115 protein-coding genes (2 of these 115 only partly in view) are annotated in these 115,343 nt (G+C 38.0%); 61 read left to right on the top strand and 54 right to left on the bottom strand.

Annotation, left to right across the window (positions count from 1 at the left end; all coding sequences use genetic code 11):
* The 3 genes in view from KO505_RS10585 to dnaA are tightly spaced (at most 13 nt apart) and all read right to left on the bottom strand, a layout consistent with a single transcriptional unit that may run on beyond the window.
* Positions 1–1,007: the 5' portion of a DNA replication/repair protein RecF gene (locus KO505_RS10585; RefSeq protein ID WP_216055412.1), read on the bottom strand. Its footprint begins 121 nt before the window's first position; 1,007 of the gene's 1,128 nt are visible here — the first part of the coding sequence; its start codon is at positions 1,005–1,007; its stop codon lies beyond the left edge, outside the window.
* 10 nt (positions 1,008–1,017) lie between these two features.
* Positions 1,018–2,121: a DNA polymerase III subunit beta gene (gene dnaN, locus KO505_RS10580; protein ID WP_216055411.1), complete on the bottom strand. Its 1,104-nt coding sequence runs from the start codon at positions 2,119–2,121 to the stop codon at positions 1,018–1,020.
* A 13-nt stretch (positions 2,122–2,134) separates the two neighbouring features.
* On the bottom strand, positions 2,135–3,520 hold the full coding sequence (dnaA, locus tag KO505_RS10575) for a chromosomal replication initiator protein DnaA (protein WP_216055410.1): 1,386 nt from the start codon (positions 3,518–3,520) through the stop codon (positions 2,135–2,137).
* 417 nt (positions 3,521–3,937) lie between these two features.
* Here dnaA and rpmH point away from each other — a divergent pair, with 417 nt between their 5' ends.
* The 23 genes from rpmH (at position 3,938) to KO505_RS10460 (ending at position 23,692) form a co-directional block, all read left to right on the top strand.
* Positions 3,938–4,072 carry a 50S ribosomal protein L34 gene (rpmH, locus tag KO505_RS10570; protein ID WP_105051306.1) on the top strand — a complete coding sequence of 45 codons (135 nt, stop codon included), beginning with the start codon at positions 3,938–3,940 and terminating at the stop codon, positions 4,070–4,072.
* A gap of 2 nt (positions 4,073–4,074) precedes the next feature.
* A complete protein-coding gene (rnpA, locus tag KO505_RS10565; protein WP_216055409.1) occupies positions 4,075–4,443 on the top strand; it encodes a ribonuclease P protein component in 369 nt (122 codons plus the stop codon).
* Positions 4,398–4,664 (top strand): membrane protein insertion efficiency factor YidD, encoded by a 267-nt coding sequence (gene yidD / locus KO505_RS10560; protein WP_216055408.1) that lies wholly within the window; start codon positions 4,398–4,400, stop codon positions 4,662–4,664. The genes rnpA and yidD overlap by 46 nt, the downstream gene beginning before the upstream one ends.
* Before the next feature lie 5 nt (positions 4,665–4,669).
* The gene (gene yidC / locus KO505_RS10555) at positions 4,670–6,331 is read left to right on the top strand and encodes a membrane protein insertase YidC (protein WP_216055407.1); all 1,662 of its coding nucleotides are present in this window, start codon (positions 4,670–4,672) and stop codon (positions 6,329–6,331) included.
* A 113-nt stretch (positions 6,332–6,444) separates the two neighbouring features.
* The gene (gene mnmE, locus KO505_RS10550) at positions 6,445–7,824 is read left to right on the top strand and encodes a tRNA uridine-5-carboxymethylaminomethyl(34) synthesis GTPase MnmE (protein ID WP_216055406.1); all 1,380 of its coding nucleotides are present in this window, start codon (positions 6,445–6,447) and stop codon (positions 7,822–7,824) included.
* A 39-nt stretch (positions 7,825–7,863) separates the two neighbouring features.
* Positions 7,864–8,310, top strand: coding sequence for a flavodoxin domain-containing protein (locus KO505_RS10545; RefSeq protein WP_216055405.1), 447 nt, complete (start codon positions 7,864–7,866; stop codon positions 8,308–8,310).
* A gap of 550 nt (positions 8,311–8,860) precedes the next feature.
* The gene (gene mnmG / locus KO505_RS10540) at positions 8,861–10,750 is read left to right on the top strand and encodes a tRNA uridine-5-carboxymethylaminomethyl(34) synthesis enzyme MnmG (RefSeq protein WP_216055404.1); all 1,890 of its coding nucleotides are present in this window, start codon (positions 8,861–8,863) and stop codon (positions 10,748–10,750) included.
* Positions 10,751–10,859: 109 nt separating this feature from the next.
* On the top strand, positions 10,860–11,492 hold the full coding sequence (gene rsmG / locus KO505_RS10535) for a 16S rRNA (guanine(527)-N(7))-methyltransferase RsmG (RefSeq protein ID WP_216055403.1): 633 nt from the start codon (positions 10,860–10,862) through the stop codon (positions 11,490–11,492).
* A gap of 13 nt (positions 11,493–11,505) precedes the next feature.
* Positions 11,506–12,285: a ParA family protein gene (locus tag KO505_RS10530; RefSeq protein ID WP_216055402.1), complete on the top strand. Its 780-nt coding sequence runs from the start codon at positions 11,506–11,508 to the stop codon at positions 12,283–12,285.
* 17 nt (positions 12,286–12,302) lie between these two features.
* Entirely contained in the window at positions 12,303–13,208 is a 906-nt protein-coding gene (locus tag KO505_RS10525; RefSeq protein ID WP_216055401.1) for a ParB/RepB/Spo0J family partition protein, read from the top strand.
* A 390-nt stretch (positions 13,209–13,598) separates the two neighbouring features.
* A complete protein-coding gene (locus KO505_RS10520; RefSeq protein ID WP_216055400.1) occupies positions 13,599–13,922 on the top strand; it encodes an ATP synthase subunit I in 324 nt (107 codons plus the stop codon).
* Positions 13,923–13,950: 28 nt separating this feature from the next.
* The gene (gene atpB / locus KO505_RS10515; RefSeq protein WP_216055399.1) at positions 13,951–14,754 is read left to right on the top strand and encodes a F0F1 ATP synthase subunit A; all 804 of its coding nucleotides are present in this window, start codon (positions 13,951–13,953) and stop codon (positions 14,752–14,754) included.
* Positions 14,755–14,862: 108 nt separating this feature from the next.
* Positions 14,863–15,081: a F0F1 ATP synthase subunit C gene (gene atpE, locus KO505_RS10510; RefSeq protein WP_105051295.1), complete on the top strand. Its 219-nt coding sequence runs from the start codon at positions 14,863–14,865 to the stop codon at positions 15,079–15,081.
* 50 nt (positions 15,082–15,131) lie between these two features.
* Positions 15,132–15,602, top strand: coding sequence for a F0F1 ATP synthase subunit B (gene atpF, locus KO505_RS10505; RefSeq protein ID WP_216055398.1), 471 nt, complete (start codon positions 15,132–15,134; stop codon positions 15,600–15,602).
* A gap of 17 nt (positions 15,603–15,619) precedes the next feature.
* Positions 15,620–16,153: a F0F1 ATP synthase subunit delta gene (gene atpH, locus KO505_RS10500; RefSeq protein WP_216055397.1), complete on the top strand. Its 534-nt coding sequence runs from the start codon at positions 15,620–15,622 to the stop codon at positions 16,151–16,153.
* A 14-nt stretch (positions 16,154–16,167) separates the two neighbouring features.
* Positions 16,168–17,709 carry a F0F1 ATP synthase subunit alpha gene (atpA, locus tag KO505_RS10495; RefSeq protein ID WP_216055396.1) on the top strand — a complete coding sequence of 514 codons (1,542 nt, stop codon included), beginning with the start codon at positions 16,168–16,170 and terminating at the stop codon, positions 17,707–17,709.
* Between the two features lie 68 nt (positions 17,710–17,777).
* Positions 17,778–18,641 (top strand): F0F1 ATP synthase subunit gamma, encoded by an 864-nt coding sequence (gene atpG, locus KO505_RS10490; RefSeq protein ID WP_216055395.1) that lies wholly within the window; start codon positions 17,778–17,780, stop codon positions 18,639–18,641.
* Between the two features lie 27 nt (positions 18,642–18,668).
* Complete coding sequence (gene atpD / locus KO505_RS10485) at positions 18,669–20,051, top strand: F0F1 ATP synthase subunit beta (RefSeq protein WP_216055394.1); 1,383 nt, start codon at positions 18,669–18,671, stop codon at positions 20,049–20,051.
* 15 nt (positions 20,052–20,066) lie between these two features.
* A complete protein-coding gene (locus KO505_RS10480; RefSeq protein ID WP_216055393.1) occupies positions 20,067–20,486 on the top strand; it encodes a F0F1 ATP synthase subunit epsilon in 420 nt (139 codons plus the stop codon).
* Between the two features lie 533 nt (positions 20,487–21,019).
* The gene (locus KO505_RS10475; protein WP_216055392.1) at positions 21,020–21,220 is read left to right on the top strand and encodes a DUF3283 domain-containing protein; all 201 of its coding nucleotides are present in this window, start codon (positions 21,020–21,022) and stop codon (positions 21,218–21,220) included.
* 70 nt (positions 21,221–21,290) lie between these two features.
* Positions 21,291–21,647, top strand: coding sequence for an MGMT family protein (locus tag KO505_RS10470; protein ID WP_216055391.1), 357 nt, complete (start codon positions 21,291–21,293; stop codon positions 21,645–21,647).
* Between the two features lie 110 nt (positions 21,648–21,757).
* On the top strand, positions 21,758–23,146 hold the full coding sequence (locus KO505_RS10465; protein ID WP_252731745.1) for a DNA-3-methyladenine glycosylase 2 family protein: 1,389 nt from the start codon (positions 21,758–21,760) through the stop codon (positions 23,144–23,146).
* A 21-nt stretch (positions 23,147–23,167) separates the two neighbouring features.
* Positions 23,168–23,692, top strand: a complete 525-nt coding sequence (locus tag KO505_RS10460) for a methylated-DNA--[protein]-cysteine S-methyltransferase (RefSeq protein ID WP_305849775.1) — start codon at positions 23,168–23,170, stop codon at positions 23,690–23,692.
* Positions 23,693–23,713: 21 nt separating this feature from the next.
* Here KO505_RS10460 and KO505_RS10455 read toward each other — a convergent pair whose 3' ends face one another.
* The 3 genes from KO505_RS10455 to KO505_RS10445 all read right to left on the bottom strand — a co-directional run bounded on the left by KO505_RS10455 (position 23,714) and on the right by KO505_RS10445 (position 26,137).
* Positions 23,714–24,613 (bottom strand): AEC family transporter, encoded by a 900-nt coding sequence (locus tag KO505_RS10455; RefSeq protein WP_216055390.1) that lies wholly within the window; start codon positions 24,611–24,613, stop codon positions 23,714–23,716.
* Between the two features lie 19 nt (positions 24,614–24,632).
* Complete coding sequence (gene ubiA / locus KO505_RS10450; protein ID WP_216055389.1) at positions 24,633–25,505, bottom strand: 4-hydroxybenzoate octaprenyltransferase; 873 nt, start codon at positions 25,503–25,505, stop codon at positions 24,633–24,635.
* A gap of 83 nt (positions 25,506–25,588) precedes the next feature.
* Positions 25,589–26,137 carry a chorismate lyase gene (locus tag KO505_RS10445; protein ID WP_216055388.1) on the bottom strand — a complete coding sequence of 183 codons (549 nt, stop codon included), beginning with the start codon at positions 26,135–26,137 and terminating at the stop codon, positions 25,589–25,591.
* Between the two features lie 145 nt (positions 26,138–26,282).
* Between KO505_RS10445 and KO505_RS10440 the strand changes: the two genes are divergently transcribed.
* Both KO505_RS10440 and KO505_RS10435 read left to right on the top strand, forming a co-directional pair.
* Positions 26,283–26,693: a flagellar basal body-associated protein FliL gene (locus KO505_RS10440; protein ID WP_216055387.1), complete on the top strand. Its 411-nt coding sequence runs from the start codon at positions 26,283–26,285 to the stop codon at positions 26,691–26,693.
* A gap of 144 nt (positions 26,694–26,837) precedes the next feature.
* Positions 26,838–27,248, top strand: coding sequence for a protein tyrosine phosphatase family protein (locus KO505_RS10435; protein ID WP_216055386.1), 411 nt, complete (start codon positions 26,838–26,840; stop codon positions 27,246–27,248).
* Position 27,249: 1 nt separating this feature from the next.
* On the opposite strand, the gene glpG is transcribed toward KO505_RS10435, so the two are convergent.
* Both glpG and glpE read right to left on the bottom strand, forming a co-directional pair.
* Complete coding sequence (gene glpG / locus KO505_RS10430; protein ID WP_216055385.1) at positions 27,250–28,131, bottom strand: rhomboid family intramembrane serine protease GlpG; 882 nt, start codon at positions 28,129–28,131, stop codon at positions 27,250–27,252.
* Positions 28,092–28,415, bottom strand: coding sequence for a thiosulfate sulfurtransferase GlpE (gene glpE, locus KO505_RS10425; RefSeq protein WP_216055384.1), 324 nt, complete (start codon positions 28,413–28,415; stop codon positions 28,092–28,094). Before glpE ends, glpG begins: the two co-directional genes overlap by 40 nt.
* A 287-nt stretch (positions 28,416–28,702) precedes the next feature.
* Between glpE and KO505_RS10420 the strand changes: the two genes are divergently transcribed.
* Positions 28,703–29,026, top strand: a complete 324-nt coding sequence (locus KO505_RS10420; protein ID WP_216055383.1) for a hypothetical protein — start codon at positions 28,703–28,705, stop codon at positions 29,024–29,026.
* 315 nt (positions 29,027–29,341) lie between these two features.
* Here the strand turns inward: KO505_RS10420 and leuD are convergent, their stop codons facing one another.
* The 4 genes from leuD to leuA are packed head-to-tail and all read right to left on the bottom strand — an operon-like array spanning position 29,342 to position 34,050.
* Positions 29,342–29,947: a 3-isopropylmalate dehydratase small subunit gene (leuD, locus tag KO505_RS10415; RefSeq protein ID WP_216055382.1), complete on the bottom strand. Its 606-nt coding sequence runs from the start codon at positions 29,945–29,947 to the stop codon at positions 29,342–29,344.
* Between the two features lie 11 nt (positions 29,948–29,958).
* Positions 29,959–31,368, bottom strand: coding sequence for a 3-isopropylmalate dehydratase large subunit (gene leuC / locus KO505_RS10410; RefSeq protein WP_216055381.1), 1,410 nt, complete (start codon positions 31,366–31,368; stop codon positions 29,959–29,961).
* A gap of 16 nt (positions 31,369–31,384) precedes the next feature.
* Complete coding sequence (gene leuB, locus KO505_RS10405) at positions 31,385–32,452, bottom strand: 3-isopropylmalate dehydrogenase (protein WP_216055380.1); 1,068 nt, start codon at positions 32,450–32,452, stop codon at positions 31,385–31,387.
* 44 nt (positions 32,453–32,496) lie between these two features.
* The gene (gene leuA, locus KO505_RS10400; protein ID WP_216055462.1) at positions 32,497–34,050 is read right to left on the bottom strand and encodes a 2-isopropylmalate synthase; all 1,554 of its coding nucleotides are present in this window, start codon (positions 34,048–34,050) and stop codon (positions 32,497–32,499) included.
* A 483-nt stretch (positions 34,051–34,533) separates the two neighbouring features.
* Here leuA and KO505_RS10395 point away from each other — a divergent pair, with 483 nt between their 5' ends.
* The 5 genes from KO505_RS10395 to KO505_RS10375 all read left to right on the top strand — a co-directional run bounded on the left by KO505_RS10395 (position 34,534) and on the right by KO505_RS10375 (position 39,305).
* Positions 34,534–36,669, top strand: coding sequence for a S9 family peptidase (locus tag KO505_RS10395; protein ID WP_371819987.1), 2,136 nt, complete (start codon positions 34,534–34,536; stop codon positions 36,667–36,669).
* A 101-nt stretch (positions 36,670–36,770) separates the two neighbouring features.
* Positions 36,771–37,208 (top strand): nucleoside deaminase, encoded by a 438-nt coding sequence (locus KO505_RS10390; RefSeq protein ID WP_216055378.1) that lies wholly within the window; start codon positions 36,771–36,773, stop codon positions 37,206–37,208.
* Positions 37,205–37,948 (top strand): transporter substrate-binding domain-containing protein, encoded by a 744-nt coding sequence (locus KO505_RS10385; RefSeq protein ID WP_216055377.1) that lies wholly within the window; start codon positions 37,205–37,207, stop codon positions 37,946–37,948. The genes KO505_RS10390 and KO505_RS10385 overlap by 4 nt, the downstream gene beginning before the upstream one ends.
* 126 nt (positions 37,949–38,074) lie before the next feature.
* The gene (locus KO505_RS10380; protein ID WP_216055376.1) at positions 38,075–38,728 is read left to right on the top strand and encodes an HD domain-containing protein; all 654 of its coding nucleotides are present in this window, start codon (positions 38,075–38,077) and stop codon (positions 38,726–38,728) included.
* The gene (locus KO505_RS10375; RefSeq protein WP_216055375.1) at positions 38,721–39,305 is read left to right on the top strand and encodes a class I SAM-dependent methyltransferase; all 585 of its coding nucleotides are present in this window, start codon (positions 38,721–38,723) and stop codon (positions 39,303–39,305) included. The genes KO505_RS10380 and KO505_RS10375 overlap by 8 nt, the downstream gene beginning before the upstream one ends.
* Before the next feature lie 53 nt (positions 39,306–39,358).
* Here KO505_RS10375 and KO505_RS10370 read toward each other — a convergent pair whose 3' ends face one another.
* From KO505_RS10370 to KO505_RS10330, 9 genes are all read right to left on the bottom strand, one after another.
* Complete coding sequence (locus tag KO505_RS10370) at positions 39,359–40,027, bottom strand: GNA1162 family protein (RefSeq protein ID WP_216055374.1); 669 nt, start codon at positions 40,025–40,027, stop codon at positions 39,359–39,361.
* Positions 40,020–40,370, bottom strand: a complete 351-nt coding sequence (locus tag KO505_RS10365; protein ID WP_216055373.1) for a DUF4810 domain-containing protein — start codon at positions 40,368–40,370, stop codon at positions 40,020–40,022. The genes KO505_RS10370 and KO505_RS10365 overlap by 8 nt, the downstream gene beginning before the upstream one ends.
* Positions 40,367–40,696, bottom strand: a complete 330-nt coding sequence (locus KO505_RS10360) for a hypothetical protein (RefSeq protein ID WP_216055372.1) — start codon at positions 40,694–40,696, stop codon at positions 40,367–40,369. The genes KO505_RS10365 and KO505_RS10360 overlap by 4 nt, the downstream gene beginning before the upstream one ends.
* Positions 40,697–40,700: 4 nt before the next feature.
* Entirely contained in the window at positions 40,701–41,648 is a 948-nt protein-coding gene (locus KO505_RS10355; protein ID WP_216055371.1) for a CsgG/HfaB family protein, read from the bottom strand.
* A 285-nt stretch (positions 41,649–41,933) separates the two neighbouring features.
* Positions 41,934–42,848 (bottom strand): UTP--glucose-1-phosphate uridylyltransferase GalU, encoded by a 915-nt coding sequence (gene galU / locus KO505_RS10350; RefSeq protein WP_216055370.1) that lies wholly within the window; start codon positions 42,846–42,848, stop codon positions 41,934–41,936.
* Positions 42,849–42,859: 11 nt separating this feature from the next.
* Complete coding sequence (locus KO505_RS10345; RefSeq protein WP_216055369.1) at positions 42,860–44,617, bottom strand: sugar phosphorylase; 1,758 nt, start codon at positions 44,615–44,617, stop codon at positions 42,860–42,862.
* Between the two features lie 15 nt (positions 44,618–44,632).
* Complete coding sequence (locus tag KO505_RS10340) at positions 44,633–45,892, bottom strand: glycosyl transferase (RefSeq protein WP_216055368.1); 1,260 nt, start codon at positions 45,890–45,892, stop codon at positions 44,633–44,635.
* A gap of 10 nt (positions 45,893–45,902) precedes the next feature.
* Complete coding sequence (locus tag KO505_RS10335) at positions 45,903–46,724, bottom strand: mannosyl-3-phosphoglycerate phosphatase (protein WP_216055367.1); 822 nt, start codon at positions 46,722–46,724, stop codon at positions 45,903–45,905.
* A gap of 1 nt (position 46,725) precedes the next feature.
* Positions 46,726–47,661, bottom strand: a complete 936-nt coding sequence (locus tag KO505_RS10330) for a kinase (protein ID WP_216055366.1) — start codon at positions 47,659–47,661, stop codon at positions 46,726–46,728.
* 125 nt (positions 47,662–47,786) lie between these two features.
* Here KO505_RS10330 and KO505_RS10325 point away from each other — a divergent pair, with 125 nt between their 5' ends.
* From KO505_RS10325 to KO505_RS10310, 4 genes are all read left to right on the top strand, one after another.
* Positions 47,787–48,026, top strand: a complete 240-nt coding sequence (locus tag KO505_RS10325) for a DUF2164 domain-containing protein (protein WP_315946022.1) — start codon at positions 47,787–47,789, stop codon at positions 48,024–48,026.
* A gap of 89 nt (positions 48,027–48,115) precedes the next feature.
* Positions 48,116–48,835, top strand: coding sequence for an HAD-IA family hydrolase (locus tag KO505_RS10320; protein WP_216055364.1), 720 nt, complete (start codon positions 48,116–48,118; stop codon positions 48,833–48,835).
* A 118-nt stretch (positions 48,836–48,953) separates the two neighbouring features.
* Positions 48,954–51,368: a DNA helicase II gene (gene uvrD / locus KO505_RS10315; RefSeq protein ID WP_216055363.1), complete on the top strand. Its 2,415-nt coding sequence runs from the start codon at positions 48,954–48,956 to the stop codon at positions 51,366–51,368.
* A gap of 4 nt (positions 51,369–51,372) precedes the next feature.
* A complete protein-coding gene (locus KO505_RS10310) occupies positions 51,373–53,682 on the top strand; it encodes a tRNA(Met) cytidine acetyltransferase TmcA (protein WP_216055362.1) in 2,310 nt (769 codons plus the stop codon).
* Between the two features lie 8 nt (positions 53,683–53,690).
* Here KO505_RS10310 and KO505_RS10305 read toward each other — a convergent pair whose 3' ends face one another.
* The 9 genes from KO505_RS10305 to KO505_RS10265 all read right to left on the bottom strand — a co-directional run bounded on the left by KO505_RS10305 (position 53,691) and on the right by KO505_RS10265 (position 61,805).
* Positions 53,691–54,251: a GNAT family N-acetyltransferase gene (locus KO505_RS10305; RefSeq protein WP_252731743.1), complete on the bottom strand. Its 561-nt coding sequence runs from the start codon at positions 54,249–54,251 to the stop codon at positions 53,691–53,693.
* 42 nt (positions 54,252–54,293) lie between these two features.
* Complete coding sequence (locus tag KO505_RS10300) at positions 54,294–54,713, bottom strand: hypothetical protein (RefSeq protein WP_216055361.1); 420 nt, start codon at positions 54,711–54,713, stop codon at positions 54,294–54,296.
* Positions 54,714–54,974: 261 nt separating this feature from the next.
* Entirely contained in the window at positions 54,975–55,274 is a 300-nt protein-coding gene (locus KO505_RS10295) for a hypothetical protein (protein WP_216055360.1), read from the bottom strand.
* A gap of 98 nt (positions 55,275–55,372) precedes the next feature.
* On the bottom strand, positions 55,373–55,924 hold the full coding sequence (locus KO505_RS10290; RefSeq protein ID WP_216055359.1) for a DUF1569 domain-containing protein: 552 nt from the start codon (positions 55,922–55,924) through the stop codon (positions 55,373–55,375).
* Positions 55,925–56,294: 370 nt separating this feature from the next.
* Complete coding sequence (locus KO505_RS10285) at positions 56,295–56,657, bottom strand: DUF1304 domain-containing protein (RefSeq protein ID WP_252731742.1); 363 nt, start codon at positions 56,655–56,657, stop codon at positions 56,295–56,297.
* Positions 56,658–56,749: 92 nt separating this feature from the next.
* Positions 56,750–58,738 (bottom strand): LTA synthase family protein, encoded by a 1,989-nt coding sequence (locus KO505_RS10280; RefSeq protein ID WP_216055358.1) that lies wholly within the window; start codon positions 58,736–58,738, stop codon positions 56,750–56,752.
* 210 nt (positions 58,739–58,948) lie between these two features.
* Positions 58,949–59,446, bottom strand: coding sequence for a hypothetical protein (locus KO505_RS10275; protein WP_216055357.1), 498 nt, complete (start codon positions 59,444–59,446; stop codon positions 58,949–58,951).
* Positions 59,447–59,647: 201 nt separating this feature from the next.
* Positions 59,648–61,000 (bottom strand): glutathione-disulfide reductase, encoded by a 1,353-nt coding sequence (gene gorA / locus KO505_RS10270; RefSeq protein WP_216055356.1) that lies wholly within the window; start codon positions 60,998–61,000, stop codon positions 59,648–59,650.
* A gap of 154 nt (positions 61,001–61,154) precedes the next feature.
* Positions 61,155–61,805: a thiol:disulfide interchange protein DsbA/DsbL gene (locus KO505_RS10265; protein WP_216055355.1), complete on the bottom strand. Its 651-nt coding sequence runs from the start codon at positions 61,803–61,805 to the stop codon at positions 61,155–61,157.
* Between the two features lie 222 nt (positions 61,806–62,027).
* Between KO505_RS10265 and prlC the strand changes: the two genes are divergently transcribed.
* From prlC to KO505_RS10235, 6 genes are all read left to right on the top strand, one after another.
* A complete protein-coding gene (gene prlC, locus KO505_RS10260; RefSeq protein ID WP_216055354.1) occupies positions 62,028–64,079 on the top strand; it encodes an oligopeptidase A in 2,052 nt (683 codons plus the stop codon).
* 113 nt (positions 64,080–64,192) lie between these two features.
* A complete protein-coding gene (locus KO505_RS10255; RefSeq protein ID WP_216055353.1) occupies positions 64,193–64,912 on the top strand; it encodes a DNA-3-methyladenine glycosylase I in 720 nt (239 codons plus the stop codon).
* Between the two features lie 82 nt (positions 64,913–64,994).
* Positions 64,995–65,693: a class I SAM-dependent methyltransferase gene (locus KO505_RS10250; RefSeq protein WP_216055459.1), complete on the top strand. Its 699-nt coding sequence runs from the start codon at positions 64,995–64,997 to the stop codon at positions 65,691–65,693.
* 55 nt (positions 65,694–65,748) lie between these two features.
* Positions 65,749–66,222 carry a peroxiredoxin gene (locus KO505_RS10245; RefSeq protein WP_216055352.1) on the top strand — a complete coding sequence of 158 codons (474 nt, stop codon included), beginning with the start codon at positions 65,749–65,751 and terminating at the stop codon, positions 66,220–66,222.
* 51 nt (positions 66,223–66,273) lie between these two features.
* A complete protein-coding gene (locus tag KO505_RS17410) occupies positions 66,274–66,513 on the top strand; it encodes a cysteine-rich CWC family protein (RefSeq protein WP_216055351.1) in 240 nt (79 codons plus the stop codon).
* Positions 66,514–66,567: 54 nt separating this feature from the next.
* Positions 66,568–66,963 (top strand): DUF4019 domain-containing protein, encoded by a 396-nt coding sequence (locus tag KO505_RS10235; protein ID WP_216055350.1) that lies wholly within the window; start codon positions 66,568–66,570, stop codon positions 66,961–66,963.
* Between the two features lie 95 nt (positions 66,964–67,058).
* On the opposite strand, the gene KO505_RS10230 is transcribed toward KO505_RS10235, so the two are convergent.
* The 12 genes from KO505_RS10230 to ilvC form a co-directional block, all read right to left on the bottom strand.
* On the bottom strand, positions 67,059–67,322 hold the full coding sequence (locus tag KO505_RS10230) for a hypothetical protein (RefSeq protein WP_216055465.1): 264 nt from the start codon (positions 67,320–67,322) through the stop codon (positions 67,059–67,061).
* Positions 67,323–67,403: 81 nt separating this feature from the next.
* Positions 67,404–70,625, bottom strand: coding sequence for an efflux RND transporter permease subunit (locus KO505_RS10225; RefSeq protein ID WP_216055349.1), 3,222 nt, complete (start codon positions 70,623–70,625; stop codon positions 67,404–67,406).
* 14 nt (positions 70,626–70,639) lie between these two features.
* Positions 70,640–71,650 (bottom strand): efflux RND transporter periplasmic adaptor subunit, encoded by a 1,011-nt coding sequence (locus KO505_RS10220; protein WP_216055348.1) that lies wholly within the window; start codon positions 71,648–71,650, stop codon positions 70,640–70,642.
* 217 nt (positions 71,651–71,867) lie between these two features.
* A complete protein-coding gene (locus KO505_RS10215; protein ID WP_216055347.1) occupies positions 71,868–72,080 on the bottom strand; it encodes a hypothetical protein in 213 nt (70 codons plus the stop codon).
* A gap of 98 nt (positions 72,081–72,178) precedes the next feature.
* Positions 72,179–72,400 carry a hypothetical protein gene (locus KO505_RS10210; protein WP_216055346.1) on the bottom strand — a complete coding sequence of 74 codons (222 nt, stop codon included), beginning with the start codon at positions 72,398–72,400 and terminating at the stop codon, positions 72,179–72,181.
* A gap of 50 nt (positions 72,401–72,450) precedes the next feature.
* On the bottom strand, positions 72,451–73,911 hold the full coding sequence (locus tag KO505_RS10205) for a M20 family peptidase (protein ID WP_216055345.1): 1,461 nt from the start codon (positions 73,909–73,911) through the stop codon (positions 72,451–72,453).
* 137 nt (positions 73,912–74,048) lie between these two features.
* Positions 74,049–75,599: a threonine ammonia-lyase, biosynthetic gene (ilvA, locus tag KO505_RS10200; RefSeq protein ID WP_216055344.1), complete on the bottom strand. Its 1,551-nt coding sequence runs from the start codon at positions 75,597–75,599 to the stop codon at positions 74,049–74,051.
* Between the two features lie 99 nt (positions 75,600–75,698).
* Positions 75,699–77,552 carry a dihydroxy-acid dehydratase gene (gene ilvD, locus KO505_RS10195; RefSeq protein WP_216055343.1) on the bottom strand — a complete coding sequence of 618 codons (1,854 nt, stop codon included), beginning with the start codon at positions 77,550–77,552 and terminating at the stop codon, positions 75,699–75,701.
* A gap of 263 nt (positions 77,553–77,815) precedes the next feature.
* Positions 77,816–78,748, bottom strand: a complete 933-nt coding sequence (locus KO505_RS10190; protein ID WP_216055342.1) for a branched-chain amino acid transaminase — start codon at positions 78,746–78,748, stop codon at positions 77,816–77,818.
* A 21-nt stretch (positions 78,749–78,769) separates the two neighbouring features.
* Positions 78,770–79,117, bottom strand: coding sequence for an ACT domain-containing protein (locus KO505_RS10185; protein ID WP_216055341.1), 348 nt, complete (start codon positions 79,115–79,117; stop codon positions 78,770–78,772).
* Between the two features lie 9 nt (positions 79,118–79,126).
* Positions 79,127–80,839: an acetolactate synthase 2 catalytic subunit gene (gene ilvG / locus KO505_RS10180; RefSeq protein ID WP_216055340.1), complete on the bottom strand. Its 1,713-nt coding sequence runs from the start codon at positions 80,837–80,839 to the stop codon at positions 79,127–79,129.
* A 343-nt stretch (positions 80,840–81,182) separates the two neighbouring features.
* A complete protein-coding gene (ilvC, locus tag KO505_RS10175; protein ID WP_216055339.1) occupies positions 81,183–82,664 on the bottom strand; it encodes a ketol-acid reductoisomerase in 1,482 nt (493 codons plus the stop codon).
* 145 nt (positions 82,665–82,809) lie between these two features.
* On the opposite strand from ilvC, the gene ilvY reads away from it, so the two are divergent.
* The 5 genes from ilvY (at position 82,810) to KO505_RS10150 (ending at position 89,503) form a co-directional block, all read left to right on the top strand.
* The gene (gene ilvY / locus KO505_RS10170; RefSeq protein WP_216055338.1) at positions 82,810–83,691 is read left to right on the top strand and encodes an HTH-type transcriptional activator IlvY; all 882 of its coding nucleotides are present in this window, start codon (positions 82,810–82,812) and stop codon (positions 83,689–83,691) included.
* A gap of 128 nt (positions 83,692–83,819) precedes the next feature.
* The gene (locus KO505_RS10165; protein WP_216055337.1) at positions 83,820–84,929 is read left to right on the top strand and encodes an HD domain-containing phosphohydrolase; all 1,110 of its coding nucleotides are present in this window, start codon (positions 83,820–83,822) and stop codon (positions 84,927–84,929) included.
* Between the two features lie 246 nt (positions 84,930–85,175).
* Positions 85,176–86,492 carry a conjugal transfer protein TraF gene (gene traF, locus KO505_RS10160; RefSeq protein WP_216055336.1) on the top strand — a complete coding sequence of 439 codons (1,317 nt, stop codon included), beginning with the start codon at positions 85,176–85,178 and terminating at the stop codon, positions 86,490–86,492.
* 13 nt (positions 86,493–86,505) lie between these two features.
* On the top strand, positions 86,506–88,428 hold the full coding sequence (locus KO505_RS10155; protein ID WP_216055335.1) for a hypothetical protein: 1,923 nt from the start codon (positions 86,506–86,508) through the stop codon (positions 88,426–88,428).
* A 58-nt stretch (positions 88,429–88,486) separates the two neighbouring features.
* The gene (locus KO505_RS10150; protein WP_216055334.1) at positions 88,487–89,503 is read left to right on the top strand and encodes a hypothetical protein; all 1,017 of its coding nucleotides are present in this window, start codon (positions 88,487–88,489) and stop codon (positions 89,501–89,503) included.
* A 95-nt stretch (positions 89,504–89,598) separates the two neighbouring features.
* Here KO505_RS10150 and KO505_RS10145 read toward each other — a convergent pair whose 3' ends face one another.
* From KO505_RS10145 to coaD, 3 genes are read right to left on the bottom strand one after another with little or no spacing between them, the layout of a single operon-like run.
* A complete protein-coding gene (locus tag KO505_RS10145; RefSeq protein ID WP_216055333.1) occupies positions 89,599–90,486 on the bottom strand; it encodes a TraB/GumN family protein in 888 nt (295 codons plus the stop codon).
* 4 nt (positions 90,487–90,490) lie between these two features.
* A complete protein-coding gene (locus tag KO505_RS10140; RefSeq protein ID WP_216055332.1) occupies positions 90,491–91,726 on the bottom strand; it encodes a cystathionine gamma-synthase family protein in 1,236 nt (411 codons plus the stop codon).
* 49 nt (positions 91,727–91,775) lie between these two features.
* Positions 91,776–92,258: a pantetheine-phosphate adenylyltransferase gene (coaD, locus tag KO505_RS10135; RefSeq protein WP_216055458.1), complete on the bottom strand. Its 483-nt coding sequence runs from the start codon at positions 92,256–92,258 to the stop codon at positions 91,776–91,778.
* A gap of 450 nt (positions 92,259–92,708) precedes the next feature.
* Here coaD and KO505_RS10130 point away from each other — a divergent pair, with 450 nt between their 5' ends.
* From KO505_RS10130 to hldE, 4 genes are all read left to right on the top strand, one after another.
* On the top strand, positions 92,709–93,362 hold the full coding sequence (locus tag KO505_RS10130) for a TetR/AcrR family transcriptional regulator (RefSeq protein WP_216055331.1): 654 nt from the start codon (positions 92,709–92,711) through the stop codon (positions 93,360–93,362).
* A gap of 8 nt (positions 93,363–93,370) precedes the next feature.
* Positions 93,371–93,946 (top strand): SIS domain-containing protein, encoded by a 576-nt coding sequence (locus KO505_RS10125; protein WP_216055330.1) that lies wholly within the window; start codon positions 93,371–93,373, stop codon positions 93,944–93,946.
* A 38-nt stretch (positions 93,947–93,984) separates the two neighbouring features.
* The gene (locus tag KO505_RS10120) at positions 93,985–94,845 is read left to right on the top strand and encodes a PA4780 family RIO1-like protein kinase (protein WP_216055329.1); all 861 of its coding nucleotides are present in this window, start codon (positions 93,985–93,987) and stop codon (positions 94,843–94,845) included.
* 114 nt (positions 94,846–94,959) lie between these two features.
* Positions 94,960–96,417 carry a bifunctional D-glycero-beta-D-manno-heptose-7-phosphate kinase/D-glycero-beta-D-manno-heptose 1-phosphate adenylyltransferase HldE gene (gene hldE, locus KO505_RS10115; RefSeq protein WP_216055328.1) on the top strand — a complete coding sequence of 486 codons (1,458 nt, stop codon included), beginning with the start codon at positions 94,960–94,962 and terminating at the stop codon, positions 96,415–96,417.
* Positions 96,418–96,460: 43 nt separating this feature from the next.
* Here the strand turns inward: hldE and KO505_RS10110 are convergent, their stop codons facing one another.
* From KO505_RS10110 to KO505_RS10085, 6 genes are all read right to left on the bottom strand, one after another.
* Positions 96,461–96,859 carry a ribonuclease E inhibitor RraB gene (locus KO505_RS10110; RefSeq protein WP_216055327.1) on the bottom strand — a complete coding sequence of 133 codons (399 nt, stop codon included), beginning with the start codon at positions 96,857–96,859 and terminating at the stop codon, positions 96,461–96,463.
* A 71-nt stretch (positions 96,860–96,930) separates the two neighbouring features.
* Complete coding sequence (locus KO505_RS10105) at positions 96,931–98,484, bottom strand: sensor histidine kinase (RefSeq protein ID WP_216055326.1); 1,554 nt, start codon at positions 98,482–98,484, stop codon at positions 96,931–96,933.
* On the bottom strand, positions 98,484–99,272 hold the full coding sequence (locus tag KO505_RS10100) for a substrate-binding domain-containing protein (RefSeq protein ID WP_216055325.1): 789 nt from the start codon (positions 99,270–99,272) through the stop codon (positions 98,484–98,486). Before KO505_RS10100 ends, KO505_RS10105 begins: the two co-directional genes overlap by 1 nt.
* A gap of 120 nt (positions 99,273–99,392) precedes the next feature.
* Positions 99,393–100,511 carry a DNA alkylation repair protein gene (locus tag KO505_RS10095; RefSeq protein WP_216055324.1) on the bottom strand — a complete coding sequence of 373 codons (1,119 nt, stop codon included), beginning with the start codon at positions 100,509–100,511 and terminating at the stop codon, positions 99,393–99,395.
* The gene (locus KO505_RS10090) at positions 100,508–101,899 is read right to left on the bottom strand and encodes a 3-deoxy-D-manno-octulosonic acid transferase (protein ID WP_216055323.1); all 1,392 of its coding nucleotides are present in this window, start codon (positions 101,897–101,899) and stop codon (positions 100,508–100,510) included. Before KO505_RS10090 ends, KO505_RS10095 begins: the two co-directional genes overlap by 4 nt.
* Positions 101,896–102,636, bottom strand: coding sequence for a 3-deoxy-D-manno-octulosonic acid kinase (locus KO505_RS10085; RefSeq protein ID WP_256447642.1), 741 nt, complete (start codon positions 102,634–102,636; stop codon positions 101,896–101,898). Before KO505_RS10085 ends, KO505_RS10090 begins: the two co-directional genes overlap by 4 nt.
* 142 nt (positions 102,637–102,778) lie before the next feature.
* On the opposite strand from KO505_RS10085, the gene KO505_RS10080 reads away from it, so the two are divergent.
* The 6 genes from KO505_RS10080 to KO505_RS10055 all read left to right on the top strand — a co-directional run bounded on the left by KO505_RS10080 (position 102,779) and on the right by KO505_RS10055 (position 109,074).
* Complete coding sequence (locus KO505_RS10080; RefSeq protein WP_216055321.1) at positions 102,779–103,825, top strand: glycosyltransferase family 9 protein; 1,047 nt, start codon at positions 102,779–102,781, stop codon at positions 103,823–103,825.
* Positions 103,825–104,403 (top strand): D-glycero-beta-D-manno-heptose 1,7-bisphosphate 7-phosphatase, encoded by a 579-nt coding sequence (gene gmhB / locus KO505_RS10075; protein ID WP_252731739.1) that lies wholly within the window; start codon positions 103,825–103,827, stop codon positions 104,401–104,403. Before KO505_RS10080 ends, gmhB begins: the two co-directional genes overlap by 1 nt.
* A 203-nt stretch (positions 104,404–104,606) precedes the next feature.
* A complete protein-coding gene (locus KO505_RS10070; protein WP_216055320.1) occupies positions 104,607–106,493 on the top strand; it encodes a choice-of-anchor I family protein in 1,887 nt (628 codons plus the stop codon).
* 196 nt (positions 106,494–106,689) lie between these two features.
* Positions 106,690–106,929 (top strand): FeoA family protein, encoded by a 240-nt coding sequence (locus tag KO505_RS10065; RefSeq protein ID WP_216055319.1) that lies wholly within the window; start codon positions 106,690–106,692, stop codon positions 106,927–106,929.
* Positions 106,930–106,931: 2 nt separating this feature from the next.
* Positions 106,932–108,749: a ferrous iron transporter B gene (locus KO505_RS10060; protein WP_216055318.1), complete on the top strand. Its 1,818-nt coding sequence runs from the start codon at positions 106,932–106,934 to the stop codon at positions 108,747–108,749.
* A gap of 88 nt (positions 108,750–108,837) precedes the next feature.
* Positions 108,838–109,074, top strand: a complete 237-nt coding sequence (locus KO505_RS10055) for a hypothetical protein (protein WP_216055317.1) — start codon at positions 108,838–108,840, stop codon at positions 109,072–109,074.
* Between the two features lie 13 nt (positions 109,075–109,087).
* Here the strand turns inward: KO505_RS10055 and KO505_RS10050 are convergent, their stop codons facing one another.
* Entirely contained in the window at positions 109,088–109,378 is a 291-nt protein-coding gene (locus KO505_RS10050) for an antibiotic biosynthesis monooxygenase (RefSeq protein ID WP_216055316.1), read from the bottom strand.
* Positions 109,379–109,432: 54 nt separating this feature from the next.
* The gene (locus KO505_RS10045; protein WP_252731738.1) at positions 109,433–109,921 is read right to left on the bottom strand and encodes an N-acetyltransferase; all 489 of its coding nucleotides are present in this window, start codon (positions 109,919–109,921) and stop codon (positions 109,433–109,435) included.
* 85 nt (positions 109,922–110,006) lie between these two features.
* On the opposite strand from KO505_RS10045, the gene KO505_RS10040 reads away from it, so the two are divergent.
* The 5 genes from KO505_RS10040 (at position 110,007) to tdh (ending at position 114,481) form a co-directional block, all read left to right on the top strand.
* Positions 110,007–110,789 carry a polysaccharide deacetylase family protein gene (locus tag KO505_RS10040; protein ID WP_216055314.1) on the top strand — a complete coding sequence of 261 codons (783 nt, stop codon included), beginning with the start codon at positions 110,007–110,009 and terminating at the stop codon, positions 110,787–110,789.
* Between the two features lie 3 nt (positions 110,790–110,792).
* Positions 110,793–111,152 (top strand): hypothetical protein, encoded by a 360-nt coding sequence (locus tag KO505_RS10035; protein ID WP_216055313.1) that lies wholly within the window; start codon positions 110,793–110,795, stop codon positions 111,150–111,152.
* 55 nt (positions 111,153–111,207) lie between these two features.
* Positions 111,208–112,011: a hypothetical protein gene (locus tag KO505_RS10030; RefSeq protein ID WP_216055312.1), complete on the top strand. Its 804-nt coding sequence runs from the start codon at positions 111,208–111,210 to the stop codon at positions 112,009–112,011.
* 240 nt (positions 112,012–112,251) lie between these two features.
* A complete protein-coding gene (locus KO505_RS10025; RefSeq protein WP_216055311.1) occupies positions 112,252–113,448 on the top strand; it encodes a glycine C-acetyltransferase in 1,197 nt (398 codons plus the stop codon).
* A gap of 7 nt (positions 113,449–113,455) precedes the next feature.
* Positions 113,456–114,481 carry an L-threonine 3-dehydrogenase gene (tdh, locus tag KO505_RS10020; protein WP_216055456.1) on the top strand — a complete coding sequence of 342 codons (1,026 nt, stop codon included), beginning with the start codon at positions 113,456–113,458 and terminating at the stop codon, positions 114,479–114,481.
* 106 nt (positions 114,482–114,587) lie between these two features.
* Here the strand turns inward: tdh and KO505_RS10015 are convergent, their stop codons facing one another.
* Positions 114,588–115,343 carry the final stretch of a glycoside hydrolase family 97 protein gene (locus KO505_RS10015; RefSeq protein WP_216055310.1) on the bottom strand. It continues 1,308 nt past the right edge of the window, so 756 of the gene's 2,064 nt are visible here — the last part of the coding sequence; the start codon falls outside the window, past its right edge — the gene reads right to left on this strand; it ends in the stop codon at positions 114,588–114,590.

Here is a 115,343-nt window from a genome sequence, read left to right as displayed (position 1 = left end):
AAAATTTGAGCTTGGGAATGTAAAAGCATTTCCAGCATCGTTTGTCTTGTTTGTTGATCTACTTCTGAAGGCAGATCATCAACCAATAACAAAATATTTTTCTTAGTTGTTTGTTTAATTATATTAACCATAGCAACAACTAATAGATAAAAAAGCATCTTTGCCTGTCCTCTTGATAGACGACTAGACATGTCTTCTCCATCTCTTAAAAACAAATAATCAGCCCTATTCGGCCCAAAACCAACTTGTTTATATTTAATATCTTTTTCAATTTGTTTTAACAAACTATCGTCAGATATTTCTTGTTCAAACGCTTTTTTCTTGTAGCGCATTAACAAGTTTTTTAACAAATCCGTTTTTTCATTATGCTCTAATTCAAGAGCTAACTCTTTGATTGCTTTCGAGAAGTGTTCTTCTAAAAACAACTCTCGAAAATGATCAATTTTATTGGCCGACTCAACAAGTCCCCTATACCAATAAAGTAATTCCTTTTGGTTCACCCCACCACGTCTCAGTAACGCGTTGGTCTGTTTCAATATTTTGCTATATACATTCCACTCATTTTGAAACTCATGTTCCACGTGGAACAAGCCAAAATCAAAAAAGCTTCTACGTGCTTTAGGTGAGCTCCAAAATATATCAAAACTTTCAGGTGTAATTAGCTGTGTAGGAAAAAGAATAGAGGCCTGTGATAGTTTTGTTACCACTTCACCATCTAACTTTAACTTGGTAGTTCCTTTTCCTTCTAGCCCAATACCTAATTTATGAGTCTCTAAATGTTGCTGTAAATCTGCACTAACCGCTAATAAAGAACTGCCATCCCTTAATAACTCGCCTTTTTTACTCGTTCTGAATGACTTAGCTCGGCTGAGGAAAAACAAAGCTTCTAAAATACTTGTTTTTCCACTGCCATTTTTGCCGTAAAAAACGTTAACTCTTTTATTTGTATTTAAACTTGCTGTTTCTATATTCCGAAATCCGAATATCTTAAGTTGGGATATCAGCATTAATATAAAATTAAAGTTTCATTGGCATGACAACGTACAAGCTAGAGCCGTCATCATAACCTTCAATTAACGCACTACTATTGGAGTCCGCTAACATAATTTTAACTGTATCTGTTTTTATATTATTCAAAACGTCGATCATGTAAGAAACATTAAACCCAATCTCTAATGAATCACCGGTATAATCTACCACAGCAGACTCTTCAGCTTGCTCTTGTTCAGGGTTATTAGCTGAAACTAATAATTCACCATTAGAAAGATTTAAACGAACGCCTTTAAATTTTTCATTAGATAAAATAGAAACGCGTTGGAATACTTCTTTTAACATGGACTTATCTGCAACGATGGTTTTATCTCCACCTTGAGGAAGTACTCGACGATAATCAGGAAAACGTCCATCAACTAATTTAGTCGTGAATATAAAGTTTTGTTCTTCAATACGAATATGATTTGAACCAATATGCAATTGGATTACAGCATCGTCGTCTTCTAATAGCCTAATAATCTCCAGAACAGCCTTACGTGGCACGATCACTTGTCTTTGCTCTGTTAGCCCATTAACAATAGATTGTTGTGCTAAGGCTAATCTGTGTCCATCTGTTGATACGGTTCTGATTAAGTTTGGTTCTAATTCAAAAGACATACCATTGAGGTAATAACGAACATCTTGGTTAGCCATTGAAAAGTGTGTACTTTCAATTAATGCTCTAAGTGCATGACGTGTAAGTTCTATTTTTTCAGAACTAGACCATTCTTCAAGATTAGGGTAATCACTTGCCGGTAAAGTTGATAAGCTAAACTTACTTTTGCCAGACTTGACCACAGCAGAGTGACCATCAACTTTAAACTCAATTTCAGAGTTATCAGGTAATGAACGACAAATATCAAATAGCTTTTTAGCGGGAACGGTAATCGCACCAGCTTGAATAACATTTCCAGGTACAGCAGAAGCAACTAATTCAACCTCCATATCTGTGCCGGTGAACTTTACCTCTTCTAATGACGTTTCTATTAAGACATTGGATAGTATCGGTAACGTATGTTTACGTTCAATTGCACCAGATACTAAAGTTAACGGTCTTAATAATGCTTCTTTACTAATTATTATATGCATTTGTCTATTCCCACTACGAAGACAAGATTCTGTTCAGGTTTTGAACATCTTCTTTTATTTCGTGACTCTCTTCTTTTAATTCTTTGATCTTTCTACATGCATGTAGAACGGTTGTATGGTCTCGGCCACCAAAAGCATCACCAATTTCTGGCAAACTATGGTTAGTTAATTCTTTAGCTAATGACATAGCAATTTGTCTTGGTCTTGCCACTGAACGACTACGGCGTTTGGACAATATATCAGCCACTCTAATTTTAAAATATTCAGCGACCGTTTTTTGGATATTATCAATAGTGACTAACTTATCTTGTAATGCAAGAAGGTCTCTCAATGCATCTTTTACAAAATCAATCGTAATTGGTCTGCCTGTGAAGTTAGCATTCGCTATCACCCTATTCAGCGCGCCCTCTAACTCTCGAACATTAGAGCGCAATCTTTTTGCTATAAAAAAGGCAACTTCTTCTGGTATTTTAACTTTACTTTGATGTGCTTTTTTCATCAAAATAGCGACTCGAGTTTCTAACTCTGGTGGCTCAATAGGTACATTTAATCCCCAACCAAATCGACTTTTAAGTCTATCTTCAACACCATCAATCTCTTTTGGATAACGATCAGATGTTAAAATTATCTGTTTGTTACCTTCAAGCAAAGCATTGAAGGTATGAAAAAACTCTTCTTGTGAACGATCTTTCTTAGCGAAAAACTGTATGTCATCTATTAATAGAGCATCTAAGCCACGGTAATAACGTTTAAATTCTTCAATGGCATTATTCTGAAGTGCTTTCACCATGTCTTGTACAAAACGTTCTGAATGCATATAAACTACTTTTGCATCTTTCTTGTTGGCCATAATGCCATTACCGACAGCATGCAATAAGTGAGTTTTACCTAGACCAGTACCACCATATAAAAATAATGGGTTGTAAGCATTTCCTGGATTATCAGCAACTTGCATAGCAGCTGCACGCGCTAATTGGTTACTATTACCTTCTACAAAACTATCAAATGTATAAGACTCATTAATATTAGATTTATGACTGGTACGTACTGGAGTATTTTGAACAGGGGTAATTCTTGAAGGTGAAACAGTGCTAGATGTATTTGAGACAGGTTGTTGTGCAACAGGCGCTTGATTACTTGGCGCGTTAACTATTTTAGATCCAACATCAAAATTAATACTCGGGATATTAGAAGCGTCACCGAATTGGTTTAACAATTCTGTAATACGCGCCATATATTTATCACGAACCCAATCTAATACAAATCTATTTGGCGCATACAGAGTAATTAGCTTTTCTGAGCTATGTAACTGCAGTGGGCGAATCCACATATTGAACTGCTGCAGAGTTAATTCTTGCTCTAGTACTTGCAAGCAACTTTGCCAAAGAGATTGATACACTGATTATCCTAATATGATGTACGGTTATAATTATTATGGGCGTAAAAGCATTTGCTATTATGCCTTAGATTTATCCACAAACTCAACAAAGAATATGAATAAACTACAATTAAAATATTAGCCGCTATATATAAGATTCAGCGTATGTAATATTTGAGTTACGCCTAATATTTAATGGATAAATATTGACTATTTAATTGTGAACAAAAAGTAGCGAAAACAGTGAAGTTATACACAATACACAGTAATTATCAGTCAAAATTGTGTATATCTTGTTATTTTCTGTTTTTTGGAATGATTGTGTTGACTATTATTCCATCTATCTATATTATTCGCCGTCCTTTTTTGGGGCCCTGCAGGGGTCGCGACCTGCGGGATATTTACATTAATTAGTTAAACCGATCGGATGGATTTAATATGAAACGTACATTTCAACCTAGCGTTCTAAAACGTAAACGTAGTCACGGTTTCCGTGCTCGTATGGCAACAAAAAACGGCCGTGCTGTCTTAGCTCGTCGTCGTGCTAAAGGACGTGCTCGTCTTTCTGCATAATAGTGAAAAGTAATACTTTTCCAAGGGAGTTACGCCTTGTAACTCCCTCTCAATTTTCCCGCGTTTTTGACCACCCAGTTAAAGCAGTTTCTGATCACATCACAATATTAGCCAAATTTAATGATCTAGATAATCCTAGAATTGGATTGACTATTGCTAAGAAAAAAGAAAAAACAGCGGTAGGCAGAAATAGAATTAAACGAATTATTCGCGATAGCTTTCGTTTAAATCAACATAATTTGCCCAATATTGATATAGTGGTCATTGCCAGAAACCAAATAGGTGAAGCAGACAATAAACATCTGCATAAACAATTGAACAAATTATGGAAAAAAATAGCTCTACGCTGCGAACAATCCTTAAAAAAATAATAAGGGTTTACCAAAAGGCCATTAGCCCTTGGTTTCCAGCTAAATGCCGCTTTTATCCAAGTTGTTCAGAATATGCTATTGATGCGTTAAATCACCATGGCTCTATAAAAGGTAGTTGGCTTAGTTTAAAACGTATTCTAAGATGTCACCCATTTAGTCAAGGTGGATTTGATCCTGTACCAAATTCACCTCAATCAAACATAGAAAAAAAAGAGAATTAAGCTCTATGGAATCGCAACGTTCATTTTTAGTTATTGGTTTAGTATTAGTAAGCTTTTTGTTATATCAACAATGGTTAGTTGACTATTCCCCAAATCCTCAAGTAGCACCAGCGCAAACCGAACAAACGGTAAATAATGCAGTTGGTTCCGCTTTACCTATTTCTAGTGATTCAAATGATGATTTACCTTCATCAACAAGTTCACAGGTAATAGAGACTCCAATTCAACAACAAACACAAAATTTGGTTACTGTAACCACAGACGCGTTTGAAGTACAAATAGACACTAAGGGTGGCGATGTAGTTAAAACTATTTTGCTAAAACATGACGCTGAACATAAGTCTGCTGATAAGTTTGTATTGTTATCGCAAAAACCTAATGTATACGTTGCCCAATCGGGTTTGATAGGCCGCAATGGACCTGATGCTTCAGGTGAAGGTCGACCTATCTATAAAGTAGAAAAAACGGAATGGGTTTTAGAAAACAACGCGTTAGTCATTCCAATGACTTATGTATCAAAAGAAGGTTTAGAAGTTACTAAAACTTTTTATTTTGAACGTAATAAACATTCTATCGATGTAACATTTAATGTTAAGAATACATCTTCTACAGCTTTAGAAGTTCAACCTTTCTATCAGTTAAAACAAGATGTCGCTGGTGATGAACAAAGTATGATGATGCCTACCTACCGTGGTGGAGCTTACTCTACAGCTGATGAGTCTTATGAGCATTATGATTTTGAAGACATGGCTGATAAGTCACTAAATACAAATACCGTTGGTGGCTGGATTGGCATGATCCAACATTACTTTGTAAGTGCTTGGGTACCAGCAAAAGATCAACAAAATAACATCTATTCTAGAGTATTAGGTAATAACCAATCTGCCATTATAGGTGTTAAATCACCCGCGATTGTTATAAATGCCGGTGATACTGTAGAAACAAAAGCAACATTATTCTCTGGTCCTAAAAATCAAGAAGAGCTAGGTAATATCCACGAAACATTAGATTTAACGGTTGATTACGGATTTTTATGGTTCATCAGTCAAATGTTATTCTCATTACTAATCACTATTTATGGTGTTGTCGGTAACTGGGGTATCGCAATTATATTGATCACAATATTTGTTAAAACGTTAATGTACCCATTAACTAAAAAGCAATATGAATCAATGGCTAAAATGCGTGCATTACAACCAAAAATGGAACAATTAAAACAACGCTTTGGTGATGATCGTCAGAAGTTTGGCCAAGCCACTATGGAGTTGTACAAAAAAGAAAAAGTAAACCCTATGGGTGGGTGTTTACCACTAATTCTACAGATGCCTATTTTCTTAGCATTGTACTGGGTATTCCTAGAAAGTGTTGAGTTACGTCATGCACCATTTGGTTTATGGATTTCAGACCTATCTGCTGCTGACCCATATTACATCTTGCCAGCGTTATTTGGTGCTTCTATGTTCTTAATGCAGAAGTTATCACCAACACCTTCAACAGATCCTATGCAACAAAAAATGATGTTGTGGATGCCGGTTATATTCTCAGTGTTCTTTATCATGTTCCCTGCTGGATTGGTTTTATATTGGTTTGTATCAAACGTAATATCCATCATCCAAATGTTGATCATTTATCGTAATATAGATAAGAGAAACGCAGCTAAAAAATAACTGATAGAAAGCGGTTTAATAAAAGTTCTGAACTGTTTTCTAAAATTAAGTTAAAATTAAAGGTGACTATCCAGTCACCTTTTTTATTGCATTAAATTCAAAGAGATACTTCAATGACCGTACTAGCTTATTCAAATGACACTATAGCTGCACAAGCCACTGCCCCAGGAAAAGGTGGCGTAGGCATAATAAGAGTATCGGGTCCCAAAGCAGTATTAGTTGCCAACAAAATTTTAGGTAAGTGTCCTAAAACACGATATGCAGATTACCTCTCGTTTAATTCTTTAGATGGTGAATTATTAGATCAAGGCATCGCTTTATTTTTTAAGGGGCCAAATTCATTCACTGGCGAAGATGTCCTAGAACTACAAGGCCATGGTGGACCTGTAATTGTTGATATGTTGCTACAACAAATCACACAAATAGAAGGTATTCGATTAGCTCGTGCAGGCGAGTTTTCAGAACGAGCATTTTTAAATGACAAAATAGATTTAGCTCAAGCTGAAGCTATTGCTGATTTAATTGAAAGTACATCAGTACAAGCAGCAAAATCAGCTATGCAATCTTTACAAGGTGAGTTTTCTAATAAAATCCATCAACTTGTCGAACAAATGATCCGACTACGAATATATGTTGAAGCCGCGATAGATTTCCCTGATGAAGAAATAGACTTCTTATCCGATGGCAAAGTTGAAAATGACCTGTTAGCTATTATCGACTATTTAGTCACTGTGCAAAATCAGGCTAAACAAGGTGCAATCATGCGTGAAGGTATGAAAGTAGTTATTGCTGGAAAACCTAACGCTGGAAAATCGTCATTATTAAATGCCTTGTCTGGTAAAGACTCTGCAATTGTGACAGAGATAGCTGGAACTACTCGTGACGTGTTAAAAGAACATATTCACATAGATGGTATGCCGTTACATATTATCGATACAGCGGGTCTTAGAGAAAGCCCTGATAAAGTAGAACAAATAGGTATTCAACGAGCTTGGCAAGAAATAAACTCAGCTGATAAAGTGTTATTGCTGGTGGATGCGAGTGAAAACGATAGTTTAGATCCTAAACTTATCTGGCCAGAATTTATGGCCAAACTGCCAAAAGATATGTCTGTTACCATAATTCGTAACAAGATTGACTTAGTGGAGTTAGATAAACAAAAAATCTACATCGATGGTGAAGTACCCGTATTATCAATTTCGGCACAACATGACATTGGCATACAAGAATTAAAAACTCATCTTAAAAAAGCAATGGGGTTCCAAGGAACGACAGAAGGTACGTTTATGGCAAGACGCCGCCATCTTGATGCATTAGAAGCAGCCTACAATCACTTACTAACAGGTAAAGACCAATTACAATCTTATACAGCTGGTGAGATTTTGGCAGAAGAGTTGCGCATAGCACAACAACACCTAAATGAAATAACAGGTGAATTTAGCTCTGATGATTTATTAGGTCGTATATTCAGTTCGTTTTGTATTGGCAAATAATATCCATTTACGTATTACCAGTAATGTAGGAACAGAAAAATGATCAATATAATAGTAGGAACCGAAACAGGCACAGCAGAGTTTGTGGCGGATGAAGTACTGGAACTATTAACAAGCAATAATATACAAGCCTGCATAACGTTAGAGCCTGTTTTAAAGCAACTAATACCATCACCTCTATGGATAGTAATTACTTCTACGCATGGAGCTGGAGATATCCCATATAACCTACACCAATTTACACAAAGTGTGACTAATAGTAATTCGGATTTATCAAGTCAAAAAGCAATGATCATCGCATTAGGTGATTCAAGTTACGACACATATTGCCGAGCAGGGATCAGCATCAATGATCTATTTTTATCGGCTAATATGACTATGATCACCCCTATGTTAAAGGTAGATGCTATGGATGCTGACATGCCTGAAGACATAGTAATAGAGTGGTTAAGCCAATATATACCAAGCATTTCGGATCTTATTTAATTAAATAACGTAATATTATTAAGATCCGATCAATATTTTGGATCTTAATTGTTACTCACATCGCACTTCATATTTAGTACAACAAATAACCTTTTCACATCAAGTACTCAGCTTATCCACATTATCCACACAAGATAAGTGTTTTTAATATATGGTGTGCATAAGATCGTTAAGATCCTATGATCTAACTGGACATATCCAGAATATAACTATCAAGGCTAAAGTGCTTGTGGATAAACCCTATATTTATATGCAGGTTTAACCCATTTAGATCAAAGAATGATCACAACATATGATCTAATTAACTCTATGAATTAATAAGGAAAATAAAAGTTACTAACAAAATACGGTAAGTTAATAGTAGAAATAATAAAAGATCTTTAAAAAGATCTTATATATATAAGAGCAAGGACATGAAGGAATTACATATGTTCTGAATAAAAAATAACCGTTTCATTCCAGTAAAAAGAAAGATAGAATACGCGCCCTTTTTTAGAGGATCTTTACTAAATCCCTATTAAGAATTGGTTAAAAGTATTTCGAGGTATAAATGATCTTTGCTGAACAATTTGATGTGATCGTAGTCGGTGGTGGACACGCTGGAACAGAAGCGGCACTTGCTTCTGCAAGAATGGGACAAAATACGCTTTTGTTGACCCATAACGTTGATACATTAGGTCAAATGTCATGTAATCCAGCTATTGGCGGGATAGGCAAAGGTCATCTAGTTAAAGAGATTGATGCCCTAGGCGGAATAATGGGTCTAGCAGCAGATGCTGGTGGGATACAATTTAGAACATTAAATTCATCAAAAGGCCCAGCAGTAAGAGCAACTAGAGCTCAAGCTGATAGGATCTTATACAAAGCTTTCATTAGAGAAACACTTGAAAGCCAACCTAATTTAAAAATATTTCAACAGTCATGTGATGACTTAATTGTTGAAAACGAAACCGTTGTCGGTGTTGTAACCCAAATGGGGTTAAAATTTCGTGCAAAATCAGTAGTATTAACGGTTGGAACATTTTTAGGTGGAAAAATACATATTGGTTTAGAAAACCATTCTGGTGGCCGAGCAGGCGATCCTCCATCAATCGCATTAGCGGATAGATTAAGAGAATTACCATTTAGAGTCGATCGTTTAAAAACAGGCACTCCACCAAGAATAGATGCAAGAACTATTGATTTTTCTGTTATGCAAGAGCAACAAGGTGATACTCCAACGCCTTATTTTTCTTACATAAGTGAAAAAAATACGCATCCTCAACAGATCCCTTGTTTTATAACGTATACCAATGAAAATACACACAATATAATACGTGGAGGACTTGATAGATCGCCAATGTATTCAGGTGTAATTGAAGGAATAGGTCCTCGTTATTGTCCATCTATTGAAGATAAAATTGTACGTTTTGCAGATAAAGATCAACATCAAATATTTGTAGAGCCTGAGGGACTAACAACACATGAAGTTTATCCAAACGGAATTTCAACAAGTTTACCTTTTGACGTACAAATAGAATTAGTAAGATCGATCAAAGGCTTCGAAAATGCACATATAACTCGCCCAGGTTACGCTATTGAATATGACTATTTTGATCCTAGAGATTTAAAACAAACATTAGAAACTAAATTTATAAATGGGCTTTACTTTGCCGGTCAAATTAATGGTACCACAGGCTATGAAGAAGCCGCTGCACAAGGTTTAATTGCAGGTGCGAATGCAGCATTACGCTCACAAGAAAAAGATCAATGGATCCCAACCAGAAACCAAACTTATATCGGTGTATTAATCGATGATCTTGCAACTTTAGGTACTAAAGAACCTTATCGTATGTTTACAAGTAGAGCTGAATACCGTTTGATGTTAAGAGAAGATAACGCAGATCTACGATTAACTGAAACCGGGCGTCAATTAGGTTTAGTTTGTGATAAACGCTGGCAACTATTTAATGAAAAAGTAGAAAAAATCGCGACTGAAAAGCAACGATTAAAATCAACTTGGATCCATAAAGATCATGTTTCACTCGAACAAGTAAATTCATTACTTAAAAGTCCAATTTCTCGTGAAGCAAGTTTAGAAGATTTAGTGAGAAGACCTGAAGTTAGATATGACGACCTTATGAAGATAGAAGGTATTGGTCCTGCTTGCGATAATGTTCAAGCTGCAGAGCAAGTAGAAATACAAATTAAGTATCAAGGTTATATCGATCGTCAAATGCAAGAGATTGAAAAACTACAACGCCATGAAACGACTATTCTTCCGGCAGACTTTGATTATTCTACAGTAAGTGGTTTGTCTAACGAAGTTGTAGCGAAACTAGAAGATGCACGCCCTGATACAATAGGTCAAGCATCAAGAATATCTGGAATTACGCCTGCGGCAATTTCGTTATTATTGGTTTATCTTAAAAAACAAGGGGCGTTACGTAAATCAGCGTAACGCGTTCGTTTTTAAAGCAAATTAAAGTTTTTAAAATTAACACTAGGTATGACACATTTTGCTAGTTATACTTTTGCGATAATTGACCAAATTTTGAAACTATCACTCTATGTTAAAAGCTAAATTAGCTAAGTTAATTGCCAAAACAGATTTACAAGTTAATGAACAACAACTTGACCAGTTGGTCGCTTATGTTGGACTTTTGAATAAATGGAATAAAGCATATAACTTAACGTCGGTTCGTCAGCCTGAACAAATGTTAGTAAAACATATAGTTGATAGTTTAGTTGTAAGTCCTCACTTATCTGAAGTTTCAGATATCAATAATAAATTCATTGATGTTGGCACTGGACCTGGATTACCAGGTATTCCATTGGCAATCGTTAACCCTGAGTTAGAGTTCACTTTATTAGATTCATTAGGGAAACGGATTCGTTTTATTACTCAAGTAAAACATGAATTAAAGTTAGATAACGTTACTCCACTACAAAGTAGAGTTGAAGATCATCAAGGTCAATACGCTGGAGTATTAAGTAGAGCCTTTGCCTCTATTTCTGATATGGTAAATTGGAGTCATCATTTAGTTGCGAAAGATGGATTATTTTACGCATTAAAAGGTCAATTAGATCAGCAAGAAATCGATCAATTACCTGACTTTGTAACCGTTAAACAAGTTCATACATTGCTTGTTCCTGAATTAGATGGTGAAAGACATCTCGTTTTATTAAAAAACGTTAGTTAGAACTGAGGATACAGTGGCAAAAATAATAGCAATAGCCAATCAAAAAGGTGGTGTTGGAAAAACAACATCTGCAGTTAACCTTGCAGCGTCTATGGCTGCGACAAAACGTAAAATATTATTAGTCGATCTTGATCCTCAAGGTAATGCAACCATGGGATCTGGCGTTGATAAATATGATGTTGAATATAGCGCTTACGATTTGTTGGTTGACGACTTACCACCTGAAAAAATAATAATCACAGAAACATCTGGTGGATTTGACTTAATCGCAGGCAATGGAGACGTGACGGCTGCTGAAGTAAAAATGATGGAAATGTATGGCAGAGAATTACGCCTTAAAAATGCATTGGCTAAAGTTAAAGATAACTATGACTATATATTCATAGACTGCCCGCCTTCACTGAATATGTTAACGGTTAATGCGATGGCCGCGTCTGATTCTGTAATTGTACCTATGCAGTGTGAATATTATGCATTAGAAGGGTTAACTGCATTAATGGATACTATTTCTCAACTAGCGAGTGTTGTTAATCCAGATTTAAAAATTGAAGGGATATTACGAACTATGTATGACCCTAGAAATCGTTTAGCTAATGATGTTTCTGAACAGTTAAAACATCATTTTGGCGATAAAGTTTATCGAACTGTAATTCCAAGAAACGTTAGATTAGCAGAAGCGCCTAGTTTTGGTGCACCTGTTATGTATTATGATAAATCATCATCTGGTGCAAAAGCGTATTTAGCATTAGCCGGTGAAATGCTTAGACGTTCGAATAAAATAAAAGCTGCATAAAATTTCAAAGGAACACTATGTCTGCACGAAAACGTGGGTTAGGTAGAGGTTTAGATGCCCTACTTTCAAATCAATCCAACCAAAATACAACAGCTGAAAACTCAGAAGCTATTTTAAGCGCCAGCGAAATAGAAGCTAAAACGGGGTTATCTAAATTACCAATAGAGCAGCTTGTTCCTGGTAAATATCAGCCTCGCCAAGACATGTCTCCAGAAGCGCTTGATGATTTAGCATCATCGATTCGTTCACAAGGTATTATTCAACCTATTGTTGTGCGTCCATTAAAAGACGATAGTTATGAAATAATTGCAGGTGAACGTCGTTGGCGTGCCGCTCAATTAGCAGAGTTAGATCTAGTGCCTTGTATTATCAAAGATGTGCCAGATGAAGCAGCAGTTGCAATAGCTTTAATTGAAAATATTCAACGAGAAGATTTAAACGCAATGGAAGAAGCCATTGCATTACAGCGTTTACAAGATGAGTTTGAATTAACACATCAAGAAGTTGCTGACGCAGTAGGTAAGTCACGTACATCAATTACTAACTATCTTCGTTTAAACAAATTAGAAGATGATGTTAAGACATTAATGGAACATGGTGATTTAGAGTTTGGTCACGCAAAAGTATTATTAGCCTTGTCTGGCGATGAACAGATATTAGCGGCTCGTAAAGTTGTAGCAAAAGAATTGACGGTTAGAGAAACCGAAAAGTTAGTTAACAGTATTACCGATGGTATTAAAGAAAAAGTACCCGCTGATAAAGATCCTGACGTTAAACTGTTAGAACAACAGCTGATTGAAAAGTTAGGTGCTAAAGTTGATATTTCTTACAATCGAAAAGGTAAGGGTAAATTAGTCATTTCTTATTCATCTTTAGATGAATTAGATGGGATTATCTCTCATCTCAGTCCTGAACAAAATTAATAAATTAAGAAGCCAACAATGTTGGCTTTTTTTATAAACTTTAGATCTAAAATATCAATAAATTGTTAAGAGTTTGATTATAAAATGACAGCTTAGATTAATAAGCCGTCATAAAACTGAAAGACAATAGTAAAAGTTTGTGCAGGCTATAAATTTTCAACCTTAAACGCTTAGTTATAACGTGCTTAATAGTTGCAAATTAATGACATAAACGTATAATTTCGCCAGTTTTGAGCCTAGAAAATGTGACGAGTTAAAAATTGTCATCTATTTGAATTACGTCTAGGCAAACAGTCATGCTGCATTGAGCATGAAATAAAATATTTAGGAAATTGATTTTTGGTACAACACATAACAAAAACAAATCGGCAAAAAGCCTTCAAGTTTTTGATGTGGCAATTCTTAATTGGGTTACTGATATCAGTTTTTATAGGATTTACATGGGATAATTTAGCGGGCAAATCATTTTTTATTGGTGTTTTGTTAGATGTTATCCCTTCAGTTGTATTTACATTATATGCGTTTCGTTTTACCGGTGCTCGCAAGTTACAAATGGTAGCTGCATCATTTTACCGAGGCGAAACCGTAAAAATAATGTTAACTGGCGCTATGTTTATTGCTGTTATTAAAACCGTACCGGTTATATTTCCGGTGTTATTTATAGGGTTTTTAATCGCAAAATTAAGTCAGTTTTTAAAATCGATAATTTTTTAATAACTTTAAACTTTTGGGAAAATAAACAATGGCTGGTGAACTCACTACTCAGGGTTACATCAAGCACCACTTGACCAATGCGTCAGTGGGCGAAGGCTTTTGGACATGGCACGTTGATACGTTGGCATGGTCAATTCTTCTAGGCTTGGTTTTCATCCTTTCTTTTCGCAGTGTTGCAAAAAAAGCAACCGTTGGTGTTCCAGGAAAATTTCAATGTTTCGTTGAAATGATCGTGGAGTTTGTTGGGAACAGTGTGAAAGACACTTTCCATGGCAAAAATCCATTAATAGCTCCATTAGCGTTAACCATATTTGTATGGGTATTGTTAATGAACTTTATGGACATCATTCCTGTTGATTGGTTGCCTACTGCAGCTGCATTAATTGGTGGTGAATCGTGGGAAACTATCGCTTCAGGTAACTCTCATATTTATATGAAAGTAGTACCGACTACAGATTTAAACATGACAGCAGCACTTGCTCTGGGTGTGTTTGTATTGATGATTTTCTACTCGATAAAAATTAAAGGTTTTGGCGGATTCATGAAAGAGCTTTATGCTCACCCGTTCAATACCCCTTGGTTGTACTGGTTTAACTTTATATTGGAAGTCATTGCATTAATTGCTAAACCTATGTCATTAGCATTACGTTTATTCGGTAACCTATATGCTGGTGAGCTTATCTTTATATTGATTGCAGGACTTATGGGTATATGGCAATTGCCTGCTCACTTCATATGGGCCGCTTTCCACTTGTTAGTAATTCCACTTCAAGCATTTATTTTCATGATGTTAACCATTGTGTACTTAAGCTTGGCGCATGAAGATCACTAATTAGTAAAACAGTTTACAAAGATTTAATTATCCATTTGGATATGGGCAGGAAGCCCTATAAAAATTTACTTTAACTTTAAACATTAACCATAAAAATTGGAGATACATATGTTATTTATTGCTGTTGCTCTACTAATCGGCCTAGGCGCACTTGGTACTGCTATCGGTTTCGGTTTATTAGGTGGCAAATTCCTAGAATCTGCAGCACGTCAACCTGAACTAGCACCTCAGCTACAAGTAAAAATGTTCATCGTAGCGGGTCTTATTGACGCTATCGCGATGATCGGTGTAGCTATCGCGTTATACATGTTATTCGTACTTGCTTAATCACTCATTTTCATTCGAACAATAGTATTAAATAAGTAAGGAGAGCGGTAATGAATCTAAATGCCACTCTATTAGGCGAGTCTATCGCATTTATCGTTTTTGTTTGGTTCACAATGAAATATGTGTGGCCACCATTAAACGGTGCTATCGAAGAACGCCAAAATAAAATAGCAGATGGTCTTGCAGCGTCTGAACGCGCTGAGAAAGACTTAGAACTTGCTCAAGAGAAAGCGACCGAGCAGCTTAAAGAAGCTAAAGCTCAAGCCGCTGAAATCATTGAACAAGCGAAAAAGCGTGCAACACAGATTGTTGATGAAGAAACGCAAAAAGGTCATGACGAACGTGAAAAAATTATTTCACAAGGTTATGCCGAGGTTGACGCTGAGCGCAACCGTGCGAAAGAAGATCTTCGCCAACAAGTTTCTGTTTTAGCAGTAGCTGGTGCAGCAAAAATTTTAGAGCGTCATATTGATGCTGCTGCCCACAGTGACATCCTAGATAAACTAGTTGCAGAACTATAAGCAGAGGAATAGAGCAAATGTCTGAATTGACTACAGTAGCTCGTCCCTACGCTAAAGCTGCGTTTGATTTCGCTGTTGAAAGCGGAGCCGTTACGCAATGGCATGAGATGTTGGAATTTGCAGCACAAGTTGCTTCAAACGAAGACATCAAAGCCTATTTAGCAGGCTCTCATTCACCAGAAGTTACTTCTGACTTATTTGTCAAAGTATGTGGTGAACAACTGAATGAACAAGGTCAAAACTTTATTAAAGTATTGGCCGAAAATGGACGTTTAGTTGCTCTTCCTGCAGTTGTTGATTTGTTCGAAGAACAAAAAGCACTGTATGAGAATGAGATTGAGGTCGATGTGACTTCAGCAACTGAAATTAGTGAAGCACACCAATCATCATTGGTTGTTTCTTTAGAAAAACGTCTAGCACGCAAAATTAAGCTGAATTGTAATATTGATAGTTCTGTTGTTAGTGGTTTGTTAATTAAAGCGGGCGATACCGTTATTGATGCAACAATTCGCGGCAAGTTAGAACGTTTATCACATACATTACAATCGTAATTGGGGATTTGAGCATGCAACTTAACTCAACTGAAATCGCTGAACTGATCAAGAAACGTATTGAGAAGTTTGACGTTGTCAGCGAAGCTCGTAACGAAGGTACTATCGTATCAGTAACTGATGGTATTATTCGCATCCATGGACTTGCAGCTTGTATGCAAGGTGAGATGATCGAACTTCCTGGTAGCCGTTTTGCTATCGCATTAAACCTAGAGCGCGACTCTGTAGGTGCGGTAGTAATGGGTCCATATGCGGATCTACGTGAAGGTACAAAAGTAAAATCAACTGGTCGTATTTTAGAAGTTCCAGTAGGTGAAGGTTTATTAGGCCGCGTAGTAAATACACTAGGTGAGCCAATCGATGGTAAAGGTCCAATCGACGCAGCTGGTTTTGAACCAGTTGAAAAAATTGCACCAGGCGTAATCGAACGCCAATCAGTAGATGAGCCTATTCAAACAGGTTATAAATCTGTTGATGCCATGGTTCCAGTTGGTCGTGGCCAACGTGAATTAATCATCGGTGACCGTCAAACAGGTAAAACTGCATTGGCAATTGATGCAATCATCAATCAAAAAGATTCAGGCATTAAATGTGTATACGTAGCAATTGGCCAAAAAGCCTCTACTATTGCTAACGTGGTTCGTAAGTTAGAAGAGCACGGTGCGTTAGGTAACACTATCGTTGTTGCTGCTACAGCTTCTGAATCTGCTGCACTACAATTCTTAGCGCCTTTCTCTGGTTGTACTATGGGTGAATACTTCCGTGATAACGGTCAAGACGCACTTATCGTATATGATGATTTGTCTAAGCAAGCTGTTGCTTACCGTCAAATTTCATTGCTACTTAAGCGTCCACCAGGACGTGAAGCATACCCAGGTGACGTTTTCTATCTTCACTCTCGTTTATTAGAGCGTGCTGCTCGTGTAAACGATGTTTATGTTGAACGTTACACTGAAGGTAAAGTTAAAGGCAAAACTGGTTCTTTAACAGCACTTCCAATCATTGAAACTCAAGCTGGCGACGTATCTGCGTTCGTACCGACTAACGTAATCTCGATTACAGATGGTCAGATTTTCCTTGAGTCAGACATGTTTAATGCTGGTATCCGTCCTCCTGTAAATGCAGGTATCTCGGTATCACGTGTTGGTGGTGCAGCTCAAACGAAAATTATCAAGAAACTAGGTGGTGGTATCCGTCTAGCTCTTGCGCAATACCGTGAATTAGCAGCTTTCTCTCAGTTTGCATCTGATCTAGATGACGCAACACGTGCTCAGTTAGAGCATGGTGAGCGTGTTACTGAGTTAATGAAGCAAAAACAATATGCTCCAATGTCTATTGCTGACATGGGTGTATCTTTGTTTGCTGCTGAAAAAGGTTACTTACAGGACATCGCCGTTTCTAAAGTTTTAGACTTTGAAGCAGCGCTAATCTCTTACATAAACAGCACAAATGCTGATCTTATGAAAGATATTAATGCAACTGGTAACTTCAACGGTGAAATCGAAGCAAGTTTGAAAGAAGCTATTGAGAAATTCAAAGCGACACAAACTTGGTAATTAGGTTAGGTGAGTTGTTCTTATTAAAAGAAAAACTCGCCTTCGTTGAAAGTTAATCGGAGAATCACATGTCCGGCGCAAAAGAAATAAAAGGTAAGATTGGGAGTATTAAAAATACTCAAAAAATTACCAGTGCTATGGAAATGGTTGCGGCTTCTAAAATGAAGAAAGCTCAAGACCGTATGGCGTCAAGCCGTCCATATGCACAAACGATGCGTAAAGTGATTGGTCATATTGCACGTGGTAGCCTTGAATATCGCCATCCATATTTGGAAGAGCGTGAGGTAAAACGTGTAGGCTATTTGGTCATTTCGTCTGACCGTGGTCTGTGTGGCGGCTTGAACTCTAACGAGTTTAAAGCTGTTGCTAACGACGTTGAAAAGTACTCTGAAGCAGGTGTAGAACTAGATTTTGCACTTATTGGTTCAAAAGCAGTAGGTTTCTTTAACCGTTTTGGCGGTAACGTTGTTGCAGTAAAATCAGGCTTAGGTGATGCACCATCTGTACAAGATGTAATAGGTGCAGTACGCACTATGTTAGATGCGTACAATGAAGGCAAAATTGACCGTTTGTTTGTGGTTTACAATAAATTTGTAAATACCATGACACAAACGCCAACGATCGATCAGTTATTACCTTTACCAAAGTTAGAAGAAGACAAAGACATGTCAGGTAACTGGGATTACATCTACGAACCAGACCCTAAAGTTTTATTAGAAGCTTTATTGGTTCGTTATGTGGAATCACAGGTTTATCAAGGTGTCGTTGAAAATGCAGCATCAGAACAAGCTGCGCGTATGATCGCAATGAAAGCCGCTACAGATAATGCGGGCGACATAATCAACGATTTACAATTGGTATACAACAGGTCTCGTCAGGCAGCCATTACTCAAGAAATTTCTGAGATATGTGCTGGTTCTGCTGCGGTTTAGGTTAACAAAAATTTATGAGGAAATGTCATGAGTCAAGGTAAGGTCGTACAGATCATTGGCGCAGTTGTGGACGTTGAGTTCCCACAAGATGCAGTACCTGCGGTATATGACGCAATACAAGTAACTGATGGTAACCTTGAAGGGTTAACATTAGAAGTACAACAACAACTTGGTGGTGGTATCGTACGTGCAATTGCACTTGGTACAACTGACGGGTTGGCACGTGGTGCAGTAGTCGTTAGTACCGGTAAAGGTATTGAAGTTCCAGTTGGTGTTAAGACGTTAGGTCGCATCATGGACGTATTGGGTAACCCAATTGACGAAGCTGGCCCTATAGGCGAAGAAGAACGTTACACGATTCACCGTGAAGCCCCTTCTTATGAAGAACAATCTAGCTCTACTGAATTATTAGAGACTGGTATCAAAGTAATCGACTTAGTTTGCCCATTTGCAAAAGGTGGTAAAGTTGGTCTATTCGGTGGTGCTGGTGTTGGTAAAACAGTAAACATGATGGAACTTATCCGTAACATCGCAATCGAGCACAGCGGCTACTCAGTATTCGCAGGTGTTGGTGAGCGTACTCGTGAGGGTAACGATTTCTACCATGAAATGAACGAATCAAACGTACTAGATAAAGTATCTCTAGTTTACGGTCAGATGAACGAGCCTCCAGGAAACCGTTTACGAGTTGCCTTGACTGGTTTAACAATGGCTGAAAAATTCCGTGACGAAGGTCGTGACGTTTTATTCTTCGTTGATAACATCTACCGTTATACACTAGCTGGTACAGAAGTTTCTGCACTACTAGGTCGTATGCCTTCAGCTGTTGGTTACCAACCGACTCTTGCTGAAGAAATGGGTGTTCTACAGGAACGTATCGCGTCTACTAAGACTGGTTCAATCACTTCAATCCAAGCGGTATACGTACCTGCGGATGACTTGACGGATCCATCACCAGCAACAACGTTTGCTCACTTAGACGCAACAGTTGTACTTTCTCGTGATATCGCATCAAAAGGTATTTACCCAGCGATCGATCCACTAGATTCATCTTCTCGTCAACTTGACCCGTTAGTAATTGGTCAAGAGCATTATGACGTAGCACGTGGTGTACAAACTGTATTACAACGTTATAAAGAGTTAAAAGACATCATCGCTATCTTGGGTATGGACGAATTATCTGAAGAAGATAAACAGACTGTATCTCGAGCTCGTAAGATTGAACGTTTCTTATCTCAACCATTCTTCGTAGCAGAAGTATTCACTGGTTCTCCAGGTAAATACGTATCGCTTAAAGACACTATTGCAGGATTTAAAGGTATTCTTAATGGTGATTACGATGATCTTCCAGAACAAATGTTCTACATGGTAGGTTCAATCGACGAAGCGGTAGAAAGAGCTAACAAATAGAATACGGAGCGTAAAATGGCTGCAATGACTGTCCACTTGGATGTAGTAAGCGCAGAACAGAAAGTATTTTCTGGTCTAGTTGAAACATTACAAGTAACAGGTAGTGAAGGTGACTTGGGTATATATCCAGGTCACGCGCCTTTACTTACCGCCATTAAACCTGGCATGGTACGCGTAGTTAAGCAATTTGGCGTAGAAGAACTTTTCTACGTTGCAGGTGGTATTTTAGAAGTACAACCTGGCGCTGTTTCTGTATTAACAGACACAGCTGTAAGAGCAGAAGACCTAGATGAAGCACAAGCATTAGCAGCACAAAAATCTGCTGAAGACGCAATTGCAAATCCTGGTGCTGACTTTGAATATGCAGAAGCAGCTATACAGCTTGCAGAAGCAGTTGCTCAATTACGTATTATCCAACAAATTCGTAAAGGCTAATTAAGCTTCCAAAGATTTGATGAGTCGACTCTTATACATCCTTGTATCGTCGACATTCCATCATCCATGATGTAAAAACCCAGCTCAAGCTGGGTTTTTTTATGCCTAAATTTTATCAAATACATTATTGATAACCGTATTTATGACGAAATATATATCTGCTAATTGTTATCGTAGATATGATATAAAACAATCCACAAATAAGAATGATTATCATTTGCAATTAATTAAAAGGTATTATATCTTAAATACCAAGTTGGAAGACCAATAGGAAATAGCTAGGTATTGGTTCAACAAAAGCGTTGTCTCTAGGATGATATTAGGTGAGGCATCACCTTACATGGATGTAAAAGCACTTTGTTCCCCTCTCTTGCTCTCTTACAGGCAGGGTATAGAGAGGTGGAGCATTCCCTTAAGAAAAAAACAAAATGGTAATATACACGAAACCATAAAATAATTTTCCATCTACTTGTTGCGTACCTGCCTTAAAGTTATGATGCACACATCTTTATTAACTTAAGTATTATAATATTGTGTCTTACAACATAGCGACAAAATCAAAACAAGAACAAGACAATATTCAATATGATTTAATGTCTTCATACTGGGCATATAAAGAAAAACGCGGGTTAATGAGCAAGCCCGAGATATTTAAGTATATCCATCAACATTTTTCTGACCCTGGGATACAAGACCATTTAATTCAGCGTTATGAATATTATAAAATGCAGTAACCGTTTTATGATGAATCATCAGTTTACAGTTAATTAACTTATATATTTCTTAGTTCCACATGGAACCTAAATGCCAAATAATCCTCAGCACGAAAAAATATGGAAAGTCATTCAACTTATCCCTGAAGGTAAAGTAGCTAGTTATGGACAAGTTGCTGATTTAGCAGGTCTTCCTGGCCGTGCTCGATTGGCAGGTAAATGTTTAAGCTACGTACCAAAAGAAGGATTTAATGGTAAGTCAGTACCTTGGTTTCGTGTACTGCGCTCATCCGGTCAAATAGCCTTTGAATTAGGTTCATCATCATTTGAAGAACAAAGGGCACTATTAATGGATGAAGGTGTAATGGTAAAAGGAAGACGTATTTCAATCAAACAATATGGCTGGAAACCTGACTTAGGCGAAATTCTATTTCTGTTAGAAAATTAACAACACATCCACATACAATCATCACTTCCGTTTTCATCTAGTTTTATTTAATTGTTACGCTAAACTGAATGTTATTGATGTTACCAATAACGTTTAACTTAGAGTTCATTATGAATATTCAAGATTATCAACAAGCACGTTTATCCCGCGATCCTCGTTTTGATGGTGTGTTCTTTACAGCTGTGAAAACGACAGGGATATTTTGTCGACCCGTGTGCCCTGCTACACCACCGAAAGAACACAATGTTGAATACTTTGAAACTGCATCTGAAGCGCTTGTATCAGGTTATAGACCATGTTTAAGGTGTAGGCCTGAATCAGCCCCATTTTCCCCAGCATGGAGCGGTACGGAGACCACAGTTAAACGTGCTTTATCCATAATTCATCAAAATGGTTTTAACGGTTTAAAGTTATCAGAGTTAGCAGATAAGTTAGGTATTACTGATAGGTATTTACGTAAGTTATTTGAACAGCAATTAGGTGTTTCACCAAAAGCCTATGTACAGCACCAACAAATACTATTTGCAAAGTCGTTATTACATCAAACACACTTACCGATAAATCAAATTGCTTACGCTTGTGGGTTTAACAACGTCAGACGTTTTAATGACGCGTTTAAACGCATAACAACAAAAACCCCTTCTGAAATTAAAAAGCTACAAGTATCCGACGCGCTAATACGACTACAGATGAATTACCAACCTCCTTTTAACTGGCAGCACTGGCATGACTTTTCTGAGTTTAGATTAATGGATGGTATAGAAACATTAGGCAGTAGTTCTTATGGTAGAACCTTTAACTGGTTAACAGAAACGGGATCGTATATTAAAGGTTGGTTTAATGCTGTACATAGGCCGGATAAACAAGGTTTTAATGTCAGTATTAATATTGATGATGCTAAATATTTATATCCCGTTAGTCAGAAGATAAGACAAGTATTTGATTTAAATGCCAATGTAGAGTTAATCAATTCACAAATAATTAATGCAGGATTTCCCGATCATAATTTACAACAAGGTATTAGAATCCCAGGAAGTTGGAGTCCATTTGAAGCAGGCATCAGAGCAATATTAGGACAGCAAGTATCAGTTAAAGCGGCAACCAACTTGTTAAATACTTTGATATTGCATTTAGGTGATAAGGAAACATCAAGTAACGGCAATATGAAAACTCGTTATTGGTTTCCTACCCCAAAACAAATAGCTAAATCGGACTTGGCATTTTTGAAAATCCCTCAAGCAAGAAAAACCACCTTAATAACATTAGCAACGTGGTGTAATAAACATCCTGAGGGAGAAGTTAAAGATTGGTTAGAATTAAAAGGCATTGGTCCTTGGACCGTTGAGTACGCTCAGATGCGCGGTGAAGCCAATACTGACATCTGGTTGGATTCAGACTTAGGTATCAAAAAAGCATTGGATATATTTCCAGAAATTGATGCCGAAAAAGCCAAACCTTGGCGTTCATATTTAACCTTTAATATGTGGAGCATGTTGTAATTTTTAGATACGAGATACGATATGAAAAATAAATTAGAGTTGCACCGTTATATAACAACCCCTCTAGGGGCACTTGAGATCACACTTAATATATCGGATGAAATTAAACCATGCTATCAATCGATAGTGTTTAAATCTGAATCAGAAATAATAGACTGCGTTAATGATTCTGAGCATGAGTTGTTAGATTTAGCACAAAATCAACTACAGCAATATTTTGATGGTGAAAGAACTGACTTTGGTGATTTACTTAAACATCAAAGCAATTTGGGAACACACTTTCAAAAACAATGTTGGTCAGCGTTATGTGAAATACCTTATGGGGAAACGTGGAGCTATGGTCGGCAAGCAAAACATATGAATAACCCTAAAGCAGTACGTGCTGTTGGTGCGGCTAATGGTAAAAACCCATTAGCTATCGTAGTGCCTTGTCATCGAGTTATTGGTGCCAACGGAACGTTAACGGGTTACGCAGGTGGTTTGGATAAAAAACAATGGTTGTTGGCGTTTGAAAATCAAAAAAATCAACCAGATCTAAGCTTATAACAAGGCTGTTGGATTAATAAACTACAGTAAAAAGTTGATCCAGAAAAGGTAACTCAAAGTGCAAAATATTGTAGATAGCACCACTGTAGATGCAGATATATCTTCGGCTGCTTGGTGTTTGGTTGCCATAATATAAGCCCCCACTCCAGTTGGGCTTGCCGTCAGAATAACTGCGATAAACAATTGTTCAGACGTTAGTTCAAAAACATAATGTCCAAGCAAATATACGAAAGCAGGTAGTATCATTAATTTGTAAAATGAATTAACCAAGGCGACCTTTCGATTACCCTTAAATGGTAAGTAATACATAGCCGCACCTAAACCAAATAAAGCCAATGGAATGGCTGAAGCCGACAATGCAGCTAGGGGCTCTAACAGTAGTATTGGGATATTAATCCCCAATATGTTCACGGTAAAACCACCCAAAATACTCAATACGATAGGATTTTTTCCGGCTTTTAATAAAGTATTAAAACCCGAATTATTTACAAATACCTCAGTTAAGGTAAATAACACTGCACTATGAAAAGCAATAAGCACAAAAGCGCTTCCCGCAGCGGTAGGAGTTAATATGCTGGCAATTATAGGGATAGCAACCAATACGGTATTAGAATAAGTCGCCGCAAGAGCACTTAATGTAGAGTGGTTGTTTTTATGTTTAAGTAAGTAATGATTGATTATAAATAACACAGCAAAGCTGATTATTACCGGTATATAAAAAGTTAAAAACCATTGGGCAGAAAAGGCAATATCTAAATTAGTTTGGTAGGTCGACTTAAAAAGAAAGATAGGAACCAACAAATTAAAGCTGATGGCTGACAGGCTATCCATCTGCACCTTATTGAATAATTTAACCCTTACCGACAAATAACCTAACAAGCAGATTATGGCTAACGGTAAAATAATGGTTAAGGTATTCATTTAATTAAGCTCAGCATTTTTAAAACAAAGCATATTCAATTACGAGTCCCAAAAATATCACCATACCTACATAATGATTATCCAAAAATGCGTTAAAACACGCTTTTGGTTCGCGGTGTCGACATTGCCATAATTGTCTTATAAATAGCAGTGCACATATAACCAAACTAGAGATCACAGGCCAATGCCAGTTTAATAATAAAACGACTTTACCAATCAAAAGCAAGGTTATTATTTGCAATAGAGCTACGTTAAGTAAATCGTTTTTACCAAAAGCGATGGCTGTAGATTTGACCCCAATTTTTAAATCATCTTCCCTATCAACCATGGCATACAAAGTGTCATAGGCAACGGTCCAAGTTAAGTTAGCAAAATACAGTAACCAAAGTTCGTGAGGTAAGTCGGCATTCACGGCCATAAATACCATAGGCATAGACCAACTGAATGCGGCACCTAAAACAACTTGTGGATAATGGGTATAACGTTTCATAAAGGGGTAACAAAACGCTAATAACAAACCAACAACAGATAAGTAGATAGTTTGTATATCTAAGGTCAATACGAGTAAAAATGCGAGTATGATTAACAAAACAAATAATTGTAACGCCTCAGTGGAACTGACTTTACCAGACGGTATCGGTCTTTGATGGGTTCTTGTTACATCACCGTCAATATGACGATCTGCATAGTCATTTATTACGCAACCTGCTGCCCGCATAACAACTGTCCCGGCAAGAAATACAATTAAGTAGTGCCATAAAGGAAATCCATCTGACGCGATCCAGAGAGCCCAAAGCGTTGGCCACATGAGTAAATAGATACCTATCGGCTTATCCATACGCATTAACTGAATATAAGAAGCAAAGTTAGACGGTTTTAACAATAGTCGCATTAAGGTCAATTCTCTTTTTAAAAGCGTGGTTATTTTAACTATCTGATTGGGTATTGAATACTGTTTCTATATAGGTTGAGTATTTAATTAAATAGCGCCGGTAAAAAACATTCACATACTAACAAAGGTTTGCCATTTAAATGAAATATTGAACGGCGAATGTAACAGGTTCTTTTGATCGGTTGTTGTAACTGCTGTTCAATGAATTGACCTAGTTGACTATTCGGTTCAACCACGGCAAATTCAATATTACTTCGAATTGCTTGGGGTGATTGAAACAGAACTTGCCCAAGTGATTGGTTACCTAATTCACTTAACATTGATTCAGTCCCAGTAACACTGGAATCAGGCATGATAGTCTGCGCATATACCAAAGGGATATTACCTTGTTTTAGTAACACTTCTCGGTATAAAGCCGAGTTATCCGTTACCGCTAATAATGATTGTATTTCTGACGAAACAGGCCGATTTACTTGGTTGAGTAAATCAACGGAAAAGGCAATGCCCAACTCTTTAATTTTAACGGTGAGGGAACTATCTGAACAGATCCAACTTTCAGCGTCAGAATGGTTAATGCTTTGCTCATTTTGGTCGCTAGAGTACCAAAGGTTTGGAAGATTAATTGGAAACAATTGAATTACCACATTATTTAACTAGAGGTATGTTAACAAGCTCAATAAAAAAGATCTTGTTAGTTTTAAATTAAGGGTGGTAGTTAATAAATAAACCTCTAAAATTAACCACTCATATTGGATTAAGCTTTTATAGGATCAGGAAATGATAAAACGTTTTTTTAACGCATTAGTATTAATAGGCTTGTTCACAAGTTTACAAGTGAACGCAGACGTCGCGATTAAAAAAGATAACGTTGGCTATTACGGCTTTGAACCAGACATTATTACTAATTACGTAAGTTCAAATGCGAAAAAAATTGGCTTTGTACGTATTACGGCAGAGTTAATGGTGGAAGATGTTAGTTATGTTGCCATCATAGAACACCACAGTCCGTTATTGCGTGATGCCATAATTGACGTGTTACTGCGTCAACCAGAACAAAAAATAAAATCAATGACAGGCCGAGAAGAAATTCGAGTTTTGATACTTGATAGATTAAAAGAATTAATGGAAAAAGAGACAGGGAAAAAATTAGTTAGAGATATTTTATTCACTAAATATTTATACCATTAAGTTCAGTGTTTCATGATGAAGTTTCTAAAAATTATTATATTTTGTGGCATATTAGTTAGTGTTTGCAGTTGTTCAACATCTAACTCAAGTTTATCTAATATAAGAAACTTCCAATCCAATTCACCCACAATGTTAAGTGCAGGGATGCCAACAGACCAACAGTTTGTCACGTTAAAAAAGTTGGGGGTCACTAAAGTTATCGATCTGATCCCTGGCGATAGAACGGATGAATCAAGCTTAATGCAACAGTTAAACTTGGAATATCATAACATTCAAGTTGAATGGGGAAGCCCTACCTTAGAAAACTTTAAACAGTATGTTGTATTAATGAAACATTCACCCCATGGCAATGAAAAAATTCTTACACATTGCCGTTTAAATTGGCGTGGTGCTGTGTTTACCTATTTATACCAGGTAACTCAGCTTAACTGGCCGGAACCATTAGCAAGAAAAGAAATGCTGAATATTTGGCAACCAAACGATACTTGGCAGCAATTTATCACTTTGGTCATGTCAGAATATAATCAGAGTAACGCTTCGACACGTTCACTCTAGGTTATTCCGTTTTATCAATTGAGTGTTTTTTTAACGTCATTATTTGAGCAATTAATAAACCGGCAAGCAAACCAAACAAATGTGCCCAATTAGCCATGTTTATTGGCAACAAATCAACAAAACCCAACCCCATCCAAATTAACAAAAAGATAAAGATATTATTAGGTAAAAATACTTCACTGTTGGGTCTATTTCTACCATACAACCAAGTAAATCCCATCAATGCATAAACAACACCAGAAATACCGGCGAAGTTATTACTGACTATTAATGATTGTGCGGAATTAGAAAATAATGCACTGAAGAGTGTGAGGTTGATCAATACATAAATACCAAACGACTTCTCTATTTTACCAGCTAAGTACCACCACCAAGTTATATTAAACACTAAGTGTAATGTGTCTAAGTGCATCAACATTGGGGTAATTAAACGATAAGGCTGTGAAAAATCCCAGCTAAAACTAAGTGCGTTAAATATAACTGGAAAATAACCAATGTAAGATGCGATATATATGCTTATGCAAATGAGTGTGACTAACTTAGTTAACCAACCGGTACTGTTCCAAATTTTACTCAAACCTAAATTAGTATTGGAACTAGAGTTAGCAAAAGCGATAGTTTGTTGTGGGTTATTCACTTGCCAAGAAGCTTCTAAAAACTTAGCTTGATTTGGATTGTGAATAAATTCATCAAATAAGGCTTGGCTTTGGTGGTATTGCTCAGGATCAACAGAAATAACAAATCGGTTATCTGATTTATCTACATTATGTCTTATATGTTTAACACTTAAGTAGTCTGAAAAGGCTTGGCAAGCACGTTTATTGCCAAGCTCGCCAAGAACTATCATTGTGGGGATGTGATAAACGGGTAGTTTAGTTTCCACATTTCAAAACCACCATCAACACTATAAACTTCATCAAAACCTTCATGCACTAGATATTGTGCGGCACCTTGACTGCTATTGCCGTGGTAACAAAATACTAATATAGGCGTTTCATAATCATACTTTTGTACAAACGAAGACATACTTGCGTTGCTTAAATGAAATGCGTTTTCAACATGGCCATTAGCAAATGATTGATCATCTCTAATATCGGCAATGACAACATGCCCAGCTTCAATTAATTTATGCGCTTGCGCTACACTAATACGTTTAAAATCAGTCATGCAGTTTCTCTTTTTATTTATATATCGTGATAATAGCTAATTTTGTGCATAGAGTTAAACATCATTTTAGATCTAACTTACGTTACTGTGTATTTAAACTTACTTTATTGACTCAAATAGCTAATTTTGTATTAAAAACGAATGGTTGAACCAACCTATGATACTTACGTTTGTGTTTTGAGTTACAATAAGAAATACAGATTGCGGACTTTATCCCAACTATTAAACAGTGTAGTTAAGAGCTTGTCTTTTTTCGCCGCGCCAACTCCCCAAAAGGACAAGTAATAATGAAACCTTATTCTAACATTGCTGAATTAATCGAATCATTAGAAGATGAAATTCAAGATATTAATGCAGAAATAGCTACTCTAAAGAAAAAGCCGAATAGTTTTAACGAACGCATTCTTTTTAAATATATAGATACTGGCAGTACCGGCAAAGCTAAAGAGTTTGTTAGAGCTCAAGGTGTAATGTCTGACCGTGGTTCTCTATTCTCCTCTGGTGACGTTAGCCGTTTAATTAAAGATGGCGCAGGTGATGTATCGCCTGCTTTATTAGCGATTGCACGTAAAGTGGTTCATATGAAAAAGAAAAGTGGATCTAATCGTTAAGGTTTAGTGCTGGTGGAGTTATTGGGTTGTGTTCACTGACCCGATACCCTCTTTGCACATAGTTGTTGAGTTCATTTTAGGTCAGTCAAAACTTGCACACGAAGCTAATACGTCAGGGGATTATGGGCTTTCTGAGTTGTACTTACTGTCCCGATACCCTCTTTGCACATCCATGTGCATCGGGCATACCTACATCCTGTAGGCAAAAAAAACCGCTACATATTATGTAGCGGCGATACGGTTGCACAGGAACAAAAACTGGTTCAAATTAATTTGCAATGAGTAAATAAAATTGCAAAGTAATTGAAAAACTATTTACTGCCAAGGGCGTGCTTCTGTTAATTGATCTTCAAACGCTTTAATTTCTTTTGAAAACTGTTCAGTCACACCAATAAAGTCCAAGTTTTTTAATAGTCTTTCTCTAACATCTTCCACTATTTCAAACTCTATAGGGGCTTCACCCTCAATCAGAATCTTTTGGCCTTTTAAGTCTATAGCCAAATTAACTTGTTCTTGAGTCTGGCACAGGTTGAACAATTTATCGACCATTTGCTCAGAAACTTTTGCAGGTAAAATTTGGTTATTTATGCAGTTATTATAAAATATATCTGCAAAGCTTGGGGCAATAACAATTTGGAAGCCATATTGTTTTAATGCCCATGGCGCATGTTCGCGACTTGAGCCACAACCAAAGTTTTTACGTGTTAATAAAACACTCGCCCCTTGGTATTGTGGAAAGTTTAAAACAAACTCTGGATTTGGTTGGTCATTATCTAGATAACGCCAATCATAAAACAAGGCTTTATCAAACCCACTGCGTTCAACTGAGGTTAAAAACTGTTTTGGAATGATCTGATCGGTATCAACATTGTTTTTATCTAATGGGCAAACTAAACCCTGATGAAAAATAGCATCTGACATTTTGTTTCCCCTTATGCTTTTCTAATATCGACAAAGTGACCATGAATAGCAGCCGCTGCAGCCATCGCTGGGCTAACTAAATGTGTACGACCACCACGGCCTTGGCGGCCTTCAAAGTTACGGTTAGAAGTTGATGCACATCTATCACCCGGCTCTAATCTGTCATCATTCATTGCCAAACACATTGAACAACCCGGTTCACGCCATTCAAAACCTGCTTGTTTAAATATTTCATCTAAACCTTCTTGTTCTGCTTGAACTTTAACTCGAACCGAACCTGGTACTACTAATGCTCTAACGCCATCAGCAACTGTTTTTCCTTTAGCTATTTCTGCAGCTGCACGCATGTCTTCAATACGTGAGTTGGTACAAGAACCAATAAAAACAGTATTAACGTGAATATCAGTAATAGCTTGGTCAGCCTCTAAGCCCATGTAAGCAATTGCACGGCGAATCGCATCTGCTTTTACCGAGTCATTTTCATGAGCTGGGTTTGGCACTTTAGCATCAACACTTATAACTTGTTCTGGGCTGGTGCCCCAGGTTACTTTTGGAATGATATTGTCTGTGTGTAAAGTGATTGTATGATCAAACACCGCATCGTCGTCGGTTTTTAATGTTTTCCAGTAAGCAACGGCATCATCAAAGTCAGAGCGTTCAGCTGTGTTCTTAGGTGCGTAGTCTTTACCTTCAACATAATCAAAGGTTACTTGATCTGGAGCCACTAAACCTGCTTTAGCACCCATTTCAATTGCCATATTACATAATGTCATGCGGCCTTCCATTGATAATTCTTCAATGGCTTGTCCACAAAACTCAGCGACGTAACCTGTGCCACCAGCAGTGCCTAAAATTTCTATTACAGCAAGGATCACATCTTTAGCAGTTATGTCTGGGCGTAATGGACCATTAACTTCAATTTTTAATGTTTTCGCTTTTTTCTGTTGTAACGTTTGAGTGGCCAATACATGTTCAACTTCTGAAGTACCAATACCAAATGCTAAGGCACCAAACGCACCATGAGTGGCGGTATGTGAATCACCACAAACTATTGTGTGGCCTGGTAATGTTATGCCTAGCTCTGGACCAATAACATGAACAATACCTTGGTTTTCATGGTTTAAATCAAATAAAGTTACACCAAATTCTTTACAGTTTTTCGCTAGCGCTTCTAATTGCTTACGAGAAGTTTCACCAGCGGCTTCAAATGAACGTACTTGTGTTGAAACATTATGATCCATAGTGGCAAATGTTTTATCTAATCGATGTACTGGACGATTCTTTTCGCGTAAACCGGCAAAGGCTTGTGGAGATGTAACTTCATGTACTAAGTGGCGATCTATGTAGATTAAATTGGTATCACCCGATAATTCTGCGACAAAATGTGCGTCCCAGATTTTTTCATATAATGTTTGTGCCATTTTCATTCCCACACTTTTATTTAATTGCTTGCGCGATGGCTTGTGCTACTTGTTCCGTACTGAAACTTTCACTACCTTGGGCAATATCACCCGTTACTGTGCCCTGTCCGATTACATCGGCAATTGCTTGGTCTATCGCATTAGCGGCATCTTGCTGATCCAAACTGTAACGTAACATTAAGGCTGCACTTAATATTTGAGCAATTGGGTTTGCAATACCTTTACCGGCAATATCAGGTGCCGAACCACCAGCTGGCTCGTACAAACCAAAACCTTGCTCATTTAAGCTCGCAGATGGTAACAAGCCCATAGAACCTGTGATCATCGCGCACTCGTCTGACAATATGTCACCAAATAGGTTGTCACATAATAAAACATCAAACTGACTTGGGTCTTTTATTAGTTGCATTGTCGCGTTATCAATATAGATGTGCTCCAATTCAACGTCAGGGTAACCTTTAGCTACTTCGTTAACGGTCTCACGCCACAAAATAGAAGTTTGTAATACATTGGCCTTATCAACAGACGTAACCTTGTTACGACGTTTCTGTGCGGCTTCAAAACCAAGTTTTGCTATACGAGTAATTTCACTTTTAGAATAACGTTGGGTATCAAAAGCAGAATCACCTTCACGCCCTTTCTCACCAAAATAAATACCACCAGTTAATTCACGCATTACTAAAACATCAAAGCCTTTAGCACTGATGTCTGCTCGTAATGGACACATGGCCGATAATGCAGGTACTAAAGCAGCTGGACGCATATTACAAAACAGAGAAAAGTGTTTACGTAAAGGTAATAGTGCACCGCGCTCAGGTTGGTCATTAGGCGCTAGATTTTCCCATTTAGGGCCGCCAACAGAACCAAATAAAATAGCATCTGATTGTTCACATACATTTAATGTACTTGCTGGTAAAGGACAGCCATGATTATCAATCGCTATTCCACCAACATCAGCGTGGGTGTAGTTTAATTTAAAATTGTACTTTTTCTGTACCACATCTAAAACTGTTATTGCAGCAGCCATGACTTCAGGACCAATACCATCACCGGATAAAACTGCAATTTTGTATTCGTTACTCATTGTTATTCATTTCCCAATATATTGTGTATTTCTGACTTCTTATTTTAGATGCCTTGATGTTTCTCTTTAATGTCTTCCACTTGTTGTGCTCTGTGGATTAAATTTAAAACGTGAATATAAGCTTTAACGCCAGCATGAATAATATCAGTCGCTAAACCAGTACCGTGGAAATTACGTCCCTTACATTTAGCAATGATATCGACTTGACCAATAGCGTCTGCCCCTTCACCTTTTGAATTTAATTTAAAATCAATAATATCCAAATCAACCTTGGTCATTTGTTTTAACGCTTTATAAGCCGCTTCAATTGGACCATTTCCCGTCTCAGCCTTAAATACCACTTCTGTACCACCAATGGTGATGCCAACGGTTGCGGTATTGACTGGAAGATTACTGGACAAACCTTGTAATGAGTTTAATTTGTAATAATCAGACTCTTCTTCAAGTTGCTGATTAAATACAATGGCTTCCAAATCGTAATCATGCACTTGGCCTTTTTTATCTGCCAATAACAAAAACGCATCGTAAATATCGTTTAAGTTGTAATCTTTATCGGAATAGCCCATTTCTGCCATACGATGTTGAATAACATGACGACCAGAACGAGACGTTAAGTTCAACTCATTGCTTTGCATACCAATGTGTTCAGGCTTCATGATCTCATAAGTATTTTGCGCTTTTAAAATACCATCTTGGTGAATACCAGAAGAATGAGCAAAGGCATTTGCTCCCACAATCGCTTTGTTTTGTTGTACTGGCATATTACAAAGCTGACTAACTAATTTAGAGGTACGGAAGATCTCTTCTGATTTAATGTTGGTTGTCACGCCAAAACGCTCTTTACGTGTTTGCATGATCATGGCGACTTCTTCTAATGCACAGTTACCGGCACGTTCGCCAATACCATTTACGGTACATTCTATTTGTCTAGCACCAGCTTGAACGGCGGCAATACTGTTAGCGACTGCTAAACCTAAGTCGTTATGACAATGAACAGAAATAATAGCTTTGTCGATATTTGGTACTTGTTGTTTGATGCCTGCAATAATTTCAGCAAACTCTGTCGGTTCTGTATATCCTACGGTATCTGGGATATTAATCGTGGTTGCACCGGCATCAATAGCTCGTTCAATGACATAAGCTAAGTCAGCAACCGGAGTACGCCCTGCATCTTCACAAGAAAACTCAACATCGTCAGTGTAAGTTTTGGCTAATTTAATGGCTTTAACCGCCATGTCGGTGGCTTGTTCTAACGTTTTTTGTAACTTATGTTCCAAATGAATAGGAGAAGTGGCAATAAAAGTATGAATACGGCGTTTTTCCGCTGGGGCTAATGCTTCACCACAAGCAATGATGTCCTTTTCCATGGCACGAGCTAACCCACAAATGATTGGCCCTTTTACTTGTTCAGCAATGGACTTAACGGCATCAAAATCCCCTGGGGAAGAAACAGGAAAACCAACTTCCATTACATCTACACCTAACTTGGCGATAGCATGAGCAATTTGTAGTTTTTCACGTTTACTTAAGCTGGCACGTAACGCTTGTTCGCCATCACGCAATGTGGTGTCAAAAATGACAACGTTATCTTGATTCATATTTTGCATATTCCTTTCTCCTGTAACCCAAACATAAGCCAACAGGGTAAAAAAAAACCCCGCTAGTTGAGCGGGGTTTTATTGATACTAATTAAATTTTAGTCAACCAAAACAAACCCGCGCACAGATAAAAGCAGCAGGTTGAGTAATAAAACGATTGTTGTGGTGAATAAATTTGCCATTTATATAAATAATTATTCTGATTGACTTACCCTAATTTTTAACATTCATAGAAATGGAGTGCAAGCTCTAATTGTTAAAACCTAGATTCTTTTCGTTATTTATTATTCAAAATTGCAAAAATAGCGTAATTTATACCTATAAGCTCCATCGGCTGACATTGTTTCAAACATTAGTTACCTATAACTCATGTTTAATTTAGGCCGTTTTTTAAGGAGTAAATGACAGTATTTAATTTTTTATAGTAAAAGGATGTTAGCAATGGCTAAGTTGAACTACGCATTTAGATTTGCAAAAAGTGGGATGATGGTTTCGTTTATCTCTCTAGTTATCTCAGGTTGTACCCCATCAAATAAAGCGACAGAAAATATGACATCGGAAACAATTAAAGCTCCAGTAGCAAAGAAAGTCCCGTATGAAATGATCCAACATGGACATAAACGAATAGATAACTACTACTGGATGCGTGACGACACACGTGAAGACAAAGAAATATTGGCGCACTTAGCAGCGGAAAACAATTATGTCGACGCGCAAATGGCCCATACTCAACCACTGCAAGATACCTTATTCACCGAAATGACAGGTCGTCTTAAAAAAGACGATGCCAGTGTTCCATATCTAAAACGTGGTTATTGGTGGTATACCCGTTATGAAGGTGACAATGAGTACGCTATTTATGCACGTAAAAAGTCATCCCTCGATAATCCAGAAGATGTTTTTTTAGATGCCAACGTGTTAGCTGAAGGTCATGAGTATTTTAGTTTGTCGAGTGTTGCGGTAAGTACCAATAACAATATTCTGGCTTATTCTACAGACACAGAAAGCAGACGTTTATACACCATTGAATTTAAAGATTTAACAACCGGTGAATTATACCAAGATAAACTGGTTAACACCTCGGGCAGCATTGTTTGGGCAAATGACAATAAAACCGTTTTTTATATTAAAAAGGACGTACAAACGTTATTAGGTTACCAAGTATTCCGTCATACGTTGGGAACAAGCCAAGATCAAGACAAGTTAGTTTATCAAGAAGATGACACTACGTTTTATACCTATATAGGTAAAACTCGAGATAGCCAAACAATCTATATATACCATGACTCAACGTTGTCGACGGGTATATCTGTTGTTGCTGCAGACACACCAAATGCAGAATTCAAAATGATAACTCCAATTACGCAAGGTCATGAGTATGACTTTGATCAACATAATGACTGGTATTACATACGTACCAATAAAGACGCCAAAAACTTTAAACTGGTAAAAGTAAAACGTGATGACAGTGCTGATATGAGTAAATGGCAAGAAGTTATCCCACACCGAGAGAGTGTGTATTTTGAAGACTTTTTAGTATTTGATAATCATTTGGTATTAGAAGAAAAAGAGAACGGCAATACAAATATTCGAATTATTAACCTCAGCACCAATCAAGTGACGGCGTTACCATTTAATGATGCGGCTTATGTTGCAACATTTGATACCAATCCAACGTCAGACAGTGACAAACTTCGTTATTATTACAGTTCATTAACAACACCGGGTGCGGTGATGGAAGTGGATTTAAATACTTTTAGTAGTAAAACGTTAAAACAAGATGAAGTGCTGGGTGAATTTGATTCAAACTGGTATCAAAGTGAACGTGTTTTTGTAACTGCCCGCGATGGTAAAAAAGTCCCTGTATCGATTGTTTATCGTAAAGACAAATTTAATAAAGACGGTACAAACCCTGTTTATCAATATGCATATGGTTCATATGGCGCAACAATAGAACCTTACTTTTCAGCATCTAGATTATCATTGTTAGACCGCGGGTTTGTGTTCGCTCTAGCACATATACGTGGTGGACAAATGTTAGGTCGGTCATGGTATGAAGACGGAAAAATGTTTAATAAAATTAATACATATACTGACTTTATTGATGTAACTAAGTCATTAACTGAGCAGAAGTATGGGGCTGAAGATAAGGTTTTTGCCATTGGTGGCAGCGCAGGTGGTTTATTAATGGGCGCCATTATAAATATGGAGCCTGAGTTATATCGCGGAGTAGCGGCACATGTACCATTTGTTGATGTAGTGACCACTATGTCTGACCCTAGTATTCCATTAACAACCAATGAATATGATGAGTGGGGTAACCCAGCGAACAAAGACTCTTACGAATATATGTTGTCTTATTCGCCTTATGATCAAGTAAAAGCACAGGACTATCCTAATTTATTAGTAACAACTGGTTTGCATGATTCACAAGTTCAATATTTTGAACCAATGAAATGGGTCGCTAAGTTACGCGAATTAAAAACTAATGATAACAAACTGTACTTCCAGACCAATATGGATGCAGGTCACGGTGGTTCTTCAGGACGTTTCCGTCGTTATAAAGAACGCGCATTAGAATATGCTTTCTTTATGGACTTAATTGGTATTAATAGATAGCGCCAACTAGAACTAAAATTAGTTTAAACAATAGGCGTCTCGACAGACGCCTATTTTTTGCTAAATTTATAAATGAATTTAACTTATATAAGGTGTTGCTGGTGGATAAATTTATGCAAGCAGCAATTGATGAAGCCAAATTAGGCTTGGCTGAAGGTGGTATACCTATCGGGTCGGTATTAGTTCATGATGGGAAAATTATCGGTCGGGGTCACAATCGTAGAGTGCAAACCGGCAGTCCTACTTTACATGGTGAAATGGATGCCTTAGAAAACGCAGGGCGTCAGCCAGCTCGTGTTTATCGTCAAAGTGTTATCTATACCACATTGTCACCTTGCTCTATGTGTACCGGTGCTATTTTGCTATATGGCATACCTAAAGTAGTGATTGGAGAAAATCACAGCTTTATGGGGGAAGAAGAACTCCTTAAGTCCAAAGGCGTTGATATTCAATTAGTTAATTCAGCCGAATGTAAACAAATGATGAATGAATTTATAACAAATAAGCCTGACCTGTGGAATGAGGACATAGGAGAGTGAAGTTTTATACATTATTGATTACTGTTATTTTTACCATGCAAACATGGGCGGTTGAGGTGGTTAATGTTGGTGTATATGACTTTCCTCCATATGTTTTTACGGGTGAAGAAACCACAGGTATTGCCATCGATATAATAAATGAGATGAACCGAATTCAAGATGAGTATGAATTTGTGGCTGTGCCAACAACGGCAAAACGTCGTTATAGCGATTTTGAAAAAAACAAATTTGATTTAATTCTGTTTGAAAATAAACAATGGGGGTGGCAATCATACCCTGTTGTTGCATCCCAAGTTTTTGGAAGTAGTTATGAGGTATATGTAACTAAAGCTGAAACGGGTAAAACCCAGGCGTTTTTTTCAAATTTTAGCGATAAGGCGATGATTGGGGTATTAGGTTACCATTACCAATTTACTGGGATGCAGGCGCAGAATGAAGATAAGTTGAATGTTTTTCTGACCAATAGTCAAAAAAATAGCCTAGGTTTAATATTAAACGACCGTGGTGATATTACGGTTTTATCTATGGAGTATTTGTACTATCACTTCACTCACTATCCAGATGATAAAAATAAACTGTTAATATCCGACAAGTTTGATCAAATTTATCAACACACTATGTTAGTTCGTCGTGATAACAGACTTACCGTTCAATACATAAATACCTTAATTGATAACATGAAAACAAAAGGCGCATTAAGGTTAATTTGGCAAAGTTATGGCCTTGATGACCCCAATTAATACTTATCGTGTTCGCAACATCACCAGATAAAGCTTTTGCGATAGATGCACCAAGGTAATTTATTGTTATCATATTATTCAATTTATCCAATATTGGGTTATTCCAATTTAACGCTAAGATAAACAATGAATTTAGAACAATTAGAAGTACACTGCGCAGAGTTTATTTTGCAGCAACAAATTCATGATGCAGCACACGACATTAATCATATAAAACGTGTAGTAGCGACCGCTAAAAAGTTATGTGTGACCGAACATGCTGACTTAAACATAGTTTTGCCGGCCGCTTGGTTACACGATTGTGTTTCTTTTCCAAAAAATCACCCAGATAATAAACGTGCCTCAGTATTGGCTGGTGACAAAGCGGTTGAGTTTTTAACATCGATTGATTATCCAGTTCAGTACTTAGATGCCATTCATCATGCGATAAAAACCCATAGTTATAGTGCTAACATCACGCCAGAAACAGTAGAAGCGAAAATAGTACAAGATGCCGATAGGTTAGATGGATTGGGCGCTATAGGTGTGAGTCGTTGTATGTTAGTCGCGGGCAAACTAGGCAGTAAACTGTATAACCCAGAAGACCCTTTTTGTCAGCAACGAACCCCAGATAGCAAAGTTGCTGCGGTTGATCATTTTTATGAAAAGCTGTTTAAAACCGCAAAAACCATGACAACCCAAGCCGGATTACAAGAAGCACAAAAACGAGTTGAGTTTATGCAAGGATTTTTAGCACAACTAGCTGCTGAGATTGGCGATAAGGAATACTTAAATGTCTGATTCTTGGGATGATTATGCCGATGGCTGGGATGATAATAAGGACGTACAAAAGTACGCGCAATTAGCATTTAACAGTTTAATTCAAAAAGTAAATTGCAAGGGACTAAACGTTCTGGATTTTGGCTGTGGGACTGGATTATTAACAGAAAAGTTATCGACGGTATGTAACCAGATTGTCGCGATAGACCCCTCTGCAAAAATGGCCGAAATATTATCGCAAAAACACTTAACTAACGTGAAAGTGGTGGCAGATTATTTAACTCCTGAAAGTATTCAACAACATGTTGAATTACAGCAGTCATTTGATTTAATTGTTGCCAGTTCAGTCTGTTCATTTTTACCTAATTACCCCAAGACATTAAGTTTATTAACTTCATTGTTGACACCTAATGGTCATTGGGTTCAATGGGATTGGGCTGCAAAAAATGAAAGTGATTTTGGCTTAACCAAACAGTCAATTGAGCAGGCATTGATTATATCTGGATTAAATAAACGAGCTCTGGATGTTGATTTCTCAATGAAAGCAAAAGAAGAAGTTATGGATGTGTATATCGCACATGGGATCAAACCCGCTTAGGGGTAATGGGATGGATTAAGATAGGCGAGGTGTTATTCACACCTCACCTATTATTAATGTTTCACTTTTTTGGTATGACCCGAACTGTCATTAGCGTCTAACTCATAACGAGGGTGGTATTTACCTAGTGGAATGGTATTCAGTATTTGACTGTTTACTTGTCTAGCAATTGGTACGTAGTCCGTCGTGGCTGTAGTGACTGCGGTTGCGATAATATCAAACAGTATACTACCCGAATCATTGCTGGTTGTTTCATGCACAATAACACGTTGTTGTTGCCATAAAACTTCACTGGTTTTAGTTGAAATGAGTTCAAATTTAAGACCAACTGTAACGTCTGCAACCGTTAATAAATAGGTTGTATCCCATTGGTCAATCGTCACAAATAACACTGCATCAGCACCAAATAAATAATTAAACCGTTCCATTGGAATATCTCTTACTTGAGCACCATCTTGTATCCCTTCTAACGCCAAAACATGATTAACATAAGGAATGGATACAACATAAAAACCAGCTTCCGCTAAAGGTTGAGCCACCGTAGTTGAAAATAAATCCGTCGCATCCGCTGCGGTTGTTTTATTAATTGCAGGTAAAACCACAATGCTGATTGGCTTCTCTTCATACATTTTAGGATAAGCTTCCATTTTCCCAATGTTTTCTGTGGTGACACAGCCTGATAGAAACAGGATAAATGTAGTTACAATGATGTATTTATTCATTTTGATTCCCTGCTTTCATATTGTCTATGTATATTTTGGCTTCAGGGTAAAGCGCATATTCCTTACTAAGTAGCATATTCGCTTTGTCGTGATTGCCCTTTTTGCTTTCATACATGCTCAATTCAAAATAAATACCTGGTGGGATCTTCTTGCCATAATGATCGGCTAAGCTAATAATTTTTATTAGCTCAGCATAATGACGTTCATCACTCTTCACGGATTTTTCTTTATTCGCTTCATACAGCGTATTTGAATAATCAGCCCAGTAATAAATATTTTTATTTTGTGCACATGCAGTGACAAACAGCAATAAAACAACAAGGATAGTGTTTCTAATGATCACGGTATTATCAACTCTACAGTTTGTGCGTTAGACAGTAAGACTTTTTTATTAATTAATGTAATACCGTTTCTTTCTACTTTTACAGAATGAGTACCCACACTCACTGGAAACTTGGAAACCAAATGCCCGTTTAGTTTGAATCGAGCGATTGTCTCGTCGATTGTGGTTGATGTATCGTCTATATGTAAAACGGTATTGCTAAAGTTGCCTTTTAATAAGATATAACCTGAGTCTTCGACTTGTGTGGCGCTAGAATAATTCGTCGTACACCCTGCTAATGAAGAAATAAATATTGAAAATATAATAGCTGTAATGATTTTATTCATGATCTTAATCCTTAATTTCTCTGATTACATATTGAGGGATTTTAGCGGTATCTATTTTGCCTGACTGTATTGAAACTATGCTTAGTTCATCATCACCTTGACCAACAAACCCTGTAACTTTTACTCTTGCAACTTCTTCCCCTGGCAAAGCGATTAAAAAGCCTGTTTGTGGGTTTTTCACTTTGTTACCTTCCTCAATCACGGCAAAGGTATGACCTAATTTGATGCCTTGTGACTTACCACCAGTCATAAATAAAGATCCGTTATTATCAATTAAATAAGCCTGCCATGGCGAGTCCATAAGGTTATTCATAATATTGGAAACCAGTTTTGATATGGCCGCAGAAACTGCTTTGTCATCCAAGGAAGTATCGTAAGCGGCTGTTTTCCCAACACCTAGTACTTGGTTGGCTTCAGCACGTGCTTCACCAGAAGCTTCTTCTGTATACACAATACGGCCAGTTTTAACTTCAATTAACCGTACATTGACGGTGGCGTTGGCAATTTGAATTTTATTACGAGAAAAAATGGCGATATCACTTTCTGTACGTCGGCCAAACTCAGACACAGAACCAACGATTAAATAGTCAGCGCCTATTTTTGAACTCTCAAATTGGTTTGACTCTGAACGTAATAGTTGAACATCTGGACGTTCTAACATGATGAACTTTCCACTGGCGGTTAACCGAGAGCTTAAGATATCAGAAGCTTGTTTTCCTAGTCGGTTATTGTTTTGATCGACAAGAAAGCTATTACCTCGTTTGGTTTCATCTGAAAAACGACCGATAGCCACCAGTCGTTTTAACCCATTAAACTCAGTCGCCATTGAATTAGGCGCTATCTGTGATTGTGAAATTAACGGTGCATTTAATTTTTCTTTGGTTGATGTGGTACAAGCCGAAAGTAATACGGTTGAGGATAAAGTAAGTAAGACGAATAAATATTTTTTCATTACTACGTTCCTTGCTAAATAAAAGTAAAAAATGCCATTAGATTTATGCGCTAATAGCTAATAAATCTATATGCATTTAGACGATTAAAACACTTAGGTTGGAGACCTTAAGTTTCCAAGTGGTTCAATATGATATTGAATGTACTCGATGTGGAATTGGGATAATGTAAAAATTTGTACAAAGATGTAATGCGTCATCTTTTAACAGGTAAGTTGTATAATAAAATTCAAAACGTGTGCCGTAAAGTCAAAGCGGTACACGTTTTGAGTTGGGTGATTTGATAGTTAAAATTCAAAGTTTGGATCAGCAATTAAGTCAGTGATTGCTTGTTTTAAATCGTCTTTAAATTCAGGACGTTGTAAAGAATACTCTAAATTTGCTTTGATAAAACCGAGTTTACTGCCGCAATCGTGGGTTTTGCCAACGATGTGATAAGCAGACATATTTTCAATTTTATTGAGTTGGTGTAATGCATCCGTTAATTGAATTTCACCACCAGCTCCAGGTAACGTTTTCGCTAATAAGTCCCAAATTTTTTCTGAAACAACGTAACGTCCAGTAATGGCTAAATTCGACGGTGCGCAACCATCCTCTGGTTTTTCAACCATAGTTTTGATTGGTGCAGAACCTCCCGCAATAAGTGTTTCACCGTTGATATCAACAACGCCATAACTACCAACGTCTTTTTCCGGAACCGGGTTAACCATAATTTGATTATCCCCAGTTAATTCGTATTGTTTTAACATGCCAGCTAGATTTTCTACGCCTAAATCAGAGTAGTATCTGTCAATAATCACGTCTGGCAGCATGATAACAAATGGATTGTTGCCCAGTACCGGTCTGGCACAATTAATCGCGTGGCCTAGTCCTTTTGCTTCAGCTTGGCGTACTGAGATCATGGTGACGTCTTTAGGATTAATAGAGCGTACTTCTTCTAATAAAGAACGCTTAACCCGTGACTCTAGTTGTGCTTCTAATTCAAAACTAGAATCAAAATGGTTTTCTATTGAGTTTTTACTAGCGTGCGTAACTAATACTATTTCTCTAATTCCCGCTGCAGCAGCTTCTTCTACTACATATTGGATCAGTGGACGGTCAACTAAGGTTAACATTTCTTTTGGTATTGCCTTTGTTGCAGGCAACATACGTGTGCCAAGACCCGCTACAGGTATTACGGCTTTGGTTACTTTTTGGGTCATGTCGTTTCCTTCTATTCCTCGTTTCTGAAGTTGGTTAACCAAACCGTTTGGTATGGCATTAACTCAAGTTCAGTGGCGGTATCTTCAATATGGGTACCAGAGATAAGATCAAACCAATTGTCAGTCACTATTAGGTTTAATTCATTTAAGCGTAACTCTACTTTTTCATCGCTTATATTACTAATACAAAAAATACTTTGTTTACGGTTTAAGCTTTGACGCCAGAAACCGAATAATTGTAAACCCAGATGTAACACATATTGTGTTGCATTAGGATGAAATGCAGGCTGTTTTGTACGGATGTCAATTAACGCTAACATACGATTCAATACTTTACTGTGTGTACTAAAGTTAGAATCTAATTGCTCTTGAAGTAATTGATAATCCCAACGATGGCGGTTAATTGCACGGTTATGATGGGTGTTTTTTAATTTTTCATAGTCATTTTGAGTGGCTAAAAAGCTATGAATATATATACCCGGAATACCTTCCAATCCAAACATTACCGCGTGGGCACAGATAAAACGTTCTAGCCCCCATTTGTCTTCGCCCTTGGTGGTGCCTTTTAGTGCATCGTATAATGCAATGTTAATTTCATAGGCTTTTTGCTCCCCTGTATCTGACGTTCGCCAAGACACACGACCACCAAACGTTTGCATGGTGTTAACTAACGTATTGAGCTCTAAATCAGACAATAAACCTTCTGCTGGTCTTAAGCCAATGCCATCGTGTGAGGCAATAAAATTAAAGTAACTCGTGCCATTTTGAGCCGGAGGCATACTCATTAACCAACGTTTTAAATAAGTACAATTACCGGTTATTAAGCTATTCACTAACAGTGGTGGTAATGAAAAGTTATAAATGCAATGGGCTTCGTTAGCGTTACCAAAATAAGTAAGGTTTTGCGTATTTGGTATATTGGTTTCAGTGATGATCACTGTTTCAGGTTTAGTGTGCTCTATTAAGGTTCGTAATAAACGAATGACTTCATGGGTATGAGGTAAATTAATTGATGGACTACCGATAATTTTCCATAAAAAAGCCACCGCATCTAACCTAAATATTTTCACTCCGGAATCAAGGTATTGTCTAATAATTGAAACAAAGGCGAGCAAGACTTGTGGGTTCCTAAAGTCTAAATCTACTTGGTCGTGACTAAAAGTACACCATACGTGTTTGGTGCCTTCAGCGGTTTCTGTTTCACGTAATAGCGGACTGGTTCTTGGGCGAACGACTTGGGATAAATCGTCACTGGGGTCGGCGGTAAAAAAGTAATCTTTGCCAACACCTGAGCCTTTGATGAAGTTTTGAAACCAAGCACTTCGACTCGAACAATGATTGATCACTAAATCAGACATGAGCTTGTATTTATCAGCGATATCTTCAATATCTTGCCAATCACCTAAAGACTCATTAACACTGGAATAATCAATTACCGAAAATCCATCGTCCGAGCTATATGGGAAAAATGGCAAAATATGAACTGAGTTTATTTTGTCATCTAAGTAGTTATCCATAAAGGACGCTAAGGTTTTTAACGGCTTTTTATCTGCCTCAATTATGCTATCGCCATAAGTGATCAAAATCATGTCTTTTTCAGACCAATGATTTGCATATGGTACAGGCTCAACAAAGGTGTCAGGTATATTCATTTCATCAAGCAATAACTGGCTGAGTTCAGTTATTGGCATTGGTAACTCAATATCCTGATATATCACATTCAGTTGCAGCTCAACCTTATGTTTTAACTCGTCTAAACTTGCTGGCATAGGGGAGTACTCCGATTACGCTGCGGTGGTTTTTATAGAATCTGATTTCACAGTATTAGCAAATTCTTCATAGTCTAATTCAACGGCTTGTTTTAATTCGGTTAATACTTCAGGCATAGCACTGATTACACGGTTCCAAGACGGAATAAATGGCGTTTCCATTGGATTCGCTAGGAAATTATCACCCGCTTCTATAATGTTTTTGGCGAACATTTCTACCGATTTTTCTTCGGTATGAATATCTAATGTTAAGCCATTGATCATAGCGTCATTGCGGTAAGTTTCTATATAATCTAAGGCAATACGGAAGTAAGTTGCTTTGATGGTACGCATATTTTCAGCATTAATGATGTAACCTTGGGTGGCTAATTTACGGAACAGTGCTTTAGTTATATCAATCGACATTTTAGATAAACCACCGTCAGTTGAATCCAGTGATAAATCTTGATGTTTATGATCGTAATTATTGGCAATATCTACTTGGCAAATTCGGTTGGAGGCAAAGTTTCTGTGCATTTCTGACAACACACCAATCTCTAATCCCCAATCACTTGGAATACGTAAGTCAGTTAACACATCTCTGCGGAAAGAGAACTCACCAGATAATGAGTAACGGAAACTGTCCATGTATTCCAAATACTCATTGGTGCCTAATACTCGTTTAAGCGCTTTTAATAATGGCGTTACCAATAAACGTGCAACGCGGCCATTTAATTTGCCGTGGGCAACACGAGCATAAAAGCCTTTACCAAATTCATAGTTAAAATGCGGGTTTGCCACAGGGTAAATAAGTCTAGCTAATAAACTACGGTCATAGGTTAGAATGTCGCAATCATGTAAAGCAACGGATTCCGCTTTACCAGACGCTAATATATAACCCATGCAATACCAAACGTTACGTCCTTTGCCCATTTCGGTTGGAGCCAAGCCGAGCTTTTGTAATTTTGCATCTAACGCTTTTAAACGAGGTCCGTCATTCCATAAAATTCTATGGTGTTGCGGTAACTTACTGAAAAAGTCGATGGCGTGTTTATATTGGTCGACATCGGCTCTATCTAATCCAATAACGATTTCAGATAAATACGGAACTTCGGCAATCTTGTTAACGATATCTGGTAATGCTTTGCCTTCTAGTTCAGAAAATAGTGAAGGCAGTATTAACCCTAGCGGTCGACTTTTAGAAAAAGTTAATAGCTCAGCTTCTAGCTCTTCGGTACTACGATTTGTTAAATTATGTAAGGTTGTAACAACCCCATTTTGATAAAAATCAGCCATGATGAAGCTCCTATGGTAAGTCTATGATTTGTTGTAAACATTCAGTCCAGCCAGAAGGCCCATAAAGAGTACTTTGCATAATATTGTCTTTACGTTGTAACGCTGGGTAGTCATGTTTATGTGATTTAATTTGAACTGCTATGTCAGCCACTTCTAACATTTCGTTGTCGTTATAACTGTCACCTAAGGCAACGGTAGAAAACGAGGTACTGGTATCGAGGCTTGCCATTAGTTGCGTAAGCCAAACCATTGCATTACCTTTGTCAGAGTTGCCGCTGATATGTAAAAAACGCCCCCCTTGCAATACATGAGCACCTGCATCCGTTAAGTGTTTTTTAAATATTTGTTTTTGTACATCAGTGCCTAGCCACTTCAATGGTTCACTATATAAACGGCTATTGGCATTCAACGCCGCAGGCGCAGTAAGGCCCGTTTCGTTACACAGTTGTTCATTGTTCATGGCGGAAAAGCCGAGATAACACTGCTGAAGTTCGGTGGGTAAAGTGTTTAATAACGTCAACCAGTGTGAGCGTGGTTTAGAAAAACTTTTCACCCAAAAACGTTCAAAGACTTCTGTCTCTGGTGGTTGCTCCGCAAAAAATCCAATAGGAATAAATACAGCAGCACCGTTCTCTACGATAAATGGGGTATCGAGCTTAGTTTGTTGTCTAAAGAAGATGAGTTCCGCATACGTTTTACTGGTGTTAGGGATAACGTGGATGTTTGACTGTTTTAGCTTAGCCAACATCTCTACAGCAGGTTGAAAACTATAAGTGTTATGATCTAATAAAGTGCCATCTAAGTCGGTAAAGATTAAATACTGCTGACCCATATTATGAACTACCTCTTAAGTGATTGAATTCTGAAACTGAACTACCGTCAATCGAGATAGGTTGACGTTGTGCGTCTAAATTGAGGACGACATTGTATTGTTTCTGAGCATGCTTAAAACCATGTTCAGTTAAACGTTGAAAGTGTTGTATAAATCGCTCTACTTGCTCATCAGACATAATAGCGGTCGCTTTATCATCGTTTGATGATGCATTATGGGCTTGTCTTAATTTATGTTCCTGTTCTTTACGCCAATTGGCTATACAGTCAAAAGAAGGGGCTTTTAACATCACCCAAAAATCCATTAATTGGTATAAGGCTAAATAATCAGATTTAAGTGAATCATTAACAAAAGTGCGCCAAGTTCCGTTTTTGTCTTCATGCTTTTCTAATTCATTAATAGGATTGGTTAATTCCTCAACGGTTTGTGCTGATGTTCCCCAACACCAACCTTCCATGATCACCACATCTACTTTTTCGGTAATTAGCGGCCAGTTTTCTTGTGGATGAGGATTATCTATTGCTTTATTAAAACGCGGTAAACGACAATTAGGTTGGGGGGACGCTAATGCAAGTAAAGTGGAAGACATTAATTGGATATCATGAGTACCTGGTACGCCTCGAGATCGTAACAGTGGGTGTACCGTTTCCGCTAAATGCTGACGCTGTTGCTGGTTTAAGTAAAAATCATCCAATGAAACGACGGCAACCGATAACTGACATTGAGTTTCAAGATACAGTTTGATGTAATCGGCGAGCGTTGATTTACCCGACCCTTGACTGCCGTTTAAACCGACAAACAAAGTTTTACCCGCCCTTTTTTGGTGAGTGTTTATTATTTCAGCAATAGGTGTGTACCATTTTGGTGCATCAACTTCTATAACACTGGTTAGTTTGTGTTGTGCTTTAAAGGCTTGTATTAACTGGTCTGTAGTCATTTATATTGGCTGATTTATGTTAAAATTATTCATTTTAGTAATATAACGATTACAACTAGTGTGCCAATGGGATGTGTATTACCCACACAGCCATACTTATATACAGGTTAAAAAGGAATGATTTAGTGTCAGAAATAAAACTTACTAAAGAGCAACAAGCTGCGGCAGTTGTGAAGTTACAAGGGTATTTTGAGGAAGAATTAGATAAGGAGTTAGGTCAATTTGAAGCTGAGTTTTTGTTGGAATTTATCATGAAAGAGATTGGATCCTCGATTTATAACCAAGCTCTATATGATGCCCAAAGTTTGTTAACAGCAAAAATAGAAGATGTGTTTGCTGAGATTGAACAGTTTGATTCTCTTTAGCAATGACAATTGCAATATACGCAGCGGACCACATTACCACCGTTCATTATGTTAATATTGTCCAACTTACTTAATTTATAGGATGTCTTGTGTCTCTTAGATTTAACCGCCCATTTAGCGATCCAATTAAAGCGCTCAGTTTTGATTTAGACGATACCCTCTATTATAACGGAGATGTGATCCGCAACGCTATTCAAGTTCAGTTTGATACAATATGCCAACTCATTCCTAGTGCAAAAACAAAAGGACCTGAATTTTGGGAGGCGCTTAAATGGCAAGTTGCTAAAACGAAGCCAGAAGTTTGCCATGACGTGAATTTGTGGCGACATCACGTGCTCGACTTGGGGTTAGCGAGTTTTGGTATTGAGCAGCCATTAAAAAAGCAGATGAGCAAGCAGATATATAATGCCTTTTATGATGCCCGATCAGACTTTACTGTGCCGCAACAAACTTTTGATGTTCTGGGTAAATTAAGCGAAAAATACCCATTAGTAGCCGTCACGAATGGCAATGCCGATTATCAGCGAATTGGTCTGGCACCGTATTTTGTTGGTTATTACCGTGCGGGAGAAAATGGCACTAGAATGAAGCCTTATCCTGATATGTTAAAAGATGCGTCCAAAGACTTGAACATTCGTTGTGAAAATATCTTGCACCTTGGTGACAGTGCACCGTCAGATATTCAAGCTGCGTTAAACGCCAATTGCCCTTCTTTATGGTTTAACCCGGATAATAATACCTATCCAACAGGTTTTACTTTGGCAAATGGTGAATATTCGGACTTGGATGATCTGCTACACCTGTTATAATAAAAATCCTGTTTATATATACAGCTCTTGTCACTCGATGTTATCGGGCTTAAATACAAGCTTTTATGTAACAACACTAAAATTTAACGGTTACTCAATTTAATAGGTTTTGTCTCTTATGGACGTTTATATTCCCTCACAAGATATTCCAAGTTCGGCTACCGCAGTATTAAAGCTGAATGAGCTAAATGAACGTCAATATGAAGCGGTAACTGCACCTCCACAAAATATGTTGGTATTAGCAGGTGCAGGCTCTGGTAAAACCAAAGTACTGATTAGCCGAATTGGTTATTTAATCCAAGCACATCAAACCTCTCCATTTTCAATCTTAGCGGTAACCTTTACCAATAAAGCGGCGGCGGAAATGCGTCATCGTTTAGAGTCGTTGTTAGGGCAAGGTTCTGTGGGATCTCAATATGGTGCTGGTGGTATGTGGATTGGTACTTTCCATGGTTTAGCCCATCGTTTTTTACGCACACATTTTCGTGAAGCAAAATTACCAGAAAGTTTTCAGGTTTTAGATTCGGATGATCAACATCGATTAATCCGCCGTATTATGAAAAGCCTAAATTTAGATGAAAAACGTTATCCGCCAAAACAAGCCATGTGGTACATCAATGGTAAAAAAGATGATGGTTTAAGACCTAAGCACATAGATACTTTTGATCCAACGGAACAAGTGTTTTTACAAGTTTATACTACTTATCAAGAAGCATGTGACCGTGCAGGTTTGGTGGACTTTGCAGAAATATTGTTACGTAGCCATGAAATTTTAGCCACACATCCAGAAGTATTAAGTCATTACCGTAAACGTTTCCGTCATATTTTGGTGGACGAGTTTCAAGATACTAATAAAATTCAATACGCTTGGATTAGATTATTGGCTGGTGGTCATGCTGGTAACGTTGCAGAAGATTTACCGCCTGCTCATGTAATGATAGTAGGTGACGACGATCAATCCATTTATGGCTGGCGCGGTGCGCAAGTTGAAAATATTCATAGCTTTCAAACCGACTTTTCTGACGTGGAAGTGATCCGTTTAGAGCAAAATTATCGCTCAACTGCCAATATCTTAAAAGCAGCCAATGAAGTGATCTCTAATAATACCGACCGCTTAGGTAAAGAGCTTTGGACAGAAGGTAAAGAAGGTGATCCAATAGGGTTATATGCGGCTTTTAATGAATTGGATGAAGCACGTTTTATAGTTGGCAACATTAAAAAATGGCAGCAAGAAGGCGAAGCTTTATCTGAATCTGCCATTTTATACCGTAACAATGCGCAATCTCGTGTATTGGAGTCGGCCTTAAACGAAGCCGGTTTAAGATATCGCATATATGGCGGTTTACGTTTCTTTGATCGTCAAGAAATTAAAGATGCATTAGCGTATTTACGTTTGGTTTCAAATCGTGACGATGATGCTGCATTTGAACGTGTAATCAATACTCCTGCACGTGGCATTGGCGAAAAAACATTACAAATGTTGCGTGATGCTGCTCGTAGTCAGAACATGACCATGTGGCAAGCTGCAGGACGTTTGATGGATGAAAAACATTTATCAGGCCGCGCTAGTAACTCGGTTAAAAACTTTATGGACTTAATTGTTCAGCTTGAAACTACAGTTGAGCCTTTACCCCTGCATGAACAAGCCGATCACGTAATTCAAAGTTCGGGTTTAATGGCCATGTATCAAGCTGAAAAAGGCGAGAAAGGTCAAACACGAGTAGAAAACTTAGAGGAATTGGTTTCTGCCTGTAAGGACTATGAACCAGATGAAAACATGCAAGAAATGCCAATGTTAGCGGCATTTTTATCCCATGCTTCATTAGAGTCAGGTGACTCACAAGCAGACGCTTATGAAGATGCTGTCCAGTTAATGACGTTACACAGTGCAAAAGGTTTGGAGTTTCCTCTGGTATTTATGGCGGGTGTGGAAGAAGGTATGTTCCCAAGCCAACAAAGTTCAGATGCGCCAGAAAGATTAGAAGAAGAACGTCGCCTTGCTTATGTTGGCATGACCCGCGCTAAAGAAAGATTATTTATAACTCACGCAGAAACAAGACGATTGTATGGCCAGGAGTTGTATCATCGTCCATCACGTTTTATCGCTGAAATTCCGAAAGAATGTATTTACGAAGTTAAGTTATCCACTCAAGTTTCAAGACCACAATCTGGTTACAGTGGCGGTTATGGTGGAAAATCCAGTTATGGTGAACAGTCTACCTATAGCCAAAACTCTGGTTATAGCGCTAGCAATAGTTCTGGTAGTTCGACGGGACATGGTGGTTACCAAGGTGAGAGAAATAAATCGAAATCATCGAATAACTTTGGCTCTGGTTTTGGGCAAGCATCAAGCCACTTAAAATTTAGTGAAAGTCTATTTTCATTAGGACAGCGTGTAAGTCATGCTAAGTTTGGTGAAGGGACGGTATTAAATTGTGAAGGTGATGGTGACAACTCACGCATTCAAGTAAACTTTGATCAATTTGGTGCCAAATGGTTAGTCACTACGTATGCAAAGTTAACGGCCATCTAACGCTATGTTAAACCAACTAATTGAGCATTTAACGCAAAACAAACAACGCTGTTTATTTTGGGTTAAAGGCGAACAATGTTGGGCTCAGGCACAAATACAAACTTGGTTATCAACGACAGACCCGTCTTTGCAAATAACTAGGTTTGGTGAGCCACAATTAAACACAGGTATCCTTCGACATTCACAAACAGTAAATCACGAACAGAGTCAAAGCCAGACCCAAAATCAAATTACCGATATTAGAATTAAACAATACAAAAAAATGCTCGGCCAAGAATCAGATGTATTGATATACGACTGTTATGCTGGATTAAACCCAGATGCACTGGGCGCATTGGTAGGTACTGTCAAACTAGGTGGTCTGTGTATTCTGATCTCCCCAGAGATACCACAGTGGTTAGATTATGTAGATCCAGAATATAACCGTTTATGCGTAGAACCTTATCAACCAGAACAGATCAGTCATCATTATCTGCAGTACTTTATCAATCAGCTAACCTTATCCTCAACCGTATTGACCATAAGTCAAAGTGATAAACATGACCCCCAATATGTATTTGAAAACTGGCGTGAAGATGTTGGGGACATTAAAATTGGCTCGGATGTTCGTGGGGAAGTAGAAGGAATAAAGACTCATCCACAATATAATCAGTGTAAAACAGATGACCAATATCAGGTTGTAAAGCAGTTATTTGAAAGCTTTGATCTGCGGAGCGAGTGCTCTACTAGTCAACAGGCCTTGATTATACAAGCGGACAGAGGGCGCGGTAAATCCGCATCTTTAGGTATATTTTCTGGTCTTCTTTTAGCTGAAAGCAAAAAGCAAAATGACAGTAAATCAATAAATATAGTAGTAACAGCGCCCCACTTGGCATCGATATCTGGTGTATTTAAATTTTGTGAAGCTGTATTAAAACAAAAAAACATAAATTACAGTGTTAATAATAATGCACTTAAAACAGAGTTTGGTTCGTTAACCTTCATCGGACCGGATGACCTCGCCGTTAAGGTTACCGATGCAGATATTGTATTAGTTGATGAAGCTGCGGCCATTCCAAGTCAGATGTTATTGCCTTTATTGTCACCGAAAACAGCACAATCACAGTGTGCGTTTGTGGTTTTTGCCACGACCGTTCATGGTTATGAAGGAACAGGGCGAGGATTTGAATATAAGTTTAAGCCGTTAGTAGCAAAAGCGTTTAACCAGATCACAAACTTGTCTTTGAGCCAACCAATTCGTTGGTCTGAACATGATTTTTTAGAGGCTGATATTAACCAGTTACTTATGATTAATACGCACCTACCAGAGTTTGATAGAAAAAACATTAAGTTGATTAATTCCGAAAACGTCTCATTTAGTGTGTTGTCATCAATAGAGTTAATTAACCAGAATGACAGATTAGCTTCTTTATTTGGTTTGTTGGTAAATGCCCATTACCGTACAACCCCTAACGACTTACGTAATATGCTTGATGGCCCCAATATGCAGGTCTTTAGCTTGCAATATAAAGGGGAGATCATAGGTGCTATGTTATTGGCGGAAGAAGGTTGTATAGATCCTGATTTAGCTGAGCAAATTTGGCAAGGTCGCAGACGACCCAAAGGACATTTATTACCACAGTCTTTAATTGCTCATAGTGGTTTTAAACAAGCAGGTGAATATCGGTATGGTCGTATCGTGCGTATTGCTATTCATCCAGAACTACAAAACCAAGGTTTAGGTAGTTTGTTATTAAACAAAGTAAAACAAGCAATAACACAACAGGGATTCGACTTTATCTGTACTAGTTTTGGCGTGGCGGATAACTTAGTGAAGTTTTGGTTATCCAACCAATATGTCCCAGTAAGGCTCGGCTTGAAAGCAGAAGCATCTACTGGAGAATATTCCTTATTAATGACTCAAGCGTTAAATCTGCCAAGCAAGACATTTGAACAAGATGTATCAACCAGATTCCAGCAAACGTTACTCGTAGAGCAAAAGCTGAACATGCGCCATGAGCTATCCGAGCGTTTATTAAATATGTTACAGCAAAGTGCTGATTTGACTGAGCAGTACACTGGGCAAGATGCGCAAGATATTGCTTGTTTTTGTCATCACCACAGGTCATTAGATACCTGCATATTGGCTATGTACCGATATGTTAAGTCAGGTTTTATGAGTGAAGAAGGTAAAGGGCAAAGAATTTCACCGTTAATCTTAGATAAAGTGATTAACGGTGTGGATAACAAAACCTTAATTCAAAACTATAAATTAACCGGTGAAAAGCAGTTAGTTCAGCAATTAAGGAATGAATGGTTAAGTTTTATAAATTAAAGTGATGGCTACGTTCTATTAGTCAAACAAGCTAACTCATAATATTGGTTATTGTTGTACTCAAATTGTTGGATGACATCTAAACCGACCTTTTTGGTATGAGCAGCAAAAGAACGTGGATTTATTTTGTTAATAAAAGTGACCAAAACTGGATATCGTTTTGACATTTCTTGTAAAGCAAAACTAAAAACGCCTTCAAATACGCCTTGTCCCCTCACACTTTTATCAACACATACCGGACCATATTGGTAAGAGTTTTCAGTACTTAATACGTACCCTTTGTATTGCAAATTAGGTAAGTCTTTTATCATATGGGCGAACATTGGCCAGTGTGACCAAAAGCCCCATGACGCAGCCATGGCATAGGCAACAATCTCATTGCCTTTAAGGGCCACAAACAACCCATGTTCTTGTTCAATTAACTCGGTCAGCTGTGTTTTATCAAAGGCCGTTGTGATAAACCCATCGGCTTTATCTGCTTCATTTATAGTGTCAACTTGGTAACGGGCATGAAGGGCGAGGATCTGATGGATATCAGCTGTGGTGGCTGATCTAAATTCTATTGTCATATATTAACTGCCTTAATAAACGGATGATCTTAACTTAGGAAATTATAAACTTGTCCAAAGTTGCTTCACACCAATGAAATGGATAATACCAAACAATAAACAAATGATGGAACTCCATAGCCAAAATTCAGGTGTACGTCCCATAGGTGAACTGATTAAGAATATACCTGCGATACCGCGGACTAAATATATGAGTGTAATTAGGCTGAGCACAAGACGAAGAAATGGTAAGCGGGAAATAACACCCGCGGCAGAAAATGCATAAAGTGACCAAATAGAAAGTAGGATAACAATTATGCTAGTTATCACTGTAGGGTGAAGACTACCTTGTTCTGCCAACGTAGCCATCTTCTCCCCTGCACCAAAAAAGCGATACCAAGGCGCACCAAAATAAATACAACCTAAATGCAATAGCGCGACAAATGCATTTAAAACACCAGCTACAATGAGAAAAACATTCATGCCTTATCTTATCCTATAACCTGTGTAATTATATATTTAAGCGCCAGCCATTTTATATAAAAACAACCCTAAACCACCAAAAATCACAATCCCAATCAGACACATTACGAACAATGTTTTGGACTTTATTAGAGATTGCAGAAAAGCAAACTCAGTTAATAAACCAGTTGCTAATAGTGCATTGTCTTTTGATTCTTGTTTTATAATGTTAACTCCAGCTTGAAAAAAATGTTCAGGAAAAGTTGTAAATCCAACTTCAAGTTATTTCAAGGGACCATCTTTTGTCATAGCTTTGTACATGTTTGGTTTTATATTTTTCTTTGCATTAATACGATCGAAATCGGAAATGTGGGATTGAATAACGTCTTTACGACATGATGCATAGCGCTTTTTAGAGATAGCCCAGCACTGTTGGTCATCATTTTTAAGACAATGTTCTAAACTAGCCACCGCCAACTTTTTACATGGAATGAATTCGTTTTTTGTTGGTGATGCATGTATCGATGTAGTAAAAAATAACATGATTAAGATAAAAGTTAATACCGTATTAATATGTCTCATAGCTGTCCATTTTCATAGTGACGATAGTATCTAGTTTACAATTGTTGAGAGTAGACCGCTTTACTTACCCGCTGTAATTAACTAAATCTCTTATAGAGTTAAGTTCTATTTAATTGGTTAACCCTAATCTCTTGTAGGTGATTATTCAAATGCATCACATGAGCAATTTCATACTCCCGTTTTGTTAGTTCACCATAGGCAAAATGAGGTGCTAAATCCTGATGGTAGTTATCAAAATCAATCAGTGATTGTATTAAACGGTTAAGTGCCATTATAGGATCAAAGCTTTCGGTAATAACCGGTGCGCCTGGGATCGGTTCATTTAAACTGTGGGTCATCTGTCCTTTTGACTCAAAAGCTCTGAAAGCGAAATGACCTAGGGTTCTTTTGAACAAACGGGACTTATGTTGTGGAAAGGCCGACATTGAAAATTCAATGCTTTGTGCACAATGGCTAAATATTTGATAAACACTCCATTGTCCCGAACTTTCTAATGCCTGAATTGGTAAGTTGTTTAACGTTTTTATTGCAGCAGAAACAGTAAGGGTATTTTTATCTATTTCATCAATGGAATAAAACGCGGCACTGCCTATGCCAGTGATCGCAATGCCTGTAACAACGGATGATTTTAAAAACTGTCTACGTTCCAAAACGGCCCTTAGTTTTTTATTTATGATTGCTTGGTCAAAACAATGAAAACTATAACTATCAGTTATAGAGGAATAAGACCATACTAGTAAAGCAAACATCAAGCTTAGTCTGAGATTGCCATTCCGCCCTCAAGTTAGATCAACTAACTTTAGGTTTATCTACATATAATCAAAGGTAAATGTTATGAGTAAAGGGCAAGATACAAAGAAAAATAGTAAAAAGAAACCACTGTTAACCGCAAAAGAGAAAAAAGCAGCTAAAAAATCAAAAGAAAAATCAACAGATATCTTAGGCCGTTAATTTAGCTCGTTAATTGATCAAGGCTACCCAATTACACTTCACAGGTAGCCTTTTAAAATGTCATGTGAATTAAATAAACTGAAGACTTAACAATGCCAAAAAGGCAGGTACGCCTTGCACAAATAAGATTGAACGTTTTACCGTTAACCCACCATAAACGGCAGCAATTAATACACATGTTAAAAAGAACATTTGCAGTTGTAGTCCAAACTCATTGTTAGTGTGCAGCAAGCCAAAAGCTAACCCGGCCGCTAAAAATCCATTGTATAAACCTTGATTTGCCGCCATCGACTTAGTTTGTTCGGCAAATTCTTGTTCTAGTCCAAACACCTTTAATGTTCTAGGTTTTGTCCATAAAAACATCTCCATTATTAAAATGTAAACATGTTCTATGGCCACTAATGAGACAAGAATAATTGACAGTATGAGCATAGGTTTTCCAAACAATTAATTGAACAGGTACGTTAACAATAAATACTTGAAAAAACTAATAAAAGAGCAAGTTACTACAAAGGTAGAGTTATTTAGGGGGTAACTACATAGTTTGTATTTGTGAGGTTATCTGAACTATACCATTCATTTTGGTATGCCAAACTTCCCCATAAAACGTGTGCTAACGCCGTATCTGATAAATGACGGTTAATCGACGTTGGCGATAATGTCTTAAGATCTTGATCGTAAACAAAGTTTAGAGGCGCTTTGTTGGGTTGCAAGATGGTCACTTCCTCACCTGTCATATAAGCGAAATTGTCGGCATATTGCATCATTGCGCGGCCTGATGCATTTTTATTATTGAGGTCGTGACCTAACATTGGTGAATTATTATTAATACCAATTAGTGACAACAAGGTTGGCGCTAAATCAATCTGACTCACGATACGATTATCAATAAATGGTGCTTTACCAGAATTAAGAATAACACCGGGAATATGAAAGTTTTTTATGGGTACTAAGTCACTTGCTTGAGCTCTAGCATCATGATCAGCCACAATCAGAAAGACAGTATTTTGCCAATAGTCTTGTGTTTTTGCTTTAGTAATAAATCGCCCTAGCGCAAAGTCAGCATACTGAATTGCTTTATGGCGCAATTGCTCTTTCTGGTCATATTGTTTGTTGCTGTAGGAAATAGGAGTGACAACATTATCTGGTATTTCAAATGGGTCATGGTTACTTGAAGTGAAAATAAGGCTAAAAAACGGTTTATCTCCTTTATGTAACTTAGTTAATTCAGTGTCAGCTTGGTTGAATAAATCTTCATCGCTGGCTCCCCAAGAAGCCACAAACTTTGGATCTTCGATATCATTAAAATCAACAATATCAGTGAAGCCATTACCTAGAAAAAAGCTTTTCATATTATCAAAATGACTCTCACCACCATATATAAACTGCGTGGCGTAGTTATTATCTTTTAATAAACTAGCAATAGTGAAGAAACCTTGTTGGGATTTATCAAGTTTAACAACCGCTCTTGCCGGAGTTGGCGTAAAGCCAGTAATTACTGCCTCGATACCCCTTACTGAACGAGTCCCTGTCGCATACAAGTTTTTAAACATCCAACCTTGTTGATTGAGTTTATCAATCTCAGGTGTCAGTGTTAGCCCACCTAAAGAGGAAACAAATTGAGCGCCAAGACTTTCTTCTAAAATAATAACAAGATTTTTGGGTTTGCCTTGGTAACTGGCCTGGCGTTGAGAAAACGAAGGTTGTTCTATAGAGGTAAAAGATTGAGCGTCTAACCTTGTTGCTTGTTGAATCAATTGAATAACTTTTTTATCTTCCATTTTTCCATATAATTTAGACGCATTCCTTTCATCTCCTAATTGTGCAAATGCATGTGCAACACTGTAAGTAGAGTTTAGTGTCAAAGAGTTGATCAAAGGGTCTGTGGAAAAATAAACTAGAGCGGGATTAATAGGTCGGTGTCCAAATGAACCTCGCGCAGAGATAAATAAAGTAATAAACAACAGTAAAAATGAAATGGAAGCTGCACTTAAAGAGATTGTTTTGACTCGACAGTGGTTACTAATGAATGTATTAAATAGGATTAAAAAAGCCTTACACGACACTAACAATAGAATTAAAACCGTAACTAAAGTAAATAAGTGACCATTCACTAACATGTTAAATACTTCATTTGGGTAAGGTAGATATTCAATAAACAAACGGTTTGGTCGGAAACCATATTCATTAATAAATGCCGGTGTAGCCAACTCAAAAAATATAACGCTAATAAATATAAAGCCAAAGCTGTACTTGAGAATATTAAGCCATTTGATTTTAAAGGAAGTACGTATAAGCCAAGGGTGAATCAATGCCGGTAAAAGAACAACATAACCTAAAATGCTCAAGTCAATTCTCAACCCATTAAATAGTAAGGTTAAAAAGCTAGTGACATCATTAAATCGCTCAATTTGCCATAAACCTAAACATACTCTTGAAATCAAAAGAGTAGATATCAACAACAACGAAAACAGAATGAATGGGCGTAATAAATACAACTGAGTTTTAAACATCGTTATTAAATCTCTATATAAAAACGATGGTTAATTTAAAAGATGAAACTTAAGAACTGCCTAATACAAACTGAAATTCATTATTCGACTAATTAAAATATACAAAAAAGCCCAATGATGATTATTCATAATTAGGCTTTAGCTCTCAGGTAAATTAGATGGCTATAAAAATCGAATACTTCCTATAGACATGTACTTATATTTTAATATTTAGAAACTATACATTAAAGCAATTCCGGCAGATGACTGATAACCGTCAGTATAGGAATTGGTTCCTGTGCCAACATCAAATTTTATAATGAAGCCTGAGTTATTTATCCCATTATTAGCGTAACTGTATGAAACACCAACACCGTTTAAGGTCTTTTGGGCAATGACACCAAAAGCACATTTAACGACATCACTAAGAGCACCATCAAAGTCTGTGTAAGTCTCATTTTCATAGCAATCAGGAGCCTGAGTGCCAACTGCACCTGCAAATAGTCCAATTAAATGGCTATTATTTATGATTGCTTTTTCGAGACCTATAGAAACGCCATTATCTAGTCCCATTTTGTAATTTACATAAGCTCTATAATCATCAGAGATAACTGTAGAAACTTCGGTAAGTAGGAAATATGGGGTGCCAAATCCTAAAGATAAATCAAAGTCTTTTGCGCTAACTTGGTTTTGAAAAAGGGTGAGCAAAAGTAAAAGTGTAATTCGCATGTATTTCTTCCTTAAAATAGAGTGTATTCCTAGTGGATAAGCCATCAGATGAGCTTCATTTACCTATACTAACCCTACCTAACTTAATATGGCAATAATGTATTATGAGTATCTTGTTGAATTATAGGCATAAAAAAAACCTAATAATGTTTGAGCATTATTAGGCTTCCAATTTGTTACTTTGAAATAGTTAACTATTACTTAACGTAAAGTGACAAATTCTTCGGCTGACGTAGGGTGTATCGCTACACAAGCATCAAAGTCTGCTTTGGTTGCGCCCATTTTCATAGCTACGCCAAATCCTTGTAGGATTTCATCCATGCCAAGACCAATACCGTGGATACCCACTACTCTTTCATTGTCTCCAGCACACACTAATTTCATTTTAGTCATTTGACGATGTTCAGTCACGGCGGTGTACATAGCGGCAAAACTAGAGGTATAGACTTTTACGTTTTCTTCACCAAATTCAGCAATCGCTTCAGGTTCAGACAAGCCCATAGTACCAATGGCTGGATGGCTAAATACTACGGTTGGTACGTTAGTGTAATCCATAACGACATTAGTAATACCACCAAACAAACGTTCGGCTAATATACGGCCAGATTTCACAGCAACAGGGGTTAATTCGATTTTACCAATTATATCGCCAAGTGCATAAATACCTTTCACGTTAGTTTCGTGATGCTCATTAACTGGAACATATCCACGACTATCAAGCTCGACACCCGTCGACTCAATATTAATATTGTCAGTGGCTGGTGTTCGACCAATTGCCCATATAACACAGTCAGTTTCAACAAACGTTCCATTCTCAAAATGAAGAACCAAGCTCCCGTCGGCTTGTTTAACAACTTTTGATGGTGTGCTATTAGCAAGAAGTTCAATACCTTCCTCTTGCATCATTTCCGATAACGTCTCTGACAACATAGGGTCAAAGTTACGTAATGCCATGTGTTTACGCACGGCTAATTTAGTTTCAGTACCTAAGCTATGTAATACACCAGCGAGTTCAACTGCGATATAACCTGCACCAACCACCACACAACGTTTAGGTTGCTCAGTTAAGGCAAAAAAGCCATTTGAATCGATACCTAATTCAGCGCCTTCGATTTTTGGCCAAGTAGGGCTGCCACCTGTTGCGATAGTGATATGATCGGCTGTGTATTGCACGCCATCCACTTCTACGGTGTTAGCGTCCACAAATTTAGCAAAACCATTAATTACAGTAATATTATTATTGGCTAAAACTCGGTCGTAAGAGCCGTGAATACGTTTAATGTAAGCTTCGCGACTTTCTACTAATTTAGCCCAATCAAATTTATTAACGGTGACATCGAAACCATAATCTGCACTGTATTTATGAATAGCTTCAGCGACTTGAGCGCCAAACCACATGGCTTTTTTAGGAACACAACCTACGTTTACGCAAGTGCCGCCCATGTGTTTAGCTTCAATTAATGCTACTTTTGCACCGCGCATCGATGCTCTATTAGCTGATGCAATGCCGCCACTTCCGCCACCTATGGCAATGTAATCAAAATGTTGTGTCATGTAATGAGTTCCAGTCTTGAATTAAAATAATAAGGACAATGTAGTAAGAGTATGGGTTAACCCATAGAAAACCAAATTAAAAAAGTCGATGTGGTTAATCGGTAATTTAATAATTGTTAACAGCAGACCTTACTTTTACTAATAAAAATTCAAATTAAGCGGTTTTAGTTAATAAAAATGCAATTAATTCTAAGTATTCATCCATAGACTTGAGAGATTCAGTATTAGGTTTGTATTTACCGTTTATGATCAATGTTGGGACTTTAGTAAATCCTTGTTTTCGTAACAGGTCAGTTTTATTGCGCATAGTATTTGCCGCCATGTTGACATTAAAACTACCGAATGTTTTATCAAATTCTTGACTATCGACGCCTTTTAATAAAAACAAATTTTTAATATCTTTTAATTCAGAAAAGTCCGCCTTGCCTTGGTGAATGTACGAAAAAATAGATTGCACAATTGTCTCTTTAACATTGAGTAAATCAGCGGTAATTAACGCTTTTGTTAACAAATGTTCAATTTCAATTTTTCTACCAGGCATGCCATCAACGTGATTTTTTATAAACTGGTTAGGGTCAGGTAATAACGCTTTTACCTTATGCATAAAGGGTTCAGATTTGTAACAGTGTGGACAATAAAAGGAGAAAAATTCAGTCACTTGCGGCGTGGTAGATTGGATGCCTTTCACTTCTACGTAATGCTCGCCCAATTCAAATTGAGCTGCTTGAGCAATATTAAATACTGGGTTAAATAATAAAAAACTCGTTAATAACACGAGTGATGAGAAGACAATTTTCGATTTCACATTAGATCCTTTGCATGAATAACGGTTGATGTTTCATTAGAGGTTTTACTCACTTAAAATTCAAGTAAAAGTTAAATTACTATAAAGTATTGATAAAATTTGATGATTAACTAAACACAGTTAATCTTTTTCTCGGTATGTAGCTGCTTACCCTTGTAAAAGCTTGTGTGTGATACTATTAATCTGTTAATTATCAAAATAATCGTAAATTATTGAGAACTCATGTCTGAACAAAACAATCCGCTACTCGCTAACCTCAACTTGCCTGCATTTTCAAAAATTAAACCTGAACATATTAAACCTGCAATAGAGCAGTTAATTGCAGAATGTAAAACAGTGATCAAAACAGCTGTTGAACAAACGACACCAACATGGGAAAACTTAGTACTTTCAATCGATGAAGTTGATGACAAGCTGAGTAAAGCTTGGTCGCCAGTATCGCATTTAAATTCAGTATTAAGCAGTGATGAACACCGTGAAGCATATGAGTCATGTCTACCGTTATTAACAGAATATTCTACTTGGGTGGGCCAGCATAAAGGCTTATATCAGGCCTATAAAACGTTATCTGAATCAGAGGCGTTTGAGTCTTTTAATGCCACCCAACAAAAAGTAATTAACAATGCATTACGTGATTTTAAATTATCAGGCATTGATTTAGATGCTGACAAACAACAAAGATATGGTGAGATCCAAACACAACTTTCTGAGTTAAGTTCAACTTTTAGTAACAACGTATTAGATGCGACAAGTGCTTGGCAAAAGCTGATCACAGATGAATCTGAATTAGCAGGATTACCTGATTCAGCCATAGCCGCGGCTAAACAAATGGCACAAATGAAAGAATTAGACGGTTGGTTGTTTACCTTGGATTTCCCAAGTTACTTGCCTGTAATGACTTATTCGGAAAACAGTGAATTACGCCAAGAAATGTACACTGCATTTTCTACCCGTGCATCAGACCAAGGGCCAAATGCCGGTGAGTTTGATAATTCAGAGATCATTGACCAGTTATTAGCATTACGTCATGAAGTATCTAACCTTCTTGGTTTTGATACCTATGCGGATAAATCACTGGCAACTAAGATGGCTGAAAACACTCAGCAAGTGATTGGCTTTTTGGATCAATTGGCAGAAAAATCACATGCTCAAGCCCAACAAGACTTTGCCGAGTTAACCGAATTTGCCCAAACGGAATATGGCGTTTCTAGTTTAAACCCGTGGGATAATGCGTTTTACAGTGAAAAACTAAAACAACAAAAATACTCAATATCAGATGAAGCGTTACGTCCTTATTTCCCAGAAGACCGCGTATTGTCAGGTTTGTTTACCACAGTCAATAAGCTGTTTGGAATTACGGTAACTGAGCAAAAAGAGGGTGTAGATACTTGGCATAAAGATGTACGCTTTTTTGATATCCACGACAGTGAAAATAACTACCGTGGTAGCTTTTACTTAGATTTATACGCTCGTGAGAAAAAACGTGGCGGTGCTTGGATGGACGACTGCAAAGGTCGTGCGTTATTAGCTGATGGTTCATTGCAAACCCCTGTGGCGTATTTAACGTGTAACTTTAATCAGCCTATTGGCGATCAAGCAGCGTTATTTACCCATGACGAAGTGATCACCTTGTTCCATGAGTTTGGTCATGGTATTCACCATATGCTGACACAAGTTGATGAAGCTGCGGTATCGGGCATTAATGGTGTAGCTTGGGATGCGGTTGAATTACCAAGTCAGTTCTTAGAAAACTGGTGCTGGGAAGAAGAAGCTTTACAGTTTATATCTGGTCATTTTGAAACGAACGAACCTTTGCCAAAAGACATGTTAGATAAGATGTTAGCGGCGAAGAACTTCCAATCGGCCATGATGATGGTACGCCAAATAGAGTTTAGTTTGTTTGATTTCCGTATTCATGCCGAGTTTAACCCTGAAACCGGCGCGAACGTGCAAGAAATCTTAGATGATGTACGTGATAAAGTTGCAGTGATTAAACCACCTGCGTTTAATCGTTTTCAGCACGGCTTTAGTCATATATTTGGAGGCGGTTATGCAGCAGGATATTACAGCTATAAATGGGCTGAAGTTCTATCTGCTGATGCGTTTGCTAAGTTTGAAGAAGAAGGTATTTTTAATCCTAATACCGGTGAGCAATTCTTAAATTGTATATTAGAGAAAGGGGGCAGTGCCGAACCTATGGAATTGTTTAAATCATTCCGTGGTCGTGAACCGCAAATAGACGCCCTTTTACGTCACTCTGGTATTACGGCTTAATTGCTATAAAGTAGCTTACACAGAGTTAAAGCGACACATATTGTTTGTTAATTAAACTCCCATGACAACGTGGGAGTTTTGCATTTTATACGTTAATTAATTGACCGAAACCTATGACCGAAATTAAAAACTTAGAGCCTTTTTCTGACATATTACACCGAGCCATTGAACGCAAAGGCGATAAAAGCTTTGTGTTAGATATGGCGGGGCAAACCTTTAGCCAAGACGAACTCGCTCAAATCCCAGATTCTATGTGGCTAGCGGCATTTACCAAACAAATATTCCAAAGTGGTTTTGTTTGGCGTGTGGTCGAACAAAAATGGCCGGGCTTTGAAGAAGTGTTTTTTAACTTTGATATTGAAAAAATGTTAATGATGTCTGACGACATGTGGGAGTCTAAATGCAAAGACGAACGCATTATTCGTAATGGCAAAAAAGTCATGACCATCAAAGACAATGCTCAAATGATATTCGAAATAGCCACTGAACACGGGTCATTTGGACAGTTCATTGCAAACTGGCCAAAACACGACATTATAGGGTTGTGGGCGTTTCTTAAAAAACACGGTTCACGCCTTGGTGGTAATACCGGCCCTTATGCATTACGTAGAATGGGCTTTGATACCTTTTTAATTAGCCAAGACAATGAAGCTTACTTCAGAGCTTACAAACATATTGATGGTGGCGTAAGCAGTAAAAAAAGCCAACAAACCATGCAACAATGTTTTGATATTTGGCAGCAACAAACAGGTTATGCTTATCAAACATTAAGCCGGGTATTGTCGTTTTCTGTGGGAGATAATTTTGTAGGCGTAGTCACTGATGGCAGCTGATCAATCAAACACCTTACAGTTTGTTAATTGGCGTACCGCGCCGTTGGAAATAATCGACCTAGCTGAACAGTTTGGTTGGATTATGGCGAACAAGGCCCCGAATGATCCGTCATTACATATCGCTTTTGACGACGACAAACTGTTTTTAACCCGAGACAGTAAAACCAAAATATTTGTCGACTTTGCTGAGGGGGCAAATGCTCATAGACAAAAATTCGGTGGTGGTAAAAACCAAGCTATCGCTAAAGCGGTAGGGTTAAATAAAGTAGATTTGTCAAAGTCCTCGTTAAAGGTCTTTGATGCTACTGCCGGTATGGGTAAAGATGCGTTTGTATTGGCTTCCTTAGGCTGTGAAGTTACATTAGTTGAACGCCAACAACCTATCTATGCATTATTGGTTGATGGTTTTCGCCGTGCGAAAACATCAACTCATTTACCTTGGTTTGAGGAGCGTATGAGTCTGATTCATGCCCCTGCACAACAAGCATTAACGCAAGCTATATCGAATAAACAAGACGTAGATGTGGTGTATCTAGATCCTATGTTTCCACATAGAGAAAAATCGGCGGCGGTAAAAAAAGACATGGCGCTGTTTCAGACGTTTGTTGGGACAGATGATGATGCAGATGAGTTACTGCCAAGTGCAATAACCTTGGCTAAAAAGAGAGTGGTAGTGAAACGTCCAGACTACGCTCCATTCTTAAATACACAGCAGCCTAGCACGCAAATTAAAACCAAAAAGAATAGATTTGATGTATATGTTAACGCAGCCATGGTATAAATTGGCTGTTATTCAACGAAGAATATAGAAAATAATAAGAAATATAGGAAGTTAGATGATAGATGTAAACAGTAAGCTACCAAGTGTTGAGTTTCAGTATTTTGCAGAGGGTGAAATGATCACCGCAACAACTGAAGAGTTATTTGCTGGTAAAAAAGTGGTTATGTTTGCCGTCCCTGGTGCATTTACACCAACTTGTTCAAACACTCACCTTCCAGGTTATGTGGTAAATTATGATAAGTTCATCGCTAAAGGAATAGATACTGTTATTTGTTTATCAGTAAACGACGCTTTTGTTATGGATGCGTGGGGTAAAAGTCAAAACGCAGAAAATATTATTATGCTAGCCGATGGTGGCGCAGACTTCACTAAAGCAATCGGCTTAGAAGCTGAAACCGGCATTTTTGGTGGAACTCGTTCTCGTCGTTACGCAATGGTTGTTGATGATGGCATGTTGCAAGTACTTAACGTTGAAGAGCCTAAACAGTTTGAAGTAAGTGATGCTGAAACGATATTAGCTTTACTTTAATAGGTAAACATCAGTTAACAATTAGATAAATTAGCGTTTAAAGAGGCATGTGTGAGTCAATCAGTACAGGTAGTTAATCCACAATTATGCCCTTTATGCGCTAAAGACAATGCTTGTGGCAATCTAGTGAACGACTCTCTAGTTTGCGACCCAGAAACGAAACAAACCTGTTGGTGTCAAAACCCTAAATTACAATTCCCACCTGAGTTATTACAACAAGTCCCAGATACTGAAAAAAACAAATCTTGTATTTGTCAGGCTTGCGCGACAAGTTTTATAATTTCACGATAATGAGCTTAATTAGCCTTAGTAAAGAGTCCGATAGTTAAATTTCAAGGAATTCAAATGAGAACATTTTTATATATCGTGGCGCTGTTTACTGCATTAGTCGTGAATGCCAAGCAAGTTAAGGCTCCAGAAGCATCAATGCATTGGTTAAGTATTATCGATAATGGCGACTATGCAGAAAGCTGGCAATTGGCAGATAAAATATTCCAATCACAGCTAACGATAGGTAAATGGGAAGTTGCGCTGAATAATGCACGAGCACCTTTAGGCGATGTTAAATCTAGAGTGGCATTAGGAGAAAAAGCATTTACATCTTTACCTGGTGTTGAAGATGGTGAATACGTGGTACTGCAATTTAAAACAGATTTTGAATTTAAAAAAGACGCTATAGAAACACTCACCTTAACTAAAACTGACGGACAATGGCGTGCTATTGGTTACTTTATTAAATAGTTGGTTTATTTCATTCTGAATTTAAGTTGAATTCAGCAATGAGTAAATGGGTGTAAGAATCCAGTGGGTTATAGAAGTTAAATGCACACTGTTGATCATTCATCGTCAAGTGGCACTGCGTTTTCTTCTTTTTTCTTAATGTGTTCCTGTTTAATGTTTTCAATTTTTTTGATTTCTTGATGTGGTATTGGAAAAATCGAAATTACCGGAAAGATAGTCAAAAATATCAAAGCCCCTTTTGACATTTTTTTGCTCCAGAGTACCAACCAATACAAAATTTGCACGACAAAAACAGCAAAACACACTAATAAAAAATAGTTAAAAAAACTCTCAATTTTAGCACCACTCAATAAATCCATTTACACCACCTATTATATTTATACTAATGAGGTGAGGGGCTAAATGGATATATCAAGTGGCCGTAGTTATGTGTGACCTTATTAAATCTTGTCTTTTTTACTTCTGTAATAAGCAATAGGAATAACAAACAAGGTCAGTGCTGACGATACCGCCATACCAAAGATTAATGAGACGGCTAATCCCTTAAATATTGGATCTGACAAGATAAACAACGCGCCTATCATGGCAGCTAACGCGGTTAATATTATAGGTCTTGCACGCATTTGAGCAGATGCCACAACTGCATCTTTTAAGTCCACACCTTGGGCTAATTGCTGCTCAATAAAGTCGACTAACAAAATTGAGTTCCGGACGATAATACCTGCCAGTGCTATCATGCCTATCATAGAAGGAGCCGTAAACTTAGCATCCAATAACCAATGACCAGGGAAAATGCCGATAATAGTTAATGGAATTGGCGCCATGATAATTAATGGTAAACGATAGTTTTTAAACTGGCCGACAATTAATAAGTAAATAAGTAACAAACCAACCCCATAAGCGATACCCATATCACGGAATGTTTCGTAGGTTATTTGCCACTCTCCATCCCATTTTATTGCATTGGTGTAAGGCGTATCTGGCGCTTGAGTGTAAAAGATATCTGTATCAGGGTTTTGTTCTGAGAAAGCGCCGCCAGCTTCAAACATGCCATATAACGGACTGTCTGTATTTCCAGCCATATCGGCTACAACATAAATAACCGGACGTAAGTTTTTGTGATAAATAGGCTGATCTTGTACAGCTTTAATCACTTGAGTGAATTCACTTAATGGGATTAATTTGCCATTAATATTAGCCATCTTAGTATTTAACCAAGCCTTTACATCGGCTTTATAAGGGCTGTTGGCAGACATTATGATAGGTGTTGGTGTATTGCCTAATCGGTCGTGTAAGTAGCCTACCGGCTGCTCTGACAATAACTGATAAAGCATATTTTGAGCGTCGGCTTTAACTATGCCTAGTTGTTGAGCACGGGATTCATCAATCACCACTTTCCATTTTAGCTGTTGAGCTGCAATAGAAGTGTCAGTATCGACAACTTCGTTAGTGTTATTAAAGGCGTGCAATAATTGTTTTGCGGTATTTTCACGACTGGCTTGGTCTGGCCCATACACCTCCGCCACTATTGGCGCCAAAGTAGGAGGGCCTGAAGGTTCCTCGACCATTTTAAAATTGGCATTTAACTTATTGGCAACAGGTAACAACAAATTACGAATTTGTTTGGCTATATCATGGCTGCCCATATTTTCACCAAGAGAGCTGCGTTCATTATTTTCAACAATACGTAATGTGATCTCACCTTGATGAGACATTTCACGCATATAATACTGACGTACCAAACCATTAAAGGTTATAGGAGCATAAGTACCCGCATACAGTTGATAGTCAACAACATACTCTTGTACAGCTAACACAGATGAGAGCTCTTGCAATGCTGCTAAGGTGGTTTCAACAGTTGTGCCTTCTGGCATATCAACGGCAATTTCCATGGTCGCCTTGTTATCAAACGGCAGCATTTTTAATAACACTAAACCGGAAGTAGGCAATACCATAACGGCCACCATCAATGACACAATCACACCAAATAACTTCCACTGATTTGCTAAAGCATTTTTAGAGGTAATAAATCTGCTTAGAACCTTCCCTGCAAATTTGCCAATAACATCATCAGATTCATCATGGGATGGAGCCGGTTTTTCATTAGCATCTTGTTTTGTGTTGTGATGTTTTAATAAACGTACTGCTAACCAAGGGGTAATGGTGAATGCAATGATCAGCGATAACAGCATACCGGTACTGGCATTGACTGGAATTGGGCTCATGTAAGGGCCCATTAAGCCAGAAACAAACGCCATAGGTAATAAGGCTGCGATAACCGTAAAAGTGGCTAATATGGTTGAACCGCCCACTTCATCAACAGCTTTTGGTATTAACGTGGTTAGTGACTCATCTGGGTGTGACTGTTGTCGTCGGTGAATGTTCTCCACGACAACAATGGCATCATCAACCAAAATACCGATTGAAAATATAAGGGCGAATAAAGAAATTCTATTTAAGGTAAAACCCCAAGCCCATGAAGAAAACAAAGTTATCAGTAGCGTTAAACCAACCGCTAAGCCAACAATAATGGCAGCACGTTTACCCAAAGCAAACAAAACTAAAACAACCACAGCCATAGTGGCGAATAATAACTTTTGAATTAACTTGTTGGCTTTTTGTTGTGCGGTTAATCCACTGTTGCGAGTAACGCTGTATTGAATATTATCTGGGATCACTTTGCCTTTCAGTGTTTGTGCTGTGTCTAACACGGCATTAGCCACATCAATGGCGTTCCGGCCTTCTTGTTTAGCAACACTTAATGTCACTGCTGAGTGTAATTTGGTGTTTTGATCTGAGCCTTTACCAAATCCCATTTGAACATAACTCGTTGGTTTAATACTCGATAAACTCACATCCGCAATATCACGTAAATAAACTAACTTAGAACCCTGAGAGTCTATTTGCGCCGAGATCACTAGGTCTTTTACGTCTTGTTCATTTGTTAAGAACTGACCAATCGCAACGATCACATCTTTATTGCCACTTTGTATTGGTAACTCAGGAGAATGACCACCAAACTGCTGCATCGCACCTAAAACGGCACGTATATCTACACCAAAGGCAGCGGCTTTCACGGGATCAATTTTTACATTCACTGCGTGCTCAGCATAACCTGTTACTTCAATGTTACGACTACCTTCTACACGCTGTAATACTTGGCTAACTGAAGTAGCAACTTGGCCTAATTGTGATTGGCTAACTGTAACATCGTCACTCCAAAAGGTGAGGCTGACAATGGGGACATCGTTAATACCCCGTGCTCTTACTGCGGTTTGACCGACACCATACTGCTGTGGCCAATGCAACTCGGTCATGACTTGATTCCAAGTTTTGACTAAGGCCTCTTGACGTTTAATTCCCACTTTAAATTGCACAGTGACCACTGATTGACCTTGCATAGATACACTATAAACATGTTCTACGCCTGCCATTTGGGACATGGCATTTTCAGCTTTAATGGAAACTTGTTGCTCAACCTCACCACTACTTAAACCAGGTGCCGAGATAAATACGTCCACCATAGTGACGTTAATTTGTGGATCTTCTTCTTTAGGGGTAATTAAAATGGCGATTAACCCCAAAATCACAATCATGATTGCAAACAAAGGGGTAATTGGATTATTTTGCGATAGTCTCGCGATACGGCCTGAAATTCCCATAGTGATCACCTCAACTACTTAGTTTGAGATGCTAGGAATTTAGCACCAAAACGAACGACGGAATCTTTTTCAGTTAATCCTGACAATACTTCAATATTTTGGTCATCACTGTCACCTAAAACGACCTGACGTAATACATGGTGCTCACCTAGTTTTACAAACACAGCAGAAAGGTCACCTTGGTTAAACACAGAACTGATTGGTACAACTAAGGCTGAACGAGGGTCGGTTTTTACAGCAACTTTGATAAAACTACCTGGGCGTTGATTAAAGCTATCTTTGTTGATATTGGCGCGAACTAATAACGTGTGAGTATCTTTATCTAAGTTTGGCGCTATGGTTAAGTTGGTTAATTCTGTCCAATTTCCTTGGCTAGTTTGGGCTAATAATGATTTGTTTGCATCGATATCAGAAACCAGAGAATTAGGTACGTGAACGATCAATCTATTTTGATTTACGGCAAAACCCGTCAACATGGCTTGACCAAAATTAGCGGTTTCCCCCACTTCAATATGACGAGCTGTTACAACACCAGAGTATGGTGCAATCACCTTAGTATAAGTAAGCTGTTGTTTAACTTCTGCTATTTGCGCCTTGGCTAAACTAATATTGGCCTTAGCCACTTCCAGCGCACTGCTGGCTTTAGTCATGTCGTTTTCACTAACAAAGCTATTGGACGTTAATTCTTTTAATCGATTGTATTCAGAGTTGGCTTGGTTCGCATTGGCTTGTGCTACTTTTAGTGATGCATTAGCTTTAGCTAACTGAGCTTTTAACTCGGAATCATCAAGTTCAATGAGTACTTTGCCGATGGCAACTTGGTCATCCACGTCGACATGTATTTTTTTTACTTTGGCATTTACTTGGGCAGAAACTGTCGATTCACTAATAGCTTCAACATGTCCGTTCAGTACAACCTTAGTATCAAGTTGAATGCGCTTAACCGCAACACTCTCACTCGCTTGTACGGAAAATATAAAACACAATAAAGTGCTAGTTAATGTGATTAAGTGACTAATTTTCATAATAAATACTCTGTTTGTTCTGTGATTATTTAAGCGCTATGGCCAAATAATAGACTAACGTGAATGAAATAATGTAGTTATTATATATTAGTTTTTGCTAATATAGCAAGGTGATAAAATCCTTTATCTTATTTTTGTCTGATGGACGTTATTGCTAACTTGTTTTTACAATTATTAGGGGGAGCTGTAACCCCCATTTTTGGGTTATGTAAGGTACTTAGCTATTTAAAATAGTGTCTTGTCGTTCTTTTCGCTCTCTCTCAATATCCTTATAAATTTCTCTTTTGGGATTATTTAAACAAGACAAAATTTCTTCAGGTTGCACAGTACGACAAATCGCCTCTCTTTCACTGTCTGATACGCTATTGCATGCAGCTAATAAGAAAGTAACGGTTAGCGTTAAAATTAGGTATGAATTGGTCTTAAACATAAAGTTTCTTAATTCCTTTAAAAAATCAATTTTATGTCACGTAATTTGACCGAGACATATATTTTCAGTTACCACAATTAAGTGAAAGTTTCGCAAATTTATTTGCGGTTTTTAATTAATTCTTGTCTCTGTTTTTCGTATTCATCATAAGTTTTATCGTTAAGATTATTTAAGCAGTCCTCAATATCTTGTGGGGGTAAAGTACGGCAGTGCGCTTTTCTATTATTTTGCACTTCACTGTATAACTCTTTGCTAGTGCAAGCCGCTAATACAAATGTCACGATAAGCGCCATAGCTATCTGTAAACTGTTGTTAAACATAAACTTTATAAACTCCATATAAGCTAAAATTGTAAAACACACATTTTGATTTACTGTTGTCGCATAATGCCAGCATAAAAACGTACCGCTTTAACCATATTGTCGATACTAATACGTTCATTAGTGCCGTGCATACGAGCTAAGTCTTGTTTGTTTAAAATCATAGGACTAAAGCGATAACTTTGCGTGATCTCAGAATAAAAACGACTATCTGTTGCTGCTATGGTGATGCCTGGAGTAACGATTACGTCACCATAAGCGGCTGATGCCTGCTCGGCAATAATATTAAAACCAGAACTGTCCATAGTGGCAATTGTTGAAGCCGACTGTGCTGTGACTGTATTGACTTCAATTCGTTCATCATTAATTACCCTTTTTACATGATTTATAACATCGTCAATGGTGTCTCTTGGGTGCAATCTGAAATTAACTATTGCGGTGGCACTGATAGGTAGGACATTGGATTTAATACTACCGGTTAACATCGTTGGGGCTGTGGTGGTTCTTAACATAGCGTTACCACTTGGAATGTCACCCATGACTTTCTCAATAATAGGCTTAAATAACCAAGTGTTGGCAAACAAAATTCGGTAACCCAACGACATATGTCGGCCTAACTTGTCGTACATGATCTCACTAACACCCGTTAAACCACCTGCGACCGGGTTATCTCGTAACTTAACAATACCATCGGCCAGAATGCTTACTGCTGTATCTTTTGGCGGCATTGAGCTATGGCCTCCTTCAGCGTTCGCGACTAACTCTAAATTCAAATAGCCTTTTTCAGCCACGTTTATCATGGCTATTTGTTTTGTTATGCCCGGCACTATGCCATCAATAACGGCGGAACCTTCATCAAGAGACCATGCGATATCCACTTTCTTTTTGGCAAGCCAATTAGCAACAGCCTGTGCGCCAAATTGACTTCCGATCTCTTCGTCGTGAGTTAATGCTACATAGATATCACCTTGCGGTTTAAAGTCTTTATTTGCTAATGCATTTATTGCTTCAAGCATGGCAATAGCTGAGCCTTTATCATCCATTGCTCCACGACCCCATATATATTCTTGGTCAATCACGCCATCAAATGGAGCATGTTGCCAGTCTTGTTCTGTACCAGGGTTTACCGGAACCACATCATAATGAGCAGACATTAAAATAGCGGGTTTTTCAGGTTGTAAACCACGCCAATAAAACACTAAGGTATGTTGATTGATTTTTATTAATTGCAGCTTTTTATGAACCAGTGGGTAAGTACTTCTCACCCAATCTACAAAACGATTAAATGCTTTTTTATCAATTTGAGCCTGATCTTCTTTTGAAATAGTTTTGAACTGTATGGCTGCTGATAGATTGTTAGCCAAAGACATGGGATCAATATCAAGTTCAGGGTTTTCTTTATTTATACTGATGATTGGTTCAGGTGCATCATAAGTTATGGTTCTTACTAAAATGATGGCAATTAAGATCAATATGCACGACAGCAAAATGTTTGTTATTTTTTTTAACATGGATATCTATTCTCAAAAAGACAATTTATGTGACTAAGGCGTTGAATAGATTACGGTAAATTTAAAGGGATGGCGAGGGAAAAGTAAATCGACCATTTATCAAGAAATAGCCGATATTAAGATCCAATGACGGTGAGTTAACTGCTTTTTAAGAATAATTTAAAACTTGGATTTTCTGTTTCGTCTTTCCAAGTAAACCCTAGTTCGTCTAGATGTTGACGTAAGTTTTCATCTTCATCGTTGGTTGTTTCAAACGCTGCCAATACCTGACCAAAGGCCGCACCATGATTACGATAATGGAATAACGTAATATTCCAATTTTTGCCTAACGTATTTAAAAATTTAGACAGTGCGCCCGGGTATTCTGGAAATTCAAAACTAAATATTCGTTCGTTTACGGCTTCAATTGGTTTACCACCCACCATATGACGGACATGCAATTTAGCTAACTCATTATCAGTTAAATTCACCACTTGATAATCGGCTTGAGTTAGTTGAGTTATTAATTGTTCAAGCTCTTTTTGACCGTTGGTTAATTTAACACCAACAAATATTTGAGCTTTGCTTTTATCTTGAAAACGGTAGTTAAATTCAGTGATAGCTTTACCGCCGATAACATCACAAAACTCAATAAAGGCACCCTGTCGTTCTGGAATAGTCACCGCGATAACGGCCTCTTTTTTCTCACCGAGCTCAGTTCTTTCTGCTACATATCTTAATTTATCAAAGTTAAGATTAGCGCCAGACAGGACACAAGACAGACGTTGGCCAGTAATACCATTTTCATTTACGTATTTTTTTAGCCCTGCAAGGCTTAATGCACCTGCGGGTTCCGCAACCGCACGCACATCATCAAATAAGTCTTTTATAGCCGCACAAATTTCATCAGAATTGACAGTGACAACGTCATCACAATACTGTTTTGCCAACTCAAAGGTTTTTTCTCCTATGCGTTTAACGGCAACGCCGTCGGCAAATATATCAACCTGACCTAAATCAACAGGCTCTCCAGCTTCTAATGCGGCTTTTAAACAAGCGGCACCTTCTGGTTCAACACCGATTACTTTGATTTCAGGTTTAAGTTGTTTGATGTAAACCGCCATACCTGCAAGCAAACCACCACCACCAACCGGAATGAAAACAACATCTAAATCGCGAACTTGTTGTAATAACTCTTTGGCTACTGTGCCTTGCCCTGCAATGACATGATGATCATCAAACGGGTGGATATAACTCATGGATTTTTCAGCGGCTAAATTAAGAGCAAAGGTATTTGCTTCATCAAAACTTTTACCCACCAAAACTACATTTGCGCCATGACCACGTACCGCATTGACTTTTATGTCGGGTGTGGTTTCTGGCATCACTATCGTCGCGTTTACGCCCAATGTCTTTGCAGAAAGGGCTAAACCTTGGGCATGATTACCTGCTGAAGCGGCTACGACGCCACAATTTAATTGTGATTTTGTTAGATTTGCGAGCTTGTTATAAGCACCACGCAGTTTAAATGAATGGACTGGCTGTTCGTCTTCACGTTTTACAAAAACGTCGTTTTGTAATCTAGTGGACAAACTTTTTAATCTATCAACACTGGTTTGAACGGCAATGTCATAAATAGGAGCCAACAAAATATCGTGAACAAATCCTTGCGCTATTTTCAGTTTATTCAGTTGGTCGGTTGGTGACATAGTAATTCTCTTTTGCTTATATTTATATTGATGTGGATTTCACAATTTTTAGGGTAAATAACCCTTGATGATATGGGTTATTTACCACTAATTAATGTATTAGAAGTTATCTAATAACTCTCTGTTACGTACTGCGCCTTTATCTGCGCTGGTTGCTAACATAGCGTAGTTTTTAAGTGCATAACTAATTGGACGTACACGATCCGCAGGTTTCCATGCATCTTTTCCTTTTGCTTCCATTTTTGCACGACGTTCCGCTAACGCTTCATCACTAACTTGCAAAGTAATTTCACGAGTAGGGATGTCGATATGGATGATATCCCCTTGTTCAACCAGTGCAATAGTACCTCCGCTTGCAGCTTCTGGAGATACATGTCCGATAGATAAACCAGATGTACCACCAGAGAATCGACCGTCAGTTAATAAGGCACATGCTTTGCCTAAACCCATGGATTTTAAGTAAGTAGTTGGGTACAACATTTCTTGCATACCTGGACCGCCTTTAGGACCTTCATAACGAATAACCACCACTTCACCTGCAACTACTTTTCCATCTAATATGCCAGCAACCGCAGCATCTTGGCTTTCAAAAATATGAGCAGGTCCGGTAAATACTAAGTTGTCGTCTGATACCCCAGCGGTTTTTACGACACAGCCGTCAACGGCAATATTACCTGAAAGTACTGCTAAACCACCTTCAGTAGAGAATGCATTTTCAAGGCTACGAATACAGCCATTCTCACGGTCGTCGTCTAAAGTGTCCCAACGACAATCTTGGCTAAACGCTTTGGTGGTGCGAATGCCTGCAGGGCCAGCACGGTAGAATTTTTTCACTTCTTCATCATCAGTGACCTTGATATCGTATTTGGCAATCACGTCAGCTAGTGTCGTACCTAACACGTTTGGTACATTTGTTTTTAATAACCCAGCACGCGAAAGTTCGCCTAAGATAGCAATAACACCACCGGCACGATGTACATCTTCCATATGATAATTAGGTGTTGATGGCGCAACTTTGCATAACTGTGGCACGATGCGAGATAATTTATCCATGTCTTCCATGGTGTAATCTATTTCAGCTTCTTGGGCAGTTGCCAACAAATGCAGGATGGTATTGGTTGAGCCACCCATAGCAATATCTAAACACATAGCATTTGAAAACGAATCTTTATTCGCAATATTGCGCGGCAGTGCAGATTCATCATTGTCCTGGTAATAACGTTTAGTTAACTCAACAATTTGTTTGCCGGCTTTTAAGAATAGTTGTTCACGGTCAGCATGGGTTGCCAACATAGAACCGTTACCCGGTAAAGCTAAACCTAACGCCTCGGCTAAACAGTTCATTGAGTTTGCCGTGAACATACCTGAACATGAACCACAGGTCGGGCAGGCAGAACGTTCTACTTGGTCAGATTGTTCGTTAGATACTTTAGGATCCGCGCCTTGGATCATGGCATCGACTAAATCAAGTTTGATAATTTGATCAGAAAGTTTGGTTTTACCCGCTTCCATTGGGCCACCAGAAACAAAAATGACCGGTATGTTTAACCGCATTGCGGCCATCAACATACCCGGAGTAATCTTGTCACAGTTAGAAATACATACCATGGCATCAGCACAATGCGCATTAACCATGTATTCAACTGAATCCGCAATTAAGTCACGAGAAGGTAAGCTATAAAGCATACCGCTGTGACCCATAGCTATGCCATCATCGACCGCGATAGTATTAAACTCTTTAGCGACACCACCTGCTTCTTCAATGGCGCCAGCAACTAACTGTCCCATGTCTTTTAAATGTACGTGACCTGGAACAAATTGAGTAAATGAGTTAACAACGGCAATGATAGGTTTACCAAAATCTCCGTCTGTCATTCCTGTTGCACGCCATAAAGCACGTGCTCCTGCCATATTTCGACCTTGTGTAGACGTTGCTGAACGTAACTTTGGCATCCTAAACTTTCCTTTCTTAATCTTTTAAAATCGTTATTAATCTATTTTCTAGAGGCATAAAAAAAGCCTCTGATCTCTTTGTATTTTTAATAATTCACAAAGAACAACAGAAGCTTTTATCTTTCTATTTTATGAAGACGTTTAATTACTTAGATCTGCCGCTGTATAATTCCAGAACAAAAAGAAAACACGGAGTTTGCTTTAGCAAATGAGTATTTTCGATGCAGTTATGGTGTTCTACAGCAAAGAGATGAGCAATTAAGTTATTTTACTGGTGTTAACCAGCCGTACTTATCTTCTGTTGTTCCGTTAAACAAGCCAAAGAATGCATCTTGAACTTGTTTAGTAATAGGTCCACGTGTTCCTGAACCTACTGGTATTCCGTCTACGCTACGAACTGGTGTTACTTCCGCAGCGGTTCCACACATTAATACTTCATCTGCTAGGTATAATGATTCACGTGGAATGTTTTGTTCTTGTACTGTGTAACCCATATCTTTTAATAACTTGATAATGGTGTCACGCGTTAAGCCAGGTAATATAGCGGCTGTGATAGGTGTTGTTGTTACCACTCCGTCGCGAATAACGAATAAATTTTCGCCTGCGCCTTCTGATACATAACCATGAATATCTAATGCGATACCTTCACCGTAACCGTGGCGACGTGCTTCCATCGAAATTAGTTGTGATGATAAGTAGTTACCACCTGCTTTAGCGCCCGTTGGCATTGTATTAGCCGCTAAACGATTCCAGCTAGAAACTCCAGCGTCAACGCCTTTTTCTAGCGCTTCTTCGCCCAAGTATGCACCCCACTCCATCGCTGCAACCATAACATCGGTTTCAGTGTTAAATGGAACCGCAAGACCTAAACCAATCTCGCCATAAAATGCAGCAGGACGTAAGTATGCTGATTTAAAACCGTTCTCTACAACCACGTCTTTTTGAGCTTGGTTTAGTTGCTCATGTGTATACGGGATTGTCATACGGTAAATTTTAGCAGAATCAAATAAACGACGAGTGTGATCGTCTAAACGAAAAATACACGTTCCTTTATCTGGTGTGTCATAAGCACGCACGCCTTCAAATACTGAAGATCCGTAATGGATTGCATGGCTAAGCACATGAACTTTTGCGTCTGCAAAAGGAATTAATTTACCGTTAAACCAAATTTTCTCTGCTGATGATGGAAGTGCCATTCTATATTTTCCTCTACGAGCCTAACCAACTGCTTGTTGTTGGGCTGTGTTACCTATGAAGGGGTTAATCATACTGGAAAACCCCATTTCTAATAAAGTCGCCAATTTTGCCTTATCGTCGGTCAAATAGCACTGCTGCACGTCAATTATGGTTTCTAAACTTTTCTTTAAGGTTGTCAGCTTTGCTTGACCTTTTACTAAAAAGTTAACTTCAGCGTCGCCACTTTCTAAGTTATTAGAACTCATATTTAACACTTGAAACCCTCGATATCGAACGGTCTGTAATAAACGTTCTAATAATATTGGATTTGCCGTACATATCAGAGATAGATGGGCTATTGGTGTTTCATTGTGATTGTTGTTGGTCATAATTAGCTCCTAGCCCACGATGTCTGAAGTTGGTTGATTGTCAATCATATCTTGATTTGCCGCACCTGGTGGTACTAGCGGCCATACATTATCTTGTGCATCAATTTTAACGTGTAAAATATAAGCTCCGTCAAATTCAATAAAGTCTTTTAACGCCTGTGATACTTCACTTGGTTTAGAGATTGTTTTACCTGGAATATTAAAGGCAGACGCTAATTGAACAAAATCAGGGTTGTCTGATAAATCCGTTTCGCTTAAACGATGATCAAAGAATAACTCTTGCCACTGTTTAACCATGCCTAATTTAGCGTTATCCACTAATAGGATTTTTACACCTAAATTAAAACGTTTAATCGTGCCCAACTCTTGAATATTCATCATGATTGAGCCATCTCCACAAACCGCAATCACTTGATCATTGGGGCGTGCGACTTTTGCTCCGATAGCAACCGGTAACCCAAATCCCATGGTGCCAGCCCCACCTGAACTTAAATGATTTTTACAATCATCAAACTTCATATGTTGTGCAACCCACATTTGGTGTTGTCCAACATCGCAGGTGATTACCGTAGAACTTGGCATGATATTCGATAATTCATTTAACAAGGCTGGGGCATATATTCCTTGAGCTGGGCAGTTATAATCCCATTGATGTTGCTGCTTTAATTGAGCACATTCATCACGCCACCCTTGCCATTGTTGTTTGTCTTTGGCATCTAATAATGAAAACTGATGTTCAATAGCTGGTAATGCAGTCTCTAAACCACAAGTTATTGCTAATTCAACCTGGCGTAATTTATTTAACTCTGAATTATCAACATCGATATGTAGAACTTTTGCTTTGGCAGCAAAGCTAGATAGCTTACCGGTTACCCGATCATCAAAACGCGCGCCTAAGGCAATCAGTAAATCACATTCCTGCACCGCTAAATTTGCAGCGCCATTACCGTGCATGCCCAACATTCCCATAAAATGTGGATAGGTCGATGAGATAGCACCAATGCCTTTTAATGTTGTCACTGCAGGTAACTGAGTATGTGATAACAATGCATTTAAATGTTTTGATACGGCAGCCATATCAACCCCACCGCCTATATAAAACATTGGTTTTTTTGCATTCAAGATTAACGACTTAGCGGTTTCAAATTGATCTTGTGCGGTTGCTGCAGCTTGCGGTTCTGGCAAATTAACGGCGATCTGTTTGATCACATTATTCATTTGCACATCTTTAGGGATATCGATTAATACTGGACCTGGACGGCCTTCGTTTGCAATACGAAATGCTTGATTAATGGTGTCTTCTAATTCTGACTGATCCATGACTTGGAAGCTGTGTTTACAACTTGCTAACGACAACCCAAAAACGTCTACTTCTTGAAATGCATTTGTGCCCATTAATGGACGAGGAACTTGACCTGTAATAGCAACTACTGGCACTGAGTCTAATTTAGCATCTGCTAGGGCTGTGATTAAATTTGTTGCCCCTGGACCTGATGTAGCAATACATACCCCAGTCTTTCCAGTTGAGCGAGCAAAACCAACGGCAGCAAATCCGGCACCTTGTTCGTGGCGACATAAATAGTGTTTGATAGGGACATTACGTTCGTAGCTGCGGAATAGGGCATCATAGACTGGCATTATGGTTCCACCTGGATAGCCAAACACCTCAGTAACCCCTTGTTTATAAAGGGTATCTATAATTAAATCTGCGCCTATTTTCATCTTTGTTCCAACCGTTAGTTTAGATACCTAAAAGGTATTGTCTAACCCGGTTATAAGTTCAGGCGTAGTAACAAAAAACCCCGAACTTGGTATCCGGGGTTTTGAACATTATGAATTTAGCTCAACAAAAACCCCGACGTGAAATAATCACGACGACGTTAATAATTAGAAGAGCTTTGTTTAAATTCATAATACCAATATTTAGTAGTTTGTTACTTCGTCGTTCATCAATACTGAACAATGAAGAAAGTGTTATTTATTAATACTTGCTGTGCCTTTTCAAGTCAATCAATAAGCTAAATAACACTTAGTCCATTTGGTTATAACCAAATTTATTCAGTTATTAAACTGTTTGAATTTTCTTCATGTCAGTCATGTAACCACGCAATTCTTGACCCGTCCATTCTACTGGATGGTTTCTTAAAGCGTCATTTATTTGTACTAACAGTTTATTATCAACTGCATTATCGATAACAGTGATGCCTTTACCAATTAAATCAGTACCTATGCTTGGCATTACTTTTTCACGTAATAACGGAATAGCAGCATTAGCAAATAAGTAGTTACCGTACTCAGCGGTATCTGAAATAACCACGTTCATTTCGTATAAACGTTTACGTGCAATTGTATTAGAGATTAACGGCGTTTCATGTAACGACTCGTAGTAAGCAGATTCTGGTAATATTCCCGCTTCAACCATTACTTCAAACGCTAGTTCAACACCGGCTCTGATACATGCAACTAAGAAAATACCTTTGTCGAAGAACTCTTGTTCTGTGATGGTGTTAGGAACCTGAGGTGATTGCTCAAATGCAGTCTGTCCCGTTTCTTCACGCCATTTTAATAAGTTCGCGTCGTTGTTGTCCCAATCCGCCATCATGGTTCTAGAGAACTCGCCACTGATTATGTCATCTTGATGTTTTTCAAATAAAGGACGCATTAACTCTTTAAGTTCTTCTGAAAGACCAAACGCTTTTACTTTAGCTTGGTTTGATAAACGATCTAACATGTGGCTAACACCACCTACTTTCATCGCTTCAGTGATAACTTCTAGACCGTATTGAATTAAGTTAGCGGCATAACCTTCGTCAATACCTTCTGCAACCATTTTTTCATAAGCAACGACAGCTGCTGCTTGTTGCATACCACATAAAATGGTTTGCTCACCCATAAGGTCAGATTTAACTTCAGCAACAAAAGAAGACTCAAGTACACCGGCTCTATCACCACCAGTTGCAGACGCTAATGCTTTAGCGATATCCCAACCTTTATCTTCAGGATCATTAGCCGCATGAACTGCAATTAGTGTTGGCACACCAAAGCCACGTTTGTACTCTTCGCGTACTTCTGTACCTGGGCATTTTGGTGCACACATCACAACGGTGATGTCTTCACGGATTTCTTTGCCTTCTTCAACGATATTAAAACCGTGTGAGTAACCTAGTGTTGACCCTTTTTTCATTAATGGCATGACGGCATCAACAACGGCTGAATGTTGTTTGTCTGGCGTTAAGTTATAAACTAAATCTGCAGAAGGGATTAATTGTTCATACGTACCAACAAAAAAACCATTTTCTGATGCACGCACAAATGAATCACGTTTTTCATCAATTGCAGCTTGGCGTAATGCGTAAGAAACGTCTAAACCCGAATCACGCATGTTTAAACCTTGGTTTAAACCTTGTGCGCCACAACCAACAATGACAATTTTTTTACCTTTGAGGGCATCACATCCTGCGTCAAATTCATTGCGCTCCATAAAACGACAAACGCCTAATTGAGCTAGTTGCTCACGTAAAGGTAATGTATTGAAATAATTAGCCATGGGTATTCCTTAATATTTGCGCTATTCGCAATAGTTTTTTCTGTTGACTGGACTATATGTGTTATCAATAATTGCGTAAATTGATATATACTCAATCTAGCATTGCGATTAATGAAATATGAAACGTTAGGGATTTCCGTTAGCCATGGATTTAAAAGAACTCAAAGCCTTTTTACACTTATGTCAAAGTAAACACTTTGCAACCACTGCTGAAGCTATGTATTTAAGCCCATCGACACTCAGTCGTTTAGTACAACGATTAGAAGTTGAGATCGGTGAACCTTTGTTTATTAGAGATAATAGAAAGGTGGAGCTTACACAGGCAGGAGTGAAGACTCGAGAATTTGCGGCTTCTACTATTACTGAATGGCATAACTTGCAACAAAGCTTAAAACAAAAAAGTGAACAATTAACGGGCAGCTTACGTATTTTTTGTACCGTTACGGCGGCTTATGAGTTTCTACCTTCTTTAATTGAAACATTTTCAATCTCACATCCATTTGTTGACCTTAAAATAACCACAGGTGATGCCGCTAAAGCGCTTGCTGAAATTGATAGTGGTGAAGCAGATATCGCTATTGCCGTTTTAAAAGATGGTCATTCAAGTAAGTATTTTTTCCAATCTATTGCTGAAGTGCCATTAAAAATAATAGGGCCAAATGATAATAGTGAGCTTGCTTTGTTATGCCAGAATCCAGAAGTTAACTGGAATGAATTACCAATAGTAATGCCAGAGTCGGGCCCGATACGTTATAAGTTTGAAAAGTGGTTAAAAGCCATGTCCATTAAACCTAACATTTACGCCAGCGTTTCTGGTCATGAAGCATTAGTCAGTATGGCGGCCTTGGGGTGTGGTATCACTATAGCGCCACAATTAGTGATTGATGCTAGCCCAGTGAAAAGTAAAATTTTCGAACTCAGGCCAAACATAAACCCTGAACCTTTTAATTTAGGTATTTGTTGTCAAAGCAGTAAAAAAACAGATCCAATCGTTTCTGCTTTTATTTTATCGGCAAATCAGTCGTAATTGACATAAAAAACATATTAAAAAGCAACTTCATGATTTTACGCAATATTTGTTGATAAATTTAAGCAGAGATCAATTACATGCTCTAGTATTAGTGAAATACAATTACGATACAGAGCATGACAATAATGGCGATCTTCACACTTCCCGATTTAGAAATGGATATGTTAAATGATCTGATGGATGAGATTAATCAACTCTATGAAGAAAGTGAAACCACCTTAATTGAGTTAGAATTAAAACCTAATGATATAGAATTACAGCGTTCATTATTCCGCGCCATTCACACAATCAAGGGTGATTTAGGTTTGGTGATGTTTAGCCCGATTATCCCGCTTGTGTCCCACGTCGAAGACCTTTTAGATTTTCTAAGAAAAGGGAAAGTTACTTACACCAGTATAATGAGTGATTTAGTGTTATTAACCATGGATAGGGTTAAGGTTTTCGTTGAGACAGTGATTAACCAAGGTAAAGTTGAATATGACGAAGTACTTTATATAAACCTTGGAGCTCAGGTTGCAAAAGTAAATCCAGACAACCCACAACAACATGAGAAGTTATTAACTAAAGCCGTACTGTTATTAGACCCAACTTTAGAGGTAGATGACGAGGACGAAGAACCTCAAGAATTACCTGAAGTCGCCAAACGTTTTGATGTTGAATTAAAAGATGACTTAACTTTTTTTAGAGAAGTAATGCAACCTATTGAACGCCGTTCACGATATTGGGCGGGAAAAGGCGTACGTATAGCAAAAATGTGCCAATACATTAATGAAGTTGCAGGTAACCCAATTCCTGAGGAGCAACTTATCGCAGCTTGTTACGTACATGATTTTGGTATGGCCTTCGTAAATCATGAGCTATTACACAAACCAGATGGGCTCACCCCACAAGAAAAAATGGTGATTAACGATCATGTCTATGGCAGCACTCAACTGCTTAAGAATTTATCACAATGGCAATACGCACTTAAAATAGTGATGCAACATCATGAACGTTGTAATGGCTCGGGTTATCCATTAGGGCTTAAAGATGAAGAGATTTGTGATGGCGCGAAGTTGTTGGCGATCGTGGATAGTTTTGAAGCATTAACGCATGAGCGCGCACAAAGCACACATGTTAAGCGCCCTATTAGACGTGCCGTGTTACAACTTAATGCTGAAGCTGACGGTTTGTTCTGTCCAATTTGGATGGGCCACTTCAATACAGCAATGATGAAACTGATTTCTAAAAACTAATCTATATTATTGATATTAATGCGTTTCCAACAAAGGAAATCAAAGCCTGTATTCGTAAGTAGAATAAAAAATAGGCTTATAAAACATAGCTCAATATAATAATAAGTATTATATTATGTAATATAATATTTTAGTCACACTTTTCTGTTAATTGTTTGTACCTAACAATCAACTAAATATTTAGACTTATATGATCTGTCTTAAAATTATTAAACTAGCTATCATTTAGTTAAAAAGGAGCTTTAAATGAAACTACGCCTTGCCATTTTAGCGGCTATCATTTCCTCAAGTGCCAATGCTGCGGATTCAGTATCTCAGCCGCTTGGATCCTCAACTACATTAGGTTCCGCTACTAATGTTTGGTCATTATCCTCATCCAATAACAATCCTGCAGCCGCATTTATGATGGTTGGGAAAGGCGATAAAACGCGTTTCGGGATTTTAACTAGCTTATCGGGGGGCTATGAATTAGGCGCAGTTGATGAGATTCAAGACAAAATTGAAGAGTTGGATGATAAATTAGATTCAATTGAAGATAACTTAAGCGATGCGCTTGATTTACAAGATGATTTTAATGAATTACTTGCTGAATTAGGCGAAAATGCGTCTTTAAAAATAATGGCAGGCGGTAATATACCGCTATTACCATTCATATATAAAACGGATAATTACGGCGCTTTTACTTTCTCTGCTGATGTTTCCACTATGGGGTCGGGTCAAGTACTAAGTGATAACGCATCGTTAATCTTAAACCCATTAACTGCAGAGTTTCAATTAAATACCGCGACTTCCATTTATGTGAAAAACTTTTTAGATGTAAAAGCGTCAATTGGTTACAGTAATGAATTTTATTCAAGTGATGCTGGTACTTTTTTAGCAGGAGCACGTGCTAACTTTCATCAAATAACACTAGGTAAAAGTGTTTTAGCACTTTCCGCTCTTAGTGGTGATGAAGTGGATGACGCCATTCAAGGTGAAGTTGAAGACAACCAAAATACAACAACCGCAGCAAGTTTTGACTTAGGTTTCATCTGGACCGCGACACATTATCAACTGGGTGTTTCTGTTGATAATGTTAATGAACCGACCTTTGATTATAAATCTGTGGGTACCAATTGTTCTGCAATACCGAGTGATGCCGCTCATGAAGTTGAGCAAATTAACTGCTTTGCTGCTGCTAGTTTTGCTAGCCAAGGTTTAATTAATAAAGATGAAACCCATACGTTATCGCAACAAACTACAGTAGAAGCGTCGTTGTTTAGCGAAAATAAAAGTTGGAATGTGTCGGCATCGTATGATGTTAACTCAGTCAATGATGCCTTAGGTGACTTGTATCAATGGAGTAGCGTATCAGCTCAAATACATCCTGATTGGTGGTTGATTTCAGGTTTACGTGGTGGTTACCGCAAGAATATGGTTGGCTCAGAATTAAGTTACGCAAGTGTTGGAGCTACTTTCTTAAAAGGAATTAATTTTGATGTTTCTTACGGCTTAGAAAGTGTGGGCGATACTGATGCACCACGTAGTTTATATTTATCACTTGGTATTGAAACCTCATTTTAATTAGGAGTCGAAAATGAAATTTATTAAAACATTATTAGCAAGCAGCATAAGTTTATTGTTGCTTGGTGCAGCAGGTTGTAGCGACAACACAACCCAAGATACACAGCAAGAAGATGCAACAAGTTTCACCGGTTTAGTTATTGACGGCCGAATTGCTCGGGGATTCGTATGGATTGATACCGATGATGATGGCATTATCGATACGCATGAACCATACGCCTATACCGACCAAAATGGGTATTTTAGTTATAGCCCACTCACCAATACCGATTATTGTGAAGATGTAAACCATCAGTACTGTTTGAAAACGGGTATGGTTGAAGGTGACTTTATTATTCGAATCGCGGGCGGTGTTGATTTATCAACAGGCGAACCGTTTTATGGTGTAATGAAGTTGCAAGGCAACACAAATGATGCCAAAGAAGTGGAACAACAAGTATTAGAAATTACCACAAGCAGTGACAGTAAACCCGGCTTTTTGCCTGTTATTTCACCATTAACCACACTTGTTGGAAGCTTAACAGATGCCGAAAAAGCAGAACTATTGACCAAAATAGGCATTACTGACGTTGATGAATTTAATGTAGAAGATTTATTAAAGTTAGATTTTACCGACTTTACTGAAGAAGTAGATAACGAATCAACAGCAAGTGCAAAATCTCATACGCGTCTTAAAGGCGCAGCATCACAACAGACATTAACCAATATCAATACTTTTGCGTCTGCGGTTCAATATCAGAAAAACGTTGATACTATTACTGCACTGTTTGAAGGTTATTTGGAAAACCAAGGCATTGATTTGTCTACGGATGAAGATGGCAATACTGGCATAGGTTCACTGTCCGGTTTAGTGTCAGAAGCATTAAATGAATATATTGCATCGTATGAAGAAAGTGATGTAGCTCAATTCAGTAACTCAAAGGCTGATAATATTACATGGTTTTCGATAACGCCTATTGTTATAAGAGACATCTTTGCTACAACGATATTTAATTTGAGAAATTCTATTGGAAGTGGAACTGAGCTGATTCCTAGAACATCAGTTAACTTTTCTACTGCGATTTCGAATATAAATGGTGTAATGGATAATACTTTACGTAATGTTACTACTGTCGAAGATTTTAATGCTGGCTTAATAAGTACACAAACTATTGCAACCACAATCAACGAAGTCTCTAATCAGTTATCTACTGATACTGGCGATTCGGAAAATACAGCGTTAAATATAGTAAATAATGTAACAACTCAAGTGCAAACACCTGAGTTTATTGATGCGATTAAAACTGTTGGAAGTAACAATCAAACGATTGATGTTAAGCAACTGTCTGATGATTTGGCAAACGGTAACTCAGTAACGGACTCAGTAACAAACTCAACTCTAGCAGAAGCTCCACAAGCGGGGGAAGATGGTATTTGGGCTCAACGAGTATTGTCCATGTCTGGTAAGTCTGAAGATGGTGAACGTGGTCGAGTCATGTTCTTCTTTGGTGGTGATGATACTAGTAGCACAGAGGGTGATGTGTCGGTTTGTTACGCATATAACGCCAACAATAATGATGATGATATTACATCGGTGTTATTAAAAGGGACATGGCAAGAGCTTAACTCACGCGGCATAGTCCAAGTAAATCAAGACTTAGTTAGCTTTACAATTAAAGCTTCCAAACAGGCTATAATTCCAGTTGCAGAGCAAGATTCGTATTTAGGATTAGGCAGTGGCACTGGGCCAGATCCTGATATTAAGTATGGACACTTACGTTTTGTTAACGATGGAAAATCAGAAATATGGTTCTCTGATGTGGCAGTAGAAGATGCAACAAACACAAGAGACTTTGGATTACTTGAGTCGGCTAATATTCCGACTACGGCAGCGCAATGTGAAAGTTTTGAAGTTAATGGCATCCCTAACGCATTACATAAAAACTTAGGCTTTTAAGCACAAATGAACAGAACAAGGCTACCTTTTGGTAGCCTTTTTAATGAAGGAAATATATATGTTCAAAAAGTTATTGATACTTGGACTGGGAGTTGGTTCATTTTTAGCTCATTCAGAAGTGAATAACAGAGCTTATTCATATATAGGTTTTGGTGTTGGTGAATTGTCATATAAAGAGAGTGGCACTCTGTCCAGCGGATTACAGTTTGAAACCACGCCTACTACCACTAATATATTTAACTATTCTGGGGGCTATACACCAATTAATAAACATGCTGGTTTTTATATTAATACGGTCAGTACGTTATCTTCATCCACTACGGATGAATATTGGACAGCCAATGGCTCCGTTACCAATGGTAATATCACCAATAGCGTTGATGGGATTTACCAAAAAAACGCGACATCTTCTACCCATAATGAGCTTGATATTTTTCTAGGTTATCTAATAGCACCAGGACATCAAATTATTGCTGGTGGTAGTTATACTCGCACCTTAATGGATAGAAATAGCTTTGATAACGGCAGTTCTTTAGATGATTTCAACCGTGCACACTTAACGCCTTCTATTGGTAGTTTTGATATAGCCGGTTCTGGTGCGGTAGACGTTAATGAAAATGGTACCTTAGAACTAGATGAGTTAATTGCCACCTATGGTGTAAATCCAGCACAAAGCATCGTGAATTTTACCGAAACCTTTACGTCCGTGGTGTTGCAGGCAGGTTATATTTATGATTCTAGGTTTGCCACAAGAGATCTCGGTTTACGTTGGTTAGGTGGTGTGATTGTTGGTTTACCGGCCTATTATGATGTTGTAAATACATCTAATCCAACCTTGTCATTCTCGGATAGCTTTTCTGGCTTTAACATTAAATCTTACATAGGCGCGGGTTGGCGCTTTACTAAAAGCTTTGGTGTTGTTGCTAAAATGGATTACTATTTTAGACAAAGAGACGAAGTCGCTGTCGATATTGGTTTCAGTGATGAATTGCAAAGAAATCGATCTGCGATCATCCCAGAAAATGAAATCCAATATTGGAATGCAAGTGTTACCGCATTTTGGAACTTTGACTAATTGTACTATGGGTTTAAATACGGATAAAAAAGGGCATGTTGAATGCCCTTTTTTAATGTCAAACTTAAGTTAATTACGTTTAACCCTATTAGTTATTAATCACTAAGATCCGTTAATTCAAATTTATCTTTTAATAACAAAGGTAAACCCTTGTCACCGACAAAATGTAAAGTCCCAACCGCGACGAAAACTTTTTGTTGATTTAACACCGGTTCTAATTCAGTGACCCAATTATGGTTACGGTTAATGAGTAATATTTGCTCAGCTGCAGCGTCAAACTTACTGGTCCCTAACGTGTCTCTATAAATTTTTTCAAATACTTGCATATCACCGTTATGCCAAGCTGTAATCATGACTTGTGGTAAGTCACTAAAGTGTTTGATTTCCGATAACGTATCTAGAATTAAATCGTCATTGGTTACTTCTGGAAACTGCTCTATTATTTGATTGAAAAAATTAATTTGTTGATGGTAGGTCTCTAAACCAACTACTTTTTTACCTTGCTGTAAGGCATACTTTTGAACTTGGTTATCAATACCATTTTCAGCATTCAATCCTAATTTTGCATATGACATTTGAACCATAGACAATGCCACTAACCATGGTTTAAAGTTGGAAAATTGCTCTATATTGACACCATAGTTAGCAAAGTATTGTTGCGCTTGTTTATAAACTGGTTCTGACAAACTCTGTTTTAACGTGAAGCCCGCTGGTAAAGTAGCGTATTGCATTAATATTCTTTGTTGATCTGACGGAGAGACCAATGACAAGTCAGTTTCAATTATGACCATATCAACACTATCAATTGCCGTTTTAATACTGCTAGGAAGTGTGGATAAACTGTCATCACCTAAATGAATCGTACCTAACAGCCAATCATCTCCTCCTGACTTTTTATTACTCCATAAAGGCTCAGCATTCACATTTAATATAAGCCCGAGTAATAAAACGGCAGTTACCCTAATCCATTGGTAAGTTTTCATAAAATTAACAACTCATTAATGCTTGTTCAAAATCTGAGAGCAGATCACCTATATCTTCAATCCCAACAGACATACGGATCATGTTTTCACTGATCCCCGCTTTTTGACGGTTTTCTAATCCCATTTCATAAAAAATGGTTTGCGCCACAGGTAAAGCTAACGTTCGATTGTCGCCTAAATGGGTGGCTGAAATGACTAAGTTTAATTCAGTGAGAAGTTTTACAGGATCAATCCCTGCTATTGGGTCAAAGCTAATGATAGCGCCAAATGTCTTAAAGTATTTTTTTGCATCAAGGTGCTGAGGGTGAGACTCTAATCCTGGATAATAGACCTTGGCTATTTTGTCATGATCATTTAAATATTGAGCTAACTGCATGGCATTATCGCAGGCTCTTTCTAAGCGTAATGACATAGTTTCAGCGCCAAGAGCAATCAAATGCGCTGAGTCAGAAGACAAACATCCTCCTAAATCCCGTAACCCTTTTTTCTTAATTTGAGTTAAAGCTTGAGCGTGAGTTGGCTGCTGCCTAAAACTATCTAATATGTTATCAAAGTTAGCCCAATCGTAGTTGCCTGTGTCGATAACAGCGCCCGCGGTCACTGTACCGTGACCACCGACATATTTCGTTAACGATGTCGTAATTAAACTAGCGCCAACCTCTTTAGCCTTAAATAGATAACTAGGCGTCATGGTATTATCAACGATATACACTAAGTTGTGTTGTTGGCATAACTGACCAATGCCATCTAAGTCTGCAATTTGAGTTACCGGGTTTGCAATCGTTTCAGTAAATACCATTTTGGTGTTGGGTTGAATAGCATCCTGCACCAATTGAGCATTGGTCACATCTACTTGAGTAACTTCAACACCAAAACGTACTAATGTGCCTAATACGCTAGGGGTATTACCAAATAAGAATTGGCTCGCAATAATGTGGTCCCCTGCGTTTAACAAAGTGAAAAAGGTGGTTGTGATGGCCGACATGCCAGAAGCAAATACTAAACACCCTACTCCACCTTCCATATCGTTAACCATTGACTGTAATGCATCGGTGGTAGGTGTAGATTGGCGTGCATATGCGTGGCCAGCTTGTTTACCTTGGAATATATCCACTAAATCTTGTGGATTTTCATAACCAAATAAAACGGAGTTAACGACGGGATAATGCACTGCGCCGCTGTCAGGGTTAAGTTTACGATCTGCATGGACAATATTAGTAGTGAATTGCGTTTTACTCATTGGAGATGACCTTGTTAACAACTGTGTTGATTTTTACTTAAGCATGACGTTATTTGTTAAATTTTTGCACTAATGCATCGGCAACTAATGGCGGCACAAACAAGGAGACATCACCATGATGCGCGGCAACATCTCTGACTATGGTTGATGAAATATGGGCATGTTCGTGGCTTGGTGTTAATAATACACTCTCTAATTCTGAATATAAGGTACGGTTTACACTGGCAAGTTGATATTCGTACTCAAAATCTGCAACCGCACGCACGCCTCGTATCAAAACTTTAGCGTCTTTTTCTTTGGCATAATCGGCAAGTAGTCCAGTGAACCCTTCCACGGTTACATTAGGTACATCGATTAATGACGCTTTAGCCATTTCAACTCTTTCTTGTAAATCAAATAATGGTTTTTTACGAGAACTAGTCGCAATCGCTAATACCACATGTTCAAATAATTTAGCCGACCGTTTAACTAAATCGATATGCCCATTGGTAATGGGATCAAAAGTACCGGGATAAATCGCTTTTACCATTATATTTGCTCTTAACATTGCTGAATTTGAGGTTAAATTGATTACTAATCACCCCGTGATTGGTAACAAATTTAGGATGAGGAACAATAACATGTATAGTTTAATTTGTGATATGGAATTACACAATCAGATTATCCTCCATACACATGCAGTGTTATTGGTTAAATAAACCGAATGATAAACCGCAGTTAAAATGACCATGAGGCTTTATTTAATGGGCTTAATCGTTGATTAATATTAGTTATTTTTTATTCGTTATTAATTCCATACAAACCATCGGGTTTTGATTAAAAGAATATTAATAGAGCTATTGATCTAAATTCACTAAACATACACAATGCTGTGTTAACCGAAATAAAAAGCTTAGTGACGGGCTGGTATTGATTCAATGCGGTATCACTAAATGGAACTTGATGATCAAGTATTTCCTGTACTAGTAACAGAGTTAAAAAAATGAAAACTAAAGATAGAATTATAGAAGCAAGCATAGAGCTATTTAATAGCCAAGGTGAACGTAATGTCACTACCAATCACATCGCTTCACACTTAAATATCAGTCCTGGTAATTTGTATTATCACTTCCGAAACAAAGAAGAAATTATTCGTCATATATTTACCAAATACGCTGACCATATGGCGGTTTCTTTTGAGCCGGTAAAACCAAGTCAAGATGCGGTTAAAATATTAACTAATTATCTTGATGCTGTATTTAGTGCGTTATATCACTTCAATTTTTTATACGACAACCTGCCAGTTATCATGGCTCGAGACCCTGAATTAAGAACTCAATTTGGTCAAATTCACAATAAAATGATGGAAAAAATTCATCATTTAATCGTCAGTTTACAAGTGGCAGAAGTGATCAATATGGATACAAACGATATTGATGATTTGGCAAATATTATTAAACAGCAAGTTACTTTCTGGATTAGTTATTGTAAAACAAGTTCAGACAATGCTGATGTGACCGATGAATTGATATACAACGGTCTATTAAAAGTTATTTTGTTATTTAAACCTTATGTAACCGCAGATTACAAAGATACCATTAATGATATCTCAGCCCAGTATCGTGCCCTTGCTGAAGGCAAAACGGTTGATGAATAGGAGTTTCCATGTTTGATTTAAAACAATGTTACGCAGACAACCTTAAACAACATTTAGAATTGTTTAATGCAATGGAAAAATACCTTCCTGTTGCAGAAACCTTAGCTATTGAATGTTTTGATGCATTAGGCAAAGGCGGAAAAATCGTATTTTTTGGTAACGGTGGCAGCGCCGCAGACAGCCAACATTTAGCCGCTGAATTTGTTGTTCGTTTCAAAAAAGAACGTCGTGCATTAGCTTCTATGGCATTAACAACAGATACATCAATCCTTACGGCTCACGCTAATGACTATCATTTTGATACTGTTTTTGCTCGCCAAGTAGAAGCGTTAGTTAAGCCTGAAGATGTGGTTATTGGTTTAACAACTTCTGGTACTAGTGCCAATATTAACTTAGCGCTTGAAGCGGCTAATGACATTGGTGCATATACCGTTGCTCTTACAGGTCGTGATGGCGGTCAAGTGAAAGACATAGCCAAGTTACCCATTATAATCGAGAACAATATTACGGCACGTATCCAAGAAGCTCACATGTTTATCGGTCACTGGTTATGTGAAGCTATTGACGAACTGGTAACTCAATAATTGAACTCAATTTTTAGCGTTATTTCAGGCAGCTCATTATGAAGATCCCTCAGCGTCTACAACCTTTAGTCGAAGATGGTTTGGTTGATGAAGTGATCAGCCAATTAATGAGTGGCAAAGAAGCTACTGTTTATATGGTAAGCACGGGTGATCATATTCAATGTGCCAAAGTTTATAAAGAAGCCAACAAGCGTAGTTTTAAAAAAGCGGCCCAATATCAAGAAGGCCGTAAAGGTCGAAATAGTCGTCGTTCTCGTGCGATGGAGAAAGGGTCTAAGTTTGGTCGTAGCCAACAAGAAGAGTCTTGGCACAATGCGGAAGTGGATGCTTTATTTAAATTAGCTGACGCTGGTGTTCGTGTTCCAAAACCATATGGTTGTTACGACGGTGTGTTATTAATGGAGTTGGTGGTTGATGCAGATGGCGATGTTGCACCTCGTTTAAACGATATCACTATGTCTGGCGAAGAAGCGCTTAAACAACACACCGAATTAATGATCCATGTTCAGCGTATGTTATGTGCTGGTATTGTGCATGGTGATTTATCCGAGTTTAATATTTTGGTTGATAAACACGGTCCAGTGATTATTGATTTGCCGCAAGCGGTTGATGCCGCAGCAAATAATAACGCCAAAAAAATGTTAATTCGTGATGTAGAGAACGTCACAAATTATTATGCACAGTATGAACCCAGCCTAAGCAAAACACGTTTTGCATTAGAAATGTGGGCATTGTATGAAGCGGGGGATTTATTACCAGATACCCCACTCACTGGCGAATATATCGATACTTCTGGTGCTGCCGATGTGGATTCTGTTTTACAAGAAATATCCGCTGCATTTGAAGAAGAGCAAGAACGTTTAGACCGAATTCAATCGGCCAACGCCACGGAAGAATAACCTCTAGCGTTGTTGCAAATAGGGCAATTGCCACCTTAGACAACGCGGTCCCATCTGTTCGACAATTAATATTTAATGTATGCTTACCCTATCTAGCTTTTAGTGAATTTATCTATGTTTGATTTATCTATTTTTAACCACCTTTCTGATGTAAAAATTTTAGTCGTTGGCGACGTAATGTTAGACCGATACTGGACTGGTGACTCTAAACGTATTTCACCCGAAGCCCCTGTTCCTGTTGTTAAAATTAGTGGTCTAGACGACAAAGTGGGTGGCGCGGCCAACGTAGCTTTAAATATAGCTCGTTTAGATGGGCAAGTTACCTTATTAGGTATTATTGGCGATGATGAAAACGGCGACCGTTTAGAGCAATTATTAACAGATGAAAACATTAATTCCGCATTAATTCGACAAACCGAACAACCAACCATCACTAAACTGCGTGTCATTAGCCGCCAACAACAAGTTGTACGCTTAGACTTTGAAGAACAGTTTGCAATTGCTCACGCAAAGTCGTTGCAGCAAAAATTTGAACAAGAATTGGATAACTTTGATTTCATCTTATTTTCTGATTACGCCAAAGGATCATTAGCGTGTATAAAAGAGATGATCAGTACGGCCCGAGCTGCAGGCAAGACAGTATTAATCGATCCTAAATCAAAAGACTTATCTGATTACGCGGGCGCAACAGTGATCACGCCAAACAAAGACGAGTTTATTGCCGCTGGTGGTCTAGTTCATAACGAAGAGGTGATATGGCAGTCAGCACAAGATGTTATGACGAACTGCAATATTGAATCAATTTTGTTAACTCGTAGTGAACAAGGTATGTCAGCGATAACACGTACTGAAAAAGTAGATATGCCAGCACAAGTATTGGAAGTGTCAGACGTTACCGGTGCGGGTGATACTGTGATTGCCACGTTAGCTATGATGATGGCGGCAGGATTAGAGTTAGCAGACGCGGCTAAAGTAGCAAACTTAGCGGCGGGTGTGGTCGTTGCTAAATTAGGTGCGGCTACGGTTTCTCCTGAAGAGTTGTATGGGGTCGTTAATAAAAATATGTTTGCTTCTAAACAAGCACACTATCAGACGCCATTCGATGAAGTGTTAAAACATATTGAGTTTGCCCGTCAAAGTGGCGAGAAAATAGTGTTTACTAATGGCTGTTTCGATATTTTACACGCCGGTCATGTACATTATTTAGAGCAAGCTAAAGCATTAGGTGACCGCTTAGTGGTTGGTCTCAATAATGATGAATCTATAACTCGCTTAAAAGGCCCTACACGCCCGGTTAATCCATTAAAAGAAAGAGCGACTGTTATATCAGGGTTAGCCAGTGTGGATTGGGTGATCCCATTTGGTGAGCTAAATGGCAATGAATATGACGACACCCCTTTTAACATCATTAAACAAGTTAACCCAGATGTGTTGGTCAAAGGTGGTGACTATACACCCGAAACAATAGTAGGCGCTGACTTTGTGCAAGCTCAAGGTGGACAAGTCGCTGTCATTAAATTTGTTGATGGTTGTTCGACCACAAAGATCATCAATAAAATACAGCAAAAATAAGAAAAGCAGGGGAATGGGTACTTGAATAACCTTCCCCCTAATTTTACTTCACTACAGCAGATCCCCACCCTACATGTTTGCATGCGCCAGCAGGTATAATTGGCATGAGCTTATTCCTATATGTTGTAACTTCATTTAATGTTAATGGCATGGACATGTTTAAAGAAGTAGACCATAACTGGTCTTTGTCAGAAAAGTTTATGTAATCATCTTCAAACCCGAGCAACACCCCTTTCTGTGAAATATCCGTCACCACCTGTTGAGACTTACAATCTATAAAAAAGCTAATGTAGTGTATTTTTGCTGGGTTGGATCCTTGTTGAACCAAAAGGTTAATTAAACCTTGATCAGACGTTTGATAGTCGAATTCACTTTGTTTATTTTTGGTTGTGCAGCCAAAGATCAACAGCGAGCATAACGATATCATTAGGATTTTATACATATATCTTCCTTGTAATAGGGGGAGAAAAGGCGTGGTTGTTAAAGTTTATAACTTTTACCAGCCAGTTAATATTATTCCGTTACTTGTTTTGGGATAGTAATGATAGCCTTAAAGCCGTTGCCTAAACTACTCTCAATTTGAATGTTACCTTGTAACACTTTTTTAATGATATTTAACACAATTGGCATGCCTAAACCTGTGCCTTTATTGTCCTCAGCCGTAGTAAAAAAAGGGTCGAACATTTTACTTAACACTGCAGGTGTCATGCCTTTACCATTGTCTTGGTAAGTAATTTCTATGTAGTTGGCATCTATGGCTTTTATCACTATATCTATCATGCCAAAACGACCATCGGAAAAGCCATGTATAAATGAATTATTAATTAAATTAACAATGACTTGGCCTAAAGGGCCGGGAAAACTATCTAAATTATACGATTCAGACGTTACATTAATCTCATGGTCGATAGCTTTGTGTTTTAAATTCATATTAAACACATTTTCTTCAATGCATTTTTTAATATCAAAAATACGTCTATTTTCGCTAGACTGGTCAACCGCAACTTGTTTAAAAGTCGTAATTATCTCGTTAGCTTTATAGATATTACCTTCAATAACTTTGGTGCCTTCCAATACGTTTGTTATGTATTGATCAAGTTGACGTTTGGTTAACTTACCTTCATCGGCACTCTTTTTTAGGATTTTGGTTGAATCATTCACATGGGTAGACGCAGTTAATCCTATGCCAAGAGGCGTATTGAGTTCATGTGCAACACCCGCAACAAGCTCCCCTAATGCCGCTAGCTTTTCAGCTTCCATTAACTGTCTTGAACTTTTTTCTAATTGTTTCTTTTGTAGTTCAATAGAATCCAACATCGAATTAAAACTGGCAGAATATATGGAAAATTCATTGTTTCCATATGCTTTCATGCGCACATGTTCTTCTTTATTCTTAAGTCGGTTTACCACCGAAATAGCGTATTCAATTGGCCGGATTATGCGTATGTTTAAGATATATAATAATAACGCAATACATAAAATGGTGAGCAGAGCGCTAAAGATAAAATTGAACATAAGTTTGGAACCAAGATCTATCTCCAACTTATTCAGTTTGTCATTACTTAACATGGTCACGGCTTGTCTAATGTCACTTAATGCAACGCTTAAAGCATGCTCAGAATCCGTAAACATATCCGCAAGTTCTTGTACTGAACGGTCTGACTCAAAATAAATTTTTAGCGCCTTGCGGTAAGATTTACTATTAAGTTTAATGTCATCTCTGAGTTTATCTATTGGTGTAAATAGGGCGGAATCGTAGTCCAATAAGTTTTTTAGCTCATCCAACTCTGCGTATAACTTACGCTCGTTTTTATAAAAGTTATTTAAAAAAGTCTGATATCGCCCTTCGGTATGACCTCGTAATAAAATGTTCTTCCAGCTTTCTTTATATTTATGGAAGGTGAGATCTAATTCGATGGCGACCGAAAGGGTCTTGTTCAATTTGGTATTTAACATTGTGACATCATGTTTAATCACGTTTATTCTATAAAATAACGACAGACCTATCGTGATTAACAGGACGAACATTACCAATACAGTGCTGAATACTTGGGTACGAATTTTCATTATTTTAATAACGCTATAGGTTTAAATAATACGTTATTGTTCACTCTAAATTCGCCGATAAGCGTTTGTGCTTTATCGCTTAATAACCAATCAACAAATTGATTAGCAACTGCATAGTTTTGTTTTTCAGTCGTGGTTACAATGGCAGAATAAGGGTTTAATAATTGCGGTGCATTTTCAAAAACAATAGTTAAATCAACTTGGCTTTCCTTTGCCAACCATGTTCCCCTATCTATTAAGGTATAAGCTTGGCGTACATTCGCTTCTAATAATGTTTTGGCCATGCCTAATCCTGTTTCTATGTACCAAGGTTCACCAATAGGATCGTAATTAAACTGTTGCCATAAGATTTCTTCTTTTTTATGGGTTCCAGAACTATCCCCTCGCGAAACAAAAAACAACTGGTTATCCACAAGGTGTTTAAAAAAATGAGGTAAATCTGTGTATGTATTTTGATCCTTACCCACAATGATAAAGTCGTTAAACATGAAAGGTTCACGTCGAGAGCCAAAACCTTGTGCCATATATTTTAATTCAGCGGGCTCGGAATGAACCAACAACACATCCACTTTGCCTTCTCGGCCTAATTTGAGTGCAGCGCCTGTGCCAACAGCAATATAATTAACATCAATGTTAGTTTGTTGGGTAAAGTGTGGCAGAAGATATGTGAGCAACCCGCTATTCTCAGTTGAGGTACTCGTTCCTATTTGTAGGGTCTTTGCCATAGGGGAACTGACGAAACAAAACGGTAAAACAATAAATAACGCCAATAAACGGATGAAATTCATACAGTAAGCCAAATAGACATTTATCTTTATAATTTAGCAAGCTAAAAGTTAGTGTCAACAAAGTCAGGATTTGTTTGTTATTAATTGTAGCTCATTGATAGCCGTTACAACGACTAAATATCAAATACTCAATGTAAATTCAGTTACCGCAAACTCTTGACCATTTATTAACAGGGCGCATTTATGTTGCCCCGGATAATACTTGCGGGTACTTATCTGTTTGATGTTATGTTTTTTGGTGAGAGAAATGGTTTGCTTTGCGGCTAGAGTAAACGCTTTCCATTTAAATACTTTAGGGCTTAGTTTGCCATTGGCTTTTTGATGATAAACAACATAATCCAACAGTATGCTTTTCGACGAGGTATTATTGTTGGTTAATACAACACGGATATCAAAATTATCCCCCATGTTTATTGTGATAGATGACAAAGATAATTGCGCTGTTATCGCTGTTGGAGGTTCATAACCCAATACAGATAAGGTGGTTGTATGGCCTTGTTTAATCAAGGTTCTACAAGCATGTTTTACTAGGCGTTGACGATTAATGTCTGCATTTAAAAGCCAATTTTTTGCGATATCAGCGATTAAATCTGGGTGGTTTTTAGCAATATCATTTAAATGATTCGCCACACTTCTTCGTACGTATTCAGAGCTATCGGATTTTAACCTTTCTAACAAAGGTAAAACTAAACCAGGTTGTTGTTTAAACAGGGGCAGTTGCATTGCCCAAGGTAATAATGGTCGTGTACCTTCACTCACTAAGCGGCGTACATGATGGCAATTATCGTCGCACCAAGATTGCATTATTTGCAAACACATCTGCGGTTGCTGCAGTAACAAATAACGAATGCCAAACTCGCTAGTAAATAACTTAGTCATTACCCTTAACCCCTCTAATGACTCAACAAGGTAGTCTTGGCCTAACTCACCTATATATTGAGTAAAAGGTAAAATCATCCAACCGGCAACACCATTTTTATCGGTTGAGATCGCTGTCAGATCTTGATTATCTTGGATTGGATGTAACGTGTTTAATAATATTGATAATGAGGTTAAATAATCTTTTGGTAGGTAATGTTTAAGGGCGATACAGATTTGATTTGCTCTGTCTTTTAATTCTCGATGTTCAATATCGTCAGAGGCCAGTTTTATAAAACCGTTTTGATTAAAACCTGAAAAATTATCAGCAATATGTTGAGCGGTAATCACAATGAGTTCAGTGTTAAATACGTTTTTCATGCTGTTGACTTATCTAACATTTGTAATAATTCTGAGCTAATAATTTCTATAATTCCAGCATTAGCCGTTAATGTACTTAAGGCTTTATTTCCTGCGTCCTGCATAGACTCTGGTGCCGATAACCAAGTATTAATCTGGCTATTAAACTCAAAGTTGCTATTGGCAATAAATAATCCCCCGTCAGATTGCAATGTATGGCAAATCTCTGGGTTATTATACACATGAGGCCCCATTATGATGGGTTTGGCGTAGGCGGCAGCCTCAATTGGATTATGGCCTCCACGTTTAACAAATGAGCCACACACAAAGGCGATGTCACACACACCATATAATTTACTCAGTTGGCCCATTTGGTCTCCGAGTAATACATCGGTATCGGCATTGGAGGTTGTCGATTCGCTCATCTTAACAACGTTCAGTTGTTGGCTGTTTAAGTAGTCAAATACAGTTTCAAAACGTTGTGGATGACGTGGGCAAATGATTAATATTAAGTGCGGATTTTGAGTTTTAAATTGTTTATAGGCATCAACCAATAAGCTTTCTTCACCTTTATGACTGCTCCCTGCAATAATGACTTGGCGATGAGTTAAGTTTAATGATGCTCTTAATTGCTCAGCTGCAACTAAATCGGCTTGGCCAATATCAAACTTAATGTTGCCTAATAACGTCAGTTTATTGTTATCAATACCCATGGCTATGTAGTTATCAAAGTCGGTTTGATTACGGGCATAGACCCGTTGTAACTGCTTAATCATGGCCTCAGCCAATACTCCAACCTTTTGATACCCTTTTCTGGTTTTATCAGTCAGGCGTGCATTTACAATGCAAACTGGAATTTGTTTTTTATGGCATTGGTTAATTAGGTTTGGCCATAACTCAACTTCCATGATCAGCATAATGTCAGGGTTAACTTGTTTTAACAGTGATGACATCAGCCAAGGTAAATCAATGGGTAAATAACAGTGTTTGACTTTATCTATTAATGAATCATCTAAAAGCCGTAACAGCTGTTCTTTTCCCGTCTTCGTATTTGTGGTGATCACAAATTGTAAATTCATGTCGCAGTGAAGGCTGGACCTTAAAAGGTGTTTGATTAAAGGAATGACAGCGACAACTTCTCCGACAGATGCGCAGTGGAACATCACAGTTTTAACATCTACAGAGTTTATTTGGGTTGTTGGTGAGAACAACTCCCGAGCCACCAAACCATATTTTTGGCCCCACGCCCAATCACGTTTTTCGGCTCCGGTTAAGGATTTACCCAAGGCAAAAAATAAAGCTTGTCGGAATAATGCAAACACCCATTTAACTAAATCCACACAGGTAAAGATGACTAATAAGAGGTTATAAATAAACAAACTGAATGTTCGCTTTATTTTATAAATCATTGCCCATATCCCAATAACAATTGTTGCCAATGTCTGTCGGTAAAGTGGAAGGTTTGTTCCTTATTTTTTTCTTTTTCTAATGAACGTAATAAGCGGGCTAAGTTAGCTTGCTGCCAAGTATCAGACGGTGCTTTGAATTCACAGCGATCAAAGTCAATTAAAAACACCTTTCCGTTTTTGTCTATCATTATATTGTGGATGTTAAGATCGCTATGGTAAACGCCATTTTGATGAAACTGTTTTATTGTTGCCCCAATATTTTGCCATGTTTGATCGGTTAAGTTTTGACTGATTAACCAATAAAAACCATCTTTAGCATCGTCGATACGTTCAATTAAAATATCATTCCGACACCACAGGCCAGATACTTTGGTGACCATAGCCGCAATGGGATTTGGAACGGGCAAATCTAACTCCACCATTTTTTGTAACATGGTGAATTCAGCAATGCTGCGTGTATTTTCTATTCCGGTATAAAGAAATTCATCGTTTAATACCTTACTAACTAACCCACCACGATAATAATGACGTAATACAAAGTGTCGTGTTTGTTTTGGCTCTGTGTTGTTGGCTAGGTATTTAATAAAATAGGTGGTATTTCTACCTTTGGATTCGCCTGTGATTGCGTTTTGTTTTTCCCAAAATGCCGCATCAAACCAATCGTGCGTGACAGGCTCGCTTAGACTTTTATGGGCCAATATAGTGTGTCCATTTTGTATAGTTTTATGCCAAGACAAATGAGTTGGATTTGATAACAATACGAGTTCTTACAAGTTTTAAGTTGGAATAGTGTAAATCATACATTAGCATTACCAACTTAAGCCAATTTGATTTTATTTCTGCGCGATTTATTTTTGTACTTTATACCTAGGAGTTTGAGTGTCTTTGCAATCTATCTGTATTTTGAGGTTATCAGCCATAGGTGATGTATGTCATGCCGTCGCTGCCGTGCAAGCAATTCAAAAACAGCATCCTAACGCTAAAATAACTTGGATTATTGGCAAAATAGAAAAGATGTTACTAGATGGGTTGCCAGGCGTTGAGTTTGTGATTTTTGATAAATCCAAAGGCAAAGCCGCCTTTAAACAACTTAAACAAGATTTAGTCGGACAACAGTTTGATGTGTTATTGCATATGCAAGTGGCCTTAAGAGCCAATTGGGCAGCACAATTTATTAACGCTAAACGTAAAATTGGCTTTGATTGGAGCAGAGCAAAAGAATTACACGCTTTATTCACCAAAGAACGTATTGCTCCTCAGAGTGAACCTCATGTATTAGAAGGCTTTTTTGGTTTTGCAGAAAAGCTAGGTGTGCCAATATCAGAACTAAACAATTTAACTTGGGACATTCCTGTTTCAGATCAAGACATCGAATTTGCCAATCAACATATTGCACCAGATTCTAAAACCTTAGTGATCTCCCCAGCTGCCAGTAAAAAAGAACGTAATTGGTTACCAGAGCGTTATGCTGCTATTGCGGACTATGCTGCAAGTAAAGGGTATAATGTTGCGCTTTGTGGTGGTCCAGCGCCAATCGACCGTGAACTTGGTGATGCGATAAAACAACATGCACAAGTTGAAATTATGGACCTCATTGGCAAAACCAGTTTAAAACAAATGTTAATGTGTTTAAAAAATGCGTCATTAGTCTTAGCGCCTGATACCGGCCCTGCTCACATGGCAGTGACGCAAAGAACGCCTGTCATTGGTGTTTATGCTCATTCAAACCCCAAACGTACAGGCCCTTATTTATATCAAGATTATGTTGCTGAGGTTTATCATCAAAACCTATTAGAGCAAAAAGGAAAGCCTGCGGATAAACTTAAATGGGGTGTGAGAGTCAAAGGGACGGATTTAATGCAACAGATAACGGTGGAACAAGTTCAAACCCAGTTTGACCGTATTGTTAAGGACTTTGCACTCTAATGGCACAATCTTTAAATATTAATACTGAATATAAAAAAGCATTGTTTTTAGACCGTGATGGTGTAGTGAATGTTGATCATGGTTATGTATCAGAGCCAAAAGATTTTGAGTTTATTCAAGGTGTGTTTGAAGCATGTAAACAGTTTCAAGAAGCTGGTTATCAAATTGTTATTATCACCAATCAGTCAGGTATTGGCCGAGGCTATTATACCGAACAGGAGTTTGAAGAACTTAGCGCATGGATGACCGAACAATTTAAATTCAATGGGGTAGATATATTAGCGGTTTATCATTGCCCACATCATCCTACCAAGGCGAATCCACCGTATTTATTGCAATGTGATTGTCGTAAACCTAATCCCGGCATGTTATTCCAAGCTATGCATGAACATAGGTTAGATCCGGAAATATCCATTATGATTGGCGATAAAAAATCCGATATCGAAGCCGCAAAAAATGCTGGAATAAAACAGCGTTTTTTAGTCAATTCAGGTCAATCATTAACATCTGATGGCATGTCTTTAGCTGACGGCACATATGCTGATTTACTCAGTGCAGCTAACGACTTATTAGATTAATCGTTGGCTTAATAAGGCCGCACATTGTTAACTCCTCCATATTATTATTGAAAATAACATCTGAAAAATGACAGCTAAGTTACAGATAAAAAACATCAAACATTAAACTGTCATTTTGCTGCAATCCTAAGGTCATCAACTTATCTTTTAATCACCTAAATTTTTTATAAACAATCACTTATAACAAGGTTTAGGAATTGATAATGAAATACAGAAAAACCAGTTTGGCACTGTTATTAGCTACATTAATTACCGGTTGTGCAGAAGACGGCGAAAACGGTGTAAATGGTAACGATGGGGTTAATGGTACAAATGGCGTTAACGGTACAAATGGCGTAAATGGCACTAACGGTGTTGATGGGGCTGACGGTACTGACGGCAAAGATGCAACGACAATGTTAGAGATTGAACTAGTCGGTCGTGCTCAATTAAATGCCAGTGACCCTGAAGGTGCAGCTGAAATCGTTTCTTATCAAAACTCTACAGGTTGGGTATATGCAATTAATAGCTCAGCATCTCCTGCGGTTGTTGAGATCATTGATATCAATGGTATGGATAAAGCTGAATTAACAGCTGATACCGAAGGTGTCATTACCAATACCAATCTAACCGCATCTCAAACCATAAACTTAGCTACCAGTGCATCATTATCGGGCGATGCCAACAGTATTGCCGTTGATAATAACAATAACTTGTTAGCCGTGGCTGTAGATTCAGGTACTAAAGGTGTTAATGGACATGTCGCGTTTTATGATATCTCTGGTGCAGTACCAAGTTTTATCAAAAATGTAGAAGTGGGTGACTTACCTGATAATGTTGTTTTTAGTCATGATGGTAAAAAAGTGCTGGTTGCCAATGAAGGTGAGCCTGCCGATGATTATGTTATTGATCCTGAAGGCTCTATTTCCGTAATCAATATAACCGATGGTGTACCGGCAGACACAGCAACACAGATCACATTTGAAGATTACAACGACAAACAACAAGAGTTAGAACAACAAGGCGTTAAATTTGCCAATCCTAATGGACTAACGATTAAAGGCCAAGTGCGCACTTATACTGTAGCGCAAGACTTGGAGCCGGAATACATCACTGTATCTAAGGACAACAGCAAAGCGTATGTTTCGTTACAAGATAATAATGCCATGGCCATTGTCAATCTTAGTGATAACAGCGTTAAAGTAGTTGGGTTGGGCGTTAAGGACTGGAGTGAATATCAAATTGACGTGTCTGATAAAGATGGCGGCATTAACTTCAAAAAATACCAACATTTATATGGTTTATACCAACCTGATACCATAGATTCTTATCAATGGAATGGCGTAGACTTTGTTGTTTCTGCAAATGAAGGTGACGCAAGAGAGTATATCGCTTTTGAGCGAGATGCTGCGGAAGATGCGGGTAAAGCGGAATGTGAAACCGATTTTCCTTCTGGTTCTTATGAATGGGATGACGGTGAAGAAGTGTGCATCGCTTATACAGATGAAGTACGTGCTAAAGACTTGGAAGATTTAGCGACCGTATCACCTGAATTAGATGCTTATATCAGTGAAATGGGTGGCAATGATGGCCTTGGTCGTTTAATCGTGACGTCATCAATGGGTAAAAACGATGATGGTGAGTACGCCGACTTATATAGTTTTGGCGCTCGTTCATTTTCTATTTGGGATCAAAATGGTTTGTTAATTTTTGATTCAGGCGACCAAATTGCCAAGATAACGGCAGCAATGCATGGTTCGGCGTTTAATAATAATGAAGATGAAAATGTTGGGGATACCCGTTCAGATGCTAAAGGTGCAGAGCCAGAAGCCCTAGCGTTAGGTAAAATTGGCAATAATACTTATGCTTTTGTTGGCTTAGAGAGAATGAGTGGCATGTTAGTGTTTGATATTACTAATCCATATGATGTGAACTTTGTTGATTACTTCTTTAACCGAGGTTTAGTTGAAGATGCTGACATAACAGGTGACTTAGCACCTGAAGGAATGAAGTTTATTGATGCCGCACATAGTCCAACAAACCAAGCGTTATTAGTCATAGGCAACGAAATCTCTGGCACAGTAGCGATTTGGCAAATTAATGAAAAATAATCATTTTTGTTAATATGGGTTAGTTATCCAAATCGATAACATCAATAAGGCAGTGTTTATTCACTGCCTTTTTTATTGGCAAAAATTGGACATAGATAAAAAGTGAGTAAACTAAACGGTAATAATAACTATTATCATTTAACAGTTCGATTAAATAAGGTTATTATGGTTTCTCTTCTTTAGAATTGAGGTTCATATGACTTTATGGGAATTACACAAGGGTGGAACTGCAAACATTTCCCATCTTTGTGAGCATTTAGATGATTCAGTCAGCACCCGTTTGGTAGAAATGGGGTTTGAAACTGACCAATATATTAAATGTCTACGTAGAAGCATTTTTTCCGGCCCACTAGTCATTCAAATTGGTGATTGTGTCTATTCATTAGAACAAGCATTAGCTGAACAAATTTTCATCTCAACGTCGAACAATAATTAATTATGAAAAAAATTCTCTTAGTCGGTAAACCTAACTGTGGCAAAAGCCTATTGTTCAACCAACTTACTGGCCTTCGACAAAAAGTCGCAAACTACCCTGGTGTCACCGTTGAAATTAAAAGTGGCGCAATGGGAGAGTATGAAGTTATAGACTTCCCTGGCACTTATTCTTTAAGCACCATGTCCATTGATGAACAAGTAGCTGTTGAACAACTGACCCTTCGTGTAAACGATGACGAAACTGAGCTTGTTGTGTGTGTATTAGATGCCACTCGGTTAGAGCGCAGTTTAGTGTTTGCATTACAAGCGCAACTGTTAGCCAGCAAAGCAAACAAACCCATTGTATATGTTTTAAATTTTATCGATGAAGTGAAACGGTTTGGCCATAACATTGATATCGATGGGTTAGCCAATGAACTCGGTGCTCCGGTTTATGCTTTGTCTGCTCGTTCACTTGATGGCATCGCTGAATTTAAAAATGCCTTGTTAAATGCCGAGTATAAAAACTTCAATCCTTTGGTTCCAAAGATTCCATTAGAAACCACCAAAGAAGTGGTCGATTTCAGCCGTGCATTGGCTAAGACCTACGCAATAAATAAAGATGTAGTGCTTAAAAATCAAAACAAGGTTGATAATTTTTTACTGAATAGCCTGTTTGGTTCATTTGCATTTTTAGCCATTATGTTTGTGCTCTTCCAAAGTATTTTTACTTGGGCAGCGCCATTAATGGATGGGGTGGAAACCATTATTGCCGGCATGGCTGTTTTCATCACTCAATTTACAGGACAAGGAGTCGTTACGGACTTCTTGAATGACGCCATATTTGGTGGTGTTGGCTCGTTTTTAGTGTTTGTACCGCAAATTATGGTGTTAACGTTCATTATAGGCTTGCTAGAAGACAGCGGATATTTAGCCAGAGCGGCATTAATTTGTCATAAACCGTTAAGTTATTTTGGATTATCTGGAAGAAGTTTCATTCCTTACCTTTCCGGTCACGCCTGTGCTATCCCGGCCATTATGGCGGCACGTACGATTGAATCTCCGCGCAAACGATTAATCACTATGATGACAATTCCGTTAATGTCTTGTTCAGCACGATTACCAGTTTATGCGTTATTAGTATCTGTATTTATCCCATCTGATGTTTATTGGTTAGGCATATTTAACCTGCAAGGGGTTACGTTTTTTGGTTTGTATATGTTTGGTATCGTCACGGCGTTGATTATTAGTGCGTTATTAAGCCGCTCAAGTATCACCGACCATGAAAAATCTGAAATGCCATTTATTATTGAATTACCAAGTTACCGTTTACCACATTGGAAACCGCTTTATCACAGAGTGATCAACAGTGGCGTACAATTTATAAAACGTGCTGCGCCAATTATATTTATGGTCGCGGTGGGCATTTGGGTTCTGGGTTATTTCCCGATGAATGCAAGTTTAGAAGAGTCTTGGTTAGGGAGCATAGGTCATTTTGTTGAGCCTATCTTTGCCCCACTTGGTTTGGATTGGCGTTATGGTATTGCCATTTTAATGTCGTTCTTAGCCAGAGAGGTGTTTGTTGGCGCGCTTGGTACCTTATATGGAATGGAAGGGGCTGACGAAAACATTGCTGGCCTCGCACAAAATATAATGAACGATGGCTTGCCATTAGGTACAGGTATTGGTTTGTTATTATTTTATGTTGTAGCTTTACAGTGTGTTGCCACCGTTGCGACATTAAAAGCAGAAACCGGAAATAGCAAATTATCTTGGGGGTTATACGCCGCTTACGGCGTACTTGCGTATATCTTGGCCTTCTTGGCAAATGCATTAATCTAATACGACAAAGGTTGAAATATCACAAGTGGCAGCATATGGTTGCCACTTCTGCTAACTAAGTTGTATTTACGGATAATAAAGAGTTCCAATGGAAAAAAGATTAACGATATTTAACTGGGTCACCCTTGGTATTTGTTTTATGGTCATGTTATTTGGGCTAGCACAGCTTGGGTTTTTAATTGGCTATGTTGCTGTTTCTAAAGATTTTAGCTTAGAGCAAATTGGTTACACACCCTTAGCGTCTGTGTTTGCTGGAATCGCAGCCATATATTTGTTTATTCGTACCATTAAAAATGCCAGTACAAGTACTGGAATTAAAGATTAGCTAATAAACTAACTTAGTTAGAACGATATTGGCGTTTAATTTCAACTACTTCAACACTATAAGATTGGTACCAATTTTTCTGGCCAAGTTGTTGTGCTAGAAGATGTTCCGGATCTTTTTTCCAAGCTAATATCGATTGTTCATCTGGCCAATAAGAAATCGCCACTTCTTGTTCACCCTCACATACCGCAACAAAGTCTAAACAGCCATATTTACTAAATGCTAACTCTCGCATTTTTGCTGCAGTTTTGGAATATTCATCATTTAACTTTGCAATTTTGGCTTTAAATATCACTGCGTACATTCACATTACCTATCTTTAATGACTAAGAACTTGATGAAATTGGTATAAAAATGATTAACTTTTGTATTGTTTAACCATGTAAACACAACCATCCATCGGCATCTCTTCAGGGTACTCGGCTTCTACAAAGCCTAATTTTTGATAAGCGTTTTTGGCTTTATGATTGTCGTGAAATACAAACAAAGACAGCATATCCGCTTTTAGTTGCGCACAACCTTCATGCGCTAACAAATGGATTAAATCCGCTATTTTATTTTGCCCACGACATTCAGGGTTAATCACCAGGCGACCTAAATGACATCTGCCCACCCTAGAATAATACTGACCAAAACCAACTAACATATCGGTATCTACACACTCATTTTTTTCAGAGTATTTTAAGCAAAATGAAGGGAGTCGCTCCATGCTCAAGTCTTGATAAAATGAGGCTTGGGTAAAGGGGTAACGAAACTTAGGTCCCGACCACGTTCTTAGGCGGATTTCATCTGGAAACCACTGACTTATCGTATTTATGTCAGACTCTGTGGGTGTCGTAAGTTTCAATAACATCTCCTAAAAAGTATAAACCATTGCTTTATGTTTCAACATGTTAAACACTAATCAAAATTAATCAGTTTGGGTAGTGCTTATGTTAATTAAACTCACTCCATATTTGCTGTCACTGTTTTTGCTTAGTACGCCAGTTTGGGCAAACCAGGATGATGATAATTTTACTTGGCCAAAACATTACAAAGCCGCTGTTAGTTTGTCTTATGATGATGGTTTATATAGCCAAATCCACAATGCCATTCCAGAATTAGACAAACACAATTTGAAAGCCTCGTTTTATTTAACCTTGGCATCGCCAGCGGTTGATGAGTATATGGAGGTTTGGCGTGCTGCGGCCAACAACGGTCACGAATTAGGTAATCATACCGTGTATCACCCTTGTCGTGGTTCGTTACCTAACAGGGATTGGGTTAATCCACTGCATGACACGGACAAAAATACGGTAGTAGAAATGGTAGAGCAGGTCACATTAGCCAATACCATGTTAAAAGCGATTGATGGCAAAAAGGACAGAACCTTTACTATTCCATGTGGTGATTTATTGGCTAGTGATGGTAATTACGTGGAACGAGTTCGTCCAAAATTTGTTGCGATTAAAGCGAATAATCCAGACTTACCTAAAAAATTCGACTTACTGTTTACACCAGAAAACGTAACCGGTAAGCAGCTAATTGATTTTGTTAAAAAAGCGGAACAACAAGGCGGCATTGCCAATATATTATTTCATGGTATTGGTGGTGATCATCTAACGGTGAGTACTAAAGCGCATGCTGAGTTATTAGATTATTTAGCCAACCACAAAGATACTTATTGGACCGATACATATATTAATATTATGCAATACGTAATGGAAAATAAGTGATTTATGGAACCTAACTTTGAACTTTATACCTTAAAGGAGTTACAGGAGTGTTTCGAAAGCTTAGACAAAGCTAAGTGGCCTGAACGGGCAATAAAAATTGAGCAGTTAATTAAGCAAGCGAAGTGCAATCCAATCCATGTTTCTGAGGAAACGACACCAATAAATCAAAATTTAGCCATGATGTTTGTGATCGGGTTAACAATAATTGTTTCATTGATTTTAGGTAAAGTGACAATATCAAATCGCTATGACGGTTTTAGTTATGCAGATAACCCATTTGTTTTTAGTCTTTGTATCGGTGTGTTGTTGTTTATTTTTTTGCAATATCTCTCAAGGTATTTAATCTCGAAAAAAGACGGTTAGCGAATAGAGATTATTTAAATTAATATTAAATTTAGTAAAAGAAAAAAGGAAAATTATGAAGGGAATATCAAACCTAACTATATTCATCTTATTCTTGCTCACAATGAATGTTCAGGCTGGTCAACAAACTGTATGTGGGCAACAAGAGCCAGAGTGTACTAGCGTTGAAGTAACACAAGACGTGGTAAAGTACCAAATAAAACACGCCGATTCTTACAGTCCAGTAAAGGTTGAATATTTAATATCACACTCAATTACAACCGAATTTGGGGTTGTCACTAATAAAATATTGAACAGTGTCCACATCCAAAATGCAAAAATAGAGGTTACATTAGATAATTGTACTAAAAGTGATTGCAACAAAATGGCGTTTGTAAACTATCTGACTACACAGCTTAATGATGTTGATACACTTTGGGCTTTGTTTTTTTCGGATGAATTTAAGTACTTAATGTCAGAGTGGATAAAGAAGGAAGAGCTTTCTCGTTTAGAACAACATGACACCTTCTTTAAGTCATTAGAAAACGATGTTACCGGTTTAAGTGCGAATATATATGTTTATTTTATTGGCACCAATCGCGAGCCTTTAGGTTGGGTGCAATTGGGTAGAGATCGCAATCGTGAATTGCATATTAATAATGACCTTATTTTTGCGATAGGCAGTAATAGTAATGGACAGTCTATTTTACACATGAATATTGGCGCGTTGGAAAGCTCAGATTGGTTTAGAGATTATGTCTATGTCTATCACACAATACATGGGTGTGGGCAACAACAAATAAGTTATCAAGACAATAATGGTTTTACCACTAACGGTCTAAGAATGGTTTGTTCCTACTCAAATAAGCAAGATTATTAATTACTCAAGTACTTGCCCACCCTTAATAACTAGGCTGTTACTTATACTGGGTTAACAGCCCGTCTTTGTTTGTGCATTTAACTGCACAAAATCTAATAAATGCGATTAGCAAAATTAGGGCTAGGACACGCCGTTTTGCTGTACTGGCAGAATTAATTCTATACAATTCAGCACATTATTGAATAGTCATCTATTCTTCTATTTACCCAACACAATTAACTCAAATTGGAGTGAACTTATATGCGCGCAGCCGGTTTTTTTAAACACCTTCAACAAGAAATTGAACAAGTTAAGCTTGATGGTTTGTATAAGTCTGAACGTATTATTACGTCACAACAAAAAGCCAATATTGATGTTAATGGCGAACAAGTTTTAAACTTTTGTGCTAACAACTACTTGGGGTTAGCCAATCACCCAGACTTAATCAAAGCCGCGCAAGAAGGTTTAGATGCCCACGGTTTTGGTGTGGCGTCGGTTCGTTTTATTTGTGGTACTCAAGATATTCATAAAACATTAGAAAATAAAATCAGTGAGTTTTTAAAAACGGAAGATACAATTTTGTATGGCTCTTGTTTTGATGCTAATGGTGGTTTATTTGAAACAATTCTAGGTGCTGAAGACGCAATTATTTCAGACTCGTTAAATCATGCATCTATTATTGATGGTGTACGTTTATCAAAAACCAAACGTTACCGTTATGCCAATAACGACATGGCAGACTTAGAAAAACAATTACAACAAGCAGTTGCTGATGGTGCGCGTTTTAAGTTAATTGCCACTGATGGTGTGTTCTCAATGGACGGCGTTATTTGTGATTTAAAAACAGTTTGTGATTTGGCAGATAAATACGATGCATTAGTCATGGTAGATGATTCACACGCGGTTGGTTTTGTTGGTGAAAACGGTCGTGGTACCCCTGAATACTGTGGCGTAATGGACCGTGTTGATATCATCACTGGCACATTAGGTAAAGCGTTAGGTGGTGCTTCTGGTGGTTATACAACGGGTAAAAAAGAAGTGGTTGAGTGGTTACGCCAACGTTCACGCCCTTATTTATTCTCTAACTCTGTTGCACCTTCAATTGTTACCGCATCCATTAAAGTATTAGAAATGTTAGCAACGGGTTCAGAGCAGCGCGACCAACTTTGGTCAAACGCGGCTTACTTCCGTGAGCAAATGGAAGCCGCAGGATTTACTTTAGCTGGTAAAGATCATGCCATTATTCCAGTGATGTTAGGAGACGCGCAATTAGCGTCGGATATGGCTGACAAAATGTTACAAGAAGGCATTTACGTTATTGGCTTTAGTTTCCCTGTCGTGCCTAAAGGCCAAGCTCGTATACGTACACAAATATCCGCAGCACATACAAAAGAACAACTAGATAAAGCCATTGCAGCGTTTATCAAAGTGGGTAAAGAATTAAAGGTGATCAAATAACATGACGATGAAAGCATTAGCTAAGACGAAATCGGAAGTTGGCATTTGGATGACTCAGGCTGAAAAGCCGGTAATGGGTCACAATGACTTATTAATTAAAATCCGTAAAACCGCTATTTGCGGTACAGATATGCATATCTATAACTGGGATGATTGGGCAAAAGCCACCATTCCAGTGCCTATGGTTGTTGGTCATGAATACGTTGGTGAAGTGGTAGATATGGGCCAAGAAGTTCGTGGTTTTAGCGTTGGCGACCGTGTGTCTGGCGAAGGTCATATTACTTGTGGTCATTGCCGTAACTGCCGCGCAGGTCGTGTGCATTTATGCCGAAATACTGTGGGTGTGGGTGTTAACCGTGAAGGTTCTTTTGCTGAGTATTTGGTTATTCCAGCATTTAACGCCTTTAAAATCCCTGACAATATTTCTGATGAATTAGCGTCAATTTTTGACCCGTTTGGTAATGCGGTACACACTGCTTTGTCTTTTGATTTAGTGGGCGAAGATGTATTAATTACCGGAGCTGGCCCAATAGGTATTATGGCTGCTGCCGTAGCTAAACATGTTGGCGCACGTCATGTAGTGATTACTGATGTAAACCCGTACCGTTTAGAGTTAGCCAGAAAAATGGGTGCAACACGCGCCGTCGACGTCTCTAAACAAAAACTAAAAGATGTAATGAACGAGTTAGGCATGACCGAAGGGTTTGATGTTGGCTTAGAAATGTCTGGCGTTCCTATGGCCTTTAACGACATGTTAAACAACATGAACAATGGCGGTAAAATTGCCATGTTAGGTATTCCTCCGTCTGATATGGCGGTGGACTGGAACCAAGTGATCTTTAAAGGTTTGGTGATCAAAGGTATTTATGGTCGTGAGATGTTTGAAACTTGGTACAAGATGGCAAGTCTAATTCAATCTGGCTTAGATATATCACCTATCATTACTCACAGATTCCCAATTGATGAGTTCCAACAGGGCTTTGAAACTATGGGTTCTGGTTTGTCTGGGAAGGTTATCCTGAACTGGGATTAATACATAACCCCGTATTTAAATAAAACAAAACGCCAGTTAATGATTGCTCAGTAACTGGCGTTTTTTTATTGTTTAAAATTGTTTATTTAGCGAGTTAAACTAAAACTTATAACGCTTTAAAACGAATGGCCGTTCCGCCAGAGCTTGCTAATGTTAAGGTTAACTTATCCGTTGAGCTAACCACTTTCTTCTCAATAACATAATCGTATGGATTATGTTTCCATTCGGCTTTGTCACCATCACGGTAAATCTGCGCTTCATATTTTTTATCTGTATCCAAAAAGGTTAAATCAATATCTATGCTGCGAGCGTCGTTATTGGTAATTGCACCTAAGAACCAATCGTCACCTGAGTAACGTTTTGTTGCACGGGCTTTACGGGCAAATACAACAAAGTCGCCGACCGCACCATCTAATGCAATAGACTCTTCCCAGTCTGTGGGTACATCAACAATAAATTGGAATGCATCTAATTTGGCTTCGTAGTTTTCCGGTAAATCTGCCGCCATTTGAATTGGGCTATATAACACAACATAAGACGCTAACTGTTTTGCTAACGTTGTTTGTGGTCGATTAGTTTTATCTCCCAAACCATTAAAGCTCATATCAAAAATACCAGGCGTGAAATCCATAGGCCCAGCTAACATGCGAGTAAAAGCCAACATAGGTAAATGTTCTGGTGGATTTGGCGGTGAGCCCCACGCATTAAATTCTTGTCCTCTCGCACCTTCTCTTGCTATCCAGTTTGGATATGTTCTACGTAAACCTGTGTCTTTAATTGGTTCATGAGTATTGATGCTTATCTTACGTTTGGCAGCTTCTGTGATGTTATACAGATATTCATTTACCATGAACTGACCGTC

The organism is Psychrosphaera sp. F3M07 (genome assembly GCF_018860345.1).
Taxonomy (GTDB): domain Bacteria; phylum Pseudomonadota; class Gammaproteobacteria; order Enterobacterales; family Alteromonadaceae; genus Psychrosphaera; species Psychrosphaera aquimarina.
Note: the sequence above shows the minus strand (reverse complement) of the source record. Positions and strands in the feature narration are given on the sequence as shown.

Coding starts and splice junctions, on each gene's coding strand:
- glpE (WP_216055384.1), bottom strand. CDS start 28,415: ATGACTGATTTTAAACGTATTAGTGTAGCGCAAGCGCATAAATTAATT.
- KO505_RS10030 (WP_216055312.1), top strand. CDS start 111,208: ATGAAGGGAATATCAAACCTAACTATATTCATCTTATTCTTGCTCACA.
- uvrD (WP_216055363.1), top strand. CDS start 48,954: ATGGACGTTTATATTCCCTCACAAGATATTCCAAGTTCGGCTACCGCA.
- KO505_RS10060 (WP_216055318.1), top strand. CDS start 106,932: ATGAAAAAAATTCTCTTAGTCGGTAAACCTAACTGTGGCAAAAGCCTA.
- KO505_RS10460 (WP_305849775.1), top strand. CDS start 23,168: ATGAAAAATAAATTAGAGTTGCACCGTTATATAACAACCCCTCTAGGG.
- galU (WP_216055370.1), bottom strand. CDS start 42,848: ATGACCCAAAAAGTAACCAAAGCCGTAATACCTGTAGCGGGTCTTGGC.
- KO505_RS10545 (WP_216055405.1), top strand. CDS start 7,864: ATGATCAATATAATAGTAGGAACCGAAACAGGCACAGCAGAGTTTGTG.
- rsmG (WP_216055403.1), top strand. CDS start 10,860: ATGTTAAAAGCTAAATTAGCTAAGTTAATTGCCAAAACAGATTTACAA.
- KO505_RS10255 (WP_216055353.1), top strand. CDS start 64,193: ATGACCGAAATTAAAAACTTAGAGCCTTTTTCTGACATATTACACCGA.
- atpE (WP_105051295.1), top strand. CDS start 14,863: ATGTTATTTATTGCTGTTGCTCTACTAATCGGCCTAGGCGCACTTGGT.
- KO505_RS10470 (WP_216055391.1), top strand. CDS start 21,291: ATGCCAAATAATCCTCAGCACGAAAAAATATGGAAAGTCATTCAACTT.
- mnmE (WP_216055406.1), top strand. CDS start 6,445: ATGACCGTACTAGCTTATTCAAATGACACTATAGCTGCACAAGCCACT.
- KO505_RS10025 (WP_216055311.1), top strand. CDS start 112,252: ATGCGCGCAGCCGGTTTTTTTAAACACCTTCAACAAGAAATTGAACAA.
- KO505_RS10110 (WP_216055327.1), bottom strand. CDS start 96,859: ATGTATAAAATCCTAATGATATCGTTATGCTCGCTGTTGATCTTTGGC.
- KO505_RS10310 (WP_216055362.1), top strand. CDS start 51,373: ATGTTAAACCAACTAATTGAGCATTTAACGCAAAACAAACAACGCTGT.
- KO505_RS10165 (WP_216055337.1), top strand. CDS start 83,820: ATGGCGATCTTCACACTTCCCGATTTAGAAATGGATATGTTAAATGAT.
- KO505_RS10250 (WP_216055459.1), top strand. CDS start 64,995: ATGGCGAACAAGGCCCCGAATGATCCGTCATTACATATCGCTTTTGAC.
- KO505_RS10235 (WP_216055350.1), top strand. CDS start 66,568: ATGAGAACATTTTTATATATCGTGGCGCTGTTTACTGCATTAGTCGTG.
- gmhB (WP_252731739.1), top strand. CDS start 103,825: ATGGCACAATCTTTAAATATTAATACTGAATATAAAAAAGCATTGTTT.
- KO505_RS10105 (WP_216055326.1), bottom strand. CDS start 98,484: ATGAAAATTCGTACCCAAGTATTCAGCACTGTATTGGTAATGTTCGTC.
- ilvA (WP_216055344.1), bottom strand. CDS start 75,599: ATGTCACCAACCGACCAACTGAATAAACTGAAAATAGCGCAAGGATTT.
- KO505_RS10440 (WP_216055387.1), top strand. CDS start 26,283: ATGATAAAACGTTTTTTTAACGCATTAGTATTAATAGGCTTGTTCACA.
- yidD (WP_216055408.1), top strand. CDS start 4,398: ATGGAAAAAAATAGCTCTACGCTGCGAACAATCCTTAAAAAAATAATA.
- KO505_RS10215 (WP_216055347.1), bottom strand. CDS start 72,080: ATGTTTAAGACCAATTCATACCTAATTTTAACGCTAACCGTTACTTTC.
- KO505_RS10525 (WP_216055401.1), top strand. CDS start 12,303: ATGTCTGCACGAAAACGTGGGTTAGGTAGAGGTTTAGATGCCCTACTT.
- KO505_RS10040 (WP_216055314.1), top strand. CDS start 110,007: ATGTTAATTAAACTCACTCCATATTTGCTGTCACTGTTTTTGCTTAGT.
- traF (WP_216055336.1), top strand. CDS start 85,176: ATGAAACTACGCCTTGCCATTTTAGCGGCTATCATTTCCTCAAGTGCC.
- ilvY (WP_216055338.1), top strand. CDS start 82,810: ATGGATTTAAAAGAACTCAAAGCCTTTTTACACTTATGTCAAAGTAAA.
- KO505_RS10380 (WP_216055376.1), top strand. CDS start 38,075: ATGAATTTAGAACAATTAGAAGTACACTGCGCAGAGTTTATTTTGCAG.
- KO505_RS10230 (WP_216055465.1), bottom strand. CDS start 67,322: ATGGATTTATTGAGTGGTGCTAAAATTGAGAGTTTTTTTAACTATTTT.
- KO505_RS10245 (WP_216055352.1), top strand. CDS start 65,749: ATGATAGATGTAAACAGTAAGCTACCAAGTGTTGAGTTTCAGTATTTT.
- ubiA (WP_216055389.1), bottom strand. CDS start 25,505: ATGCGACTATTGTTAAAACCGTCTAACTTTGCTTCTTATATTCAGTTA.
- rpmH (WP_105051306.1), top strand. CDS start 3,938: ATGAAACGTACATTTCAACCTAGCGTTCTAAAACGTAAACGTAGTCAC.
- KO505_RS10065 (WP_216055319.1), top strand. CDS start 106,690: ATGACTTTATGGGAATTACACAAGGGTGGAACTGCAAACATTTCCCAT.
- hldE (WP_216055328.1), top strand. CDS start 94,960: ATGTTTGATTTATCTATTTTTAACCACCTTTCTGATGTAAAAATTTTA.
- ilvC (WP_216055339.1), bottom strand. CDS start 82,664: ATGGCTAATTATTTCAATACATTACCTTTACGTGAGCAACTAGCTCAA.
- KO505_RS10190 (WP_216055342.1), bottom strand. CDS start 78,748: ATGGCACTTCCATCATCAGCAGAGAAAATTTGGTTTAACGGTAAATTA.
- KO505_RS10480 (WP_216055393.1), top strand. CDS start 20,067: ATGGCTGCAATGACTGTCCACTTGGATGTAGTAAGCGCAGAACAGAAA.
- leuA (WP_216055462.1), bottom strand. CDS start 34,050: ATGAATCAAGATAACGTTGTCATTTTTGACACCACATTGCGTGATGGC.
- atpH (WP_216055397.1), top strand. CDS start 15,620: ATGTCTGAATTGACTACAGTAGCTCGTCCCTACGCTAAAGCTGCGTTT.
- ilvD (WP_216055343.1), bottom strand. CDS start 77,552: ATGCCAAAGTTACGTTCAGCAACGTCTACACAAGGTCGAAATATGGCA.
- KO505_RS10150 (WP_216055334.1), top strand. CDS start 88,487: ATGTTCAAAAAGTTATTGATACTTGGACTGGGAGTTGGTTCATTTTTA.
- KO505_RS10090 (WP_216055323.1), bottom strand. CDS start 101,899: ATGATTTATAAAATAAAGCGAACATTCAGTTTGTTTATTTATAACCTC.
- gorA (WP_216055356.1), bottom strand. CDS start 61,000: ATGACACAACATTTTGATTACATTGCCATAGGTGGCGGAAGTGGCGGC.
- KO505_RS10375 (WP_216055375.1), top strand. CDS start 38,721: ATGTCTGATTCTTGGGATGATTATGCCGATGGCTGGGATGATAATAAG.
- mnmG (WP_216055404.1), top strand. CDS start 8,861: ATGATCTTTGCTGAACAATTTGATGTGATCGTAGTCGGTGGTGGACAC.
- KO505_RS10345 (WP_216055369.1), bottom strand. CDS start 44,617: ATGCCAGCAAGTTTAGACGAGTTAAAACATAAGGTTGAGCTGCAACTG.
- KO505_RS10220 (WP_216055348.1), bottom strand. CDS start 71,650: ATGAAAATTAGTCACTTAATCACATTAACTAGCACTTTATTGTGTTTT.
- ilvG (WP_216055340.1), bottom strand. CDS start 80,839: ATGAAAATAGGCGCAGATTTAATTATAGATACCCTTTATAAACAAGGG.
- KO505_RS10120 (WP_216055329.1), top strand. CDS start 93,985: ATGAAGATCCCTCAGCGTCTACAACCTTTAGTCGAAGATGGTTTGGTT.
- KO505_RS10360 (WP_216055372.1), bottom strand. CDS start 40,696: ATGAATAAAATCATTACAGCTATTATATTTTCAATATTTATTTCTTCA.
- KO505_RS10465 (WP_252731745.1), top strand. CDS start 21,758: ATGAATATTCAAGATTATCAACAAGCACGTTTATCCCGCGATCCTCGT.
- KO505_RS10295 (WP_216055360.1), bottom strand. CDS start 55,274: ATGAGACATATTAATACGGTATTAACTTTTATCTTAATCATGTTATTT.
- atpB (WP_216055399.1), top strand. CDS start 13,951: ATGGCTGGTGAACTCACTACTCAGGGTTACATCAAGCACCACTTGACC.
- atpF (WP_216055398.1), top strand. CDS start 15,132: ATGAATCTAAATGCCACTCTATTAGGCGAGTCTATCGCATTTATCGTT.
- KO505_RS10395 (WP_371819987.1), top strand. CDS start 34,534: ATGATGGTTTCGTTTATCTCTCTAGTTATCTCAGGTTGTACCCCATCA.
- prlC (WP_216055354.1), top strand. CDS start 62,028: ATGTCTGAACAAAACAATCCGCTACTCGCTAACCTCAACTTGCCTGCA.
- leuC (WP_216055381.1), bottom strand. CDS start 31,368: ATGGCACAAACATTATATGAAAAAATCTGGGACGCACATTTTGTCGCA.
- KO505_RS10285 (WP_252731742.1), bottom strand. CDS start 56,657: ATGCTCATACTGTCAATTATTCTTGTCTCATTAGTGGCCATAGAACAT.
- KO505_RS10125 (WP_216055330.1), top strand. CDS start 93,371: ATGTTTGATTTAAAACAATGTTACGCAGACAACCTTAAACAACATTTA.
- KO505_RS10100 (WP_216055325.1), bottom strand. CDS start 99,272: ATGAATTTCATCCGTTTATTGGCGTTATTTATTGTTTTACCGTTTTGT.
- atpG (WP_216055395.1), top strand. CDS start 17,778: ATGTCCGGCGCAAAAGAAATAAAAGGTAAGATTGGGAGTATTAAAAAT.
- leuB (WP_216055380.1), bottom strand. CDS start 32,452: ATGAGTAACGAATACAAAATTGCAGTTTTATCCGGTGATGGTATTGGT.
- KO505_RS10140 (WP_216055332.1), bottom strand. CDS start 91,726: ATGAGTAAAACGCAATTCACTACTAATATTGTCCATGCAGATCGTAAA.
- KO505_RS10435 (WP_216055386.1), top strand. CDS start 26,838: ATGCCAACAGACCAACAGTTTGTCACGTTAAAAAAGTTGGGGGTCACT.
- KO505_RS10050 (WP_216055316.1), bottom strand. CDS start 109,378: ATGTACGCAGTGATATTTAAAGCCAAAATTGCAAAGTTAAATGATGAA.
- KO505_RS10335 (WP_216055367.1), bottom strand. CDS start 46,724: ATGGGTCAGCAGTATTTAATCTTTACCGACTTAGATGGCACTTTATTA.
- leuD (WP_216055382.1), bottom strand. CDS start 29,947: ATGTCAGATGCTATTTTTCATCAGGGTTTAGTTTGCCCATTAGATAAA.
- KO505_RS10455 (WP_216055390.1), bottom strand. CDS start 24,613: ATGAATACCTTAACCATTATTTTACCGTTAGCCATAATCTGCTTGTTA.
- KO505_RS10420 (WP_216055383.1), top strand. CDS start 28,703: ATGAAACCTTATTCTAACATTGCTGAATTAATCGAATCATTAGAAGAT.
- KO505_RS10225 (WP_216055349.1), bottom strand. CDS start 70,625: ATGGGAATTTCAGGCCGTATCGCGAGACTATCGCAAAATAATCCAATT.
- KO505_RS10095 (WP_216055324.1), bottom strand. CDS start 100,511: ATGAAAAACGTATTTAACACTGAACTCATTGTGATTACCGCTCAACAT.
- KO505_RS10070 (WP_216055320.1), top strand. CDS start 104,607: ATGAAATACAGAAAAACCAGTTTGGCACTGTTATTAGCTACATTAATT.
- KO505_RS10155 (WP_216055335.1), top strand. CDS start 86,506: ATGAAATTTATTAAAACATTATTAGCAAGCAGCATAAGTTTATTGTTG.
- KO505_RS10330 (WP_216055366.1), bottom strand. CDS start 47,661: ATGACTACAGACCAGTTAATACAAGCCTTTAAAGCACAACACAAACTA.
- KO505_RS10300 (WP_216055361.1), bottom strand. CDS start 54,713: ATGAATGTTTTTCTCATTGTAGCTGGTGTTTTAAATGCATTTGTCGCG.
- dnaN (WP_216055411.1), bottom strand. CDS start 2,121: ATGCATATAATAATTAGTAAAGAAGCATTATTAAGACCGTTAACTTTA.
- KO505_RS10210 (WP_216055346.1), bottom strand. CDS start 72,400: ATGTTTAACAACAGTTTACAGATAGCTATGGCGCTTATCGTGACATTT.
- KO505_RS10145 (WP_216055333.1), bottom strand. CDS start 90,486: ATGAAAACTTACCAATGGATTAGGGTAACTGCCGTTTTATTACTCGGG.
- atpD (WP_216055394.1), top strand. CDS start 18,669: ATGAGTCAAGGTAAGGTCGTACAGATCATTGGCGCAGTTGTGGACGTT.
- KO505_RS10370 (WP_216055374.1), bottom strand. CDS start 40,027: ATGAATAAATACATCATTGTAACTACATTTATCCTGTTTCTATCAGGC.
- KO505_RS10275 (WP_216055357.1), bottom strand. CDS start 59,446: ATGCGAATTACACTTTTACTTTTGCTCACCCTTTTTCAAAACCAAGTT.
- KO505_RS10035 (WP_216055313.1), top strand. CDS start 110,793: ATGGAACCTAACTTTGAACTTTATACCTTAAAGGAGTTACAGGAGTGT.
- KO505_RS10305 (WP_252731743.1), bottom strand. CDS start 54,251: ATGACAATAGAATTTAGATCAGCCACCACAGCTGATATCCATCAGATC.
- atpA (WP_216055396.1), top strand. CDS start 16,168: ATGCAACTTAACTCAACTGAAATCGCTGAACTGATCAAGAAACGTATT.
- KO505_RS10130 (WP_216055331.1), top strand. CDS start 92,709: ATGAAAACTAAAGATAGAATTATAGAAGCAAGCATAGAGCTATTTAAT.
- KO505_RS10340 (WP_216055368.1), bottom strand. CDS start 45,892: ATGGCTGATTTTTATCAAAATGGGGTTGTTACAACCTTACATAATTTA.
- yidC (WP_216055407.1), top strand. CDS start 4,670: ATGGAATCGCAACGTTCATTTTTAGTTATTGGTTTAGTATTAGTAAGC.
- KO505_RS10205 (WP_216055345.1), bottom strand. CDS start 73,911: ATGTTAAAAAAAATAACAAACATTTTGCTGTCGTGCATATTGATCTTA.
- KO505_RS10055 (WP_216055317.1), top strand. CDS start 108,838: ATGGAAAAAAGATTAACGATATTTAACTGGGTCACCCTTGGTATTTGT.
- tdh (WP_216055456.1), top strand. CDS start 113,456: ATGAAAGCATTAGCTAAGACGAAATCGGAAGTTGGCATTTGGATGACT.
- KO505_RS10355 (WP_216055371.1), bottom strand. CDS start 41,648: ATGAAAAAATATTTATTCGTCTTACTTACTTTATCCTCAACCGTATTA.
- KO505_RS10520 (WP_216055400.1), top strand. CDS start 13,599: ATGTGGCAATTCTTAATTGGGTTACTGATATCAGTTTTTATAGGATTT.
- KO505_RS10185 (WP_216055341.1), bottom strand. CDS start 79,117: ATGACCAACAACAATCACAATGAAACACCAATAGCCCATCTATCTCTG.
- KO505_RS10280 (WP_216055358.1), bottom strand. CDS start 58,738: ATGTTTAAAACTCAGTTGTATTTATTACGCCCATTCATTCTGTTTTCG.